Origin of the sequence: Paenibacillus chartarius (assembly GCF_042432825.1) — a bacterium.
Taxonomy (GTDB): domain Bacteria; phylum Bacillota; class Bacilli; order Paenibacillales; family NBRC-103111; genus Gordoniibacillus; species Gordoniibacillus chartarius.
The window spans coordinates 1-86,504 of the sequence record NZ_JBHLWN010000020.1; the positions used below are offsets into that span (position 1 = coordinate 1).

An 86,504-nucleotide genomic window follows, 5' to 3' on the forward strand; every position below is an offset into this window, starting at 1 on the left:
GCTTGGGTTTAGAGACTTACGTTGGGTGTAAATGGAACGAATCTTGTTCAGCAAGCCCTATTTATCTTTCTCGCCGGGGCAGCTGCCTTTGATGAGCGCGTTGCGGTACTCCCTCAGAGCCATATCGATCCCCATTTTATCCGGCTTTTTCATGTAGCCTACCAGCCGGTCCCCCTTAAACAACGCCACATCCGCCACAACATACGTCTCGGCTTTCCCCCTCACGTATTCGATATCTATGACATCCATCGTGGGGGATAGGCCCGGCGTGGCCAAGTAGCTGGTGAAATCGCGAAGGGTCATTTTCCGGGTGGGCAGCTGGCGGAGACTGGCTGTTTGAATCAAGTCCGCCATCGTCTTCGCAGGCACGTTGCCAAGCTCGATCTTCGTATTGAGCAAATCCGCCGCCTTCCCTCTTGTAACCGCCATATAGGTACCCGTCCGGCTCTCCGGGTCTCGCGAGAACCAGGACATATACGGAGCGATCCCTTCTTTGGCTATTTCCTCATTGAAAATAATAATCTGCATGTGCGACCAGTACAGACGGCGCGGCGAGATTTCGTTCAAATTGTGAATCGCATCCATAACCGTATTCCCCCGTTCGGACAAGCTCCACGTCGGAAGCGCCGAGCCTCCGGCCGTCCCGCCCTGCTTGGCGGGCGGCTTAATCACTTGGGCCGTCACGTAAATGCCGCCGCGGGGGTCCTTATCGATGCCGACACCCATAACGACAGCCAGATCGTTCAACTCCTTCTTATCCCAGCAGCCGCCAACCGCCAGCAGAGGGAGCAGCAGCAGCAGCCTGATCACATACGTCCTCACCCGCCCGACTCTCCTTCAGGGTCCAGATTAAGCCGCCGCCTGTTGTCGGGACTGGCCACTTCCTTCGGCCTCATCTTCAGCTTCGTCCAGGGAAAGCGCAAGAACGTATCCTTCCACCCCTGCCTATGAAAAGGGACGATCGGCGACATATAAGGCACACCGAACGATCGCAGCGTCTGAAGATGGGTGAATACCAGAATGACCCCGAAGTAAAATCCGAACGCCCCCAGTACGGCGGAGCAGCCCAGCAGGAAAAAGCGAATCATTCTGGCGGAAATGGCGATATTGTACGATGGCGTCGTGAACGAGGCAATCGCGGTCAAGGATACGGTGATGACTGTGCCCGGAGCGACCAGCCCCGCTTCGACCGCCGCCTGTCCGAGCACGAGGCCGCCTACGATCGATATCGCCGTACCGACAGTCTTCGGCAGGCGAATACCGGCTTCCCGGAGGATCTCGAAGGTCAGCTCCATCAGAGCGATCTCCAGCGCAGCGCCGAGCGGCACCCCTTCCCGCTGCCCGGTTAAGGCGATCAATAGCGGTGTCGGCAGCATCTCTTGATGAAACGTCAGCAAAGAGACATAGAAGCCCGGCAGGAAGAACGAGAGCAGGAACGTCGTCGTCCGCAGCAGCTTCAGCAGCGAGGATATATCGAAGCGTTGGTAATAGTCCTCATTGGAATAAATAAACAAGCCGATCGTCGCCGGCACGACGAGAGCCATCGGCGTTCCTTCCAGCATGATAGCGACACGCCCTTCCAGCAAGCAAGCCGCAATCCGGTCGGGACGCTCCGTGCTGAAGACGGTCGGGAACGGCGTATATGCCCGGTCCTCGATCAATTCTTCGATATATAGCGATTCGAGCACGCCATCGATGCGAATGGCGCCTAACCGCTCACGCACCTGCTCAACGATATCCGGCTTGGCTACACCCTCGATGTACAGCACCGCCAGCGGCGTGTTCGACACCGTTCCGATCGCCCTCTGCTCGACCTGCAGCCGCGGGCTGCGAATTCGCCGCCTGACCAGCCCGATATTGGTCTCTAACGCCTCGTTAAACGCTTCATGCGAGCCGCGAACGACATTTTCCCGCTCCCCTTCCGAGACGGACCGCCGCTGGCCGCCGTTCGTTTCGCACGCAAGCCCCTCGCCCGCCCCGTTCATTAAGACGAGGGTATTCCCTTCCAGCATTGCCTGAACCGCCTCTTCGCGGGAAACGATGACCCGTACTCTAGCCGTTGAGAGCATGTTTCCGATATGTTCGAGCGGGACGGTGCCAAGCCCGGACTTCGCCCCCAGGAAGGAGATCAGCGGCTTGGCTACATGCGTATCGAGCGTCATTTTATCGACAAGGGAATTAATGAACAAGAGGGCAGCGAGCTTGCCCTCCTCCCCTTCGATACGGCGGACAACGACGTCGCTCGCAGGACCGAACACTTCCGTCACTTGGGCGATTGCGGTCTCGATCTCCGCAGCCAGGTCCTGACATCGCTCCGCCGATGGGGGCTGCGCCTCGGCAGTGATGCGGAACGCATGATTCGTCTTCGAGCGCAGCAGCTGTTTTATCATATCAATCATGTCGAACCTCCCGCCCCGCCCCGCATCCGGCCTCTCCAGACGGCTGCGATCATAAGCAAACAAGGTAACCCCATACCGATCAGAGTGGAGTAGAATGGATATACGTCCATTAGAAAGTCATACAGTTCAACATAGCTGTCGTTATTGTAAAGGGCTACGATGATCAGCAGCACCCCGGTCGGCGTCGTCAGGCTGCGGTAGTCGTTCAAGCCGAACAGCTTGGCCGTTCCGCTGCAGGCGGCGTACAAGAACAGCGAAATTTTGGCGAAGGAGCCGAGACTCCACAGCAGGATTCCGATAAAATCCAGACGCTGCAGCTGCCCGACCTTGATATCCCGAAGAATCTGGAAGCTGGGAAAGCTAAGCCCTTGGCTGAGCTCTTCCCCGAATATGGCTATAGGCCCTGTTACCGGGCCCAAAAACATGATAATCAGAATGAGGATGGTCAGCACACTGTACCATTTGAGCCGTTTCCTTCCGGACTCGCTCACGTGCGGAAACACCATGCTCATGACGAAGAAGGTGCTGTACAGCGACAAAAGGCTTAATGTCCCCATCAGCACAGGCGGGATGCCGTGCTCCAGCATCGGCAGGAAATTGAGATAATCCTTATCCTTATGCGTCAGCACCGAGGCGAGCACGCCGATTGGAATCATACACATCAAGAACACTTGGTTCGTCCGCGCGACCGTCTCGATGCCGCCCCGAGCCGCATATACGGCAAGCAGCACGATCAAGGTCATGAAGACCAGGATCGGCGTGCGCGGTGTCACGGACGACGTAAAGAACTCGCCGAAGCCCCGTATGGAGATCGTTATATCATGGAAGAAATAGAAAATGGCGACGGCGGCGAACAGCTTGCCGAGCCATTTGCCCACGGCCAGCTCGGCATATTCGACGACGGAGCACCCCGGGAATTTTTGTGCAAGCGCTGCGGTTACATAAGCGGTCAACGCCGCCGGCACCAACACCAGCAGGAGAGACAGCCACGAATCTCTGCCGGAATGGTTCAGAATGACAGGGATGAACAACAGATGTCCGGTTACGGTAATCGAGGAAATGGCAAGCATCATGGCCTGGGGAATGGAAATTTGAAATTTGTCCATCGTTCACCTCAGTTTCCATTTACTCTTAGGTTGCGTAGGGGCATTGTGAATTATGCTTCCATCCGCCTAACGGTCCCCGCCCTATACCGCTCCGGATGGCGCATCCGGTGACATACGATGTTCTGCATCGCTGACGCCCCAGCTACCCCAACCATGCTTCGCATCACGCATCGCTAACGCCGCGGCTTATACTCCTCCCTTAACAGAAAGGCAGCCGCTTTCGCAACATTGCGCATGCGGCTGCCTTCTAATCAAAGTATCCTACCGATAACCCGGCGAATCTCACCCCCATACAGGACTTGGGCGAACGTCCGTCATGTAAGGCATGCAAGCCAAAAGAGGCTGTCGCGACAAGTAGTTGGATCTACCTGCCGGGACAGCCTCCGCATCGGTTTGTTATTGTTTTAAGATCAAGCTCAGCTGCAGCGTCACGTCATTCTGCGTATCCAGCACAACCGTATGCGGATTTTTCATGCCGAAGTCGGCGAACGTCACCTTCGATTTTCCCTGCATCTTGATTTGGCCTTGTTCGAGCAGCGCTTCGCTCTCGAAGGTCACGTCCTTCGACATCCCCTTCACTTCCAGCTTGCCCTTCATCGTGAACGGCACTTTGACGCCTTCCTGCCACTCCTTCGGCAGCTGCTCGAACGACGTCACCGTGAATTTGGCCTCCGGGAACTGATCGACTTGCATATAATCTTTCCCTTTAATATGGTTGTCCCGCTGGGCGTTGCCCGAGTTCAGCTTCGATAGGTCGACAGCGGCTTCCGCTTTCATCTTCGCGGGATCGGCCGCATTATATTCCCAGCTGCCCTTAACGGCATCAATCTTGAAGTTGACCGTTTCCTTCGACGTCGTTACGGAGAAGTACACTTCGGAGCCGGTCTGGATGTTCCAAGTTCCGTCCATCTTCGGCGCCGCAGCCGCATTGGATGCTCCCGCGGCCATCGCCGGCTGAGCAGCCGCATCGCTCGAAATGACCTGCTTCACTTCCACATGGTTGCCTGCAAAATAGTCGAAAGCCCAATAGCCTCCGCCTACCAAAACGACAACAGCCGTTGCACCAGTAATTAATGCTTTCTTCATTCTCCATCATCCTACTTTCTAATATGATATATACACTACATTGTGTAGTGTTGGCGCCGAAAAAAAGGGGGTTATCTGCTCAATAAATCAAACAGCACCGATAGCCCCATGATGACCGCCGCCGAACGAATCATTAGCTCCCAAGGGAAATGAAAAGGCGGCTCCGCTTGCGGATCGATCATATGCTGGATTCGGAAATTGACCGACGTATCGGCAAATGCGGAATACGCGAACGGCAGCGTCGCGCCTCCTTGCCGGACAAGCTTGATCAACGCGCTGCCCAGGCTGGACTCTTCGCCTTTCACTCGAATCGCATACCGGTCGGCCAGCACTTCCTGAAACATATGATTGTACCGGTGGCACCAAGCGAGAATCGGAACGTACCACAGCACCTTGGACAGCCACAGCGTAACGAAGCTGCGAAGCGGGTGGCGCTTCAGCTGATGGAACCGCTCATGCAGAACGACCGCTTCCAGCTCCGCGTCGTCCAGCAGCCGCATCATGCCGGCAGACAGAACGATCCGGGGACGAAGGAAGCCCATCGTCAGGGCAATCAGCCCGGCATGAGTCGTCACGATCAGCTCGCCTTCGGCCAGCTTGAACTGCTTCAGCATCTGCTCCGTCAACGTCCGGTCCTGTGCGGACCGCATGCTCCGCCACGACCGCCGGGCCCAATACCCTTGTTTCGCCGCCAGCCATATGCCATATCCGAGCGTCGTAACGACGAGAGCATTCAGCACATACATCAGGTATATTAATCCTGTAGCCTGAAGCCAGGTCATGCAAATCTGGAACAGGTTAAAATTGGAGGACCACCCAAACATCATCTGTGCGGTATAGGACAGCATCTGCACGATAATGAAGCCGGACAATATCAAGGACGACCAAAATAGAGTACGAGAACGGCGCTCCCACATCATTCATCGTTCCTTCTTCATCGCTTTAATTTTTTGCTCCAGCTGCTCGAGCAGCTCGGGATTCACATCTTCTATCGCATCGATCATATGGTTGACCACCAGCGGGCCGAAATCTTCGATCAGCTCGTGCGTGATTTCCTTGGATTGCTTCTCGAGAAAATGCTCTTTCGATTCCGTAGGGGAATACACCGACGAACGGCCGGCCGAACGCCGCGACAAAATGCCTTTGTCCACAAGCCGATTCATAACGGTCATCACCGTATTGAAGTTAATCGGCTTCTCTTGGTCCAGCTTCTCCTGAACCGCCTTGATCGATTGCTCCGGCTTCTCCCAGAGAATATCAAGAATTCGCGCTTCCAGCGGCCCGAAAAAACGATTCAGCCCCCTCTCATGAAACTTGAAGTTCGTAATTTTCATCTGCGCTCACCCCACTACATATTGTAGTGCAAGAAGATATGTTCGTCAAACTTGCTACCATCATAACAGAGAAAGCTGAAGATAACCTGAAAATCGGTGAAAAATTATGGAAAAATCCGGAGCCCCTACCGGGGCCGGCCACCAGGCACTGATGTATCCGCATTAGCCCTTCTGTCTGGCCGGCTTAATGGCGTTTTCCAGCTTCTTGATCCGGCTGTTGTCGGCATGCTGCCGCGCGGACTTGCGCTCAGCCGGGGGCTTGTCAAACCGCCTCAGCCGGGGCCCAAGCGTGAGCTAAGCATCGAACAAATCGTAGAAGCCGCCGCTGCATTCCAAACCTCCCGGAACGGGAGTCGCAGGCTGCGCAATGGGGAAAAAGCACTTGATCATGGATCAAATGCTTAGCGGCTATTCATAAGATGCTAATCGCCTAACCGTCAGTCTTCAAACAGCTCGGCGAGCACTTTATCCCGGTTCTCCAGAAATCGTCTCGTCACGATATAGTGCAGCGTATCCTCGTACCGGATTTCTTCGACCGGCTGATCGTCAAAGTTCAAGATTTGCGCATCCGGATATCCGAGCAGAATCGGCGAATGCGTCGCGATAATAAATTGGGCCTCTCGCTCCAAGTCCTTGATCACCCGCAGTAAGGCAAGCTGCCTTGCCGGCGATAGAGCCGCCTCCGGCTCGTCCAGCAGGTAGATCGCCCGTTTCCCGAAACGGTGCTTGAACAGCGATAGGAACGCTTCGCCGTGCGACTGCTGATGCAGAGACCGGCCGCCGTAATACGGCAAGCTCTCAGGCATCGTATCCAAATGCGAAGCAAAGTGGTAAAACGTTTCCGCCCGCAAGAAAAATCCGTTCGTCACCTTAGGCATCCAGGACAGCCTGACATAATCGCCTAGTCCGGAGTGAGAGGCATCGACTTCATAGGTGTTGTTCCTGCCGCCGCCCGCCGTGTTAAAACCGCATTGATAGGCAATCGCCTCGAGGACGGTCGATTTGCCCGAACCGTTTTCGCCAACGAAGAAGGTCACATTGGTCTTAAACTGAAGGGAAGTCAAGCTCCGGATCGCCGGAATGTTGAATGGATAGTCCGACGCTCCGGTCCGATTCACAATCTCGCAGCTGCGCAAGAACACGGTATCACCTCATTATCATGCTACTCCACTGGACCTTCTTTGATCGACTTCACTTCATACATATTCACTGTCGTGCTGATGACAAATTCCGGCTTCGGTTTGCCGTGGTTTTGCCGGTGGCCTTGAATGTGAGCGTCGCTCTTCTCCCAATTTTTCCAATCCTCTACGGATCTCCATCGGATCATCACAACGACTTCTTCTTCGTCTTCCTGCTTCTTTCGATTGACCATGACTGTCTTGTCGATAAGTCCTTCCATTTCGTCCATCGGGCCGGGTTGGCTGAAGCGCTCGACGACCTGCTCCGCGTTACCTTTCTTCACGACAATCGTTCTGGTTTGAATGAACATAGCTCATAGCCTCCTCTAATTTGGTAAATCAGTTATCCCGTGACGGGATTCGCCGCCCGGCTTCCCTGAAAGTTTCCCTGAAAGCGGCCGCGGTTCGCACCGGGCTCGCCGCCTTGAGCATGACGGTACAATTCTTCGTAATAGCCCTGCATCGCAAGCAGCTCGTGATGCTTCCCCTCTTCGACGATTCGGCCGCGGCGCATCACGATGATCCGGTCGGCCTGCATGACAGTCGATAAGCGGTGAGCGATGACGAGCGTCGTCCGTCCTTCGGACACGACCTTAAGCGCTTGCTGAATCAGCTGCTCCGTCTGGGAATCCAGATTCGCGGTCGCTTCGTCCAGGATCAGGATTCGCGGGCGGAAGACGATGATGCGCGCGAAGGACAACAGCTGCCGTTCGCCTGCGGACAAACCGCTGCCGCGCTCCGATAATTTCGTCTCGTAGCCGTCCTTCATGCGGCGGACCAGCCGGTCTGCGCCGACGAATTCGCATGCGCGGATGACCTCGTCGCGAGAGATCGATTCGTCGAACATTCTTACGTTATCGATAATGCTGCCCGCATACAGATACGGCTCCTGCTGGACAAGGCCGACGATCCGCTGCAGCTCGGCCTGCGGCAGCTCGCGGATATCGATGCCGTCGATAAGGATGCTGCCTTCCTGGACATCGTAGAATCGGCACAGCAAGCTGATCAGCGAGCTCTTGCCCGCTCCGGTCGTGCCCACGATGCCGATCATTTCGCCGGGATGGATATGAAGGCCGAGTCCGTGAATGACCGGCGAACCGCTCTCATAACCGAACGTAATGCGATTGAAATCGATACGGCCTTGAACCGCTTCCCGTTCGATCCGGACCGGCTGCGGTTTGTCCTCGACCTCGGGGCGAATATCGAACACCCCCCATATCCGGTTAACCGCAACGGTAGCCGATTGCAGCGTGTTCCACTGCTGCGTGATGGCGATTACCGGCTGGAAAAACTGGCGAATATACGTGATGAACGCATACAGAACGCCGAATTCCAGCGTTCGGTCCAGGACTGCCATGCCGCCGAGCCATACGACGAAAGCGATCGTCAGGTTGCCGAGCAAATCGAACGAACGGTTAAACAGCACAAGCGTGCGAATTTCGCGAATATTAGCCTTGTAGTAAGCGTCATTCCGCTCTTTGAACTGCTCCGCCTGCGCCTTCTGCTGATGGAACGCTTGAATCAAGCTCATACCCGACAAGTTCTCGGCCACGAATGCGACGAGCCGGGACAGCCGCGTGCGTGCCATTTGGTACGTATTGCGCATAAAGGAACGGAACGCGACCGCGATGATTGCGATCAGCGGCAGCAACACCAAGCAATACATGCCGAGCGTTCTATCGAGCTGAAACATCATGACCAGAATGAAGACCAATGTAAAACCGTCGCGCAGCAGCGTGAGAATCACTTGATTGAACAATTGGTTCAGCGCCTCGGTATCGCTCGAGACGTGCGTAATGAGGCTGCCGCTCGGCGTCTTGTCGAAATAGGACATGGACAGCTTCGTGATGTGCCCGAACAGCTGCTTTCGGATTTTGGCCACGATGCTTTGCCCGGCGTTCTGCAGCAAATTGCTCTGAAGGTAACTGAATAACAGCCCCAATATCGACAACCCGAAGTAAATGGCGCAAATGGTCAGCAGACCGCCGTAGTCGTTCTTGCCCGCCATCAGATTGTCGTCGATCGCAATCTTGACCAAGTACGGCTGGAGCAGCTCGGCTGCAATTGCAATCACGGTACATAGCACGACCAGCGCAAAGGTCATCCGGTGTTCTGCGCCGTAAGAGACGAGGACTCGAAGGGCGGAACGATACTGGGGCTTCTGCTTCCTGCCGGTATCCGTCTTCTGATCCGTCTGCCAATTAGTAATGGCCTGCCGCATGCTGGCTTCCCTCCTCTTGAATCGCGTGGAGCGCAGCGTACAGCCCCGGCCGGGCAAGCAGCTCCTCATGATTCCCGCGCTGGACGATTTGTCCGCCCTCCATGACGAGAATCAGATCGGCGTGCTTCAAAGCGCTGATGCGGTGGGTGATAATCACGGTCGTCTTGCCCCGCCGCTCTTCCCGGATCGTCTGCACAATCTCGCTCTCGGTGACGGCATCGACGGCGCTGACGCTGTCGTCCAGGATCATGAACGGAGCCTGCTTGATGAGGCCGCGCGCCAGACTCGTTCGCTGCCGCTGTCCTCCGGATAACGTGATCCCCCGCTCCCCCAGCTTCGTCTCGAAGCGATCGGGGAATTGGACGATATTATCATAGATCCGTGCTTGCTTGGCCGCGATCTCGATCTCCTCCTGTCCGGCCTCCCGTCTGGAGAAGGCGATATTGTCACGGATCTTCGTGCTGAACAGGAAGCCGTCCTGAGGCACATAAGCGATCTGGCTGCGCAAGCTCTCCAGCGTCAGCTTGCGGATATCCGTCTCTCCGATTCGAATCGCGCCCGCAGGAGGATCGTACATGCGAAGCAGCAGCTTGACGAGCGTCGTCTTCCCGCTGCCGGTCCGTCCGACGATGCCAATCGTCATGCCGGGAGCAATCTCGAGATCGATGTCCCGCAAAGCAGGCTCCGAAGCTCCTGGATAAGAGAACGTCAGCCCTTGCATATGCACGACAGCTTGCCCGAGATCGACCGGCACGGCATCTTCCGCCTCTACGATGTCCGGCCGCACCTCGACCAGCTCGTTCAGCCGCTGCAGGGACGCGCGGGAACGCTGCACGGTGTTGATGACGTTGCCGATCTGCTGCAGCGGCGTCATCAGCATCCGGACGTACAAGGTCATCGCTACAAAATTACCGAGCGTGAGCTTTCCCGTAACCGTCAAGTAACCGCCGAGCGCCAGCGTGACGATTAAAGACATCGAGCCGAGGAACGGAACAAGCGCCTGAAAGAACGAAGACATCCGGACCAGCGACAGCTGGCTGTCCCGAATCCGGTCGACGTAAGAGCCGAAGCGCTCGGTCATGATCGGCTCTACCGCGAACTTCTTCGCGACGCGAATGCCGCCGAACTGCTCCTCGGCCGTTTCCGTCATCGCACCCAGCGCTTCTTGCACCCTCATCGACCGTTTGCGGATGGCCGGCCCGAAGCGCGTTACGATCCAGGGAATCAGCAGCAGCGGTCCGACGGAGGCTGCTACCAGGTAGAGCGGGATGTCGCTCAGGAGCATCGCGCCGATACACGAGAGCAAGAGCAGCGTCGCCATCGCCAGTTGGTTGATGCCCATGGAGATCGATTCCCTAACGCCGGTGACGTCGTTCATGAAATAGCTGAGCATTTTGCCGACGCCGTTCTGCGAATAATAACGCTCGCTCAGCTCCGAGAAATGCGCGAACAGACGGCGGCGGGTCATAAATTCGAACAGGCGGCCGACATACATGATCAAATATTGGCCGTACCCGCCGATGACCGCATGCCCCGCACCGACCGCCAGCAGCAGCAGGCTGTACCGAACGACATCGTGTCCGGCCAGCTCCCCGGACTGCAGCCGGTCCGTGAAGCCGCCAAGCACCTTAGGGAAATAGGCATACACGATGCTTGCGGCCGCATGCAGCGCGAATGACGACGCATAAATACGCCACGTATCTCCGAAATACGGTTTCAGGATACCCTTAGACTTCAATAACGTATCGCCCCTTTCGCCCGCTTCACAGGACTTCATCCGATCATTCGTCCCGGTTGTCATTCGGCAACGAACCCGTCCCGTCTGCAGTCGTTTCGTCCGAATCCGCATTCGGCAGCGAGGCCACGATGTCTTTCAGGTTATCCTGGAGCTTGCTCATCAGCTCTTGAAACTGCGCCGCCTGCTCGGAGGACGGGTTCTCCTTCGCCGCTTCCGCCGCCCTCGCCATCAAGTAGACGACATCGGACCATTCCTTGACGAAGGCGCGCAAGTAATGCTTCCCATATCTTCCTCCGTGATGCCGATGCCGTCCATGCTCCCAACGCTTCTCCGGCCGCTCCTTGTCCTGGCTTTCTCTTTCGCGCAGAAAGGCCGCGCCTTCATCCGTAATATGGTACAGCTTCTTGCCGTCCGTTTCTTTGCAGCCGATCAGCTGCATGTCTTCCAGCAGCTGCAAATTCGGGTAAATGGAGCCGGGGCTCGGCGAGTACAGCCCGCCCGTCTTCTCTTCCATCGCCTTCATTAACTGATATCCGTGCATCGGCTCCGACGCCAGCAGCTCAAGCAGGGCGAATTTGAAACCTCCGCGTTCGAAGAAGCGCTTGCCCTCCCCCCTTCCGCCGTGTCCGCCCCGGTGCTCGCCATGACGATACCTCTTGTTAAGTTCACGGTACCCGTCCGGATGACGCGACGGTCCGAAACGGTGATCGCTATATCTCATAATTGCACTCACCTTTCAATACGATATATCGTTATATTATTACGATATATCGTATTGTGTCAACATAGATATTTCCATGATCCGGAATATTTCTCGGCTGAAGAAGGATGAGCCGTAAACGAGAGTACGATCAAACGAAACGAAGCCGATCTCGGACGGGAACCGTTCCCGCCGTGAGTCGGCCTCATTTTCATATCGCTCATCAGCCCTTGGAAATTTCGGCAAGCCTCTCTTGCAGGCGCTCCGTACATACGCCTCCGTGGTACGTAATAATCGTTTCGATCGGCAGCGGCAGAAGCTTGGCCACCGACCTGCGCGCCTCCTCCATATCGGGCGTAAAATTCGGATCGGGCGGCATCAGCGTCCCTTCGTGCGAGGTCAGGGCGTCGCCGGAAATTAACGTTCGGCTCGGCTCATGATACAGGCAAATGTGATCCGGTGTATGGCCCGGTGTGAACACAACCCGAATCCCTCCGCAATACGGAAGAATGTCTCCGTCCTGCAGTGTCGCATCCACTCTGGCGGGAGGAACGACGATGCCGCGTTTCAAGAGCGGCGCTTCGCCCTGTATGTAGGGCTTCGTCAGCTCGTGGGCGAGCACCTCGATACGTCCGTTCGTGGCGCCAACCAGCCCGGGCAGTCCGCCGATATGGTCCAAATCCTGATGCGTAATAATCACTTTCGTCAGCCTGTCCAGCGGGAAGCCCTCCGCCGCCAGCGTATCGCGAATTCGCTCGATTTGGCCGGGGATGCCGGTATCGACGAGAATCACGTCCCGCTCATCCCACAGCAGCGTTGCATGGACGACGAACGATCTCCCCCCGGCATCCATGTCCAGCTTGACGGCTTTGACACCTGTATTTCCGCTCATCCTGAGTGCCTCCTCTCGAATCGATATCTTTATTTTACCCTTAACATACTTGCACGGAAACCCCTTCCATATGCGCGCATTTCTGTCGAAAGTTCTGACGCTGTAACATTGCGTTCTTACCGACCGGCGCCGTTGCGCTAAGAGACTCTGCCGTTACGTATGCCGCTCTTTGCCTCCCGTGATGGCAGCGTTGTTGGTTACGTATGCCGTGCTATGCTCCCTTAGTTGGCAGCGTTATTGGTTAGCGGTTTCGGACGTCCTTATTTCGCTCGAAAGCTGCATATCGGTGGAGATAGCGGTTTGCGAGGGACTTATTTGGCGGCTTGGTGCGTTGAACGTTAAATGTTTGCGCTTACACGAAAAATTAGCTCCTCCGCAAACCGTTATTTTGACCGATGCTCGTGGAGTTGAGAAAATAAAGCCCCGGGAATCCGTAATTTAAGCGAGATGACTCGGCAGATGGCGATGTACAGAGTCAAGCTCCTAAACCTCTCGAAAATGAAACGTTCACACAAGCCTCTACATATGTGAAATTGAGACTCGTATCGGTATGTGTGGAATGGACCCGCCGGGAAAGCTGGAGTGTCCCAATTTCCTAATTTTGGTGGACAAAATCAGAATGAAGGCACGTAACGCCACCGTAACGCCTATTCAGCCAAACTATGGAGTGCAGCTTATATCCGACAAAACCGGGACTCGCCCGATTGGGGCGGTCCCGGCCTGCCGTTCACACGTTAGGCTTGCTTCCGTTGCTCCTTGAGCATGGCGAGCTCTTCCATGACGTCTGCGCGAAGCTTGCGCTCCCGCTCCTGGACGGCGCTGCCGCCCATCAGCTGGTTGACGGCGCGGCTCGCTTTCGCTTCCGCTTCCCATCTCCACACCTGCTGCTCCATGCCGGCGAGGGCGCCGTTCATCTTCTGTGCGTCGAAGGAGTGGATGACCCGGTTGACGTCGCGGATCGTGCGGGCGGCCTCGGCCCGGGCGGCAAGCGCCTCGTGCTTCTGCACCAGTGCCTCGCGGGTTGCCTGCAGCTCCCTGAGCTGCTCAAGCAAAGCGGCGGTTTGCGCTTTGACAGCCTCGTACTGCTCACGGTACATCTCAAGCTTCTGCACTTGCACAAGCTTCTCCTGGATCGCCAGCTCGGCGATAGCATCCTCACCGCGGTCGACAGCCAGCTCCGCTTGGCGGGTACGCTTCGCGACCAGCTCCTCCGTACGGTTAACCAGCGCCTCGCATTGCGTTTCCGTAAACAAATGGCCCGCCAGCGTTGTACGCACTTTATCGATCTGCTCCTGAACCTCGCGGATATATTGCTTAACCATGTTCACCGGATCTTCCATGCGGTCCAGCGCATCGTGAATGTCCGCAAGTGCAATGCTTTTAACTCGAGAGAAAATACCCATTTTAGTTGTCCTCCTTCATAGCTTGCTGCTCCCATTCGTCGAGCAGCTTGGCGTTGTTTACATTTTCGGTGTACATCGGGTTGGCAAGCGGCTCGGCTTGTCCCGCATAAGACTGCACCGGAGCGGGCTGCCTGTTCATTCTGTAAGCCAAGTATGCACCGACCAGTACGATCGGGATGCCGATGACCGGCGGCGTCAAGAGAAGCAAGCCCGCTGCGGCGAAGCTCATACCGACGATGCGTACGAAGCTGCTGTCCTTAGCCTTCTTCCACAGCAGCGCACCGCCGACCAGCATCATGAGCGGCAGCAGCCAGCTCAAGAACCGTATAGTGCCGAAGCCATGCGCGACTTGTCCTCCAAAGCCGCCGCGGCCGCCGCGGATGCCGTGCGGCATCATGCTCATGCCGCCTCCGTGCCCTCGCCCGAAGGTACGCGGCCCGTAGCCCGGCCCTCCGCTCCATAAGAAGTGGTACGCAGCGCCGATGACGATGAGCGCTCCGGCCCCGAATAAGATCCATTTCCACGTGTGCTGCTTCTTCAAGCCGTTCCTCTCCTTTACTTCTATGTTACGCCCCTGTTACAGACGTGTCGGCAGCCGGTGCTGCCGGTGCGGTCGTCTCTGTGCTTGCCGGAGCTTTAGGGGGCATCTTGCGGTCTATGAACTGACCGATTTCCTCATCAAGACCGGACTTGATCTGCGAGATCAGCTGATCCCGGCTCACGCCGTGCTCCTGTGCGATATCCGCGAGCGATTGGCCCGATTGCAGAGCGGTCTTCAGCTCATCCTCCGTCATCCCCAGCAAAGCGGCGATTTGCTCTTGCCCGCCGAACATTCCGCCCAGGCCCCGGCCCATGCCTTTGCCGCCGCGCTTGCCGGGCTCGCCGCCTGCCGGAAGAACGCTCGTAATTTGCTGCTGCACTTGTTCGTTAAGGCCTGCCTTCTGCCGATCCGCCTGCTCCTGCGTCAGCTTGCCTGCCGCGACCGCATCGTCGATAGCTTTGGTTTGCGCGTCGACCAGCTTTTGCAGCAGATCCGCCTCGCTCAGACCCGCCTTCTCCTGTGCGACCTGAGCCAGCGTCTTGCCTTGGCCAAGCTCGGTACGAAGCGCTGCCTCGTCGATGCCGATCAGAGCCGCCGCTTCCTTCGTCACCTGCATGCCGCCGTGGAAGCCGCCCTTACCTCGTTCACCTCCCCTTCCGAAAGCCTTGCCTGCATCTGCCTGAGCGCTCGCCGCGCCGTCCGTAGAATTCGTTGCGGCATAAGCCTTCTGCTGTTGTACGGCGACCGCCGCACCTCCGATCAAGAGCGCCGCCGCCAGTGTGCCTGTCATCATTTTTTTGCTCCATGGTTTCATCGTTATCTGCTCCTTTCAAGTGGCTTGTGTGTTGATCTGCTTTACACTTTGAAGTATAGGCACCTAACCTTAAAGGGACATGATAATGGGCTGAGGGTTCATTGAATCTTCGCTGAATATCCGCTGAATGAATTTGGCAACCGCCTGCGGCCGGATCGCCCATGCCGGGCGTACACGAAAAACGACCGCTTGCCCCGGAATACGGGCAAACGGTCGCTGCCGAATGTCTTCTTCTATTTCACTTGAAACAAAGCCGTCAGTTGCTCCAATTCGGCCATCATGTCATTCAGCGCTTGGGTCGAAGCCACCATATCGTCCATCAACGCAATTTGTTTGTCGGAATGCTCCGCTACCAGCTGCGAATTCGCCGCCGAAGTCTGTGCGATATGGACCATTTGTCCCATCGAGGCCGAAACCTCCTCCGTACCGGCGGATAGTTGCTGGGTCGCGGCGGAAATTTCCTGCACCTGCTCGGAAACTTGCATAATCGAGCTGCGAATCGCGGAAAAAGTATGACCGATCTGCTGCATATGCACAATACCATGTTCAATCTCTTGCTTATTTTGACTTATCGATTGTGTCGCGCTAACCGACGAACTCTGAATTTGCCGGACCAGGTCGGACACGCTGTTGACGGACTGCTTCGTCTGCTCCGCCAATTTTTTCACTTCGCCGGCCACGACGGCAAAGCCTCTGCCGGATTCTCCGGCTCTTGCAGCTTCAATGGAGGCATTCAGCGACAGCAGCGCCGTTTGATTGGAAATATTCGAAATCAGTCCGATAATGTTGCCGATCTCCATGGCATGTGCGTTGAGCTCATGGATAACCTGGTAAGCGGCATTCGCCGTGTCATTGATAATACTCATTTGGCCGATGGCCTTCTGAATATCGTTGTTGCCGTTCTCCACCCGGCCATATACGCCTGCCGCTTGATCGGACACCGTACCGGAGGACTCGGCAATTTTTTGGATGCCGCTGGACATTTCCTCCATCGCTCTGGCCGACTGCTCGGCACCGGCGAATTGAACGCTCGTTCCTTCGGCGATCTCCCGGATGGAGCTGCCGATTTGTTGAACCGATTCGGACGACAACCCCGTCGTTACGGTAAATTTGTCGGTGGCAGCGGCAACGCTTCGGATCGACGAATGGATCTTCGCAACAATCCCCGAGAAGGAATCGAGCATCGTATTCATGCTGCCGATTAATTGGCCCATTTCGTCGTGCGACTTAACGGGGAGCCGTTCCGTCAAATTTCCGGCAGCAACCTTCTTCATGAAGGAGGATAGCGTCAGCACCATGGCCGAAATATACCTGGAAACGATAAGGGCAAAGATCAAGGTTAAGAGAACAACCGCCCCCATGACAGAAACGGATATTTTCCTCGTTAGATTCACGTGGGCAAGCACTTCGGCTTCCGGTACGGCCACTACGAGCTTCCAATTCGTATTCGGTATAGTCCCGAAGTAATTGATCATTCTTACACCGGCGTCGTCCGTATACGTGAATGTTCCCGATTCGTGATTGAGCACGTAGTCTTGGAATTTTTGCGCATCTTCGCCCTTGGAGAACTCCTCCAGCTTTTTCCCGATCCGGCCGGTGTCGGGATGCGTATAATACTCGCCTATACCGGATAACAGATAGCCGTAGCCGGTTTCAGCGATTTTGATGCGATTGGTGACCGCTGTGAAAGCTTCCGGCGACACGGTGCTGACGATGACTCCGACCAAATTGCCGGCATCGTCCAGTACGGGAACATCGATCGGAAAGATGTACTGGTTCGACACTTTGCTGAGCAGCATATCGCCGACGACCGTTTTTTTCGTTGATTTCGCCTTCAGAAAGTGGTCTCGGTCGCTAACATTAATCGGTACGCCCGAAATATCGACTCCGACGCCTTCGGGATTTATGAAATTATAGTTTTGGATATCGGCGTCGCTTTCCTTTAATGCCTTCAGCAGCGGAAGAATGTGTTTCGGGTCACCTTTCTTGAACTCGGGATGACTTTTCAACAAAGTCTCTGTTCTTGCCGCTTTGGCTTGAATCCACTGGTTCAATTGGGCCATATAAATATTTGTAAGGTCTTCTTGAATGTTCTCATTCTCCGTACGAGCCGAATTGCTGAAATAGGATACGGAGAAAAACGTGGTAGCCAGCAATGGAACGATGGAAATGATGAGAAGCAGCAGAGTCAGTTTGAAGCGGATCGAAATGTCCTTCCATTTGAATCTCATAGCCAGGTCTCCCTTGAACAGTAATGTTGTCGCATGAATCGATACGTTTTGACAAATCTCGCCATATTGATATCGGTACTTTAAGATGAATTTGTTAGGTTTTTATTAGGATTTTGTCGCATATATTTGATAAAAATAAAAGACAAGGCCGATGCCGCCAACGGGCGGCCGCTCCTTGTCTCTTTATTTCCGCGGCTATCCAGCCGCTTAACTTAGTTATATCGCGCCGGTCTCCTGAAAATGCCTCTTCAGCCTAATCGCCAGCTCGTCGTCGGAAAGCGGGTTGCGGTGCGTGTTCTCCAAATAAATGTACTTCTCGGTTTCCGGCATCAGGTATTCCTTATACCACAGGAAGAAGTCGGGACTGTCGCCGTGCATGCGCAGGAAGCGTCTGAGCGTGTCCACATTGTACACGGTACTCTCGATATTCGTAAGCCAATCCGCGCGATAGAAGCGGTCCCACTTGCCATGCTCCGCATCCCTCAGTACGTCTAGGCCTTTCCGGTAGCACCACAACGATTCGGAGGCGAAGACGAACGCCTGCGGGTAACGCTCTTCGCGATATTCCCCGTAAGCGCGGCAGAGCCAGTAAAAGCCCTCGCAGCCGGACAAATGCAGGGCGCCGTGGAACCTCAGATGATCCGCCGCCCGCCGGGCGTCGTCCGTGCCGAGCTTTGCCGCCACAACCTCGTCGCACCGCTGCAGCCATGCCTCCCACTTCCGCATGCCCTGCCCCAGCCGCTCCTCGAAGCCCTTCACTTGTTCCTGGAAAGGAACGTCGCCTACGGCCCAGAACAGCCTTTCGAGCGGCTGATCGCCTTTCCCCTGCAGCCAGTGGCCGATGATTTTCCGGGCCGGATGGTGATAATACTCGTCGCCGGCCAAATCGTCGGCGTTAGGCCCGTACGGAATCGCCGCTTCCGAATAGCTGCGGTACAGCTCCTCCAGCTCAGCATGATGCGCCCCATAATAGCCGCTCACGAACTCGCTCAAGTGCTGGTCCGCGTCGATATGGCCGGCGCTCCACAGCTCCCGAATGATATCCAGCTGGTACACATGGGGCCTGATGTTGCCGCAGTTGACCAGCAAGTATTCATCCGCTCTGGCCGCAAACGCCGATTCGATCTCCTGCTTCAGAAAAGCCGCCGGCCCCGGGAACATCGTCAGGTGATTCGAAGCCTGCAAATCGTGGAACGTGACGTGATAGTACACGCCATGCTTACCGCCGTCCCTTTCCGCCGGAAGCGCCGGTACCCGGAGATTGAGATTGCCGTGTCTGCGGGACACCATCCTGCCGTAGCCGTTATCGGCCCACACCTTGATCACGTCGTCCGGCAGGTCCACATAACCGCCCTTGTACAATTCGGATATTTCGCCATAAAGAGCCGCACAGTACACCGGATTGTCCACAGCGCTCGCGATCATGTCGTACTGCTTCCGGATGACCTTGCTGATCATTGCCCCGCGCTTCTCCGGCGTGTCGAAGGAAGGGTCGTCAATCCAGAACGGCTTGTCTCCTTGGCCGCGGAACGACAATACCCAAACGACCTTCATCTCCTTCTGCTCTTCGATTGCCTCCCGCCACAAGCTTTCGAACAGCTCGGGCTCCTCGTGATAGCTTGGTTTTCTCCCCGGGAAGGCGCGCAGGAACATCTCGGCGCCCAGCGGCTCGGCATGGTGATGCGTGACCCACAGGCCCATCTCGGCGGCGAGCTTGTAATGGATGCCGTCGCGCGGCAGGTCCGTACCCGGAATGACCATATTGCCGCCGCAGCGCAGCAGCGCTTCGAACACCGGCTCCCACACTTCCCGTGATGGCGGATACGGCTCCTTCCAGCCGATCAAGCACACCTCGTCGTTAACGAACCACCCGCGGTAACGGACCTTCGGTGCCGGAGCGTCGTAATTTTCGCAAGGAATATCGATTTCGGAACGCGCAGCGATCGCTTGATCCGCCCAAAACCAAAACGGCTGAATGCCCAAAGCCTTTCTGCTGAATTCCAAAATCCCGTAAACGAGCCCCAGCTCATCCCGGCCCACAATATCCATACGGAGTGACGTTCCATCGGAGGGGAACCGAAAGCCGAACGCCTCGGGCCGCTGCGGAATGTCGTCTTGCTCATTCGCATAGCGGATATGAAGCTCCGCCGCTTGCTGACCGCCCGCAACAAGCTCGGGAGCCGTGCCTAACACCGCTTCGAGATCCCGGACCAGCATCCGGACGGCGTGCTCAACCGGCGAAGTCAGCGCCTCCGGAATGCGAACGCGCACCTGCCCCTTTATTTTTAGAACACCGTTACCACTGCGATTCACCTGTCATCATCCTTCCTCAACGATCTATCTGGAATCTCCGTGCTTCATCTGACTTTCCCGATATTGTCCCGGAGAGACGCCTACGATTTTCTTAAATACCCGGATGAACGAAGTCGTGTTCGCATAGCCGATAATTTCCGATATCGTCTGCACCGAAGCATCCGATTCGCGCAGCATTTTTTTCGCATAGTCCATTTTTAACCCGATGAGAAAATCGCTGAAGTTCTCGCCGGTGCTTTCCTTGAACAGCTGGCTTAAATATTTGGGTCCGATTTGAAACCGGTCGCTCAGCAGGGTAAGAGAGAGGCTGGGATCCATGAAATGTTCCGTCACATAGTTACGAATGTCCCGAATCAGCGCATGATGACGGCGGCTCTGCGCAAGCTCTCCGACCTGCCCGGCAAGCGGCTCCAAGGCGGTGAGGAAGCACGCCTCCAGCTCCTGCAGAGTATCCGACTGCTCTAGAGCGAGGAGCAGGCCCGACTTCGCCTCCAGCAGCCGCTCTTTAGCCGCTTCAGGCAGCGCACCGTCCAGCTCGTACTCGAGATGGAACACCAAGTAATGAAGCAGACGGTTGACATCGTCCTTGCGGAGGCGCTGTACGGCCATCTCGCCGAACAGCCGCTTCAGCTCGTCGGGCCATTCGGGCTCGGACATCCGGAGCTTGCGAACGATCGTGCGGATGCTTTCCAGGTAGGCGAACCATTCGCCGTCCGGCTTCCCTATCACTTCAACCGAGTCGATAATTTGATTCGCACCCAGCGTAACCTTGCGGCTGACGGCCGCCGAAGCGTCGTCGAACGAACGGGCGATCGCCGGCTCTTGGTGAGCGGGCGAACCGATGCCGATCGTAACCGTAAAATCCAGATGCTGCTCCACCCACACTCTCACTTGCTCCGCAAGCTGCAGCATTTGATGCTCCAGAGCTTCGCCGTCATCCGAGATGAGCAGGACGACAAGCTGATGCTTGAAGATCCACTCCGTCACGATCCTTTGGCCGTTCTGCTCGGAGATTTCGACGGCAACGCTGCTGACGATAAATTTGAACAGCGATTGATCACCCGGGCTGTACTTGAGACCGAACTGCACGTAGTGATCGATCTCCAATAGCGCTACGATAAAGTGGCCGGCCGCCAGCCCGAAGTGATGCCATTCCTGCTCCCACGCAGCCCGGTCGTCTTCGTACTCCCCTTTTAGCAAAATTTGCAAAAACTGCTGTCTGCGGATCACCAGGTGCTCCTGCTGTTTTTCCTGGAAAGCCATATTATTCGTAATCAACCGCTCGATCGCATGATCGATGAAGGCGAATTCGTTGCGGTTCTCCCCCGGCTCGGCGGGCTTGATGGCGGAGGAGAACCGATCGATCCGATGCAAAATCGCCTCAATCGGCTTATAGCTCCTGCGGGTCACGTAGAAGGTAGAGCCGATCGCGAAGACAATGGCCCCCAGCGCCAGCAAAATCCATACCGTACTTCCGTGAAGCAGAAAATCAAACAGCTTGCCGCCCTTAATGCTCATGCGGTATTTCCAGCCCGTGTAGTCCGAAACGACCTCCGCATTCAGTGTGCTGCTGGACGATGCTGCGCCGCTTTCGCCGAAGAACGGCTTTCCCTGGGCGTCGAACAGCTGCGCCTCCGTAATATTTTGGTCAATCATTTGATGAATATAGGAATCGAGCGACGACACCTTGATATTAATCATTAAGTAGCCTAAGCTTCCGGAATCGCGCGGGATCTTCAGCCCCAGCGACGTGACGCTCACCGATGCGGCGCCGTTCTCCTTAAGCCGAGGCGGCGACCAAACGCCGCTCAGTATGCTTTCCATCGAGCTGCGGACGTAGCTGCGGTCGGGAAATTGTTCGATCGGGCGAATCTCGCTTTGATCGAGCACCTTGCCGTCCCGGGCCCGGTACAAGTAAACGGAATCGATGAGCCCGTATCGAACGATGAGCGTGCTTAGCAGATTGGAAACATCGTACTCCCGGGCCCGGTCCGAAGGTCCGACAAGAAACTGCTGCAGCTCCTCGCTCGTTTCGCCCATTTTCTGCGCGTCGAACGCAATCCCCTTCAGCGAGCTGTCCACCATGTTCGCAATGAATGCGGCCGTCAGCCGGTTCGCCTGACTCGCATTGCGGACATTTATTTCGTTAATAACGGATATGAAAATAAACACCAGCATACTAACCGTAACAAACAGTATGGGAAGGTACGACAGCAGCATCCTCTTGATGTAATTGTTGTTACCGATCCTCATCTTCCCCACCCTCTGTGCTCTTAAGCATGCGGTAACCGCCGGAAGAGGCCTGCGCCGTCATTCCGCCTGCCCTTTCATTGCTTTATAGGCGGCTCTGCGTTCGTCGATAACGGCTTGACCGCCCAGCTTCAAATATTCCCGGGTTAGCGTATCAAACGTAGTGCTGAAATCTTCCGGCTTGGCCAAAATACTCTTCACGATCGCTTCCTGTGCTTTTGCCTTCAGCGTTTTGCCGAATTTGATCTCGGCATCGATCGGGCGGTCGAAGCGCGGTGCGGTGTAGCCGTCCTTTAGTCCGTTAAGGATCGTTTGCTTCGCCAGCTCTTTGTAGCTCGGGAATTGGAGAGACGCGACTTCCACATTGTTATCCCGCGAGCCGACATCTTTGCCGTTGATCACGAGCGCCAGATCGCTGTTATTGTAGAACGTGTTCCTCGCTTCGTCCGTCACGATCGCCTTCGGAATGCCGTTCTCCAGTGTATAATGCCGGCCCTCGATACCGTTCGTGAGCGTGAACAGAATATCCGGCTTCGACATCCAATCCAAATACTTTATCGCTTCGACCGCATGCTTGCTCGACTTGGGCACCATGATATACATGCCGATCGGCTCGTACACCGCTTTCGGCGACTTGCCCTCCTCATCGGTGAACGGATCCATCGCGACGTATTCGGCACCCGGAACGTTCTTCTTCAGCGCATCGAAGACGTTGCCCGTACCCATTAGCACATGGTGAGCCGCCAGCGCGGTGAAGGCCCCGACATAACCGTTCGCCACAGCCTTCTCGAAGCTTTTGCCGTCTTTATCCAGCGCGAAGTCCGGATTGATCAAGCCTTCGGCATTCATTTGGTTCAGGAAGCGGACGCCCTCTTTGAAGCCCGGCTTCATCACTTCCGGGACCGAGGTGCCCGGGGTCGTGGATAGTGCGTAGCGATCCTCTTCCGGCATCTTGGTAACGAACGATTGGATCAATACGAACGGGGACGTAATCGTCGTACCGTCGATCGAAGAGAAGCTGTAAGGGATCACTTTGCCGCCGGTTTGCCCCGGGTCTTTTTCCTTAAACGCTTTCATCGTTTCGTAAAATTGCTGCGTCGTCTTCGGTACCGGCAGTCCGAGCTTATCCAGCCAATCCTTGCGAATATAAGAAGACTGGGTATAGGGCAGCGGCCGCTTCGCCGGGATGGTATACTGCTTGCCGTTGAAGACGCCGTAGGCCAAAACTTCGGGACCGAGGAACGTCTTCAGGTTCGGCCCATACTTGTCGATCAGCGGGCCGAGCTCGGTCAAGCCGCCCCCCTTGACGTAATTGTGAACCGTATTCGTGTCGTACGTAAACACAATATCGGGTGCATCGCCGGTAGACATCAGCAGGTTGAGCTTGTCCACCTCTTGATTCCGCGGCACGGCCACGAACTGCAGCTTGATGTAGTTCGGATCGCCGAAATGTTCCTGAATCCACTGCGTCCAGAAGTTATTGTCGACCGGTCCGGCGCCCGCGGGCGCATTTCCCCTATCGAACACCTCTGCCTTCAAGGTGACCGGCGCCAGACTCACGGCGCCTCCGGAGACGTCAGGAGAAGAGCTGGAGCAAGCCGCAAGCATGACGGTCAGCGCCAGTGCAGCAGCGGAAGCTCCGATCCGCTTTCTATGCTGTGTTTTCATGCTAGCCCTCCTTACCTGCTATTTCGACTCTCTCTTCGATCAGACCTGTATAAAAATCAGAGGATTTCAGCCGATTTTCAGATTCAGCCTGGCGATCGCATCAGCCACCATTCGAGCGGCAGCCTCCGCACCTTGCTCGTTCAAATGCGTATTGTCTTGAACCCCCTCCGGGTAATTCGGATGCTCGCCCGGCTCCAGCCAGGTCAGCCACTCCTTCGATTTGGCTTCTCCCATTTCCTTGAAGGCGACGGCGCTGCGTCCGCATAAATCGATGAAGGGGACGTTCTCCCGGACTGCCAGCGCTTCCATCGATCGGGGATAATCGCCGTGCGTGTCGATCAGTAACCCGTCTGCGTCAAAATGTCTGCGGCAAATCGGCGAGATGAGTACGGGACACGCCCCCTTCTCTCTAGCCCCGTCAATGTATTGCTTCAAATAAAGAGGGTACGTGCTCCAAGGACTCGTATGCCTCCCGGCATCTTCCTTGCTGTCGTTGTGTCCGAATTGAATGAACAAGCAGTCGCCCGGCTTGATCAGGTCTACAATTTCGGCCAGCCTTCCTTCGTCGATAAAGCTCTTCGAGCTTCTCCCGTTCGCGGCCTTGTTCACGATCCGAACGGATTCGGGCACAAATAAGTGAAGCTTATTGCCCCAGCCCTGCATCGGATATTTGTCAGGCGGATAGTTCGCCATCGTCGAATCTCCCGCCAAATAAATCGTTTGCCGATTCATTTCGCCACCCCGCTATGTAGTCGTGTTTATTCATTCCCGCAGGCAACCGGGCAGCCTTCGACCGCTCCGTTCCTGCAAAAATTCTGTAAGCGGTCCCCCGCCCATATTACCCATACTATACGTGAACTGCGGCGAACGAAACAATAGACCGTTTTCCGGATGTTAGCCGAATTCCGAATCCGTTGATACAACTGGCTTCACCGAACAAAAAACGGGAACACCCGTCATGAAGCAGCGGATGTTCCCGGATTTAGCACGAAGCTGATGTGCTCTGCGATTGCGGTCTATGGATTACTTCTTCATATCTTTGTAAGCGGCTCTGCGTTCGTCAATGACGGCTTGACCGCCCAGCTTCAGGAATTCGCCGACTAACGAATCGAACGTCTTGCTGAAATCTTCCGGCTTCGCCATGATGCTCTTGACGATAGCCTCTTGCGCCTTATCCTTGAGCGTCTTGCCGAATTTGATCTCCGAATCGATCGGGCGATCGAAGCGAGGCACGGTGTACCCGTCCTTGAGCCCGTTAAGAATCGTCTGCTTCGCCAGTTCTTTGTAGCCTGCGAATTGGATTGAGGCGGCTTCGATATTTTTTTCCTGGGAGCCGAACTCTTTCCCGTTGCTGATGATGGCGATATCGGTGTTATTGTAGAACGTCTTCTTCGCTTCGTCCGTCGTGATCGGCTTCGGGAAACCGTTCTCCAGCGTATAATGCTGGCCTTCGATGCCGTTCTGCAGCGTAAACAGCACTTCCGGCTTCGACATCCAATCCAAATATTTCACCGCTTCCACCGCATGCTTGCTCGACTTCGGAACCATGATGTACGCGCCGATCGGATCGTAAACGGCTTTCGGCGATTTGCCGTCTTCGTCCGTGAACGGGTCGATCGCGATGTACTCGGCGCCCGGAACGTTCTTCTTGAGCGTGTCGAAGACGCTGCCGGGGGCCATCAGGTTCGGGTGAGCGGCCAGCGCCGTGAAGGCGCCGACGAGTCCGTTCGCCACGGCTTTCTCGAAGCTCTTGCCGTCTTTGTCCAGGGCAAAGTCCGGATTGATCAAGCCCTCCGCATTCATCTTATTCAGGAACTGGACGCCCTCTTTGTAGCCCGGCTTCGTAATTTCCGGGATTGAGGTGCCCGATGTCGACGACAACGCGTAACGGTCCTCCTCCGACATCTTCTTCACGAAGGAATTGATCAGGACGCCTGGAGATGTAATGGTCGTACCTTCAATAGCAGAGAAGTCGTAAGGGATCAGTTTGCCGCCGGTTTGCCCCGGATCCTTCTCCTTAAACGCTTTCATAATTTGGTAAAATTCTTGCGTCGTCTTCGGCGCCGGCAGACCGAGCTTATCCAGCCAATCCTTGCGGATATACGTGGACTGGGTAAATACCAGCGTTCTCTTCGCCGGGATCGTATACTGCTTCCCGTTGAAGACGCCATAGTCGAGAACCTCCTTACCTAGGAACTTCTTCAGGTTCGGGCCGTGCTCCTCGACCACTTGGCCGAGATCGGCCAACCCGCCGCTCTTGACATAGTTGTAGATCGTATTCGTGTCATACGTAAACACGATATCGGGCGCATCGCCGGTGGACATCAGCACGTTGAGCTTATCCACCTCTTGATTCCGCGGTACGGGAACGAACTGCAGCTTAATATGGTTCGGATCCCCGAAATTTTTCTGAATCCATTGCGTCCAGTAGTTGTTATCGACCGGGCCTGCCCCTGCAGGCGCATTGCCCCGGTCGAACACCTCCACCTTCAAGGTGACGGGCTCCTTGCTTGCATTGCCGCTTGCGCCGCCGGCAGGTGCAGCATCCTTGGCCGGGCCGGAGCAAGCCGCCAGCAGGCCTGTCAGCACCAGTGCCGCAGTCGATACGCCAAACCATTTTCTTGTCTCTGCTTTCATGTTCGAACTCCCTTTCGTTGATGTGTTGGTCTTGCCTGTATGTTTACCCCTAAGATGAGGGGGATCAACCTTTGACCGCTCCGATCATGACGCCGGAGACAAAATACCGCTGAAGCCACGGATACACAAGCAGGATCGGCGTCGTTGCGAACATGATGGTCGCCGCTTTGATGCTTTCCGGCACCGTCTCGACTTGAAGCGCACCCTCCTGCGCCGTCACATCAGTCACCTGGCTGTTAATGACGATCTGATACAGCTTCAGCTGAATCGGGTACAAATCGGCATTCGTAATGTAAAAGAGCGCATCCGTGAAGCCGTTCCATCGGGATACCGCATAAAACAGGCTGAGCGTCGCAAGCACCGGCAGCGATAGCGGCAGGACGATGCGGATCAAGCTGCCGATATGGGAGCTGCCGTCCAAATACGCCGACTCCTCCAAGCTGGCCGGAACCGATAAGAAGAACGTCCGCAGAATGATCAAGTTAAACGCGCTGATCATGCCCGGTACGATGAGCGACAGCAAATTGTCGAGCAAACCGAGCTGCTTCACCAGCAAATATTCGGGAATTAAGCCGCCGCTGAAAAACATCGTGAAGACGATGATCAGCATAAACACCGACCGCCCCTTCAGCCGGTCCTTCGTTAACGGATAAGCCGCACAAATGCTCATTACCATACTGATCACCGTGTACGATACAGTCAGGCCGATCGTGAGCACCATCGACCAAATCATTCGCGAATCCTTGAATACGATCTGGTAAGCGTGGAAATCCAATTCCTTTGGAAAAATCGTAACCTGACCGGATAAAACAGCCTGCTTGGAGCTTAACGAAATCGCGACGATGTGCAGGAACGGCAGGAGGCACAGCAGCAGCGCCGCTCCCACGACCAGCATAATGATGGCGTCCGTGAGCCGAAAGCCCGATGATTTGCGCGCAACACCCGTTGACATGTCGTTTCCTCCTACCATATTCCTTGCTCCCCGAAGCGCTTGGCGATCGTATTCGCCAGTACGACGAAGAACAGTCCTACCAGTGCCTGGAATAAGCCCATCGCCGTCGCCAGCGAGAATTGCGCCGCTTGCAGACCGACCTTATACACATAGGTACTGATGACTTCCGCATAATCCATAACAAGCGTATTCCCCATCACGAAAGGCCGCTCGAAGCCGATCGTCATAATATGGCCGAGCTGGATGATGAGAAGCACCACGATGGTCGAGCGGATGCCCGGCAGCGTAATATGCCGCATTTTTTTCCATCTCCCCGCCCCGTCTACCTCAGCCGCCTCGTAAAGCTCCTTGTTAATGCCGGTTAACGCCGCCAAATAGATGATCGTTCCCCAGCCGGCACTTTGCCACACTCCCGCCGCCAGGTACACCAGAACCCAAATATTTTTTTCCGTCAAGAACGGAATCGGCGGAATGCCGATGCCCGCGATCACATTGTTGATCAGGCCGCCGCTCGTGGCAAACATCTGATACACAAGGCCGCCGATAATGATCCACGAAATAAAATGCGGCAAGTACAGAAGCGTCTGCGCAAACTTCTTATACCAAAGCACCCTCAGCTCGTTCAGCAGAAGAGCAAGAATAATCGGCGCCGGAAACGAAACCAGCAAATCCAGAAGGTTCAGCATCAGCGTATTCCGGAGAACCTGATAAAACTGGCTCATCGCGAACAGCTGCCGGAAGTTGTCCAAACCGACCCACTCGCTGCCGGTCACGCCCTGGAAGATGTTATAGTCCTGAAACGCGATCGCCGCCCCATACATCGGCAGGTACTTGAACACAACAAAATACAAAATGGGAAGAGCGATCAGCAAATACAGCTGATAATCCCGCAACAATCCCGCTCCCCGCCGACGCCTCACGACCGCCTGCGACAATTGCGGCTTACTCTGTGTAAAACTTCGATCCATGTGCATCCCTTCTCTCCCTGTCATCAGTCCGAATCGGATTACCCACACTATACGTTGACCTCGGCGATGTGAAAATTGACTCTTTTCCGAGCTCCTATCCGAATTCCGAACCCGTTGATACGGCTGGGCTTCCGAGGCTGCAATCAGAATCCGGTTCATTCCCGGAAATCGGTCAATTCCCTCTGCCCACAGGAAAAAGGCCCATGATCGCTCATGAGCCTCAGTCCATTTATGCTTAAGGTGCTATCCTCTTGGTTGCATGTGCTTCATAGTCAAAATACTGCCCCTCCAGCATCCCGATCAGCGTGTTCGTGAGGCGGAGCTCAAGCGAATGTTGATGCGATTGCGCCGATTCCGGCGGCAGCTTCCACTCGTACGGAGTCCAGCTGCAGACGCCGAGCGATTCGCCGTCAACCAGCAGCTCGGCTATGTCGTAGAAAGGCGTCAATTCCGGCGGCAGGCGCCAGATTGTTGCGCCGGAAGGCGTTTCTGCTCCTGACGCGAGCGCCATTGTTGTCGTTAGGGAGAGAACACCGGCGTAGAACGGGTACCCCTCGAATCCCCACGGCGTACGAACGGCGGCTTGCGGCTTTCGCCCGATGGCGAACCGCTCATGCTCAGGATCGCTATAGACGCCGAAATCGCCCGTAACGTGCAGCGGTTGAATCAGCCCGTCCCACGGCTGCTCCGCAAGCAGTTCGATGTCGATCGTGTTGTCACCCGCCCAGATCAGGGAGCGGATATCGATTTGGCGGTTGTGCGGATCATATCTGCGCACGTGCTCCCATCGCTCCGTCTGGAGCTGTCTGCCGTTCACCTTGACCGTATACGCACCGGACAACGCTCCTTGCTCCATGAACAGGAAGCAAGCTTCCGGCAGCTCCTCCACCCGGAACTGCGCCCGGTAATGACAGCGCAGCGGATAGCCGATCTGCACCTGTACCGGCGTGCCGAATATTTGCTTATAGCGGAGCGGAAGCGCCGCAGGCTCCTGCAGCTTGGCGAGCACGTTCGACAGCGGCATCGGCTCTACTTGCAGCGGCTGCAAACCGCTGCCGTCCAGGGTAAGCTCCCACTGCGCGAGACGAAGTCCGTTGTGCGGCGACGCAGCGATCGTCCATTCGCTTAGCGGCGGAAGGGTGCGGTAGGATGGCTGGGCGGGAGGCCGGACAGGAGAGTGGGAAGATATAGGTGCCGAAGACGGCGCCGGAGCTGCCGAAGCTGCTGCTGTTTCTGATACCGAAGCTGATACCGGAGCTGCTTCCCGCCCCGTCGCTGCCGCAGCCTTGGTTCGAAGCACGAGCAGCTGCGATTCATAAGGCCCCAAAGTCATGCCGACCTTCTCCGGCTCGCCTTGCCCCTCAATCCGCTCCTCAACACCTTCAGTGAGATCGATCCGGTCCAGCTGCCAGCCTTGCAGAGACTCAGGTAGGATGCAGTGAAATCGAACCGCCCGCCCCTCCTGATTGCTCAGAAACACCAGCTTGCCGCCGTCGTCCAGCGTCCGCTGCTGCAGCAATACGCTCCCCAGCGCTGAATCGTCCAGCTGTACGAGCGGAGCATCGCTCACATTGCGCTGCAGCTCCTTCAGCTTGGGCAGCAGCTCGGCTTGCTCCCACAAGCAGCAGCCGGCGGAATCGGAGCGGAACGCCTCGCGGATCTCCGCGCAAATCGGCTCCCCTTCGTCCAGCTCTTCAATCGGCAGCTGCCCTGTGGCCACGACCATACCGCCGCCCGCTGCAAATTGACGAATCGCCTTCCAAGCCGCAGGCTCGAGATTCGTCATCGAAGGCAGCAGCAGCACCCGGTACTCCGCCTGCCCGAGCCGAATCGTTCCGCCGCTGACGTCCGCCTCCGCGAGCAGCTCCGGATCGAGATGGTCGTAATCGATCCCGTTCAGCAGCAAGCTTTTACACAGCTCAACCCAATCGTCACGCAGCTGCTTGAGTCTGCCCCGCTCCTCTTCGTTCTTGCCGCCGTAGTGAAACTCATGAAACGGATTGCCCAGATGCGTCCAGATCGACGTCGTCGGATCGAGCACCGCGACCGCGATGTCAGCCTTCCCCTGGCCGAGCCAATGAGCCAGTCTGCCCGCATAATCGCCCAGCTGGCGGAAATGCTCCCAGTACGGATTTTGCAGGAATTGCGAAGGCGGCGCGTCATACTTCGTTAACCCGTTCACCGTGTAATAGAAGGCGTGGAAGTTAAACATCGTAATGCCAAGCGCCGCCAGCCGGTCGAGCATCCACTTCGCATCCTGAAGCGTCATCGACCACCCCACGCTGTGAAAGCACTCGATCAGAGCGCGCGGACGGTCCAGCTGCCTGGCGAGAGAGCTCGTCATCTTCGGATTATAGCGGAAGCCGCCGGTGTATTTGTTCAAGATCCATTCCAGAGACCTGCCGAGCTTCTCGTGTCCCGTGTCTCCCCCCGGAATGTGGCTGTAGCGCTGCGTCGTCATGCGCACGGAAGGAACCTCCGCAATGTACTGCATGCCATACCGCTCGCACCAGTCGTGTACCTTTTTGTGAAAGCGCTCCTGAAGCAGCCGGTGTATCGTCTGGAAATACATGTAACGCAGCCGCGGCGTCTCCGGGCTTCCGCCGAACAGCAGCTCCGGCAGCTTCTCCCTGAGGCTGATCCCGTACTCCCGCTCAACGGCGGACAGCAGCTGGGGAGACCACGGCACGCCGCCGAGCAAGCCGATCTCATCGGTGAACATCCCCTTGACGGTCGTACCGAGCCGTTCGCCGAGCTCCTGCGCATATCGCTCATGCGTGACGCGCAGGAACGTATCCATCGCTTCATCGTGCAGCGGGTCGACGAAAGTGCCGTAATATTTAAAGTCCTCAATCGCCCGCTCCAACACGAGCATAATCGTCCAGTTCCCCTCCGGTGCGCGCCATTGCAGCCTCTTGCCCGGGTTATATGTAAAATACCGCTTCTGGTTGTAGCTCGTTAACCCGACCTCCTGGAACACGTGCTCCGGCTGGTGATTGCCGACCAGCGGCGACAGGTCGAGCTTCTCCGACCAATCGAGCGATCCGTCCGCCGCCTGCCGCACCGCAACGGCCGACAGCTCCCGCGACCACGGCAGCTCCCGCTCATATACACCGGGGCCGGCCCACGGCTCTTGAACAAGCTCCAGCGTTCGATGCACCGCATCCGGATGCTCCAGCAGCACCTCTCCGCCTGCGATCCCGCTCGGGTACGGATATTCGTCGTACAGCCACACTTCAAGTCCGAGCTCCGCGGCCCGGTCTACCGTGAACCGCACCCGTTCGAACCATGCTGCGGACAAATACGGAATCGTGAGCCCCTGCCGCGCACACAGGAAAAAGCCCCCGACCCCCTTGTCCGCCATCTCCTTCAGCTGATGCTCGATCTCCGTCTCGGCCATCTCCCCGTTCCAGAACCAGAACGGCTGAACGCGCAGCGAAGCCGGCGGATTTGTCCACCCAGATGCCCTCTCGCCAGAAGTAACCGTCATTCGGCATGCCTCCTATTTTTCATGGTAACGGTTACTATTATAGGAAATTATGCTACGATGAGTATGAGGCAAACCCGACTTTTACCTGGGCAAAACGGACATCGCAAATCGTCTGGAGGCGGCAGGATGGTTCATCGAGCTATTGAAACGTCGAAGAGCATGAACTATTTTTCCGATGACATTCCTTACTTTGTTAACCGCGCCTACGAAGGCTTTTACCGGCTGGAGCACAACCATGAATTCATCGAAATCAGCTGCGTCAGCGAAGGAGCGGGCTATCACTACATTGCAGGCCGGCAATTCAGCGTGCAGCGGGGCGATATTTTCTATATTCCTGCGGGCACCTCCCACGTGTTTCGGCCAAAGTCGCCGAGCATGGAGGGCTCTTTCGTCATTCACAATTGTTTATTTTCGCGGGAGACACTCGCGGATTTGCTCAGTGTGCGCGGGGTGGACCTTGCCGTGAAGCAATTGTTCCTGCCCGGTCCGCCTGCAGGAGCCTATTTGCATATGACCGATACCGAGGGGGTACTGGGGCCGCTCTTTCATGCGCTGCATCTGGAGTATCATGAACGGAGAGCCGGGTTCGTTCTCGCTATGCGCAGCCATATCGGGCAAATTTTGCTCGGCCTGTATCGCCTGGCAACGGAGAGCAGCTCCGGCCTGCGGTATACGAAGCCGATCTCGTATTTGCTGGGCCGGCTGCCGCAGGAGCTGGCGGATCCGCCGCGCTTGGCTGAAGCCGCCGCCTTCTGCGGTCTCGGGGAACGCCAATTTTCCCGCCGCTTCAAGCAAGCGATGGGGATGACATATACCGAGTACCTTCACAAGCTTCGCATCGATGCCAGCTGCCGGCTGCTTAAGGACACGACACTTCGCATCAAAGAGATCGCCGATGCTATGGGGTACAAGGATGTGCCCAGCTTTCAGGCGCTGTTCAAGCGGATGGTCGGGGTTACGCCAAGCGAGTATCGGACAGGCGGAGCAGACCGCTGAACGATCCGCTTCCCGACTAATCCGACGATCTTCTTAGCGACTTTTCTTTTTTCCCAATCGTCTGCTCATAACGGGCTATTTTGTCATCGAGGCGATCTAGGATTTTGCTCATTTCCTGGATTCTGGAGAATAGCTGCAGTCGCTGCTCGATTAACAGCTCCTTCCTTGCCTCCAGGGTGTCGTCCCCCTGCTGAAACAGCCCGACATACTCGATCAGCACTTCAACCGGCAGGCCGGCGCCACGCATACATTTGATGAATTCGACCCACTTGCAGTCTTCTTCCGTATAATCCCGGATCCCGCTTTTGTTGCGGTTCACCCGAGGGATGAGTCCGATGCGTTCATAATAGCGGAGCGTATCCTGGGGGATCGAAAACTTTTCGCTTACCTCTGCAATCAGCATGCAGGTTCACCTCCCGATATCCGCTATTATGGCATCTGGAGTTCACTCCAAGTCAAGCGATTTCGGTAATTGGGGGGCCTTGTTGGGCCACGGCTGCCTCGGGCCGGCGTCAACAACGCCCATGTGGGCCTTGTTGGGCCACGGCCGGCCTTGGGCCGGCGCCAACAACGCCCTTTTCGGCCTTGTTGGGCCACGGCCGGCCTCGGGCCGGCGCCAACAACGCCCTTTTCGGCCTTGTTGGGCCACGGCTGCCTCGGGCCGGCACTAACAACGCCCTTTTCGGCCTTGTTGGGCCACGGCCGGCCCTGGGCCGGCGCCAACAACGCCCTTTTCGGCCTTGTTGGGCCACGGCCGGCCCTGGGCCGGCGCCAACAACGCCCTTTTCGGCCTTGTTGGGCCACGGCCGGCCTTGGGCCGGCGCCAACAACGCCCTTTTCGGCCTTGTTGGGCCACGGCCGGCCCTGGGCCGGCGCCAACAACGCCCTTTTGGGCCTTGTTAGGCCACGGCTGGCCCTGGGCCGGCGCCAACAACGCCCTTGTGGGCCTTGTTGGGCCACGGCCGGCCTTGGGCCGGCGCCAACAACGCCCTTTTGGGCCTTGTTGAGCCACGGCTGCCTTGGGCCGGCGCCAACAACGCCCTTTTCGGCCTTGTTGGGCCACGTCCGGCCTTGGGCCGGCGCCAACAACGCCCTTTTCGGCCTTGTTGGGCCACGGCCGGCCTTGGGCCGGCGCCAACAACGCCCTTTTCGGCCTTGTTGGGCCACGGCTGGCCCTGGGCCGGCGCCAACAACGCCCTTTTCGGCCTTGTTGGGCCACGGCTGCCTCGAGCCGGCGCCAACAACGCCCTTTTCGGCCTTGTTGGGCCACGGCTGGCCCTGGGCCGGCGCCAACAACGCCCTTTTCGGCCTTGTTGGGCCACGGCTGCCTCGGGCCGGCACCAACAACGCCCTTTTCGGCCTTGTTGGGCCACGGCTGGCCCTGGGCCGGCGCCAACAACGCCCTTGTGGGCCTTGTTGGGCCACGACCGGCCTTGGGCCGGCGCCAACAACGCCCTTGTGGGCCTTGTTGGGCCACGGCTGCCTCGGGCCGGCGCCAACAACGCCCTTGTGGGCCTTGTTGGGCCACGGCTGGCCCTGGGCCGGCGCCAACAACGCCCTTTTCGGCCTTGTTGGGCCACGGCCGGCCTTGGGCCGGCGCCAACAACGCCCTTTTGGGCCTTGTTGAGCCACGGCTGCCTCGGGCCGGCGCCAACAACGCCCTTTTCGGCCTTGTTGGGCCACGGCTAGCCTCGAGCCGGCGCCAACAACGCCCTTTTCGGCCTTGTTGGGCCACGGCTGCCCTGGGCCGGCGCCAACAACGCCCTTTTGGGCCTTGTTGGGCCACGGCTGCCTCGAGCCGGCGCCAACAACGCCCTTTTCGGCCTTGTTGGCCACGGCCGGCACGGCTGTAATCTATAAAATCCATGCACAACAAAAAGAAATACAACTCCCTGTACGCCAGAAAGTTGTATTTCTTTTCCCCCGCCGTTCCGGCCGGGTATCCCTTAATGGATGTTTTTCTTCTTAAAGCGCCCGCCCTTCACGTCGTGAATATTGCCTACGGCCAAGAACGCCGCAGGGTCGACCTCTTCCACGATCGACTTCATTTTCGCTTCCTCCAGGCGGTTGATCACGCAAAATATGACCTTCTTATCATCGCCGGAATACGCCCCTTCACCGTTCAAGAACGTCACTCCGCGTCCCAAGCGGTGAATAATCGCATCGCCGATCTCCCTATACTTATCGCTGATAATCCATATGGACTTGGACTCATCGAAGCCTTCAATGGTAATATCAATCATTTTGTACGCGATGTAGTAAGCGATCAAGCTGTACATCGCGTTGTTCCAGCCGAACACAAAGCCGGCGCTTCCCAGAATGAAGAAGTTGAAAAACATCACGATCTCGCCAACGGAAAACGGCAGCTTCTTCGTGAACAAAATGGCTACGATCTCCGTTCCGTCCAGCGAGCCGCCGAAGCGGATCACCATGCCGACGCCGACACCCAGAATGATCCCTCCGAACACGGCGGCCAGCAGCGGGTCAATCGTTAACGGTTGTACCGGGTGAAGCAGCCATGTGCCGATCGACATCACAATGACCGAAAAGAGCGTGGATAACGCGAACGTCTTCCCGATCTGCTTATAGCCCAAGAACAAAAACGGCAGGTTCAGTAATAAAAGGAACATGCCCAGAGGCAGGCCGGTCAAATGCGAGGTAATGATCGATATGCCGACAATCCCGCCGTCAATAATATGGTTCGGAACGAGAAAAATTTCGAGTCCGACAGACACGAACGCAGCTCCGAGGAACATGAAGAGAACTCTGCTCAGAAACTTCGATGTAGACAGCTTGCTATGCTGCTGAGGCTGCGGTTGCGGCTGCATCAGCGCATTCGATTCGTTCAGTTGCGGATTCATCGTATCTCCTCCAGATCATAGATTTTCAACTGCTTTTCGATGATCGGAGGGCTTCGTTCACAAACACGGAGGTAAATTTAATCGGCAGCAATAATTGCTGCTTGAGGAGCAAGAAGACGCAAGGATAGGACTGTATACGCAAACGGGATGAACGATATATATGCATTAGAATAATTAGTGCATATAACGCCAGCGGCTTCGGGATCGGCACCAGCTTCATGCTCGAGGATGAAGAATGGACTGCGATCACAGCATGCACAAAACCGTGGAGCACATAAAGAGGATTTGTTTGTTCCGGGTTTACGAGTAGATCGGAGTCGGTTGCCGGGGAGCAAACAGTGAACGCTAACGCAAGCGTCAGGATGCACAGCATGATAATTCGCAGCTGCGGATGCTTAACAATTCTCACGCTTGACGTCCCCCTTTCATCTTGTATTAAAAGAATACCATAGCCAAATCATGAATTCAAATAAAAACCGAAGATTTTAAGAGTTTTCTCGATTAACATAGAGGCTACGTTAGATATTCGGCAAAATTTTGATCCAATTATTGAAATTTACCGGAATATTGCTGTTTTCGATCGTTTCCATCATATCACAGCTTCGCAGTTCGTCATCATCGATCTGCCCGCCGGCTGCCTTGCCGACCGCAAGACCGCAGCAGCCTTTCCCCGGCCACGAGAAACAGGCCGCCTCTCCATCGTGGAGTGACAGCCTGTCTGCACATATTCAATTTTGATAAAAAGCAGGCCCTCTTCCGAATTCGGCCGTAACGGCCGCAAGCTTGGAGCAACGCGATCGCTCTTGCCGAAAGCCTCACTCCCGATCGCCTAAAAGTCCGTATTTTACTTTGAACCGCTGTAAAATTTTCACCCAAGACCCGGCAAATAACGCGAGGAAAAACACGTTAGACAGCGCATGCGCCAAATCGAAGTAAAAGCTGGAGGCATATACGGCCGCGATCCCCGCCCAGTTGCCTTGCGAAAGCAAGCCGGTGACCGTCCAGAAATTCATAATCCATCCAAACAGGAAGCCCCACAGAAAGCCAAAAGCGAGCAGCAGCCACCTCCTGCGTATAAGCCATCCGCGCGCACCGGGCAGGCCGGCCGTCCAGCCGATCATGCCCCAGGAAAACATCTGCCACGGCGTCCACGGCCCTTGGCCCAGAAACATATTCGAGACGAGCGCGGCGAAGGCCCCGATCAGAAAGCCGCTTTCCGCCCCGAACACAAGCGCCGAGACGATGATGACGAAGCTCGTCGGCTGGACGCTCGGCAGGGGAGCGAAGGGCACTCTGCTGACGGCCGCCATTGCAGCCAGCAAGGCGATGATGACGATCTCCCGGGCCTGCAGCCGGCGAAGCTCGAACCGGACAAAAAAGGGCAGCATAGCCGCAAACAAAAGTCCGAAGCTAATCAGCAGATATTGATCGTCCGACCAGGTGGAGAGATAACCCATGGCGAGAAGAAATACGGCAATGCTTCCTAAGAAGGCGATACGAGCCGCGCGCATCGGTTCATCACCTCCCGGAACGTAACGGCATCCGGAAACAGCTCGCGGGCGACCCGGTTGATCGCTGTCGTATAGAAGAAGTTTTGACTGAAGAAGGGCCCCGGCGCTCCGGTGGATGCGATCTCCCCGTCGAACAGCATGGCGCATTCGCTCGCATAAGCAGCGGCAAATTCCACGTCATGCGTGACCATCACGATCGTGACCCCCTTCTTATGAAGCCCGGTAAGCAGTTCCCCCCAGGTCTTCTTCAGCTGCGGATCGAGCCCCTTGGTCGGCTCATCGAGGAGCAGCAGCTTGGGCCCGCTCAAGAGCACGCCGGCCAGCGCCGCCCGCTGCAGCTCTCCGCCGCTAAGATCATGCGGATGCATCCGAAGAACCGCCTGCAGGTTAAGCAGCTCGATCAGCTCCCGAAGGGTTTCTCGCGAGCCTTCCCCGCCGGAACGCTCCGCCGCACGGCGAAGCTCCTCTTCGACGGTATCCTCAAGGAAATAGGCCAGCGGATTTTGCGACAAATAGCCCAGCTCCCGGTAAAGCTCCGCCCTCTTCATTTTGCGAATCGGCATTCCTCTCAGGAGCACGTCGCCTTGCTTCGGCTTCTCGAGCCCTGCCGCCAGCTTGAGCAGCGTCGATTTGCCGGCGCCGTTCCCCCCGACAATGGCGAGAAAGGCCCCCTCCTCCACCTTCAAATCAAGCTGGCGCAGCACGGGGAGCCTTTCGTCCGCATAGCCGAAGGTCACCTCCCGGCACTCGAGCAAGCAAGGCCGCGCAGCGCGGGGCTTATCTGCGGCCTGTTCAGGCCGGGTCGCAGCCGCCTGGTCCGGCTCAACCTTCGCCAGCAATTGCCGAATCCACCTCTTTCCTTCCTTGACCTGCAGCGGCACCTCACCGGCATCGCCCGGCCCCGCCTCATGCTTCCCCTTCCGTTCATGAACGGACAAATAGAGACGTGCCAGCGACGGCAAATAGGGCTCGTACCTTGGATCCCGCTTCTGATGTACGTGAACGACCCAATCGCGCGAAGCCCCGTCAAATTCCAGCCGGCCGTCCCCCCCCAGCATCAGCACCCTATCGGCCATAGGGAGCAGCTCCTCAAGCCGATGCTCCGTAACGATGACCGTAATGCCCAGCTCCTCGTTCAACCGGCGCAGCATTTGCAGGAAGTCCTTGGCGGTCACGGGGTCCAGCTGAGCCGTCGGCTCATCAAGCAGCAGCAGGTCGGGCTGAAGGAGGAGCGCAGCCGCCAAATTTACGATTTGCTTTTGCCCGCCGGATAACGTTTCGGTCCGCTTGTGCAGCCAGCGTTCCAGGCCGAAGAAATGCGCAAGCTCCGCAATTCTACGCCGCATCACATCCGCCGGGACGCCCATGTTCTCGAGACCGAAGGCCAGCTCCTGCCGCACATTTTCCATGACGATCTGATTCTCCGGATCCTGCTGGACCAATCCGATCCGGCACGCCAGCTCGGCGGGGTCTTGCTGAGGCAGCGGCTTCCCGTAGAACCGGACCTCTCCCTGCAGTCGCCCCGCAGGCTGCAGCTCCGACTTCAATAGCCGCAGCAGCGTTGTTTTGCCGCAGCCCGATGGTCCGCACAGCACGATCAATTCGCCGGCCCGTACGCTAAAATCAATACCCGACAGCACAGACCTGGTCTGCTCCGGATAGGTGAAATGAAGATCGGTTACTTCGAGTAGCGCCATAACAGCTCCTTTCCTTCCCACAGCCAAGGGATACCAAGATAGAAAACGAACACTGCAAAATAAAGCCAATCCCCCCACGACATTCGAGTGAACTCTAATGAAGGGTAAATGACAAGCAGTCCATAGCCTCCTGTCCATCTCCCTAATATGCAAATGAGAAGAGGTACGATGATCAAGCCCAGCGCCCGCCAATCCCGCGAACGCATACGGTAGGTCTTATAGGTGCTCCGGCTTTTCAAGCCGAAGCCTCTTGCCTTCATCGAATCGGCTGTCTGCAGCGCATCCTCCAGTGACCAGGTCAGCAAAATCTGCAGCAGCTTCATGCCGTCTCCCGCCCGTTTGGCCAGCCTGCCCTCCGTCAGGCTGATCCCTTTGGTCTGCTGAACCTGTCCAATCGTACGGAGCCTTGCCTTCAGCAGCGGAACGAACCGCATTCCCATCACCGTGACGAGGGAGCCCTTCGGCCAAACCGAGGCAAACAGGTATAGAAATTTGTCCGCCGTGATCACCTTGGAGTAGCACTGGAAAGTAACGATTAGGGATAGGGTGGAGAGCGAAAGCGTTAAACCGTAAACAACCGACTCCAGCGTGATCGGCTGCTCCCATAAGTAAAACAGAATATGTTCGCCGCGGTGGGAAAATAACGGATTCAGCGCGAATAGCACGAGGCCGAACAGCAGCATCCATCCGATGTTGAGCAGGCCTCCCTCATGCCCCTTCAGCCGGTAGCTGAGCACAAGCAGCAGTCCAGTTGACACGATCAGGAAACCAGGATGCAGGAGCAGCATGGATAACAGCATGGCGCCCAGGAAATAAACGAAGCACGGGAGCGGATGAAGCGCGCGGAAGCCGGAATAGTCCATCTTACTTGCTCCCCGCCTCCTCGGTCTTCCCTACGTCCTTGCCCAAGTCCTTCGTATACAGCCACTCGATCTTATCACCTTTGCTGATCGGATACGCTCCCGCGCTGACGCTCGGGAACTTGCCGTTTACCCGGTAGAGCCAGCCACTCTTGCCGCCATGGTCGAATTCGTATAGGTTGGCAATGCCCTCCACGTATACCGATTTGCCGGTCCCCTTCGTCTCCATCTGTATTTTCTTCGCCTTCGTAATGCGGCGCAAGACGTCGATAACCGTATCTCCGTCCTGTATTTCTACTTGTGTGGATGCCAAGATCGTCCCTTTCTTGTCATCGCCGATAATGCCGATCTCTACGGTCGGCTCTTGAGCGGCAGGAGCAGTTGCGGGCTTGGGCTCCGGGACGGCGGCGGTTTCCGCGGCTGCTGACGGTTCAGTCTGTGGAGCCCGGCTGTCGGGCGCGGCTGCCGGTGTGCCGGCTTGAGGCTGCACCTGTGCCGACGTTGCGGAAGAAGCCGCGGCGTTGTCTGTATTAGCAGAGTTGGCGGAGTTGGCCGGCTCCGGGCGGACCGGATTCGACTGCGGCTGTACCTGCGGCTGCTGCTCTGACGGCGATGGCGGCTGCGACGGCGAGTCTGACTTCGCTTGCGATTCCGGCTGCGACGCCGTCTGCGGCACCGCAGAGCCGGGGGCATTGACCGCCGTTGGAGCCGGGGCCGTCTCTTCCGACAAGCCCGGCTTCGCCCCGCAGGCGGTCAGCAGAAGCACCGCCGCTAGAGCCAGCACCATGATGCGCTGTACTCCCGTCATAAGCTTGATGATTGCCATGGACAATGAACTCCTTTCCGTAAAATGGATCGAAGAGCACTTCAACAGTGCCCTTCGATAGTATACCTTATTACTTTTGCTTCTCGTACGCCCGAACCATGACAGCGGCCGCCATCTCCCGCGTCACGCTTGCTTGCGGCAGGAAGCGTCCATACTCGTCGCCTTCCATATAGCCCTTCGCATACACCGCATGGATGGACGGGATCGCCGACGCACTTGCCTCGCCAAGATCGGTGAAAGGGCTGGTACCGGCCTCCGTTGAGGATAAGCTGAACGCCCGGTCGATGACCAGCGCCATCTCTTGCCTTGTAATGCTCCGGTCCGGCGCAAAATTACGCTCATCCACGCCATTCACAAGCCCTTGACGGCTGGCTTCCGCCACATAGCCGCTGTACCAGCTGTCCTGCGGTACATCCTCGAAGGACGCGCCCGAAGCCGCAGAAGGCTGAACGCCCTTCAAGCGGAGCAAGACTGCGACGAACTGTGCTCTGGTCAACGCCTCGCGTGGCGCAAAGCGGTTGCCGTCCATGCCGTTCATCAGACCATGCTTCACCGCCGACTCCACGTAGCCGGCGGCCCAAGCGGAAATGTCCTGCCCGTCGGCAAATGCAGGTGTAGATACCGACGGACTGTTGGAAACCGTGAGGCCGTTAAGGCTCTGGTACTTGGCTAGCGCCAGCAGAGCCTGCTCGGTAGCCATTTCGCTCGAGTCTTTTCCCTTCTCATGGGCGAAGCTGCCGTCCGCCAGCTGGTAGCTGAGCAGGTGGCTGAGCACCGAGGCACCGGATTTCACAAACCGCTCATCCGTTGCCGGAATGCCAAGCGCGGACAGAGCCACAAGCACCTGAGCAGCGCTTTCGCTGTTGGCTTGTCCCACTTCACCGAAGCCGCCGTCCGCTTGCTGCTGCTTCGACAGCCAGACCAGCGCTTTGTCGATGGCAGGCTTTACGCCCTCCTGCGTCCGGTACGGCGCTAAAGACGCAACTGCCATGGCGGTAATGTCGATTTCCGAGTCGTCATCCTCCGCCAGCGGCCAGCCGCCATCGCTGTTTTGACGCTGCAGCAGCCATTGCAGGAGCTTCGACTCCGTCCATAGGCTGTCAGCAGAAACCTCGTAACGGCCGCTGCCGAGGACGGTAAGGGCGAAGATCGGACCGTTCGTGCCCTGAACCGTCATTCTTTCATTGTTGACGATACTCTGTATAAGGTCGTAGCCCGCGATCTCCCTCGGATTGCCGCCTGCTGCCATCACACCGAGCGCGATCCGTTCATAATCGGTCACTTCCCGGAACTTGCCTTCCTTCTCGCGCAGTCTCGACTCCACGGAAGCGAGGTACGAAGCGGGAATCTCAGCCCCTGCAGCCGCAAGTCCGTACGCTTCCCAATCCGACACGTCGTTGTGCTTCAGCACATACTGCACAACCGCCTGCAAAGCCTTGGACACTTCAGGCGAAGCTTTAGGAGCTTCCGGCGCTGCGAGCTTCGTCTTGTCAATCACGGCGAACTTGGTAAAATGATCGACGGCTCCCGTCACGACGCCGGTCTTCGCATCAACCACGGCCGGGATCGGGATCCATTCCTTCGTATCTTCCTTCCACCATACCATGGCAAGGCTGCCGAGCCGATCGCCGGTCAGCGGAACCTTGATCGAAATGTAAACCGGCTTCTCGAACACCGTTCCGTTCGGACCGAATTCGAAGACGGAGGTGAGGACCTCTGGACGCGAAGACGAGGCCTGCTCCTGAACCGTAATCGTCTTCTGCTCCTTCAGAGCGCTGGCAGGGACCAGCAGCTTGACCTCTTCCTTCGCATCGGCGAGTGTGGCCGTCTGATCTGCCGTCACAAGCTGCTGAAGCTGAACCTGATTGGAAGCCAGCTGCTGCCTGAGCTGTGCCGCCGCCTCAGGGGACATGCGCTGGTCCGTATTTTTTACAACGACTGTTTGCTGCTGTGCATTGACCGCCGACTTGTGATTGTAACGGATGCTTAGCTGGCTTAGCTCTTTATCAAGCTCTGCAGCGGCATCAGCGGACGGGATGCCTCCTGAGCCGGATCCGGTGGATGATGCGGAACAGCCTGGCAGAGGCTCGGCCTTTACGTCATCCCCGCCGTTCACGGTGTAGCGCCAGAATACCCTATCATTTCGGGACAACACGTAGGCGCCGGCACTAGTGCTTGGGAAGGAGCAGTTCACGGCATACAACCAGCCGCTCTTCGGCCCGTGATCGAACTCCCGAAGCCCGTCAATGCCTTTAACGTAAATATTGGAGCCGCTGCCGGACGATTCGACCCGGTCCGCGCCAAGTGCACGAACAATAACCGAATACGGCGTGTCGCCGCTCTTCCATGAAATACTGCTTGTCGATAGGATCGTACCCCGGTCTTCGTCACCTTCCACGCTAACGGCAACAGTCGGTTCCTCCGTGCCTGGACCAGGCGGTTCATCGATGATTTGCGCTACCTTCAGACTGGAGGACCACTTGACCAGCTTGGGCGGCTCATTGGCACGGTAGCCGGTGATAACAAGCTCATGCGTGCCGGCAGGCAGCCCGCTAAAGTAAGCCATGCCATTCGAATCCGTCGTTACCGCAGCCTCACCAACCCGTACCTGCACCCCGGATGCCTTGGTAACTCCTTGCCAATCTTTCTGCTCAACCTGAATCGTAAAGCTTTGGCCGGCCTTAGGCGCGCTCGGCGTCACTGTAATCTGATTGACAAGCTGCGTGTCCATTCCGCTGTAATATACGAGAACCTCATCATTTTGCTGCAGCGGGGTAGTTAACCAACCATCCGTCGGGATCCATCCCCCCGCCCGCTCCACAGCGAAGCCCCACCAGTTATAGCCGGAAGCGGTAATCCCATCGACCGCTTGAACACCGAAATATTGCCCTTCGGTGTACACGACATTCGTAACGGCATTTTGAAGAGCCTGAAACACATTGCCGCCTCGTACTTGCGTGGACGAGATTGTGCTGGAAGGCCCCTCCACGTGGACCGTTACGGTAGGAGGCAGCTCTTTGACTCCGCGAATAACGGAAGGATAGCCGCCCTCCAACGCTCCCGTAACTTCAATCCGCTGATCCGTCTCCGAGTAGCCGTTCGGGAAATAGGCGACGCCTTCCGAATCCGTCCATATCCTCTGTCCGCCAATCTGCACATAGACGGCAGCAGGCACGGAGCTTGTCCCGTTAAATTGAGTTACCTTTACCTGAAACGGCTCATGATTTTTCGGCGAGGCTGGGGTGAGCTCAATAGTATCCAGCATTGCGGAAGCACCGTACGGACCAAAGAACACCGCAACTTCATCGCCGGGCTGAAGTTGAACGTTCCTCCAATCCCAATCCCCCGTCCAAGCTCCGTTGCGCTTGATATTAAAGCCCCAATAAGGATAGTTGCCGCTAGTTGACGTCTTCGCCACGCTGCCGATTGAGTAGACATCGAAGAATGGCGTTTCTTTTGTTACTACCGGAAGATTGCTCCTTGCCGCTACCTGCTGCAGCGCCTCCAGCGGCGTCTTCGCCGTCTCATAGCCCTCCGCAAGCGTGCCGTCCTTCGTCTCAACGTGGATGAACACCTTGGCTTTGCCATTCGTGCTGCCGCTTGAAACAGGTACTTCATACGTTTGGCCCGAGCCGCCTGCCATCGTGTCGTAAGCGGCTAACGCCAGCAAAGCCTGATAAGTGGAGAAGCCGTCGGACGATCCGCTGCCCGCTTTATAAGAGAAGCCGCCGTCCCCGCTTGCATACTTCATTAACGCAGAGATCAGGTTGCCGTCCGCCTTGGCGAAGCTGCCCTGTGTCCCGTCCTTAAGCTGGGATGAGAGGCCGAGTACGACCATCGCCAGACTATTGCTGTTGCTGCGGTCTGCGGTCAGGTCGCCGTTGCTTTGCTGCTGAGCAGCCAGCCACGCCACGGCATCGTTGACGGCGGCCGCTACATCCGTGCGATCCTTGTAAGGAGCCAGCGCCCAGAGCGCGGCTGCCGTAATGTCAACATTCGCCTTTGTACTCTCATATAAATCCCAGCCCTGATTCGGAATCTGCTTCTGGAGCAGCCATTTCACCAGCTTGTCCTTCGTCCAAGCCGCATCGGAAGGAATCATATAATTGCCGCTGTCTAATGCCAGCAGACCGTAAATTACGGCATTAGCGCCTTGTGCCGGCAGATCCGCTCGATTATAGATCGCTTCGATCAAATTGCGGCCCGCAATCGATTGCGGGTCGCCCCCGGCCGCCTTCACTCCGAGCACCAGCTTGGCATAGGCCGTCGGCAGCGTATCGCTAGTAAACGCCTGTGCCCTCTGCTCTGCCGAAGTCAGGTAACCGCTCTCTACGGTTTTTCCCGCCTTCGCAATAGAATAAGCGTACCAATCGTCCGTTACGGGACCTTGATCGACAATCCAAGCCGCCGCCTCATTGACGGCCTGCCGGACCGTAACCGTGCGAGTCGCAGGAGCGGTCACTGCCTCTGATGCCTGCACCGGCAGAACCGGCAGCAGCCCGCTTGAGATCAACGTTACGGCCAGCATCGCAATGACGATCCTGCTGAGCCGCATCCGCCATTGTTTGAATGTACCCATACCTCTGTAACTCCTCCCCTTCACCTCGTTCTCACTCCTCTAGCCGAGAGTCACCTGCGAAACCACACAAAAAGCACCCCCAATCGGAGGTGCTCTAGCGACGTAATAGATTTGTATAATCGGCAAAAGACACGCCAAGAAGCCATGCGAATGCACGCAAGCGGCGCTTGCCCATCACCTTCCCTATATCGCGTAGGTTCCATTGGTGATTCCGACAGGCAGGTATCCTGACTTGCGCATCATCGCCCTCTCCGCACCTTCCCGTCTCTTCCGAAACAGTGGCATTTGCGGTGGGCTCCTCGCTTACAGTGGCGCGACCGTGCCGGATTTGCACCGGCTTCCCTTGCGAACGAATCCGTAGGATTCGACACCTGTCTTCCCCTATGAGGTTGTGAAAATAACGGAAGTAATCATATCACGAAAACTAGCAATCGTCTATATTGCGCTCTCTCCTTCTTTGACGAACAGCGCTATCCGGTCCTTAATGGAATCGCGGACTTCCCGGAACTTCGCCATGATCTCTTCCTCCGTACCCGTAGCCTTGGCGGGGTCCTCAAAGCCCCAGTGCCACTTCACCACGCTGGGATTCGCGATGACCGGGCAGTGCTCGTCGGCATGTCCGCACAGCGTAATCACGTATTTCGCTTTGTTCAGGAGCTCCGGGTCGATCACATCGGACGTATGGGCGGAAATGTCCACGCCGGCCTCTTTCATCACGGCTACCGCGCGCGGGTTCAACCCGTGGGCTTCAAGCCCCGCACTTTTGACCTCAAACTTATCGCCGCCCAGCGCCTTAAGGAACCCGTCAGCCATTTGACTGCGGCAGGAGTTTCCCGTACATAAGAAATACACGATAGGCTTGGTCGCTTCCATCGATTCCATTCTCCTTGTCGTCCGGCTCACCGGCGGTTAAACGCCCTGGTGACCGCGCTTCGTTGGTTTAACTCCCTTGACGGCCTTCAAGAGCATCGCGACCGCAGCCATCGCCACAGCGATTCCTGCAATCAAGAGCCAGATGTTTACCGTCGTCGAGTGAATCACGCTAAGCCACAAATACAAGCCCATCAAAGTGATCAGCAATGTCGGAACCGTCAAAATCATTCCTGTCTTGAAGTAGCCGCCCCACGTAATCTTCACACCTTTCGCCGACAGTACATGAAGCCATAGCAATGTGGCGAGAGAGCCGATCGGCGTTATTTTCGGACCGAGGTCGCTTCCTACTACATTCGCGTATATCAGCGCCTCCCTTACCGCGCCTTCGGCAGCAGTCCCTTGGATCGCCAGAGCATCAATCAAGACGGTCGGCAAGTTATTCATGATCGAGGACAGTATCGCCGCCAGAAAGCCCATCCCCACCGTCGCCGCCAGCAAGCCGCCGCCCGCCATGTCTTCAATCAATGAGCCTAATGCATCCGTTAAACCCGCGTTCTTGAGGCCATAGACCACAACATACATGCCGATGGAGAAAATGACGACCGCCCACGGAGCCTCTTTGATCACGCGTTTCGTCTCAATCGCCTTGCTGGACCTGGCCATCATGACAAAGACTAGCGCCACAGCACCAACGACGATAGACACCGGAATGTGCATGAAGCCGCTGCTGATATAAGCGATCAACAGGATACCGAGAATGACCCAGGAGGCTTTGAACAGCCTGTGATCCCGAATCGCTTCTGCAGGACGCCGAAGCTGCTTCATATCGTAACTAACAGGGATGTCGTTCCGGAAATACAAGAACAATACCGCTAAGCTTGCCGCCAAGGAGAACAGACTCGTGACGATCATCCGGCTGGCGTACGTTACGAAGTCAATCCCGAAGAAGTCGGCCGAAACAATGTTCACGAGGTTACTGACGATCAGCGGCAATGACGTCGTATCCGCAATAAAGCCGCCCGCCATAACGAAGGGCAGAATCATGTTATCCGGCAGCTTGAGAGCTCTAACCATCGCTAATACAATCGGTGTCAAAATTAACGCCGCGCCATCGTTGGCAAACAATGCCGCAACCGCCGCGCCGAGCAAAATGACATAAACGAACATCAGCCTTCCGTTCCCCTTGGCGAACCGCGCCATATGGAGCGCCGCCCACTCAAAGAACCCGATATGATCCAGGATCAACGAGATGAGAATGATCGCAACGAAAGCGAGGGTAGCATTCCAGACGATGGAGGTTACCGTAACGACATCCTGAAACGATACGACTTGACAAATCAGAGCAAGTACGGCGCCCGCGGAGGCCGACCATCCGATACTCAGACCCTTGGGCTGCCAAATAACGAAAGTTAACGTCACTAGAAAAATCAGTACTGCTGCGTAAATCATGTGTTCCTCCTAATTGATTGCATGCTCATCTTAGAGGCGATTCCGTTCACATAGAATCATATAATAAAACACTTATATAATCCACTATAGGAGGTCGTACTTCAGTTGAATCATAATTCCTCACAAACGTTTAATAACCATTGACAACTTGTAGTTTGCATGCTCGCTCAATCCGTCCAGAAACTGATCCACGTGTTCATTCGACGGAAATCTGCACTCAAGAAGGTAACACCCTTCCCCGCTTATTTTGTAGTTATTTACTATGTAGTGCCCTTGCGTTGCCAAATAAGCCAGCAACGGCTGATGATTATGGCTATTAGTAAAAATCGTAATAAAGCCGTGCAAGAAGCAGCCTAGTTGGGAAGGATTCACTTTAATCGTATACCCCTCAAGAACACCGGTGTCCTCCAGCTTGGCTACACGACTTGCAACTGCTTGTCCGGTCAGATGCACTTTTGCGCCTAATTCCTTCATGGTAATACGGCTATTTTGGGACAATTCGGCCAAGATCAGCAAGTCGGTTTGATCCATAGTCATCCTCCCGGAAAATATAACACTTTCAAGATTCAAGTCAAACCGCCATAAGACTTGATTTAAGCTATGTAAATCAAAATGCGTCTCCTCTACAATTACTATATAACAAAGTAGAGGAGCTATTAAACATGAAAGTCACATTACTTAGAAATGCAACCTTGATTGTTGAATATGCGGGCAAGAAGTTTTTAATCGATCCATTTTTAGCTGACAAGGAGGCTTACCCGCCCTTCCCCGACTCGTTGAGACAGGACCGGCGCAATCCGCTGGTTAGCTTACCCACTTCCCTTGATAACATCATTCATGTTGATGCTGTTATTGTAACCCACCTCCATGTAGACCATTTTGACGACAAAGCCAAGGAGGTCCTGCCTAAAGATATCCCCCTGTTCGTCCAAAATGAAGAAGACGCGAAGGAAGTCCGCAATGCCGGTTTCCAAAACGTTAAAATTCTTAGTGAAGGTTCACGCTTTGAAGATATTCAAATCATTAAAACAAAAGGGGAGCACGGTCGAGGGGACATTTTACAATTCACTGGTAACGTTTGCGGCGTTGTATTCAAGCACGCGGATGAGAAAACATGTTACGTAGCTGGAGATACGGTATGGTATGACGCCGTTCGGGAAGCAATCGAAGCCCACAAGCCGGAGATCATTGTCGTTAACGGCGGGGATAATCAATTCCTGCAAGGCGGCTCTTTAGTCATGGGGAAAGATGATATTGATGCCGTGCATCGGGCAGCGCCAAATTCCAAAATCATTTCAGTCCATATGGAAGCAGTAAATCACTGGACCTTATCGAGAGAGGAATTAAAGAGCTACCTTGCTGAAAAAGGCCTATCTTCTGCTGTGTTAGTACCGGATGACGGTGAGTCCTACACATTGTAATGAATTCATCGCAAACACCCCCTATAGATTTCATCGGCATAAACACAAATGTTTTTCCAATGACAGCTATAGAGGGTGCACTTCAGCGGTACCGGATATTCCTTGGCACTATGCGGCTCTGGACGGCTTCCTCGCCCGAAGAAGCCCTTTTCTTACGTAGTACGTCACGATCACAAACACAGCCATGATCCCGGTGTAGGTAACAATGACGTTCCATACGTTTACACTGCCGCCTCCAAATCGTGCACCTTCCCCGCCGCGAGCCGGCGCCCCATTGGCTGTGCCTTGGGCCGGCCTTTGCGGTTTCACGTTCCCGCTGCCGGCGCCCTCCAAACGCCCCTTCTCCCCCATCATCGGCTGCTGACTGCCCATCCCGATTACGGAGGCCGAGCTGGCGAGGCGGCTCATAAAGCCGGTTTGATTGATTTCATACACGCCGAATAGCAGGATCAATACCGCTGCCGCCGTTGCCGTATATCGCAGCCAAGCAATCTTGCCCTTAACGCTCCAAATTTTATTCCACACCTGCATCACCCACTGCCAATGCAGCCCGACGTGCACCCCGACAAGGACCAGCACAAGAAATGACACCGATATATGGGTCATTTTGAACCACCCCTGATTCGCCACGTTCATGTTCGGGAATACGACATGGGAAACGAGGATTCCACTGACGATAATGAACGACATCGAAATCAATAAGAGCAGGTTGAGCGCATAGCTCCCGCGGAGCTTCCAGGGCAAGCTCCGGTCGAACATTTTGACCGTCACCCGTTTCACCCAGCCTAAATTCAGCAGTACATGCGTGAAGTAGGCAACCGCGAAAAACAGCCCGGCGTATTCGTGGAACGTCAGGCCCCCCAGCACGTTTTTGTTGAAAAACAGCACAAACAGCAGCGCCATGATGATGTCTAGAGCAAACTTGACATAATTGATTTTTTTCATAATCAGCACTCGCCCTCTCGGTTGTTTAATCGATGCTCCTAGCATATCCAAGCAACCTGAGTCCATATTGAGCGTTAGCTGAAAAACACCTGAAAGTTCCGCTAGTTGACTTAGGGGATATACGTCCAAACAATTCCAACGCAAACTGTATAGATTATATGGCACGGCCTTACTTCCTAACGAAAGGGGTTTTGTACAATGGCATTCGCAGGCGCAACAGCAGCTGCAGGCGGTTTCGGCGGTCTTGGCGGTTTCGGCGGTCTTGGAACAAGTGTAGGAGTCATTCTCGTACTGTTCATTTTGCTGGTTATCATCGGCCGCGCATTTGTACTGTAATGGTTTTAAAGGGGCTGCTTCGGCAGCCTCTTTTCATTTCTCATCTTCAGCAGCGGTGTGTCGTTCTTAATTCAAGTGAGTGGCTTACAAAGAAAAAAGGCCGCGCGGGCGGCCCGTTAAACAACATGAATAACTAAGTCTGCCTGATACATGCCTTCCGAGAATGCGGATAAGACGACACGCCCTTTTTCTCCCGTGAACCGGATGACCGTACTCACACAGCCATGGTACATGTGCATCCAATTGTTGTCGTAAGACTCGCTTGAACAAAGGTCACCGTTATCAACGGCAACGATCTCCGCCGGTCCGGCCACTTTGAAAGTGACTTTGGAGCTTTCGCGGAATACCGGTATCCCTTCGCTGTCCTTTGCCCGCACGGTAAATAATTTTTGATAACCGTCCTTTGCATCCAGACGGAGCTCCTCCGCATCAAAAGCAAGTCTCACCGCCGGTCCGGCTGTTCTCAGTGTATAGCTGCATACCTCTTGCCCGCCAATGAACCCTCTTACCGTAATCGTTCCCGGCAAGTAGGGAACGAAGCCCGTCATCATCCGGTTCGGATAGGAGGCCGGTTTGTTCACATAAAGCTGTTTGCCGTTCAGCTCCACGGTTACTTCTTCGCAATTCGTTGCGATCATATACGGAATAACCGTCTTGTTGAACTGCGGAAAGCTCCAATGGCTCGCATACCTTGGCGTGTCCCAGTGCTCTTTGACCCCTTCGTCCTGCAAGGAGTAGTCCATAACGGCCAGATAGACCATCGGCTTCTCGGACCAGTAGCTCTCGTAAAGATAAGAAAGCGGCTTACGCTCATTGTTGGTCGAGAACAGAGAACCGGCCCAGCCTTTGGCGGGATACCCCATTGATTCGCCCAAGTAATCGATACCGGTCCAGAGCATGCCGCCAATGACATAATCATGCTTTTCCACATCGATCCAAGGGACTTCGTCGCTGAAGTTCTGCATTTGATCCGGATGCCCGCGGAAGAACTGATAAGTCTCCGTACCCAAAATCAATTTATCGGGAATCGCCTCGTGGATGGCCGGATACCACTGCTCCTGATAATTGCAGCTGATCACATCGACGATCTCGCCGATTTTTCGGATCCGCTCTACTCTTTCGTGCAGGTCATAGATTTCCGTATCGCTGACTTCATCTACGAACTGCTGAATATCCTTCACTTTGGCAAGATCCGCGTTGCTTTCGTATTTAAAATGCGGATTCATCGCATAACTAACCGGCCGGGTATCGTCGAGCGTCAGCAGATGCTCCTTCAGCATTTTCAAAATCTTAAGCATGGACTCCTGACCTTGATTTTCAACCTCGTTACCGACACCCCAAATAAAAATACACGGATGGTTACGGTCCCGCTTCACCATAATTTCCAAATCGGCCTGCCATTCCGTCTCAAAATATCTTCGGTAAGCTCCGCCGGTCCATTTGTCAAACGGCTCTTCATAGACAAGGAGTCCCAGTTCATCGCATAGATCCAGAAGTTCCGATGCCGGCATGTGGTGAGCGGTACGGATTGCATTGCACCCCATTGCTTTGAAGGCCAGAAGCCGGTCTTTCCAGATTTCCGGCGGAACGGCGACTCCGAGACAGCCCGCATCCTGGTGAATGCAGAATCCCTTGATCTTGGTCGGATTGCCGTTCAGATACATCCCTTTGCCGGCGATCATCTCGATCTTTCTGACACCGATCCGCAAGCTGTAAGTATCCACAACCTGCTCGTCCTCAATAAGGGACAATTCCAAATGATATAAGCTCGGCTGTTCAGGGCTCCAAAGCTTGACGTTCGGTATTTCAAGACGAATCGTTCCGTTGGCGGATTCGCTTGCAATGCGCAAATTGTCATCGGAGATACTCGCTCTTACCAAGGAAGAGACGCCGGTCAGGATGGTAACGATGCCTATATCCCCATTGATTGCCGTCTTCACATGAATTTCTTCCGGATTGAGATGATGTTGGGGCAGCTCAAGCAGCTTGACGGTTCTGTAAATGCCCGCTCCGGAATACCATCTGTCCGCCGGAAATGACGTGTTATCCACCTTAACCAGAATCCGATTGTCTCCTTCACGTATATAGCTTGTAATATCCAGCGTAAATCTGGAATAGCCGTATTTTCGCCCGCCGGCTTCAATGCCGTTTACCCATACCGTACTATTTTCATAGATCCCATCGAATTGCAGCTGATACACATAGCCTGGCTTGATTTCTCGGCATACCCAGTTTCTTCTATACCAACCGATTCCCCACCGGTCTCTAAAGCCTTGAGGCTCGGCCTGCTTCATGCTTCTATTGATCGGAGCCGTGATGGCCCAATCGTGCGGCAGCGTAACCGGCTTGAAGTTGTGCTCTTCCGGCTCTCCTAATGCAAATTCCCAACCGCTCATCATTTCGGTCTCGATTCTGCTCATACCGATGAACATCCTTTCGTTGCCTTAACGGCTGCAACTTTGTTATATTCACATTATAAAGTTTGATATTGCAGCCTAACAATCTAACAATATTAAGTATCACATTAAAATATTAAGGTGATCGAATGTACAAGAGGCGCATACCCGTCATTACGGAATCGGATAAGGAGCTGCCCTATTACCTGGTTGATGTGGGATCGAATTGGAATCAAGAACATATCGTGCGGCCCAACGGGTACTTGTACCAGTGGATTCAATGCGTTCAAGGCGAAGGGGAGTTGCTGACGGAAGGCAAGACGTTTCGAGTGAAGGAAGGGACTGCGATGCTTCTGTTCAAAGGGGTCCCCCATGAATATTACGCCGTAAGCCCTTCCTGGATCGTGGATTGGGTCGTCTTCGACGGCCATCAGGTGGAGTCATTTTTAAAGCAAACGGCCGGGATTCACACCAACGGCGTATTTTATGTATCCAGGCCCGATCTGTTTGCTTCGAAAATCCAAAGCTTATTTGACATTGAACAATTGAACGGTACGTTAACCAGCCTCCAAGGCTCCAGCGTCATTTACTCTCTTCTTACGGACATCGTTCAATACACGTCAATGAGTCCCAACAATAGCGCCAACAGCTTAAATTTCAAACTGAAGCCGTTATTCGATTATATTGAACGGAACTTTAACAAGCCTCTTACGCTGGAAGATATGGCCGAGATTACCGGAGTTACGCCGCAGCACTTATGTACCGTATTTAAGAAAACGACCAACATAAGGATCTTCCAATACATTAACTCCGTAAGAATCAAGAAAAGCAAAGAGCTTCTGCTGCAAAATCCTCACATGCAAATCAAAGAAATTGCAGCTCTGGCCGGTTTCGAGGATGCGAACTATTTCTGCTCCGTCTTTAAAAAATTTGAACAGCTAAGTCCGAACCAATTCAGGAAAATCCATTACTGAACAACGGTTCGCTTTCGTTCAACTAGTCTTCCTGAGCAAATTCATTGACTATAAAGCATTTTTGCACGATCAACGTTTATTGGTTCATGGGTGGGGATTTCAATAAAATAATCTAACTGCCAGTTCTGAGTTTTTTGAGCCTGACGGCTTGTAGGCCTGTCCCATGGCGGATATACTCGTATTCCACGCTTTCCGCCGCTACCATGATTTGAAACGATATTGAATTGCAACAGTGCGTCTTTGGGGAATACGAACTGTCCAAACCGATTACCATCCCTTGTACTAATTACAAAGTAATCCACTTCTTCTGACCCATCATAAGGTTGAGTTGTGCCGTCTCCCGTTCTCCGCCACAATGTGACGAATTGTCCCATTTTGGAGGGAGTCACTTTTGCCGCACGAAATCGGATTATACGATTATTTGCTTGAAACAAATAGGCCCCGTATTCCGAATTTTGAACTTCTCCGCAGAGGTCGGAACAATCAAATTCACACACGTTGTAGACCAATTCTATAGCAGCAAGCAGATCACGATGAATGCCGCCTATTTTCCTATCTATCTGAACCACCGCTCCTCAAAAAAAAATGATGAATCCGAATCCCCGCCTTTCCTTTAGTGAATATCGTGCTTCTTGAAGCTTCCGCCTTTGACTTCTGCAACGTCGTACACCATAACAAAGGCACTTGGGTCAATTTCATAAATAATTTCCTTCATTTTGCTTTCTTCCAATCGATTAATGACGCAAGTAATTTCCTTGAAATGTTCGTTGGAATATCCCCCTTGCACGAGATTATATGTTGCACCGCGCCCTAACCGGTCACGAATGGTTTCTACCATGCTTTCCGGGTCTTTAGTAATAATTTTAAACGTTTTGGCTCCGCTTAAGCCTTCTTCAACAATATGAATCACTTTAGAGGCAATAAAATAAGCAATACCTGATAAAATAGCCCCTTGCAGTCCAAATACCGTCGAGACGACAATAAATACGAACATGTTAAGGAACAAGATAAGATCGCTCGTACCGAAAGGCAATTTTCGTGAGAGTAACACGGCTAACATATCGATACCGTCCAATGCGCCGCCATTGCGCAAGGCCAGACCCATACCAAAACCGATGATAATTCCCCCGACAACAGTGATCAGCAGCGTATCGCCTTCAATGATAGGCGAGATGTTATGCATGACGACAGTGCCGATGGCCAGCGAAGCAATACCGAGCACGGAATAAATCGCAAAGCTTTTTCCAATTTGCTTATATCCTAAATAAATAAACGGAATATTAAGAAGCGCGATTAAGATTCCTAGAGGTAATCCGATAAGCTCCGACCCGACGATGCTTAGACCGGTCACGCCGCCGTCGGATACGTTGTTCGGAATTAATACCGCTTCAAGTCCATAGGCTGTTATAAATGCGCCGGCTATCACAGCTAATCCTCGTAAAACTTTTTTTAATAAGGCAGGTTGTTTGTGCTCTGTTTTCATTTAGTGACCTCATTTTGTATAATTTTATTCCCGTAACCCCGTTATTTTCTTTCCTTTTGATGGAATTACAAGCATTCTTTAATTTTACCTGATATCGATTAAAATATCACATTCCGCAAAAGCTGAACGGGAAAAGACCGTCCGAGCGTTCTCGGCGGCCTCACGATGTGAATTCCGAACTATCGTACCGCTGATCGACACCAATTACTTATAAAAGTGCTTTCGTTTTACAAATAAGTACACAAGAATAATTAGCGGCCAACTGGTATTACCAAAATAAACGGAATCCTGGGTTTTCGAGAAAAGAACTGAACTGATTAGAAAAAAGTAGATACAGTACATTTGAAAGATACAATAAGCCCATCGATTCTGAGCTAGTATTCCATAAGCTGTGAACCAAAAAAAGGCAGAAACCACAATCCTGGCAACAATCTCAGGCATCCATGGCCATCCATGTGCGACAGCAATTCCAGGATATATTTCAATATTAAAGAGCGGATCAAGTAAAGTTGAACTAAAAACAAGTATTGAAGAAATAATCATTAATGCTCCAATGAGCTTTAAAAAATAGGGAGGCTGCGATTGATTCCGTACTCGGCTCTCGCGAAACGATAAACGTTTTTTTATTTCATGTACCATCGATATCTCCTTCCTGTCCCCTACCATATTACCACATTTTGGGCCCAAACTGCCCGAAAACGCAGCGACGGCAGCCGATCGTTTTGGCCGGCCGCCGTCGTGTCATGCTTGAACTATAGTATCCCCTGCTTCGATTATTCTTGTAGTTGTTCCGTCTCGCAATGATTGCAGCGACCCTTTAGCATAAAATTCCACGTTAGATGTCTTTTTTCATAAAATACCTCTTGTTCCCTTGTAACGGAGTATTTTCAAGGATACCGAAGGTAACATATCCATGCCGCCAGTAAAATTCAGGCGCATGAAAATCGAACGTATCCAAATGGATCAGATTGGCGCCGGATTCCTTGGCTGACATCTCCAATTGTTGAAGCAGCATCCGTCCGATTCCTTGGCCTCTTCTCCCTTCCTCGACCCATAAAATGTCTAAAAAAACTGCTTCTCCAAACCTGTGGCTGAGTAGTCCGGCTATAACCGCCTCGTTCTCATCGTATACAATAAAATTAAAAGGCTCATAGCTAGCTGATTCATTATTGATTTGATTATAACGATAGAGTTCGTTTCTAACTGTTCCAAGGTCTTCGCAATTCTCGTCGGTTATTTTTCTTATAGTAAACACGCTTCTCACTCCTTGTTTTCAAGCTTGCAAGGCAGGACTTCATGGACGATGACATACGTTAACGACCTGTCCCTTCGTCATGGCGACCAATTCACTGGGGGACAACTGAAAGACTGCTTTGGGGTGGCCTGCAGCCGCCCAGATCGTCGGGAATTCTAGTAAATCTTCATCAATAAAAGTTGCAAGAGGGGTTTTATGACCGACTGGTGCAACCCCGCCGATGACAAAACCGGTATGCTCGCGTACGAAATCGGCATCTGCTTTGGCGAGCGTATCGCCAGCCAGCCCGCTCGCCTTTTGAACGTCGACCCGATTCACACCGCTGGCAACCACGAGCAGCGGCCTGCCGGATCTTTCCAGCCGGAATATGATAGACTTGGCAATCTGTGCCTGGCTGCAACCGATTGCATTGGCAGCATCCTGGGCAGTGCGGGCGTCGTCCGGAAGCTCCACGATTTGATGCTGATACCCGAGCACCCGAAGTGCACTCTGTACCTGTTGGATACTTTCCTTGTATGGATGCCTCACTCGTCTTCTCCTCGCTTTTTCTTGTTATTATCACACCCGCTCCTACCTAAAACTAGTACCCGAAAGGAGAATTTTCAGGCGGTTCATTCGGCTACTACAGTGAAAGCTCTCCCGCAAAACAAGAAAACGGCTTGCGCCGTCCTTGGACGAGTATATTTACGGCGTTAATCTGATTGTGCAAAATAGTGCTTGTTGCTTGGCGTCTTCAGCACGGAGTCATTTGTAGAAGAATGCCTGCAAAATTGCAGGAACCAGAGTCTGGCTGGTTTTCCACAGCTCGATTACTGCGATTTTACATTCGTTTTTTTTAAAAACAGCCCGACAAGGGCTTAAACCGCACAGATTCCTGTACATTCTCCTAGGCATTTGCTCTACACGTCCCGGACACGGTAAAGATTCCTGTATATTTACACGGATTTTTGCTCATAAACGATCAACTAGACATAAGACCGCTCTGAAAAGAGCAGTGTGAAGCGTCTCACATGACCCCAGACGATCGGTACCGTATACGTAAGTCCAAGAGATCGTTCGGAACTGCTACCTCACCGAAGCGAGTACGATATTTTACAACTTATTCACAGAAATTTGACCCACATAATTTCCCAACCACCAAAAAAAGGCACTGCCCGCGGCAGTGCCTTACATCACCCAATTCGCGTTATCCGTTTGCTGAATTTCTACAAGTCCGTTGGTAAACGATGAAGATACATACTTATTAAATCTGTACTCTGTTTGAGTGCGGTAACGGTTTTAGGATTGGGAAGTGTATATATGGTTTTGTAATCAATTTCTTTATATTCTTCCCGAACAGCAAAAGCCAGCTTTTCATCCGTTAGAGAAAAGTCCGCATTGACACCAACTTTATTTCCGCGCGCATCCAGACGAATCCATTTTTCTTCGGATTTCAGAAAGACCGCATTGAGAGCGTGAATGCAGTACCCGGTGTCAGGTGTGTCACCTAATGTTAGACGTTGATAACAAAATCCTGCTGGAATCCCTCTGCTCCTTAAGATAGCGCACAATAAGTTTGACTTAGCATAACAGATCCCTTCTTTGAAATAGAGGACTTCCGAAGCTTTGGACGTTATTCTTGAACTTTGAATATCCCACGAATGAGAGATTTCATCTCGAACAAACTCATAAGCTTTTTTTACAAAACCGACTTCACCGGATAAAGATTCCGAATATAATTCGGCTGCTTTTTCCTTAATGGATAGATGGCTAAAGTCGACTTCTTCCGTCTCCATCAAATAGTCTTGAAGTGAATTTGATTCGCAGTTTAACAAATTGCATCCTCCCCCAACCGCTATACCGAGTTTTAACCCACGACCATCGGAATAATCATACGAGAATTTGAATAATTATTCAAATGCATGAATGGTTCAGCATCTCTTCGAACCAAGCTTTGGCGAACGAATAAGCCACCGTCACTTTATGTTCTCGAAGAGGAAAAAAAGCCAAGGCCGATATCGCGCAGTGGCCGGCTTGGCTTTTTTGTTCATATAGTTTGGCGGGCGGAACGGTCAAGGTCAGCCTTCCTCGTCCTCGCCGTTCCACAGCTTGCGGAACGATGAGCTTCGGGAGAGCAGCTCCTCCGCCGTTCCTTCGGCTTCAATCCGTCCGTTATTCATCAGAATAATATGGTCGGCACGGGCGAGCGCCGCCTTCCGGTGTGACACGACGAGACATGTCGCATCGCCGCGGCTCTCGAACATCCGGTCCCACAGCTTCCGTTCCGTCTCCACATCGAGTGCGCTCGACAAATCGTCGAAAACGTACAGCTCCGCGTCCCTGACCAGCATTCTGGCGGCAGCCGTACGCTGGGCCTGTCCTCCCGACAGCTTGATGCCGCGCGGCCCGATGACCGTTTCAAGCCCTTCCTGCAAATGCGGCACATCGTCTTCGAGCACCGCCGAATGGATCGCTTTCTGCAGGTTGCCGTCCCGCTGCGGATAGCCGAGCAATATATTATCCTTCAGCTTGTCGCTGTACAGCCGTGGAATTTGCGCCGTATAGGCGCTTCGCGGCGGTACGAAGAAATCGCCCGGCTTGTCGACGAGCCTCCCGTTCCAGCGAATATTGCCTGCCTCTTTCGGCAGCAGTCCGAGCAAAGTCCTTATCAGCGTCGTTTTGCCCGAACCGATCGTGCCCGTGATGACTGTAAATGAGCCTCGGCGCAAAACCAGATCGATGCCCTCAATGCCTCGTCCGGATTCGGGATACCGGTACGTCAGCCCCGTCGCCTCAAGCCGCCCGAGCCGTTCGAAGGCTGGTCCTTCGCCATCTGCACCCGCGTCCGACTTATCGTCCGCAGACTTTGTATCCCTCTTATTCAAATACAGGGGATTGAAGGCCGTTAGCACTTGCGCGGGCGCACCCTGAAGCAAAGAGGTCAAACGGGCGAAGCCGACCGACATTTGTTTGAAGAACGTCATAAACTTCCCAACATTGGAGATAAGCTGTGTTACAAACGTCAAATAGTACACAAACAGTGAAAAGTCCCCAACCGTAAACGCTCCGGCTCGCATCTTGTAGCCGGCCAGCAGCAGTATGAGTCCGGTTCCGATGTTGACCGAATTCGTAAATACGGAATCGAGCGCCTCGCTCATCAGCCTATCCCGCACCATCGTCCGGCGGCGTTCCTCGCTCAGACGCGTAAACCGCTCGACGAGACGCTTTTCCGCCCTCGCGATCTGAATCGCTTGCACGTTGCCGAACATTTCGCTGATCGCGCCCGTTACTTTGGCCGTCGCCTCTCTACTGGCGGCACGGTATTTTTGCAAACGGGCCGTCGCCAGCTGGGCTGCCGTAACGACGACAATGAGCGGCACAAACACAAGCAAAGTCAGCATGGCGTCGATGCGGATCAGAATATAGCTGGAAACAACCGCAAACGCAATCATGCCAAACACGTCGACAGACCAGCTCGCCGCTTCCTCCGTTTGATCGACGTCGTCGCGGAAATGGCTGATCGCTTCGCCCGGCGACACCGGAATCGCTTTGGCCCCGGGCTCCTTCAGCACATGCTCAAGCATATTGCGGCGCAGCAGCATGCCGATTCGGAAGCGGGAATGTACGTCCGTGATGAAGCCGACGATAATAAGAGCAACCCGTCCCAATGACGCGGCGACAAACAGCGCGATGATGCCCCATATGCCGACGAGCGATGCGCCGGAGCCGGCCAGCTCGTCGAAGAACGCCTTCGTGAGCAAGCCCGGCACGATCGGGGCCATATGAATCATCGTCCACGCCAGCACGTTGATGAGATAAATGCCGAAGCGGTATCGGATTAGCCGGTACAGAAACGAATACGTGTTCATACCGGGACCTCCTCGAGACCGACGGCCAGCATCCTGTGAAACCGGGAACGAGGGTCGGCGGCAAGCTCCGCCCGATTTCCTTGCTCGATGACGACGCCGCCTTCCAGCATGACAATCCGATCCGCCCTTTGCACCGTAGCCAGTCTATGCGCGATCAAGATGCAGGTGCGGTCCTGCAGGAGCTTGTCGATCGCATGCTCAATATGCCTCTCGGTAATCGGATCGAGACGGGAGGACGCTTCGTCGAGAATGACCAGACCCGGATCGGTCAAAAATACGCGCGCGAAGGCGAGCAGCTGGGCTTCTCCGGCCGACAAGCCTCCGCCGCCCGATGCGAGCGGCGTATCGAGTCCCAGCGGAAGCGACGCATACCATGAATGGAGGCCGAGATCATCCAGCACCTCGATAATGCGCGAGTCCGGAATCGTCTCGTCGTACATCGTCAAGTTTTCGCGTACGGTGCCTTCCAGGATTTCAATGTTTTGCGTCACCAGCGCCACCTTCCTGCGCAAATCGTGCAGCTTCAGCTCGCGGATATCGATGCCGCCAATCTTCACCGCCCCGGCCTGCGGATCGTAGAAGCGGAGCAGCAGCCGGGCCAGCGTCGATTTGCCGCTTCCGGTACGTCCCAGCAGTCCGAGCGTTTGCCCGGGCTCCAGTAAGAACTGCAGGCTGCGGATCGTCGGAGAATCTTCCTCGTAGCCGAACGTTACGTCTTGGAACTCCACGGCCAGAGGCCCGTCCTGAATCGGAGCGCCGGGGCCGTCCGTGATTTTCGGCTTTATACTCAGCAATTCGCGAATGCGGGACAAGCTGGCGTCCGCCTTCTGAAGATCCTCCAGCTGGGTGCGGATTTTCTCAATGGGCTTGGCCAGCAGTTCCGTGTAATAAAAAATCAAGTATACGGTCCCGAACGAGATCGACTGCTGCTTCCACAAATACGCGCTGATCGCAAACGCGAGGGCGTTGCCCAGGGCGAAGACGATAATCGTCGTAATCCACATGGAGGCAAAACCGAGAAACGCTTTGGTCCGGAGCGGCAGCATACGGCGAATGAACGAATAAAACTTGTTCATGACGAAGCCCGCCGCACCGTTCGCCCGAGTATCCTCCGTCCCTTCCAGCTGCTCGCCGATAAAGCCGTAAAATTCCGCATTGGCCTGCCGCCATTTGGCCCAAACCGGCACGGCGAATTTGCGGATCCATTGAATGACGAACACGGCGAACAAGACGAAGACGGTCATGCCCGCCCCGACCAGCACGTTTTCTCTGTACAGCAGCACCAGAATCCCCAGCATAAGCAGGAAATTGCCGGCCAAATGGATCAGAAAGGATGAAAAAAAGTTGGAAAGCGAATTAACGTCGCCGTCCACCCGTTCGATGATCGATCCGGTCGTCTGTGTTTTGTGAAAAGACATATCGAGCGACAGGCAATGCTCGACCAAGTCGCTGCGCAGCCGGTTCGTCGTTTTCCAGCCCAAATTCTCGCTGAAATAGGCGGCCGCGATCGATACCCCCTGCTGTACGATAGAAAAGCCGATGAACAGGGCGGCTGCTATGTAAAGCGGTTTCATATCGCCGGCCGATTGCGCCGTATCGATGAAAAATCGGATGATCTGCGGATTGATCAGCTGCAGACCGATTGAGACGAACAGCAGCAGCGCGAGAAACGCCAACGTGCTTCTGTGAGGGAGCAGGTAGCGCTTCAGGATGGCTGAATACTGCTGTACATTCATGCTTGCCCGGTCGCGGTTCACACCGTTCCTCCTCGCTAGCGGTCGTAGTATCAAGTACTTTATCCGAAACCGCCGGTACCGTCAATCCCTCATTCCCATTTTATTGTAAAATGGCGAAGAGCCGTCCGCTTGTGTTCAAGCAGACGGCTCTACCGGGCTTAACAGCTCAGGACCGCCAAGCTTATTTTCCCGCTTCGGCCTCCTCTGCCTGTTTACACGCGAGTAACGACACCAAGACGTCATCATCAGACAGGCCGCTCGTTCAAGCAGCGCCTAGTTGATACTTCAACGAAAGCTGCCGTTTATTCGCGTTTGTCTATTCGTGCTTATAAGGCAAACCTTTCAGATACTCGGCATGGCGGCGAACCTCATTAGCCCCCAGCGGCCCCCCGTGACCTAAATAAAAGGTGCGGTGTCCGGACGAGATTAAACGCAGAAGCTCTTCAGCTACCCGATGCGGGTCGTCCTCGAAAGGCGGGCGAATAGCACGATGCTTCCTCATGATACCGCCGACCAGAATACCCGAGGCCAAGAGGTCCCCCACCATAGCATCTTTAGAATCCAGTTCAACCGAAATAGAACCCGAGGTATGACCGGGTGTATGGGTAACCGTACCGGGTACGCCGAAACGGCGCAAATCGATGTCCTGCGTTCCGGATACCAATAAATCCGGCGTAAATCCCTCATAAGGCTGAAGGATAAATCCCGTTTTGAAGAAGAGCCGGGCAAACGGTCCCGTCGGGCAGAACGTCATCTTCTCTTCCTGGCTGTAATGCTTGGCGTCGCCTTCGTGGGCGAGTATAGGAGCCCCCGTTAGTTCCCGCAATCTCGCTGCACTGCCGGCGTGGTCAACATGCGCATGAGTGATGATAATAAGCTTGATGTCCCGGAAGGTCAGCTTCTCTTTCGCCAGCGCCCTTCCGATTTTCTGTTCCGATCCCGGTATACCGGCATCGACCAAGACGCAGCCGTCCGGTCCAAGCAGCAAATGAGCATTTACCATGTGCATCGGAAGGATGGGAATTCGGATAATTTTCACTAAATTCATGTTAGAATCACTCCTCTAAAAAAATACCGAACGGTTCGGTTTTTTTATAGAGTAACAAATATTTCTCGATTCCGCCATAGCAATGGTAAAATAAAAAAATGATAGCATCGTTACGCGGAGGTCATCATTCATGCGCAAGGGCGAAAAAACACGCCAGCATATTATTGAAAAAGCAGCCGGGCTGTTTAATCAAAAAGGTTACGCCGGCTCTTCGATACAAGACATTATGGAGGTCACTGGATTAACCAAAGGCGGTGTGTATCGGACCTTTTCCGGGAAAGACGAGATCGCGCTCGAAGCGTTCGATTATGCCTCCCGGATTCTGATGGGGCATTTCTTGAATGCCGCCGAAAAGGCGGAAACGGCGGTAGACAAAATCATGGCGGTATGCGCGGTGTACGAAGATCCCGTAAACCATCCTCCGATCGAAGGAGGGTGCCCATTGCTTAACACGGCGGTAGAAGCGGATGACGGATATCTTCCGCTCCGAGAGAAGGCGGCAGCTGCGCATAGTCAATTCACAGCGTTTATTCAAGGCATATTGGATAAAGGAGTCTCCTCCGGGGAGCTTCTCCCGACTCTCCATACGGAAGCTCTCGCGTCATTCGTAGTTTCTTCCTTGGAAGGCAGCGTCATGGCAAGCCGATTAACCGGGGACAATAAGCACGCCGGGTTCGTCATTCACCAGATCAAGACCATCCTTTCCACATATCAAATAAAATAGGAAACAAGCCGCAAGCGGCGTTGCGCTGTTATGCGGGTACGTAAAGAAAGCTCCCTTGGCTCTTGCGAGGCCGGGAGCTTTCCAAGTTCGGGGATACCGAATTTATTGTTCTACCGTTCAAGAAATCGCTGTGCGTTTCCCGGTTCGCGAGCTTGCAGCCATCCGACAATATAAGATTCGCCGACGATGACAGGCTATCTACATTTGAGTTTTAGCCGATATCTTTTTTCAACGGGTTATACGTTGTCGTGCCCCCCTACTTTCACAGGAAACCGAACCAGAAAGGTTGTGCCCTTATCGCTGCTCTTGACCTCGATTCGCGCCTGGTGTCTAGCCGCGATACTGTAACATACGGCAAGACCAAGGCCGGTACCTTTGTCCTTAGTGGTGAAGAATGGTGTCCCTAGCTTCGCCATATGCTCTTTGCTGATGCCGGACCCCTGGTCGGCAATTTCCAATATCGTATATTCCTCTATAGAGTAAGTGCGAATCGATAGCTCGCCTCCCTCCGTCATCGCATCTAACCCATTCATGGACAGATTCAGGATCAGCTGGCGAATTTCTTTCTCATCCAATAGAAGCGTGCCGGTATCGCTGCAATCCTCCCGCACGATTTTCCCTGACATGACGCCCTCTGCTTGAATTAACGGAATCAACGATTGAACGATGTGCCCTAAATGATGATGGCTCCGGTTCGTTGTTTTGTTTTTGCCGAGTGACAAAAATTCCGAAATGATGCCGTTGGCGCGATCCAGCTCCGTTAGCATAATGTCGATATATTCCTGCTGTAAATTCCGGCCGGTTTCCTTGGAGAGCTGAAGAAAGCCGCGGATCGTGGTCATCGGATTGCGGATTTCGTGGGCAATGCCCGCAGCCATTTCGCCGATCAGGTTTAGCTTGCCGAGCCGCGCCATCTCGCTCTCATAGCGTTCTTTGTCCGTAATATCAAGGCCCACTTGCAGCGAACAGAGCTCGTTGTTGATCTCGATCACTTCGTTCGATACTAAACAATAGCGAATTTCGCCCTGCTTCGTCACATATTTGACCTTCACGTTATAGAACGATTGATGAAGATCATACGATTCGCCTTCATTCAGGCAGGGAGCCGCTTGCAGAATGCCTGAATCCGTACCGATCATTTCATCGCCATATCCCGTATATTGCTTGAAGCTTTCATTCACGTCCAAGCATGCCATGTCGCTTAACCGGCGAATGATCATTAAACAAGGGCTCGCGGTGAACATCTTCTCGAACCTTTCTTGCGACAAGCGCAAGCTTTCATTCGCCTCCCGAAGCTCCTTCGTCCGCTCCTGCACTTTGATTTCCAGATGATCATACTGCGATTTAATAAGCGCCTCCGCACTCTTCAATTTACGATTGATGTCTTCCAGCTGGGCGGCCCTTCTCTGCAGCAGCTCACCCTGCTGTATAAGGCGCTGACGGTACTGATGAAGCTTAACAAAAGCGTCCACCTTGAGCTTCAAAAGCTCCGGGTGGATCGGTTTGGATATGTAGTCGATGGAGCCAACCGAGTACCCTTGAAGGACATGCTCCATAGAAGTACTGATAGCCGTCAGGAAAATAATCGGGATCTCGCGGCAATGCTCCCTTTGCTTGATCAGCTTCACTGTCTCGAAGCCGTTCAACCCGGGCATTTGAACATCCATCAAGATTACGGCCAAGTCGCTGATATCTTCTTTCAGCAAATAGCGAAGCGCGTCCTCGCCCGAATGCTTGGGAATGAATTGATAGGGAAGGTCGCTCAGAACCCCTTCCAGCGCCAGCAGATTCTCAGGCCTATCGTCCACGCCAAGAATGGTGATGCGATTATCCATGTTACCGCACCTCTCTCCTCGCCAATCGGCTTCGATATATTTTTTCTTCGATGTCCACGACGTCAAAGGCATCTTTCCGAAAGCGTACCGGTATCCCTTCTTTGCGGCCTAGCGCGAGAAACCCGTTCTTAGCCATGCTGGAACCGATCAGACCAAGAACACGCGTTTGCATTTCTTCGTTAAAATAAATAAGAACGTTCCGGCAAACAATCAGGTGAAATTCATTAAACGAATGATCCGTTACTAAATTGTGCTGCGAGAATACGAGATTCTCCGACAGGAAAGGGTGCAATACCGCCTCATCGCCTCTGACCGAATAATATTCGGAGAATGCCCTCTTCCCCCCGGAAGCCAAGTAGTTCTTGGTGTTTTGCTGCATTTTCAGGAGAGGAACACGGCCGGCGGCGGCTTGCTCCACCACTTTCCGGTTCATATCGGTTCCATAAATTGTCGTATGGGGATAAAAGCCTTCTTCATGTAGAGCGATCGCAACCGAATACGCTTCTTCTCCCGTCGAGCACCCGGCGCACCAGATCCTGATCGCAGGCAGAGCCGCTAGAGCCGGAAACACCTTATTCCGGAGCGCAGCAAAAAACGTCGGATCACGGAACATCTCGGTTACATTGATCGAGAAATCCATGAACAACCTGTTCATCGTTTCGGGATCATGCAGCACTTTCTCCTGCAAGCCGGACACGGAATGCAGCCTTTCTGCGCTAATGCGATGCCATATTCTCCTGCGTATCGAAGAGTACTTGTAGTTGCGGAAATCATGGCCGTAATACCGGTAAATCGCCTCCAAAAGCAAGGAAATCTCGATTTTCTCCAGCTCTTCCTTATCGAGCCTTCGCAAGTCGTTCATCAGCTTCGCCGCCCTTGCGGATGCAGCCACACCCGAAGCAGTGACAGCAGCTGTTCGACTTGAGTCGGCTTGCTTATATAATCGTTAGCCCCAGCCTCGATGCACTTCTCCCTGTCATGCTTCATGGCCTTCGCTGTCAAGGCGATGACCGGGATATCTTTATGAACTGAAGCTCCTTCACGAATCGCCCGAATCGTCTCGTAGCCGTCCATCTTCGGCATCATCATGTCCATCAGCACCAGATCCGTGTCCGAATGGCGCTCCAACATGTCCAAGCATTCCAAACCGTTCTCTGCAAAAATCACCGTCATGCCATACTCCTCCAGCACACCGGTAAGCGCAAAAATGTTACGCATATCGTCGTCCACCAGCAAAATTTTTCTGCCGGCCAGCCGGGAATTTTTCTTATTTTCCTCTTCATGCTTGTCGGCCGTCTCGGTATTCCTTGCTTCCAGCATAATCTGGTTTGCTGGAGCGGCGGCTTCCGGATCTCTCAAGTCGTCCGATATCGGATGAGAGGTCAGATGCATAGGAATGGTGAGAATGAATATACTCCCTTTCCCCACCTCACTAGTCAAGGCAATTCGTCCGCCTAACAAAGCGGCGAGCTCTTTGCTGATCGACAGGCCCAGCCCCGTTCCGCCATACTTGCGGCTCGTTGTGCCGTCGGCTTGGCGGAACGATTCGAAAATCATACTGTGCTTGTCTTGCGGAATTCCAATCCCCGTATCGCTAACCTCGATGTTCAAGCAGGCGGCCTGGCCATCGGCGCCGGCTGAAGAACAACGGAAGGCCAGCTTGACGCTTCCTTTCTCCGTAAACTTGTACGCGTTGGAAAGCAGGTTATGAAGGATTTGCCGAAGCTTATAAATATCGGTATGGATCTCTTCGGTTTCAATATCGCCATCATACTCGATGCGGAAGTCGAGACCCTTCTGCAGTGCTACCGGCTGAAATTGCTCTCGCACGCCGGCTCCGAGTTCCTTCAACGTAATAGTTTCGCAGACGACTTGCATTTTGCCGGATTCAATCTTGGATAAGTCCAGAATTTCATTAATTAACTGCAGCAGGTCATGGCCTGAAGCATGGATCGTCTTCAAATATTCAATTTGCTTGGGCTTTAAATTCCCGTCTTTGTTCTCGCAGAGATGTTGAGCGAGCAGCAGCAAGCTATTCAGCGGCGTTCTCAGCTCATGAGACACATTCGCCAAAAATTCCGTCTTGTATTGGGAATGCAGTAACACTTGCTGATGCTGCTCTTCCAGCTCCAGCCTCAAGCTTTCCAGCTCCTTATTGCGCCGTTCGGAGTTCTTATACTGCTCCTCCAGCTGTTCGTTGAGCGTCCTTAACTCTTCTTGCTGCAGCTGCAGCTCCTCCGATTGGGTCTGAAGCTCCTCAGCGAACGATTGGGTCTCCTTAAACAGTCGTTGAACCTCCTGATAAGATAGCGCGCCATTCAGAGCTACGCCCAGATTCACGACCGTTTCCTCCAGAAGAGCATATGCCGCCGGCGATATATGTTCGAAGAAAGCGAACTCGAGTACCGCAATAGCATGATCTTCGTAGGGAACAGGCATGATGAGCAAATGTGCCGGCGATGCATGGCCGAGTCCGGAACGGATGCGTATGTAACCTTCCGGGACTTGATCCATACGAATCGGCCGATTTTCAGCACCGCATTGGGCCGCCAAGCCTTCGGCTCGAAGCGAAGTATCGTCGGGCTGAAGCTCCGAAGCTGGACCGCCGTAGACCGCTGTTCTCTGAAACACAGGCTTGTGCCTGTCCTGCGATGAACGGACATAGCATACGGCATAGCCCGCTCCTATTAGCGGTGCTGCCTGGTTCAGGAACTGCTGGGCAAGCGGCTGCAGCTCCTGGACGCCTTGCAGCAGATCGGACAATTCCGCAAGCTTGGCCTGATGAGAAGCCCGTTCTTCGAGAGCCAGCTGATAGTCCTTTTCCTTCTGAGCCTGATGCTCCAGCTTCTCCGCCATATCGTTGAAGGCGACGGCGATCGCGCCAATTTCGTCATTTGAAGTGACCGGAATACGCGGAATGGAGCTGTTCCCCAGCGACACTTGCGCCATACTGGAGGAAACCCGTTTGAGTCTTCCGGTTACGCTTAAGAAAACCCACACCACAATCGCAACCGCAGCGATCAGTAATATAGCAATTAACAGAATGGATATGTTCAGCGTACTGCGATAAATCTCCAAAGTGGAGCTTAGCGCTTGCTCCATTTCGAAATCGTAAAGGCTGTTAAACTCGGCGAGCGATGCGAATAACGCTTTTCGCTTTGGTTCGGTATCGGAGTAAAAAACGGCAACCGCACCATTGCGATCCCCTTTCTGCAATAGAGCTCCGATCGTCTCCAAGGCTTTTGCATACTCGCCATATTCATTACCGAGCCTCGTCATTAATACGGCATTGTTCGTTCGAGAGGCCAAGCTTTGCAGCTTCCCCCATGCCTCGCCGATCTTCGCATTGCTCTCGGTTATAGCTTTCACGTGGGCATCCAATTGTTCATTGTCCGTATCCAGAAGGGCATTACTGAGCTCGATTGTCATGTGGTTTACCTCGCCGCGAATCGCTACGGCAAGCTTAACCCCCGCGTATTTCTCATTCACAATCAAGTTCATATTGAACTTGAACGTATTCAATATGGAAAATCCGCATACCGTAACGACCAGTAAGGAAAGCAGGACAAATCCAAACCCTAACATCAGCTTCGTACGAAATTTCATAAGACGGCATACCTCCATGATGTCATTGTAGACCAAGCTAACGGTATAGATTTGTGACTTATCCTTGATTATTGCCCGGGATGGTCAGCTCTCTAAGCTATGACACCCTTACCTGCATCCCGGGGTTGGTTAAGGCTGTATATGTAAATAAGGCTGCGATTTCATCGGCAGCCCGTGCTTTGTACATATTCAGCCATTATGTGATTTGGGTATATGGGGAACCAGTGCGAGAGGATCAGTAACCGGCAGTTCAGGCGCAAAATAAGGTTGTATCGAACGCATCTTCATGTCGTACTCTTAGCCCCTAGCCATATTAGTACCACAATATTGTAACCTTGGCTTCAATTCGCAGTCAATCTTTAGTTATGGATGTCGGTGTGGATACAATAAGAAAGAGGATGCTCGCTACGGAACATCCTCTTCCTATTTGTCATAATAAAGTTTACTTCAAGGAGTCCAACAGCGTCTTAATCTGAGTGTTGAGGTTAAGAACGTTTAAGATGATCGTTAAGGCTTCAGCTCGGGTCGAGTCAGCTTTCGGATCAAAGTTGCCGTCATCCTTACCGCTGATGATTCCGGCTTGAGCCGCTTGTTGAATCGCATCGGAAGCATAGGAATCATGAAGGTCTGCAAAGTTCCCCTTCGTCGCATCTTTCGCTACATTGTTCATGTTGACGATACGAGACAGGATCAACACCATTTCTTCACGGGAGATCGTTCTATCGGGTTGGAAAGTACCGTCACCATAACCGCCGATCACGCCTGCGGAAGCGAATTGCTCGATAGCGTCATGCGCCCAATGGCTGCCGACGTCATTCAACTGTACTTGTTTCGTACCGCTGACCGTGAAGATTCGGGACAGGATCGATACGAACTCAGCGCGAGTAATTTCCTGGTTTGGCTTAGCTGTACCGTCCTCATAACCCTTGATTACTCCCAGTTTCACGAAAGTATCGACAGTCTTTTCTGCCCAATGCCCTTTAGTGTCCGAAGGGGCAATTGTCGATGCCGTATTTTTCGCTGCATTAATAAGCGTCTCGACTGAATGAACTACGTTGGTATCCGTTTTGACGACACTGGACTGGAAGATGTCAGGTTCAGGGTTCGCCCCAGACTTCGGTTCAGTCTGAGTCGGAGCAGAAGATATTGTAGTGGAAGAAGAGCCGCCACTGGAGCCGCCCCCCAATCCGCCGGATGAACTATCGTCGTCAGGCGCGACTACCGTAACTGGAATGTGCAGCGTTTGCCCGCCGTAAACAGCGTTAATCACCGTGGAACCTGCGGCCACACCCGAAATGACAGCAGTATGAATCCCCGCAACAACCTCTACCCCAACTGTAGCGACTGCAGTATTATCGGAAGTCCAATTGATATATACAGAATCAATAACAGCAGTCGAGTGGTCGCTGTACGTTGCCGTAATGACCGAAGGTGTTCTCGTTCCTGCCGTGATGGTGACCGGGTTGTTCGATGCCGTAAGCGCCGTAGGAGCTTGAGTTGCCGTGACTTCGATCGGCGGCGAAGCGATACCGTCATATGAAGCCGAGATCTTCGTATGACCTGCGGCAAGCACAGTAAGAACACCATTAGCATCAACAGCAGCCACGTTGGTGTCACTCGACGACCAAGAAACGGCAGATGGAGCAATCGGATTCGTAAGCTGACCTTCATAGTGACCCGTAGCCGTAAGGCTGTAGGTTTGACCCACAGTCACCGGGAAATCGCCTTGATCGATAGCTACGCTTTCCAACGCAGGCTGAGCTTGCGTTTGAACCGTCAGGTTAAACGTCTTGGTATCCTTCACACCATTCTTTGTGAGGTTAGCCTTCAGCGTTACATGCGCTTCCCCGGCGAAGAATACAGGCGGGCGGACAACGCCGTTATTTTCTACAACCGATGTGTCGGAGGATTCCCACGAGATGTTTACCCCATTAACCGGATCGAAAACAGGCAGCGTCATGTTGTCGTATACCGTGTCTTCATCCTCACCTTGTGCATATTGCGGTTTCAAGGATATTTTTGTATTTGCAACAGCTTGAACGTCCGGATTGACAACCTTCAAAATCTTTGCCATTGAAGTGGAACTTAAATGAGTCGGGTCTCCTTCGTAAACCGCCGTGATGGAGTGGTCTCCGGCAGCCAAATTGGAAACGGTCATCGAAGTGAAATAATTATTCGTCTCCAGAGCTTTGGTACCAAGTAAGTTCGCTCCGTCATAGAAGGCAACATTACCGGTGACGTTAGGATCTCCCGGTGCAATAGTAGGCACTTCAGCTCTAAGGGTAACCGTCTCGCCTTCGTTTGCAGCGCTTGGGGTTATCGTTAGTTGCGTTACGGTTCTATCCTTACCCGTAGTGAGAGTTTTTGTCAATGAAGTTGACGAGTAATTCGCGTCCCCGCTGTAAGAGAAAACAAACGTGTGCTCACCGACGGTTAAACCTGACGTTGCAAAATCTGCAATGCCTCCAGACACGGTCTTCGTCTGAGGTGCACCATTATCAACGGTAAGCGTAGCCGTACCCGTTGGAGAATCGCCCATCAGTGGATTATTAGAGATTAAAATCAATGTTGTGTACACCGTTTGGGCGTAATACGAAGTGTCTGGCAAGTTTGTTGAAGCGGTAACCGTTTCGGTTGTTTGTGTAACATCATGACCGGCGTAAGACGATTGCGCAAAGAAGTCCGAAGCGTTTGCCCCGCCGATATCGATTCTCGATGCTTGACCTGTTACTTCGGAAGTCAGCGTGAACTCGCTGCGGCCCTTCGCCTCGGCTGTTACGTTAACATTGGATCCGGCTAAGACAGAGTTCACATCCGACACGAATGTAGCCATGTCTGTTTCGTTCGCAGTGAGGGCTATCGTTGCCGTATCCACACCGTCACCGACGGTAAATATCTTGTTCTTGATCGCCGCATCTTGTCCGGCAGATTCGGCAATAGGGAACAGCTCATTACCGTTAGTACCGCCAACAATTAACCTTGCACTGGACCCCACAGCGACTGTAGATAGACTAAAATTGCCATCGTCGCCGACTTCTGCTGCAATCGGCTTAGACAGCCTTGTTAACTGCTCGTTCAAATGATCGGCCACTTCATTCATGCTTCCATAGTCCCGATTTAAGTAGATCGATGCACTCGACACCCCGTCAAGGCTAACAGTGAACTCCTTTGGGTCATTGGAAAAAGACAAAGTAGGATTGATGTACCCCAAATAGAAACTGTACAAACTTGCGGCTTTAGCAGGTTGGTTGGTAAAATTTAAATCTTTGATGACTTGACTAATAGCAAATGCAGGTGCTGCGGGGGCTGCAGATGCAGAGCCTGCAAATGCGGAAACTGCCATCGATGTTGCTAAAACCCCTGTAACGATCCGTTTCTGGTTCCTGTTGATCTTACTTTTCTGAGATGCCCGGCTACTTAACATGAAGCGACCTACCTTTCCGTGATGTACATTATGTATAGCCCTCGCATCGTCCGAAAGTTGATGCATAACTCATACTGGATAAACATAGAAGCCCAGTACAATAACGTATCGGAAGATTAGTGTTAATAGTGTAGTGTTATTATTTGACAAAACAAAAGTTGAAAACAGCGACGGCCAAGGACGAGAAAAGTCCTAGACTGTCGCTGTTGCATTGAACTAGAGTTTCGTACTGCAACTCCATTTATTATTCGAATAGATCCGTAACCGCTCCCTTGGCTGAGGAAGAAACCAATCGTGCGTACTTCGACAAAACTCCAGATTTATATTTTAAAGGAGGAGCATTCCATATTTTTTCTCTTCTCAAGAGCTCTTCCGGTGAAACGGCAAAAGAAAGTTCTTGACTGTCACTGTCGATGGTCACGATATCACCTTCTTGTAACAGGGCAATCGGCCCTCCGACCTGTGCCTCCGGCGCAATATGTCCGACAACAAATCCATGTGAGCCGCCCGAAAAGCGACCGTCTGTAAGCAGCGCTACCTTGCCGCCCAATCCCTTGCCGACTATCATAGCCGTGACGGATAGCATTTCCGGCATCCCTGGGCCGCCCTTCGGTCCGCAGTACCGAATGACAAGCACATCGCCTTCCCGAATCTCGTCACGCAAAATCGCATCCGTTGCGGCCTCTTCACTGTCATAAACTCGTGCAGGCCCGGTAAACCGAGACTTCTTCATGCCCGACATTTTGGCAATCGCTCCTTCAGGCGCCAGATTGCCCCGAAGAACGACCAGCGGACCCGTCGGCTTGAGCGGTTGATCGAGCGGACGAATGATCGTCTGCTCCGGATGCAGCGGTTCCGCCGCGGCCAAATTCTCGGCCAGTGTTAGGCCGGTCACTGTTAAACAATCGCCGTGAAGATATCCTTGTTCAAGCAGCATTTTCATCACGCCCGGCACGCCTCCTACGTCGTTCAGGTCTTGCATGGCGTGCGTTCCGCTCGGCTTCAGGTCGGCAAGATGCGGTACGTTCATTCGGACACGCTCGAAATCGTCGTAAGAAAGATCGACACCGACCGAATGCGCAATGGCCATCAAATGGAGAAAAGCATTCGTGGAGCCGCCAAGCGCCATCACGACCGTAATGGCGTTCTCGAACGCCTGTTTCGTCATGATATCGCGCGGATAGATCCCCTTCTCCAACAATGCAAGCACCCGTTCGCCGGCTTGCGCGCATTCTTCTTCTTTCTGTTTCGATATGGCAGGTGTTGAAGAGGAGCCGGGAAGGCTCATTCCCATCGCTTCCGCGGCCGCTGCCATTGTGTTTGCAGTGTACATGCCTCCGCACGCGCCCGGTCCTGGACAGGCACTGCATTCCACCTTGTGAAGCTGATCTTCCGTGATACGCCCATCGTGAAATTGACCGACCGCTTCAAACGCGCTGACGATATCCACCTGTTTCCCGTCCAGATAACCCGGTTGGATCGTTCCGCCGTAAACATATACAGCAGGAAGGTTCATACGGCCAATGGCCATTAGACATGCCGGCGTATTTTTGTCGCATCCGCCGATTGCCACCAGCCCATCAAACCGCTCCGCGTTGGTAACGATCTCGATAGAATCCGCAATGACCTCCCGGCTTGGCAGCGAGAACGACATTCCAGCATGGCCCATCGATATGCCATCCGATACTGTGATCGTGTTGAAAATAAGCGGCGCTCCGCCGGCGGCGCGTACGCCTTGCTTGGCTTCCAAGGCAAGCCGGTCAATGTGCATGTTGCAGGGGGTTACTTCGCTCCACGTGCTCGCAACGCCAATCATCGGTTTTTTAAAATCCTCATCCTTGAATCCCACTGCACGCAGCATTGCCCGGTTGGGAGCCCGGTTTATACCTTCACTGATCACATGACTGCGGATTCGCAAGTCTTTTTTGTCTGCCATCGCGTTTCATCCTCCCCGGATAGGTTAGAGCATTGCATAAAGTTCGTTCATCGGCCGGATTAAGTTTCGTTTCATCATAGCACCAGCCGCCTCACCGTCCCGCTTTTCCAACGCGGCAATGATGGCGGAATGTTCTTCCACGGATGTGCGGGTCCCGGCGACCGGCTGCCGTAGGAATACATATTTAAACCGTCTGATATGGACCTGCAGGGAAGAACTGAATGAAGCGATATAGGGGTTGTCAGAAACTTCGATAATCAGGCCGTGGAACTGTTCGTCGAGTTCCATGGCACGATAAGGCTGTCCGCCCTCAATCGCTTCGCCAAACTGGGCATTAAGCGACGATAAGAGTTCCAGCTGGCTCGTCGTTATAAATGACGCGGCCGTCTCGGCAGCCAGGGAATGCAAGGCAGCTAAAGTGGAATAGAGATGCAGAATGTCATCTTTTTCGATGAGGGTGACTCGGGTTTCTTTGCCGGGATGCATCGTAACAAGACCCTGAATCTCCAATAGCTGTAATGCTTCCCGAATCGGCGTTCGGCTGACCGCCAGCGTTTCCGCCAGCTCGGCATCAATGAGCTTCTCGCCCGGTTCAAGCGTACCCTCAATGATCCAGCGTTGAATTTGTGTAAGCGCACGTTCCTTTGCGGTCAAACGGGCAGGTGAATTGAAATTTTTAGGGATTGGCATCCATCGTCATTCCTTATCATTTTCTATGTATGCAATATATCGCATTCCGCATGCAGTATGCAAGGTTTTTTTGTCATTGTCCTTATCTTAATGAAGCATTGTCTAGCGCTATCGAAAAAGTGTGCCTCTTACTGTGCAATCTTAAAGCAATTTATTCTGTCGTCCAAGCATAAACAAAAAATAACTCCAGATGTGATTAGTAGGGGAAATGGTCCAAGTGAAAAGAGTACGAGAGCGGGGCATGTCAAATATGAGGAGCAGACTTACCGGAAGAATTGTTAATCTGTCCAGCGGATCAGGTTCCTTATCCTTGAATTCAGACCCATCGTCAAATTGATGCTTTTCATGGTAATGCTGTTGGCATTGAAGGTCTTGGTAACTGCTTCAGAAAAATGGTAAAATAGTTATTATTTCAAACAATTCGGGATGAACGGTTGAAAACGGGGGATCGTTGTGGCAACAATTGATGATTTTTTGAAGTTGGACATTCGGATCGGTACTGTAATAACAGCAGAACCGTTTCCGGAAGCTCGAAAACCTGCATTAAAGCTAGAGATTGATTTTGGCGAGATGGGCATCAAACGCTCTTCCGCTCAAATTACGAGAAGGTATGAGCCTCAGCAGCTTATCGGCCGTCAGGTGGCTGCAGTCATAAACTTTCCCGTTCGGCGAATCGCTGGTTTTGAATCAGAAGTATTGGTAATCGGAGGTGTGCCGGAAGAAGGCGATGTCGTGCTTTTAAAACCGGATGAACCCTTGAAAAATGGAACGCCGATTGCCTGATCGGCTCTGTATCGCATGCCTCTGCATTTACTTTGCCCGGGCTTTTATATTGCGATTATATGACGATTCTTCTTAACCTAATTTGGTTCTCTCATAGTCTTTACTCCGACTGGCCGTTAGCTTAACGCAACCACCCCAGTTTACAACTTAATTTTCTCGATATACCGAAATAAAAATGGCCTCGGATAAAAATCATCCCGAGGCCTGCATTGATTCCACACATTTTTAACTGGTGTTAGGTGTAAAAGATCTCTTGAACCAATCTTGTTGATTTTATTGGGTTTGCCGCGGCACATGATAAACACAAAAAATAAAATGTCATGAACCACCAGAAATTACCATGAAAAGAATATTGTGAACCACTCTGCTAACTGCTATTACTAACTCAACTTTCGCAGCTTAGTTTCCCAAACAAACCCTTGATGTAGTTAGGTAAACCAGCCATCCATTCCTGCACTTGACTCAAGATGGTAGACTGTTTTCGTTTTGGCTTCGACTAATTCTACAAAGAATGAAATGAGTTGTTGCAAGGCCAGTTTCAAATCTATGTCACGGACCTCGTCCGAAAATAGGAAGAACAAACCGCCAAGCGAGCGCTGGTCATTCTCCTGACGACGCTCCCACTCCATGACTAAATAGCGGGTAAACACAATAGTGGTATGGCTTATGAGCATGTCGAAGGAACGCCCCTGAAATTCAGATCCAAGCTTTAGGAACGACTTGGTGAATTTGAAAAAGGTTTCGATGCTCCAGCGCATTCCGTAAATTCGGACGATTTCCTGATCGTCTAAATCGAGATCAGTGCTAAGGATAACCAGCCACTCCCGACGTTTGTTTCGGTTTTGTACGAATACCAGCTTAATTGGCAATCCGCAAGCCGTATGAACCAATACCGAGCCCAGGATATCTGCTTTTTTGGATTTGGGTAAGGAGGCATACAATTCCTTCAGAGACAATCGTTTGTCGCCAAGGAAGTAGCGCTGCTTCATGTCCTTGATCATTCCAATCACATGCAGTCCCCGGGTCATCAGATCTTTTAATAACGGAACTTGCGTAAACCAACTATCCATCAGCACGAAATCAGCCGAAAATCCGGCTTTTAACGCATCGTCCAACAAAGAGACCACCGCATCGGGTTTGCGAGTCAGCGCTTCGGTCCGGCGCTTGTAACCCTGTGAACGCTTAAAGAGATGATCTTGCATTTCGCAAAAGCGGTTTGCCAGTTTGGCGGAGCTTAGCATGACAAAATCGATCGGCGCAAAACTGAATCCATCCGACCAGCCAAGCGTCAACATCGTATATCCGCGAACGAAGCGACCGGTCGTATGATCATGGACCCGGGCGAGTAGTTCAGCCTTCTTACTGCGATTACGGTTAATAACGGAATCATCGATGATAAACGCTTTAATGCGTGAGGATGAAGTGAGCGATTCAAAATGGCTGACCATCTTCAAACTGAGTGCATGCAGAAATCGCCGCCAAGCAAATCGAGAGTGATTCAGAAAACGATAGACTACGTCTTTTCCCGGCAAGGAGGATCTTCGTTCTCCTTCCAAAAGACGAAACCAGTTTCGACCCTGGAAAACTAGAGAGAAGATCAGTTGAAAGACCGCTAAACTAGACATTCCAAAGGATTTTTTGATGCCAGCTTTACGAAGAATCTGTCCAATACTAAGTCGAAAATAAGTCAGAAATGCGTTCTTTATCCTTCTCAGACAGCGGATTGTGGTGTAACATAGGAAGTACAACACCTTTCTTTGTTTGGGATGGTTGCTAGTCACTTCCATTTTACCAAACAAGTGAGGTGTTTTTCTGTCAAGAACGATCATTTTGCGGAGGCATTGCCTGTTACATCAAGGGTTTGTTCGAAATTTCAAGCTGCGAATGTTGAGTTACTAATTTATTCGATGAGCCCGCTATCCCAATCAGATTTATCTTCAACTATAACATTGTTTAATCCTGTCATTAACATTTCTTCACCACTTTGGTTCTGTAGGAAGAAAATATATTCATTTTTTCCTTGAAGCCTTCACAAAAGGCCTCAAACCCACCAGTATTTTTATCAGTAATTCCAGAAATCATATACTCCACTCAAAGAAAAATCATTTGTCATTTCAAGTCCCAAGCTTTTTATAGAAACAGGACTATTGCTTAAATAATTAAAAAACATATATAGGGCTACTGTATCTTGATACTCAAGACCTGAGGAATTGTGCCCCTCCGGTATACAGAGGACCAAAATATGAATGATCCACTACAACAACCCCTTATCTGATTTCTTAAAATACTATTTGTGTTTGCTTTTGCACGACAGGGTTTACTGTTGGTCATGAAATATAAGAAAGGACCTTTCAAATTATACCTTTGAGATACGATACATTTCTTATAAACGTTTTCTTACAGATCCCGGTAATTTGTTTTTTGTTATCGGGTAAGCATGAAAACCGATGTTTGCGATGCTGAATGGATTGCAAGACTGTTACGAGTCGGATTAATCGAACCGAGCTTTATTCCCTCTGAGGATCATGCTAGGTTTGCGAGCGAAGATCATGAAGGTTTATTACTATACATCTACCCATCAATGCATTTTGGGATACCTTTGAAATCTCCGGCACACAAATAAACAAATTCTTTTTCGCCCTACTACAAGCTACATAGTTAACCCTGTGATCTTCATTCCCATTTATATCAGGATCAAGTAAGAACCCTAAATCCCTTTCTTCATTGTACTTATAACCGTCCTTACCTTTGACAATTACCATTACATTATTGAACTCGCTGCCTTTAGCTTTATGGATAGTACGATGTAAGCTACTATCCTCTGTTATCTTCACACTTAACGCTATGCCCGAATATATCGTAGATTTATAATAGTCTTCTATTAATGAAGGTGCTTTTTCTCCCTTACTCTCCATAATCTTTGGAATGTCAAAATATCCTGTCTCTTTTACCCTACAATAAAGTTTCCACAATGGTTCATCGCTATATGTACTGTAATCATTCAACATCATCCTAATAAAATCTATTGCGGACTTTTGTCCATTATAATCATCTTTATTTCTTAAATGTCTACTTAACTCTCTTATTGCATCCTTGAAATGATTGAGCCTTGCATACTCTATGGCCTTGATAATTGAGATTATAACCTTTCTGCGATCAGCGTTGGAATCTACAAATGCCTCATCGATCAACATCCACTTTTGCCCGTCTTTATAATCCTTCTTATTTCTAACGGAATTCGCCATGAGATTGGAATATGAAAGAGTAACAACTTCTTCCTCGCCTACAACATCCTGCACATGTTTTAACGCCTGCAAAGGTTCGCCTACGATAATACATGGGGTGCTCCCTACTTTATTGTCTGGGCTTCTTTGGATAATATCTTTCCTAATTACGTTCAACAGCTTAATTATGTTTTCAGTACTTCTGTGGTTATCTTCCATTTTATAGGAAGCCATACCTGGCAAGAAAAAATTATCAAATTGCTTAACATCCGCACCTTGGAACTCATATATAGATTGAGCTTTATCTCCAATGACACCTACAATTGTTTCTTTCTCAGCTATTAGTTTTATTATTTCAGTTTGGACTGGGTTCGTATCCTGGAACTCATCAATGAAGAAATAAGGGAATTTAGAACGTATTATACGAAGGATTTCTTTAGATGAATTTAAAATCTCCCAAGCAAAGGCCAACACATCTTCGTAATGTATTATCCCTTTTTCCCAAAACATCTTCTTATATTTAAGTAGGCTCTTATGAAAGTCACTCTTCCTACCTCGTATATGTAACTTGCACGAAGTACCCTCAATAAACCAAAATACTTTCTTCATGTCTTGCTCTTTTATGTTTTTCATACCCAAATCTGTTTTTCTAAAATAACCATTAGAGATAATATGTTCGTAGGGTGCATCTATTTTTAAATGATTGATCCCATGTTTATCACTAATTAAATACAGATATGGCTTAACGATATGCATAAAGAGAAAACTATGTATAGTACTAACTTCTACATGGTCAAGTTCATCACCAAGTCTTTGTACAATGGTCTCGACGCCCACATTTGTGTAAGTGATACAAGCTATTTTTCTATTTCGCCCCAACCGATTTGAATTATGGAGAACGTTCTTAATATGACTAATTAGAAACTTTGTTTTCCCTGCTCCTGGACCAGCAGTAATTTTAAAGTGTTTTTCGATGTCAATCAAAGAATCCGAGTTAATTAACTGCAAACCCATGCTATCGCATCCTTAATATAAGCTGGAACTTTAAAATTCTCGATATTCTTCTTTCGGTAGTTTTCTTCTAACGCTATTGCTAACTCGTAAGCATTCTCACCCTTTTGTAATGAATTTAAGTATCTCGATGCAATCAAATGTTCCCTATTATCAGAACCAACATACTGAGCGATGCTTTCAGCAATTCTAGAATTCTCCTTACCCTTCTTCCCTAATAATTTGAGCATCTGATCAAGTGTTTTACCTTGCTTATAAGAATCGATTAATTGTGAGAGTTCCTTCGAATTAGAAATAGACTCGGTAACTATCAACTTACAACCAGGATTTGTATACGCAAGAGCATATTCGAATGTCTTCCCTTGGCCGATTTTTTGTGAAAAACAAGCAATATTTCCTTTGAGTTCTTTCTTTTGAGGATCAATTGAATACTTTCCAACTAAATCGTTTGAACATGATTTATAAGTGTATTTTTCCTTATCTTGGTCTAGTTCATATGGATAACATTTTTCGAAACTTGCGTCTTCTACGTTCTCTTTCCTAACAGGATCAAGATCTGTAATGCAGGCAACTTTCTTGTGAATGGTATGTTTATTATCTGAGTCGAAAAGTTTAAGAAAGTGCCCGAAATAGCGTCCAGCTATATTAATAACCGATATGTGGCTGCTCTCTAAATCGTAACCTTCGTATTGAGCGAATAAAGACATATTTAGTTGCTCAGTAATTCCCTCAACAAGGATTACCCCCTTAGCAAACAACATGTCACACTTTGTGGAATCCAAAAAACGCTGTACGTATGCTTTTGACTTTAAATCGTCACCAAAAGCTTTGCCTAAATATCCAACATTTAATGTATTATCGTTCTTCCGATGAAAACAGATAATTTCATCTAAACTAACTGCCGCGGTTATATTCGGCGAATGAGTTGTAACAAAAACTTGTCTAGCCTTATCCTTTATATTATTCCTTATAAACTTTAAAAACTTATACTGCATAGCAGGATGTAGATGTGCTTCAGGCTCCTCAATAACTAATATGGGAAAAACCTTCGCATTACTGCCAAGATAATCACCCGAAGCATCTTTCTGCATTTTAGCCAATAGTAGAGACATAAATATTAGATTGTTGTATCCCAACCCATTATGAGTTGCAGGAATAGATATGCCTGTTTGATATTTAACAATTAATCTTAGGGCTGAATACAGTTCTGTATCCATTATGTGACCATCGAAATCTGGCTCTGCATTACCAAACGAAGCTCCAGTATTATTTGCGTAACTAAGCATTTCTTTTTTTCCATGCTCCATTCTTCGTTGCAAGGTCTTAATCAACGAAGATGCATGAGTAGAGAATTCTTTTTTTAATTGCTCTATCTCTCCCTGTTGTTTTGTTTTATCCTTGGTTTTATCACTCTTTATTTCATAATCCATAAAAAAATCAATGACTTCTCGTAAAAGTGTGTTCTTGCCAGTAAACAGATCGCGCTCAACATCCCTGATGGCATCTAAAAATTGAAAATCAAATTTCTTCAAGCTTTCTGTATCTGCAACTTGTTTAAAATCTGGGTTTCCCCCGTAAATGTTGCTCTTATACTTTCTTAGAAAATTATGTTTTATTGCTAACCAATACTGTTCAATATCATCGGAAGCAATGTTTGCTAATGTTCTTTTATATTCCGCCTCTTCCTTTTCAGGCAAATAAAACACATACGTTAATTGCGCTTGATAAGGACTTTTCAATTGAGTTAACCATGTCGATACTGTTATCAAATCCTCAGAATATTCAACTTCATTAGCAGATTCTGCAAAAGTCACCGTTATTGACACTTTAGGTGATTTTTCTTTTAATTCTTGAATGCTTACTTCCTTGTTAAAGTCATCTATTGATAATCTTTTGGAAGATCCATAGTTTAATACTAAATCAAGTGCTTTTAGTAGATTCGATTTACCAGAGTTATTGTGGCCAATAATTACATTGACGCCCTCATTAAATTCTACAATGTTGTTTGATCCTTTAAAATTTCGAAAGTTTTCTACACTGATTTGTGATATATACACTTTCTATGACTCCTCTTCTCTTGCTTAGCATTATTTAAGTTATCTATCTGTTTATGTACATGAATCGTATTGGCCCCCAGAAAATACAATGAAGAGAATCCATGACACTGGTATGATCGCCATCTTAAAACAAAAGCTGATCTTATGTAACTCCATAAGTCAAATCAATTCTTATTATTTTCGAATGACCCCTTCGATTTGTCTTGCTTTGGTCGGTTAACTTGTTCTAATAACCAAATAACGTGCCACATTCCGGGGAGAAAGAGAGCCGCAGCCCATTCATTGTAGATAAAATCTGTAAAGAAGATAATTCCTGCGGATAGGATGAAGAGAAGAAGATGCACAGCCATCTTACTTAGTTCTAATCGCCAAATAGATGGGCAATAGCGATTTGCTATTGATTTCCCTAAAAAATACAAACAAGCCATTAGCAAATAAAGAACTACAAACAAAGCATGTGCTCTTGTAATGTCAGAACCATATAGACTTACATAACTTTCATAAAAGCTCGAGAGCACACGGGATAAAAGACCTGACATCACTAAAATAACCCAACCAACTGCTAAAAATAAAGCTATTGTAAGTCTAACCCCAAAATGTCGCTTATTCCGAGCTTGCTCAAACTCTATACGTAAGTTTTTGAAGCCTGTATAAACAGAGTCACCGACCTGAGTCAACGTCCGTCGAACTGAATTTGGTATATTGCGCAATCTATCTATCCTTTTTCTACATCGCGAGATAATTGCTGCACGTTTTTTTTGCAGCCAACTTTTGCGACGAGATCGGTACGCGTTTAATAACGGTACGTATGAGTGAAGGAGATAGTGGCCATGAATCATTCCACGGATCGAGCCTCCTCCAAAATAGATCGCCTTACGTAACAAGGGCATCATTTCAGAGGCGGGGACGTTGGTATTGCTGCATGCACTATCAAATACTTTTTGTCCTTTGCTCTTACTGGCCGCTTCTCTATATTTGAATATAAGGATTGGAAATGTTGTACCTAATGAAAAGGGCAAGATCACATATTTCAATGTTTGCTCATAAAACAATCTGAACCCAGCTTCGTCCTTAAACTCAAGATAAGAAAGCATCTCTTTGTTAGTCTGCAAGTAATCGAACAATATTTGTGAAATAGGCTGCGCCATAAGAAGACCGAGAACCGATACTGCTCCAAAAAGGAAGGCCACTGTCTCTAGGGCCAGCCTACTTTTTTCTAGTTTATAGACAGGTTGAATGATAACATACAACAGTTGGAATGCGAACGAATACATAAAATTATAAAAGGCAAACCTTTTGTCTGTTCCAGATTGAACAAACATGTAAACATAGCTATCAAAAAAGCTGTTCAGTGGTATCGAATATGGAATGCCTGTAATATGAGATAAGTATTGGTTTATTTCATTTAATACACTTAGGAAAAGTGATAAGGAAATAAATGGGCTGGTTAAAGAAACCAATGGTATAAGCCAGCGTCGGCTCGTAATGGATAAAAAGCAAAAAGCATAAAAGATTAACCCAAGCCATCCTGTAAAGACAAAGTCATTAAACAACCACCTATCAATTGAAAAGGCGAAAGGTCCCCACACCCAACTTACAATAACACTAAAAGATACAAAATAAGAAAATAGCAGCGAAATCCCTTTTCTGAACAATCTCAATCTAGCCTTTAAATCCTCAGCTGTACTATCAATTCCAATATAGTTAAACTTTCTAATTCTATGCCACAGACGACAAGTTAGCTTGGTCTTTGCTACAGTTATTCCCAAGTACGGAATTAACCATAATGCTGCTAATAACACTTTTAAGCACCATGGCAATAAAGAGGAGAAGTAAATCAAAAGAAGGAGAACATCAATAATCAAAAAGCGACTTACTAACCCCAATTTTCGGCTACGGCGCAAAACTTTGAAAATGATTTTTTTGTTGCAATTCTTATAGATTCTTATAAAAGTGTTTAACCTGGTCAATTCATAGACCTCCGTTAGGAACCAAGTAAGCTGTAGCGGTTTGAGGCCGCCCTTTTATACTGTGCGAAGCGGCATCATCCATGCCGTATAATAATTAGGGCTCCTAGGTTTCCCAACGCTCCTTACAAATATTCTCTGCTTCCTCAAGAGACAATTGTTCAAGAAGCTGCTCAAACTCAAGAATGATCGCGGCTGCATCCATCGCTTCCAAATAGCCAACTTTATTCAACGAAGCTATTAACGTACCTACTGCTCTTTTGGCAGTAATCTGGTTACTTAGATGATAGGCAAGATTATCTATGAATAATTCACTATTGGAAATTGCCGCCTTTTGATTGATTGAATCTTTTGTACTTAAGAAAAAACGGATTGATTCAAGATAATTAGCAAAGGTATCTTCACTGGGAAGTTTTTTAATATGATGATCCAAAATACTTATCAGAAATGCCACTTTCTCTGTATCGTTTAGTAAAGTCAAGTTCTTTCACCCCCATGTTTATTCGTAAATACTGCCGCGGCAATGCATGTACGAAGTTTGGACAAAGCCTATTGCAATTCATGAAAGTGCTTGGTAATACATGGTTTTCGCATGCACATGAGTCCTTAATTTCCAACAAGCTCCCCAACTTTTTCAACAAGCTTTTGCCAATCAGTAAGTAATGCAGTTGTTGCAACAACCCCCTTTGAAGCTGATGCCATATAGCTTTTTATGTTTTCCATCGCCTTCCTTAATCTAGGCAATTTGGGATTAGGTGATTCCACCTGCTCTTGAATAGTCTCCAAATCGTCAGTCAAACTTTCTTTTTCATCTACTGACAGTTCACTTACCTGAATAGCAGGCAACAATTTTTCAATCAGTGCCTTAATCTCGTTTACATCGTTATTGGTTATATTGCCAGTGTAAGTGACATCTCTTCCAGCTGCGTTGACGTTCCCGTAGTTATTGCCAATGTTTTGATATATATTGCCCATAACCTTATCTCCTTCCAGCAGCATCATTTTCTTAGCCAATGCATCAACAACAAAATCAACCAAGGACTTGAACGCGCTGTCCAAAAAATCCCTGACTATGTCATCCCAACTTCCTTTGCCGTGAATAAAGCTGTGCGCAACCCCTTTAACATCCTTATTTTCTGAGCACAAATACGACATATAATCATATTGGGCTTTCAAATGACTAGCCTCATCAACAGGAGGTTCTATATAGTTCCATCCGGAACCTTCTATCAGAAAACACTGCTTATAGTCGAACTCCACTCCTCTTATTCGATCCTGAATAATGCTGCTTATAACCGGAGTTGAGTCGATATAGTTTTTGAAGCGTTTTAATTGAACCGTTGCAGTATCCGCATCACACATCAGCATGTTGCTTGAAACTCTTCTAAACTCTAAGCTCAAGAGTCTGTACTCTTTGTACTCCGTTGTATTCACTATATATCCACCCCACAATAAGGACAGTAGACTTTCGAAACACCGGCACAATAAAGAACTTTCACATGCTGCTCGCAACAGCTGCAGGCAAAAATCTCTTCCGTTGTGTCACGATCCTTCAGTTCTCTAACGTTAACCGTCTTAAGAGGCTTGAAATCCATTTTTATGACCCCTTTGCTCGTGCTATTAATGTTACGAGCCATTTTACCAAAAGTCTTATTTAGTTGTTCAATAGCATAATTCATGGCCAATGCTTCTATCTTCTCGACAGTCTCTTTGGTGTAAAAGTTATTTTTGTTGCTCGTTAGCCCGCAATATGGACAAAACAGATCCATAACTGGCTTCTCGTCGTGTTGTAATTCATCCGCTCTCACCTTAAATTCCGAACTGCAGAACGGACATTCAAAAGTCACAAATCCTTCACTATCGCCCTGGATTGTAAATGATAGGGTTACCTGGGTCACCCAAATCCCCTCCCGAGTTCATTTCGTATGCTTTACCCTCAGCCCCACTAATACTTTATACCTAGTTTATCATCCCATATTTCTATTGTTAAGTCTTGTAAAAAGAACCAAGCAGATAGATTGCTTGGTTCTTCTACAGTCAAAATGTCATTGTCTCCAATTGGTTAATGATCCTTTCGTCCACCTCTGCTGTACTTCTCCTGTACATCGGGCTGAACGTTTTTATACTATCAAGGGAAACGACTCTCTTGTTGTATTTTTTCATCTGTTCAATAATTAGGGCTTGCTGAACAAGATTCGTTCCATTTACACCCAACGTAAGTCTCTAAACCCA

The 86,504-nt window shown here is 52.1% G+C and carries 63 protein-coding genes, 1 pseudogene and 1 riboswitch; of the genes and pseudogenes, 6 read left to right on the forward strand and 58 right to left on the reverse strand.

What is annotated here, in order from left to right:
- Nucleotides 1-57: 57 nt before the first annotated feature.
- The 24 genes from ACFFK0_RS03490 to ACFFK0_RS03605 all read right to left on the reverse strand — a co-directional run bounded on the left by ACFFK0_RS03490 (nucleotide 58) and on the right by ACFFK0_RS03605 (nucleotide 31,921).
- Nucleotides 58-822, reverse strand: coding sequence for a Ger(x)C family spore germination protein (locus ACFFK0_RS03490; RefSeq protein ID WP_377468508.1), 765 nt, complete (start codon nucleotides 820-822; stop codon nucleotides 58-60).
- Nucleotides 819-2,399 carry a spore germination protein gene (locus ACFFK0_RS03495; RefSeq protein WP_377468509.1) on the reverse strand — a complete coding sequence of 527 codons (1,581 nt, stop codon included), beginning with the start codon at nucleotides 2,397-2,399 and terminating at the stop codon, nucleotides 819-821. Before ACFFK0_RS03495 ends, ACFFK0_RS03490 begins: the two co-directional genes overlap by 4 nt.
- Nucleotides 2,396-3,505 carry a GerAB/ArcD/ProY family transporter gene (locus ACFFK0_RS03500; protein ID WP_377468510.1) on the reverse strand — a complete coding sequence of 370 codons (1,110 nt, stop codon included), beginning with the start codon at nucleotides 3,503-3,505 and terminating at the stop codon, nucleotides 2,396-2,398. The genes ACFFK0_RS03495 and ACFFK0_RS03500 overlap by 4 nt, the downstream gene beginning before the upstream one ends.
- A gap of 396 nt (nucleotides 3,506-3,901) precedes the next feature.
- Nucleotides 3,902-4,591: a YceI family protein gene (locus tag ACFFK0_RS03505; RefSeq protein WP_377468511.1), complete on the reverse strand. Its 690-nt coding sequence runs from the start codon at nucleotides 4,589-4,591 to the stop codon at nucleotides 3,902-3,904.
- 71 nt (nucleotides 4,592-4,662) lie between these two features.
- Nucleotides 4,663-5,511 carry a M56 family metallopeptidase gene (locus ACFFK0_RS03510; protein WP_377468512.1) on the reverse strand — a complete coding sequence of 283 codons (849 nt, stop codon included), beginning with the start codon at nucleotides 5,509-5,511 and terminating at the stop codon, nucleotides 4,663-4,665.
- Complete coding sequence (locus ACFFK0_RS03515) at nucleotides 5,512-5,925, reverse strand: BlaI/MecI/CopY family transcriptional regulator (RefSeq protein WP_377468513.1); 414 nt, start codon at nucleotides 5,923-5,925, stop codon at nucleotides 5,512-5,514.
- A 437-nt stretch (nucleotides 5,926-6,362) separates the two neighbouring features.
- Nucleotides 6,363-7,067, reverse strand: coding sequence for an AAA family ATPase (locus ACFFK0_RS03520; protein ID WP_377468514.1), 705 nt, complete (start codon nucleotides 7,065-7,067; stop codon nucleotides 6,363-6,365).
- A 20-nt stretch (nucleotides 7,068-7,087) separates the two neighbouring features.
- Complete coding sequence (locus tag ACFFK0_RS03525; RefSeq protein ID WP_377468515.1) at nucleotides 7,088-7,414, reverse strand: antibiotic biosynthesis monooxygenase; 327 nt, start codon at nucleotides 7,412-7,414, stop codon at nucleotides 7,088-7,090.
- Nucleotides 7,415-7,446: 32 nt separating this feature from the next.
- A complete protein-coding gene (locus ACFFK0_RS03530) occupies nucleotides 7,447-9,324 on the reverse strand; it encodes an ABC transporter ATP-binding protein (RefSeq protein WP_377468516.1) in 1,878 nt (625 codons plus the stop codon).
- On the reverse strand, nucleotides 9,305-11,062 hold the full coding sequence (locus ACFFK0_RS03535; RefSeq protein ID WP_377468562.1) for an ABC transporter ATP-binding protein: 1,758 nt from the start codon (nucleotides 11,060-11,062) through the stop codon (nucleotides 9,305-9,307). Before ACFFK0_RS03535 ends, ACFFK0_RS03530 begins: the two co-directional genes overlap by 20 nt.
- A 43-nt stretch (nucleotides 11,063-11,105) precedes the next feature.
- Nucleotides 11,106-11,783, reverse strand: a complete 678-nt coding sequence (locus ACFFK0_RS03540) for a PadR family transcriptional regulator (protein WP_377468517.1) — start codon at nucleotides 11,781-11,783, stop codon at nucleotides 11,106-11,108.
- Nucleotides 11,784-11,985: 202 nt separating this feature from the next.
- Complete coding sequence (locus ACFFK0_RS03545) at nucleotides 11,986-12,654, reverse strand: MBL fold metallo-hydrolase (RefSeq protein ID WP_377468518.1); 669 nt, start codon at nucleotides 12,652-12,654, stop codon at nucleotides 11,986-11,988.
- Between the two features lie 734 nt (nucleotides 12,655-13,388).
- Nucleotides 13,389-14,057, reverse strand: a complete 669-nt coding sequence (locus ACFFK0_RS03550) for a PspA/IM30 family protein (protein WP_377468519.1) — start codon at nucleotides 14,055-14,057, stop codon at nucleotides 13,389-13,391.
- Nucleotide 14,058: 1 nt separating this feature from the next.
- On the reverse strand, nucleotides 14,059-14,598 hold the full coding sequence (locus ACFFK0_RS03555) for a hypothetical protein (protein ID WP_377468520.1): 540 nt from the start codon (nucleotides 14,596-14,598) through the stop codon (nucleotides 14,059-14,061).
- Nucleotides 14,599-14,623: 25 nt separating this feature from the next.
- Nucleotides 14,624-15,412 (reverse strand): hypothetical protein, encoded by a 789-nt coding sequence (locus ACFFK0_RS03560; RefSeq protein WP_377468521.1) that lies wholly within the window; start codon nucleotides 15,410-15,412, stop codon nucleotides 14,624-14,626.
- A gap of 233 nt (nucleotides 15,413-15,645) precedes the next feature.
- Nucleotides 15,646-17,643: a methyl-accepting chemotaxis protein gene (locus ACFFK0_RS03565; protein WP_377468522.1), complete on the reverse strand. Its 1,998-nt coding sequence runs from the start codon at nucleotides 17,641-17,643 to the stop codon at nucleotides 15,646-15,648.
- 216 nt (nucleotides 17,644-17,859) lie between these two features.
- Nucleotides 17,860-19,926, reverse strand: a complete 2,067-nt coding sequence (locus ACFFK0_RS03570) for a glycosyl hydrolase 115 family protein (RefSeq protein ID WP_377468563.1) — start codon at nucleotides 19,924-19,926, stop codon at nucleotides 17,860-17,862.
- Between the two features lie 54 nt (nucleotides 19,927-19,980).
- Complete coding sequence (locus ACFFK0_RS03575; protein ID WP_377468523.1) at nucleotides 19,981-22,209, reverse strand: helix-turn-helix domain-containing protein; 2,229 nt, start codon at nucleotides 22,207-22,209, stop codon at nucleotides 19,981-19,983.
- A 57-nt stretch (nucleotides 22,210-22,266) separates the two neighbouring features.
- Complete coding sequence (locus ACFFK0_RS03580; RefSeq protein ID WP_377468524.1) at nucleotides 22,267-23,874, reverse strand: extracellular solute-binding protein; 1,608 nt, start codon at nucleotides 23,872-23,874, stop codon at nucleotides 22,267-22,269.
- A gap of 66 nt (nucleotides 23,875-23,940) precedes the next feature.
- A complete protein-coding gene (locus tag ACFFK0_RS03585; protein WP_377468525.1) occupies nucleotides 23,941-24,606 on the reverse strand; it encodes a rhamnogalacturonan acetylesterase in 666 nt (221 codons plus the stop codon).
- A gap of 291 nt (nucleotides 24,607-24,897) precedes the next feature.
- Nucleotides 24,898-26,511, reverse strand: coding sequence for an extracellular solute-binding protein (locus ACFFK0_RS03590; protein ID WP_377468526.1), 1,614 nt, complete (start codon nucleotides 26,509-26,511; stop codon nucleotides 24,898-24,900).
- A 64-nt stretch (nucleotides 26,512-26,575) separates the two neighbouring features.
- Nucleotides 26,576-27,463, reverse strand: a complete 888-nt coding sequence (locus ACFFK0_RS03595; protein ID WP_377468527.1) for a carbohydrate ABC transporter permease — start codon at nucleotides 27,461-27,463, stop codon at nucleotides 26,576-26,578.
- Nucleotides 27,464-27,474: 11 nt separating this feature from the next.
- Nucleotides 27,475-28,431 carry an ABC transporter permease gene (locus ACFFK0_RS03600; RefSeq protein ID WP_377468528.1) on the reverse strand — a complete coding sequence of 319 codons (957 nt, stop codon included), beginning with the start codon at nucleotides 28,429-28,431 and terminating at the stop codon, nucleotides 27,475-27,477.
- 235 nt (nucleotides 28,432-28,666) lie between these two features.
- Nucleotides 28,667-31,921: a type 1 glutamine amidotransferase family protein gene (locus ACFFK0_RS03605; protein ID WP_377468529.1), complete on the reverse strand. Its 3,255-nt coding sequence runs from the start codon at nucleotides 31,919-31,921 to the stop codon at nucleotides 28,667-28,669.
- 126 nt (nucleotides 31,922-32,047) lie between these two features.
- Between ACFFK0_RS03605 and ACFFK0_RS03610 the strand changes: the two genes are divergently transcribed.
- Nucleotides 32,048-32,917: an AraC family transcriptional regulator gene (locus tag ACFFK0_RS03610; RefSeq protein ID WP_377468530.1), complete on the forward strand. Its 870-nt coding sequence runs from the start codon at nucleotides 32,048-32,050 to the stop codon at nucleotides 32,915-32,917.
- A 16-nt stretch (nucleotides 32,918-32,933) separates the two neighbouring features.
- Here the strand turns inward: ACFFK0_RS03610 and ACFFK0_RS03615 are convergent, their stop codons facing one another.
- From ACFFK0_RS03615 to ACFFK0_RS03665, 11 genes are all read right to left on the reverse strand, one after another.
- On the reverse strand, nucleotides 32,934-33,320 hold the full coding sequence (locus tag ACFFK0_RS03615) for a MerR family transcriptional regulator (RefSeq protein ID WP_377468531.1): 387 nt from the start codon (nucleotides 33,318-33,320) through the stop codon (nucleotides 32,934-32,936).
- Between the two features lie 1,543 nt (nucleotides 33,321-34,863).
- Entirely contained in the window at nucleotides 34,864-35,745 is an 882-nt protein-coding gene (locus tag ACFFK0_RS03620; RefSeq protein WP_377468564.1) for a YitT family protein, read from the reverse strand.
- A 58-nt stretch (nucleotides 35,746-35,803) separates the two neighbouring features.
- Nucleotides 35,804-36,187: a hypothetical protein gene (locus ACFFK0_RS03625; protein ID WP_377468532.1), complete on the reverse strand. Its 384-nt coding sequence runs from the start codon at nucleotides 36,185-36,187 to the stop codon at nucleotides 35,804-35,806.
- Nucleotides 36,188-36,593: 406 nt separating this feature from the next.
- On the reverse strand, nucleotides 36,594-37,289 hold the full coding sequence (locus ACFFK0_RS03630; protein WP_377468533.1) for an ECF transporter S component: 696 nt from the start codon (nucleotides 37,287-37,289) through the stop codon (nucleotides 36,594-36,596).
- Nucleotides 37,262-38,986, reverse strand: a complete 1,725-nt coding sequence (locus ACFFK0_RS03635) for an ABC transporter ATP-binding protein (RefSeq protein ID WP_377468534.1) — start codon at nucleotides 38,984-38,986, stop codon at nucleotides 37,262-37,264. The genes ACFFK0_RS03630 and ACFFK0_RS03635 overlap by 28 nt, the downstream gene beginning before the upstream one ends.
- A complete protein-coding gene (locus ACFFK0_RS03640) occupies nucleotides 38,968-39,849 on the reverse strand; it encodes an energy-coupling factor transporter transmembrane component T (RefSeq protein ID WP_377468535.1) in 882 nt (293 codons plus the stop codon). The genes ACFFK0_RS03635 and ACFFK0_RS03640 overlap by 19 nt, the downstream gene beginning before the upstream one ends.
- A 1-nt stretch (nucleotide 39,850) precedes the next feature.
- Nucleotides 39,851-40,672: a DUF4430 domain-containing protein gene (locus ACFFK0_RS03645; RefSeq protein ID WP_377468537.1), complete on the reverse strand. Its 822-nt coding sequence runs from the start codon at nucleotides 40,670-40,672 to the stop codon at nucleotides 39,851-39,853.
- Between the two features lie 70 nt (nucleotides 40,673-40,742).
- Nucleotides 40,743-45,251, reverse strand: a complete 4,509-nt coding sequence (locus tag ACFFK0_RS03650; RefSeq protein WP_377468538.1) for an S-layer homology domain-containing protein — start codon at nucleotides 45,249-45,251, stop codon at nucleotides 40,743-40,745.
- A 200-nt stretch (nucleotides 45,252-45,451) separates the two neighbouring features.
- A riboswitch (cobalamin riboswitch) is annotated at nucleotides 45,452-45,641 on the reverse strand.
- A 45-nt stretch (nucleotides 45,642-45,686) separates the two neighbouring features.
- On the reverse strand, nucleotides 45,687-46,124 hold the full coding sequence (gene arsC, locus ACFFK0_RS03655) for an arsenate reductase (thioredoxin) (protein WP_377468539.1): 438 nt from the start codon (nucleotides 46,122-46,124) through the stop codon (nucleotides 45,687-45,689).
- Nucleotides 46,125-46,160: 36 nt separating this feature from the next.
- Nucleotides 46,161-47,573, reverse strand: a complete 1,413-nt coding sequence (locus ACFFK0_RS03660; RefSeq protein WP_377468540.1) for an arsenic transporter — start codon at nucleotides 47,571-47,573, stop codon at nucleotides 46,161-46,163.
- 120 nt (nucleotides 47,574-47,693) lie between these two features.
- Complete coding sequence (locus ACFFK0_RS03665) at nucleotides 47,694-48,104, reverse strand: Lrp/AsnC family transcriptional regulator (RefSeq protein ID WP_377468541.1); 411 nt, start codon at nucleotides 48,102-48,104, stop codon at nucleotides 47,694-47,696.
- Between the two features lie 131 nt (nucleotides 48,105-48,235).
- On the opposite strand from ACFFK0_RS03665, the gene ACFFK0_RS03670 reads away from it, so the two are divergent.
- Nucleotides 48,236-48,994: an MBL fold metallo-hydrolase gene (locus tag ACFFK0_RS03670; protein ID WP_377468542.1), complete on the forward strand. Its 759-nt coding sequence runs from the start codon at nucleotides 48,236-48,238 to the stop codon at nucleotides 48,992-48,994.
- A 108-nt stretch (nucleotides 48,995-49,102) separates the two neighbouring features.
- On the opposite strand, the gene ACFFK0_RS03675 is transcribed toward ACFFK0_RS03670, so the two are convergent.
- The gene (locus ACFFK0_RS03675; protein ID WP_377468543.1) at nucleotides 49,103-49,939 is read right to left on the reverse strand and encodes a DUF4405 domain-containing protein; all 837 of its coding nucleotides are present in this window, start codon (nucleotides 49,937-49,939) and stop codon (nucleotides 49,103-49,105) included.
- Nucleotides 49,940-50,137: 198 nt separating this feature from the next.
- Here ACFFK0_RS03675 and ACFFK0_RS03680 point away from each other — a divergent pair, with 198 nt between their 5' ends.
- Complete coding sequence (locus tag ACFFK0_RS03680) at nucleotides 50,138-50,275, forward strand: YjcZ family sporulation protein (protein ID WP_377468544.1); 138 nt, start codon at nucleotides 50,138-50,140, stop codon at nucleotides 50,273-50,275.
- 116 nt (nucleotides 50,276-50,391) lie between these two features.
- Here ACFFK0_RS03680 and ACFFK0_RS03685 read toward each other — a convergent pair whose 3' ends face one another.
- Nucleotides 50,392-52,695 carry a glycoside hydrolase family 2 TIM barrel-domain containing protein gene (locus tag ACFFK0_RS03685; RefSeq protein ID WP_377468545.1) on the reverse strand — a complete coding sequence of 768 codons (2,304 nt, stop codon included), beginning with the start codon at nucleotides 52,693-52,695 and terminating at the stop codon, nucleotides 50,392-50,394.
- A gap of 125 nt (nucleotides 52,696-52,820) precedes the next feature.
- Here ACFFK0_RS03685 and ACFFK0_RS03690 point away from each other — a divergent pair, with 125 nt between their 5' ends.
- Entirely contained in the window at nucleotides 52,821-53,645 is an 825-nt protein-coding gene (locus ACFFK0_RS03690; RefSeq protein ID WP_377468546.1) for an AraC family transcriptional regulator, read from the forward strand.
- Between the two features lie 41 nt (nucleotides 53,646-53,686).
- Here the strand turns inward: ACFFK0_RS03690 and ACFFK0_RS03695 are convergent, their stop codons facing one another.
- From ACFFK0_RS03695 to ACFFK0_RS03730, 8 genes are all read right to left on the reverse strand, one after another.
- Nucleotides 53,687-54,214 carry a MepB family protein gene (locus ACFFK0_RS03695; RefSeq protein WP_377468547.1) on the reverse strand — a complete coding sequence of 176 codons (528 nt, stop codon included), beginning with the start codon at nucleotides 54,212-54,214 and terminating at the stop codon, nucleotides 53,687-53,689.
- 44 nt (nucleotides 54,215-54,258) lie between these two features.
- Complete coding sequence (locus tag ACFFK0_RS03700; protein ID WP_377468548.1) at nucleotides 54,259-55,128, reverse strand: YitT family protein; 870 nt, start codon at nucleotides 55,126-55,128, stop codon at nucleotides 54,259-54,261.
- Between the two features lie 835 nt (nucleotides 55,129-55,963).
- Complete coding sequence (locus ACFFK0_RS03705) at nucleotides 55,964-56,383, reverse strand: GNAT family N-acetyltransferase (protein ID WP_377468549.1); 420 nt, start codon at nucleotides 56,381-56,383, stop codon at nucleotides 55,964-55,966.
- Between the two features lie 39 nt (nucleotides 56,384-56,422).
- Nucleotides 56,423-56,911 carry a YbaK/EbsC family protein gene (locus ACFFK0_RS03710; RefSeq protein WP_377468550.1) on the reverse strand — a complete coding sequence of 163 codons (489 nt, stop codon included), beginning with the start codon at nucleotides 56,909-56,911 and terminating at the stop codon, nucleotides 56,423-56,425.
- Between the two features lie 677 nt (nucleotides 56,912-57,588).
- Nucleotides 57,589-58,158 carry a transglutaminase-like domain-containing protein gene (locus tag ACFFK0_RS03715; RefSeq protein ID WP_377468565.1) on the reverse strand — a complete coding sequence of 190 codons (570 nt, stop codon included), beginning with the start codon at nucleotides 58,156-58,158 and terminating at the stop codon, nucleotides 57,589-57,591.
- A gap of 282 nt (nucleotides 58,159-58,440) precedes the next feature.
- The gene (locus ACFFK0_RS03720; protein WP_377468551.1) at nucleotides 58,441-60,231 is read right to left on the reverse strand and encodes an ABC transporter ATP-binding protein; all 1,791 of its coding nucleotides are present in this window, start codon (nucleotides 60,229-60,231) and stop codon (nucleotides 58,441-58,443) included.
- Complete coding sequence (locus ACFFK0_RS03725) at nucleotides 60,228-61,967, reverse strand: ABC transporter ATP-binding protein (RefSeq protein WP_377468566.1); 1,740 nt, start codon at nucleotides 61,965-61,967, stop codon at nucleotides 60,228-60,230. Before ACFFK0_RS03725 ends, ACFFK0_RS03720 begins: the two co-directional genes overlap by 4 nt.
- A gap of 316 nt (nucleotides 61,968-62,283) precedes the next feature.
- On the reverse strand, nucleotides 62,284-63,015 hold the full coding sequence (locus ACFFK0_RS03730; RefSeq protein WP_377468552.1) for an MBL fold metallo-hydrolase: 732 nt from the start codon (nucleotides 63,013-63,015) through the stop codon (nucleotides 62,284-62,286).
- A 130-nt stretch (nucleotides 63,016-63,145) separates the two neighbouring features.
- Here ACFFK0_RS03730 and ACFFK0_RS03735 point away from each other — a divergent pair, with 130 nt between their 5' ends.
- A complete protein-coding gene (locus ACFFK0_RS03735) occupies nucleotides 63,146-63,739 on the forward strand; it encodes a TetR family transcriptional regulator C-terminal domain-containing protein (RefSeq protein ID WP_377468554.1) in 594 nt (197 codons plus the stop codon).
- 236 nt (nucleotides 63,740-63,975) lie between these two features.
- Here the strand turns inward: ACFFK0_RS03735 and ACFFK0_RS03740 are convergent, their stop codons facing one another.
- The 6 genes from ACFFK0_RS03740 to ACFFK0_RS03765 form a co-directional block, all read right to left on the reverse strand.
- Nucleotides 63,976-65,574 (reverse strand): ATP-binding protein, encoded by a 1,599-nt coding sequence (locus tag ACFFK0_RS03740; RefSeq protein WP_377468555.1) that lies wholly within the window; start codon nucleotides 65,572-65,574, stop codon nucleotides 63,976-63,978.
- 1 nt (nucleotide 65,575) lies between these two features.
- On the reverse strand, nucleotides 65,576-66,436 hold the full coding sequence (locus ACFFK0_RS03745; protein ID WP_377468556.1) for a CheR family methyltransferase: 861 nt from the start codon (nucleotides 66,434-66,436) through the stop codon (nucleotides 65,576-65,578).
- On the reverse strand, nucleotides 66,436-69,180 hold the full coding sequence (locus tag ACFFK0_RS03750; protein WP_377468557.1) for a response regulator: 2,745 nt from the start codon (nucleotides 69,178-69,180) through the stop codon (nucleotides 66,436-66,438). Before ACFFK0_RS03750 ends, ACFFK0_RS03745 begins: the two co-directional genes overlap by 1 nt.
- A gap of 442 nt (nucleotides 69,181-69,622) precedes the next feature.
- The gene (locus tag ACFFK0_RS03755; protein WP_377468558.1) at nucleotides 69,623-72,523 is read right to left on the reverse strand and encodes an S-layer homology domain-containing protein; all 2,901 of its coding nucleotides are present in this window, start codon (nucleotides 72,521-72,523) and stop codon (nucleotides 69,623-69,625) included.
- A 325-nt stretch (nucleotides 72,524-72,848) separates the two neighbouring features.
- On the reverse strand, nucleotides 72,849-74,540 hold the full coding sequence (ilvD, locus tag ACFFK0_RS03760; protein WP_377468559.1) for a dihydroxy-acid dehydratase: 1,692 nt from the start codon (nucleotides 74,538-74,540) through the stop codon (nucleotides 72,849-72,851).
- Nucleotides 74,541-74,564: 24 nt separating this feature from the next.
- Entirely contained in the window at nucleotides 74,565-75,230 is a 666-nt protein-coding gene (locus ACFFK0_RS03765; protein ID WP_377468560.1) for a GntR family transcriptional regulator, read from the reverse strand.
- Between the two features lie 453 nt (nucleotides 75,231-75,683).
- Here ACFFK0_RS03765 and csaA point away from each other — a divergent pair, with 453 nt between their 5' ends.
- Nucleotides 75,684-76,013: a chaperone CsaA gene (gene csaA / locus ACFFK0_RS03770; protein ID WP_377468561.1), complete on the forward strand. Its 330-nt coding sequence runs from the start codon at nucleotides 75,684-75,686 to the stop codon at nucleotides 76,011-76,013.
- Nucleotides 76,014-76,398: 385 nt separating this feature from the next.
- On the opposite strand, the pseudogene ACFFK0_RS03775 reads toward csaA, so the two are convergent.
- From ACFFK0_RS03775 to ACFFK0_RS03805, 7 genes and pseudogenes are all read right to left on the reverse strand, one after another.
- Nucleotides 76,399-77,750 (reverse strand): annotated as a pseudogene (locus ACFFK0_RS03775) (IS4 family transposase).
- 791 nt (nucleotides 77,751-78,541) lie between these two features.
- The gene (locus tag ACFFK0_RS03780; protein ID WP_127607684.1) at nucleotides 78,542-80,251 is read right to left on the reverse strand and encodes a UvrD-helicase domain-containing protein; all 1,710 of its coding nucleotides are present in this window, start codon (nucleotides 80,249-80,251) and stop codon (nucleotides 78,542-78,544) included.
- Nucleotides 80,236-82,305, reverse strand: a complete 2,070-nt coding sequence (locus ACFFK0_RS03785; protein WP_127607682.1) for an ATP-dependent nuclease — start codon at nucleotides 82,303-82,305, stop codon at nucleotides 80,236-80,238. The genes ACFFK0_RS03780 and ACFFK0_RS03785 overlap by 16 nt, the downstream gene beginning before the upstream one ends.
- 164 nt (nucleotides 82,306-82,469) lie before the next feature.
- Nucleotides 82,470-84,275: a hypothetical protein gene (locus ACFFK0_RS03790; protein ID WP_127607680.1), complete on the reverse strand. Its 1,806-nt coding sequence runs from the start codon at nucleotides 84,273-84,275 to the stop codon at nucleotides 82,470-82,472.
- 103 nt (nucleotides 84,276-84,378) lie between these two features.
- Nucleotides 84,379-84,753, reverse strand: a complete 375-nt coding sequence (locus ACFFK0_RS03795) for a hypothetical protein (RefSeq protein WP_127607678.1) — start codon at nucleotides 84,751-84,753, stop codon at nucleotides 84,379-84,381.
- Nucleotides 84,754-84,878: 125 nt separating this feature from the next.
- Nucleotides 84,879-85,706, reverse strand: coding sequence for a hypothetical protein (locus tag ACFFK0_RS03800; protein WP_127607677.1), 828 nt, complete (start codon nucleotides 85,704-85,706; stop codon nucleotides 84,879-84,881).
- Nucleotides 85,706-86,170, reverse strand: a complete 465-nt coding sequence (locus ACFFK0_RS03805) for a hypothetical protein (protein WP_127607675.1) — start codon at nucleotides 86,168-86,170, stop codon at nucleotides 85,706-85,708. Before ACFFK0_RS03805 ends, ACFFK0_RS03800 begins: the two co-directional genes overlap by 1 nt.
- Nucleotides 86,171-86,504 lie beyond the last annotated feature (334 nt).

Excerpts from the sequence above, each read along its gene's own strand:
- arsC (WP_377468539.1), bottom strand. The coding sequence starts at position 46,124 with ATGGAAGCGACCAAGCCTATCGTGTATTTCTTATGTACGGGAAACTCC.
- ACFFK0_RS03735 (WP_377468554.1), top strand. The coding sequence starts at position 63,146 with ATGCGCAAGGGCGAAAAAACACGCCAGCATATTATTGAAAAAGCAGCC.
- ACFFK0_RS03550 (WP_377468519.1), bottom strand. The coding sequence starts at position 14,057 with ATGGGTATTTTCTCTCGAGTTAAAAGCATTGCACTTGCGGACATTCAC.
- ACFFK0_RS03595 (WP_377468527.1), bottom strand. The coding sequence starts at position 27,463 with ATGTCAACGGGTGTTGCGCGCAAATCATCGGGCTTTCGGCTCACGGAC.
- ACFFK0_RS03660 (WP_377468540.1), bottom strand. The coding sequence starts at position 47,573 with ATGATTTACGCAGCAGTACTGATTTTTCTAGTGACGTTAACTTTCGTT.
- ACFFK0_RS03515 (WP_377468513.1), bottom strand. The coding sequence starts at position 5,925 with ATGAAAATTACGAACTTCAAGTTTCATGAGAGGGGGCTGAATCGTTTT.
- ACFFK0_RS03675 (WP_377468543.1), bottom strand. The coding sequence starts at position 49,939 with ATGAAAAAAATCAATTATGTCAAGTTTGCTCTAGACATCATCATGGCG.
- ACFFK0_RS03720 (WP_377468551.1), bottom strand. The coding sequence starts at position 60,231 with ATGAACACGTATTCGTTTCTGTACCGGCTAATCCGATACCGCTTCGGC.
- ACFFK0_RS03750 (WP_377468557.1), bottom strand. The coding sequence starts at position 69,180 with ATGAAATTTCGTACGAAGCTGATGTTAGGGTTTGGATTTGTCCTGCTT.
- ACFFK0_RS03530 (WP_377468516.1), bottom strand. The coding sequence starts at position 9,324 with ATGCGGCAGGCCATTACTAATTGGCAGACGGATCAGAAGACGGATACC.
- ACFFK0_RS03755 (WP_377468558.1), bottom strand. The coding sequence starts at position 72,523 with ATGGCAGTTTCCGCATTTGCAGGCTCTGCATCTGCAGCCCCCGCAGCA.
- ACFFK0_RS03680 (WP_377468544.1), top strand. The coding sequence starts at position 50,138 with ATGGCATTCGCAGGCGCAACAGCAGCTGCAGGCGGTTTCGGCGGTCTT.
- ACFFK0_RS03730 (WP_377468552.1), bottom strand. The coding sequence starts at position 63,015 with ATGAATTTAGTGAAAATTATCCGAATTCCCATCCTTCCGATGCACATG.
- ACFFK0_RS03615 (WP_377468531.1), bottom strand. The coding sequence starts at position 33,320 with ATGCTGATTGCAGAGGTAAGCGAAAAGTTTTCGATCCCCCAGGATACG.
- ACFFK0_RS03690 (WP_377468546.1), top strand. The coding sequence starts at position 52,821 with ATGTACAAGAGGCGCATACCCGTCATTACGGAATCGGATAAGGAGCTG.
- ACFFK0_RS03650 (WP_377468538.1), bottom strand. The coding sequence starts at position 45,251 with ATGGGTACATTCAAACAATGGCGGATGCGGCTCAGCAGGATCGTCATT.
- ACFFK0_RS03545 (WP_377468518.1), bottom strand. The coding sequence starts at position 12,654 with ATGAGCGGAAATACAGGTGTCAAAGCCGTCAAGCTGGACATGGATGCC.
- ACFFK0_RS03745 (WP_377468556.1), bottom strand. The coding sequence starts at position 66,436 with ATGAACGACTTGCGAAGGCTCGATAAGGAAGAGCTGGAGAAAATCGAG.
- ACFFK0_RS03765 (WP_377468560.1), bottom strand. The coding sequence starts at position 75,230 with ATGCCAATCCCTAAAAATTTCAATTCACCTGCCCGTTTGACCGCAAAG.
- ACFFK0_RS03585 (WP_377468525.1), bottom strand. The coding sequence starts at position 24,606 with ATGAATCGGCAAACGATTTATTTGGCGGGAGATTCGACGATGGCGAAC.
- ACFFK0_RS03640 (WP_377468535.1), bottom strand. The coding sequence starts at position 39,849 with ATGGACTATTCCGGCTTCCGCGCGCTTCATCCGCTCCCGTGCTTCGTT.
- ACFFK0_RS03740 (WP_377468555.1), bottom strand. The coding sequence starts at position 65,574 with ATGGATAATCGCATCACCATTCTTGGCGTGGACGATAGGCCTGAGAAT.
- ACFFK0_RS03725 (WP_377468566.1), bottom strand. The coding sequence starts at position 61,967 with ATGAATGTACAGCAGTATTCAGCCATCCTGAAGCGCTACCTGCTCCCT.
- ACFFK0_RS03510 (WP_377468512.1), bottom strand. The coding sequence starts at position 5,511 with ATGATGTGGGAGCGCCGTTCTCGTACTCTATTTTGGTCGTCCTTGATA.
- ACFFK0_RS03610 (WP_377468530.1), top strand. The coding sequence starts at position 32,048 with ATGGTTCATCGAGCTATTGAAACGTCGAAGAGCATGAACTATTTTTCC.
- ilvD (WP_377468559.1), bottom strand. The coding sequence starts at position 74,540 with ATGGCAGACAAAAAAGACTTGCGAATCCGCAGTCATGTGATCAGTGAA.
- ACFFK0_RS03605 (WP_377468529.1), bottom strand. The coding sequence starts at position 31,921 with ATGACGGTTACTTCTGGCGAGAGGGCATCTGGGTGGACAAATCCGCCG.
- ACFFK0_RS03505 (WP_377468511.1), bottom strand. The coding sequence starts at position 4,591 with ATGAAGAAAGCATTAATTACTGGTGCAACGGCTGTTGTCGTTTTGGTA.
- ACFFK0_RS03565 (WP_377468522.1), bottom strand. The coding sequence starts at position 17,643 with ATGAGATTCAAATGGAAGGACATTTCGATCCGCTTCAAACTGACTCTG.
- ACFFK0_RS03620 (WP_377468564.1), bottom strand. The coding sequence starts at position 35,745 with ATGCAGCCGCAACCGCAGCCTCAGCAGCATAGCAAGCTGTCTACATCG.
- ACFFK0_RS03685 (WP_377468545.1), bottom strand. The coding sequence starts at position 52,695 with ATGAGCAGAATCGAGACCGAAATGATGAGCGGTTGGGAATTTGCATTA.
- ACFFK0_RS03645 (WP_377468537.1), bottom strand. The coding sequence starts at position 40,672 with ATGGCAATCATCAAGCTTATGACGGGAGTACAGCGCATCATGGTGCTG.
- ACFFK0_RS03495 (WP_377468509.1), bottom strand. The coding sequence starts at position 2,399 with ATGATTGATATGATAAAACAGCTGCTGCGCTCGAAGACGAATCATGCG.
- ACFFK0_RS03580 (WP_377468524.1), bottom strand. The coding sequence starts at position 23,874 with ATGAAAACACAGCATAGAAAGCGGATCGGAGCTTCCGCTGCTGCACTG.
- ACFFK0_RS03665 (WP_377468541.1), bottom strand. The coding sequence starts at position 48,104 with ATGGATCAAACCGACTTGCTGATCTTGGCCGAATTGTCCCAAAATAGC.
- ACFFK0_RS03670 (WP_377468542.1), top strand. The coding sequence starts at position 48,236 with ATGAAAGTCACATTACTTAGAAATGCAACCTTGATTGTTGAATATGCG.
- ACFFK0_RS03700 (WP_377468548.1), bottom strand. The coding sequence starts at position 55,128 with ATGAAAACAGAGCACAAACAACCTGCCTTATTAAAAAAAGTTTTACGA.
- ACFFK0_RS03630 (WP_377468533.1), bottom strand. The coding sequence starts at position 37,289 with ATGCGCGCGGCTCGTATCGCCTTCTTAGGAAGCATTGCCGTATTTCTT.
- ACFFK0_RS03575 (WP_377468523.1), bottom strand. The coding sequence starts at position 22,209 with ATGAGGATCGGTAACAACAATTACATCAAGAGGATGCTGCTGTCGTAC.
- ACFFK0_RS03525 (WP_377468515.1), bottom strand. The coding sequence starts at position 7,414 with ATGTTCATTCAAACCAGAACGATTGTCGTGAAGAAAGGTAACGCGGAG.
- ACFFK0_RS03590 (WP_377468526.1), bottom strand. The coding sequence starts at position 26,511 with ATGAAAGCAGAGACAAGAAAATGGTTTGGCGTATCGACTGCGGCACTG.
- ACFFK0_RS03500 (WP_377468510.1), bottom strand. The coding sequence starts at position 3,505 with ATGGACAAATTTCAAATTTCCATTCCCCAGGCCATGATGCTTGCCATT.
- ACFFK0_RS03600 (WP_377468528.1), bottom strand. The coding sequence starts at position 28,431 with ATGGATCGAAGTTTTACACAGAGTAAGCCGCAATTGTCGCAGGCGGTC.
- ACFFK0_RS03635 (WP_377468534.1), bottom strand. The coding sequence starts at position 38,986 with ATGGCGCTACTCGAAGTAACCGATCTTCATTTCACCTATCCGGAGCAG.
- ACFFK0_RS03715 (WP_377468565.1), bottom strand. The coding sequence starts at position 58,158 with ATGGAGACGGAAGAAGTCGACTTTAGCCATCTATCCATTAAGGAAAAA.
- ACFFK0_RS03540 (WP_377468517.1), bottom strand. The coding sequence starts at position 11,783 with ATGAGATATAGCGATCACCGTTTCGGACCGTCGCGTCATCCGGACGGG.
- ACFFK0_RS03780 (WP_127607684.1), bottom strand. The coding sequence starts at position 80,251 with ATGGGTTTGCAGTTAATTAACTCGGATTCTTTGATTGACATCGAAAAA.
- ACFFK0_RS03560 (WP_377468521.1), bottom strand. The coding sequence starts at position 15,412 with ATGAAACCATGGAGCAAAAAAATGATGACAGGCACACTGGCGGCGGCG.